Raw genomic sequence first — 115,343 nt, forward strand, 5'->3', positions numbered from 1 at the left:
AAACATTAGCTGGTTTTTGCTTCGAAATCCCGCTCGCTCAGGAAGAAGATGGATGACACTTTCGCTTTCACCCCTTTTCATCGAAATTCCGTTCGCTCAGGGCAAGGCCGGTCGACACTTCGCTTTCGCCCCTTTTCATCGAAATTCCGTTCGCTCAGGGCGAGGCCGGTCAACAGCTTCGCTTTCGTCCCTTTTCATCGAAACCCCGCTCGCTCAGGCAGAGGATGGACGACACCTTCGCTTTCGCCCCCTTTTCATCGAAATCCCGCTCGCTCAGGGCACGGACGGCTTACAGAGTCTGCATTACACCGGAACTATATTTCGGCAATCAAGCGCTGCCTTGCTGATGTCATTGATATCTGAAACGTACTTGCGATCGAACGTTTCGGCGGACTTCATGGAATGGCAACAAAGACTGTTCGAGGTCTGAGCGAAGGGGATATCCGCATTAAGCAATCGCAATGGACATGTCCTGAGCGAGCGGGATTTCGAGTATAAGAAGAAAAAAGGCCACTTCGAGCCGTATGCCGGGCGGGGGCGGGAGCTTAACCTGAGCAAGCGGGATTTCGGACAAAAGGCGAGCAAGCGGTGTGACGGAAAGGCGGACGGAGGAAAGCCGCCGGGGGTGGCCGATGGGTTTTCGTTCGCTTGCCCGTTTCGGCCCGCACGGCCGGCAGCCGACAGTGGCATGCGATGCCGCTATGCCGTGCGGCAGGCGGAGGCGGGAGGCGGCATACGATTTCGCCAATACCTTCCGCTTCGTTCCCCGCAAAAATTCGGACATCGGAAACACAAAAAATTGGATATTCCGGATTTTTCCTTACAGCTACAATGAACGCGAAGAGCAAGCACTGCAAACGCTCTCACATTGAAGGCTGGAGGGAGAATCATGATGAAGAAACGAATCAGGGGTTTCGCCGTCGCCGTCGGCGCGGCGCTGCTGGCTGCGCTGACGCCGCTCGGCGCCATGAACGGCGCTGCGGCGTCAGCCGGCGGCCAACCGGCGCACCATGTCGTCGCGGTCAGCGGCATGCCGCAGGCTGACGGCGGCGCGGACGGCGCGGACGGCGCGGACCGTCAAGGCGGGTCGCACGGGAACGGAAGCGGCGCGAGCGCAGGCCGCTCGAACGGGCATGGCGAGGCCGGCGCATCGGTCGACATTTCGCAGACCGGCCATGTCGTGACGGCTACGAACGGATTGGTGACGGTCGAATACGACCTGTCGACCGGCAAGGGCGATCTAAGTGCCGGCACAACGAGCCTCATGCACGATTTTTATTCGGACTACGGCGTGGCAGGGAGTTCAACGCGCATCAGCTCCTCCGATGCCGGGACGAGGACGGCGAACTGGACGTCCGTCGGCACGGACGGCTACGGCTCCGGCGGCAAGAAGCTGACGATCGCAAGCGTCCTGACGTCCGGCTCGACGATCGCGCTGAACCTGACGCTGTACGAGGGCAAGCCGTACGTGCTCGCGAGCATGTCGGTCAGCAAGAGCACGCCGCTCACGATCGATTTCCTGGAGCCGATCGCGGCGGACAACCTGGACATCGGCGCCGGCTCGGACAAGCGAATCTATACGGCGCCCTACAACAACAACACCGACTTCGGCGTCGCGCCGGTGAACGATTTCGGCAACAGCGAGAACGGGAGCGACCGGCCGGAAGGCACGAACGTGACGTGGTCGCCGTTCGACGGCACCAGCTACTGGGTGGCGGCGATGTTCGACAATGCGAACAAGAACGGGTTCATTGCCGGCGCGGCCACTACGTTCAAGTGGAAAAGCATGCAGTTCCTGCGCCAAGCGGCAACCGCGAACGGTCCGCTTACCGGCTTCTCCGTCTACAACGCCGGCGGCACGCAGAGCGGAACGATTGTCGCATCGGATTTGTTTTTCCTGGGCTACTATTCAGACTACCGCGACGGGCTCGAAGAGTTCGGCCGAACGTACGCCGTCGGAGACCCGAAGCTTCCCTGGACGGGCGGCGTACCGATGGGCTACAACAGCTACTACACGTTCTACGGCCTGCCGACCGGCGAGTCGATGAAGGCGATGGTCGACTACTACGCCGACCATTTGAAGCCGCTTGGCTATACGTACTTGAACCTGGATTGCTGCTACAAGGGGGCCTCCGGCCAGGGGCTTGACACCGACTTCGCGGCTTATGCGGATTACGTGCACGGCAAGGGGATGAAAGCGGGGGGCTACGAGGTTCCGTTCGGCATTTTCTACGATCTGTCCGATCCCGTTCCCGGAGCGCCGCAGTACACGTTCCAAGACATCGCGCTCAAGGACGACAACGGCCAGCCGATCCGCACGTATCTGGGCACGTACATCGTCGACGCCACCCATCCCGGCGGACAAGCCTATCTGAAGCACTTGATGGACTATTATTTCGTCGATACCGGCTTCGACTACGTGAAGCTGGATTTTCTCGACTTCGGCATGTTCGAAGGAAAGCACTACGATCCGACCAAAAACGGCATCCAGGCCTACCGGATCGGCATGCAGATCGTGCGCGACGAGCTGCAGTCGGCTTCGCGGGACATTTTCATCGACGAGTCGATCGCCCCGCTGCTTCCGTCCGGCTACGCGCACGGCAGACGGTCCGGCGTCGACACGACGATTCCGCTGCAGGGCAACTTGATGTCCGGCATCGAGCGCCAGGCGATGAACGCGGCGGCCTCCTGGTGGACGAACGGCACGCTTTACGAGTATAACGATCCGGATATGGCGCTGCCGGAAAATATCGCGAACGGCTTCGACAAAACGACGCTGAACGAGAGCCGGCTGCTGACGACGGTGGACCTGCTGGAAGGGGGTCATCTGCTGATCGGCGACAACGTTCCGTTCATCTCGGAGGACCGGCTGGCCCCGTTCCTCGATCCGTCGCTGATCGGCATCGCGGCCGAAGGGAAAGCGGCGCGGCCGGTGTCGATGACGAACTTCTATCACAAGCTCGAGCACTCGCCGCCGATCGTTTACTCCACTTTGGCGAACGGAGACAAGGTCGTCGGCATGTCCAACTGGAACCTGAACGGGACCGCGACGCAGACCGTGTCGTTCGCCGATCTCGGTCTCAGCCCGACCGCTTCCTATACCGTGACGGAGCTGTACGGCCGGACGAAGCTCGGCACGTTCAGCGGCAGCTACACGCGCACGCAGCAGCCGGGCGAGTCCGTCATTTTACGGATTTCGAGCACGGCCTCCGATTGGCCGGCGCCTCCGGTCAATCTCGCGGCCGGCAAGCCGGCGACGGCTTCGTCCACCTGGTCGGCGCAGACGGGCTACGACGCGTCCAAGGCGACGGACGGCGATGCCGGCACCCGCTGGAGCGCGGAGGACGGGCAGTTCAACAACCAATGGATCGAAGTGAACTTGGGCGCCGCCACCGACGTCAACCGCGTCGTATTGAGGGAATACAACGGCGGCAACCAATCGTTCCAGATCGATACGTACGCGCTGCAATATTGGAACGGCACGGGCTATACCGATCTGACCAAAGGATTTACGATCGGCGACAAACGGATCCTCGACTTCCCGACCGTCTCGACGACGAAGCTGCGGCTGTACGTCAACAAAGGACGCTTCATTCCGTCGATCGTCGAATTCGAAGCCTACGACGTCAGCGGCAACACCGGCTCCATCATCGATCAGGACGACAGCGCCGCCGCCTATTCGGCTTACTCGGACATTCGCGCGAACATCGAGCGGATGCAGACGTTCTCGCTGACGTCGCCCAGCTTGCCGAAGCTCGACTTCTACCTGTACGAGAGCTACGTCAACGACGTTCCGAAGGACAGCTATTATCTCGACATCGTCCAACTGGACGACGACGGCATTCCGGCGGAGACGCTGTTCACGGCGTCGCTCGCTTCGAACAACATTCCGGGCTCGCCGACGCCGTATTCCATCTATCCGAAGCTGACCGGACTGGATACGACGAAGAAATACGCGATCGTGCTGCGTTCGCCGAATGCGCTGGACGACGGCTCCACCAACAACAAGTACGGGTTCGCGTACAGCGACGACAATCCTTACCCGAACGGGGAGGAGAAGATCTCCTTCGACGGGGGCGCCACCTGGGGCGCGGAAAGCGGCGGGGGCCGGGATTTGATCTTTACGATTTACAAGTAAGCTTGAGGCTTGCGGCCGCGCTAGGAACGGACGGCGCGGTCCGCGAGCAGATAATCGCTGTCGGCGTCGATCAACTGCAGCCTCGTATGGCAGCAGTTGAACAGCACCGACAGCTTTTTGTGTCCGCCGCTCAGGTCCGCGACGTCCTTCGGCTTGATCGGCAGCCGCACGTCCCGCTTGCCGCAGAAAGGGCATTCCGAGGCATAAACCTCGTTCATCTGGATGTCGTAGGGAAGACTGTTTTCAAAGGGAATCACGATTGACGCACCTCCGTTCGCTCTGCTTGGTTGTCCCTAACGATACAACAGTTGTTCCCGGAAGCGCAATAAGGTAGCATGGGTAAAAAAAGGTACATGAGAGGATGAGCGATCGATGAGTCAGGCGCTGTCGCAAACGTGGGATTTGGACGCGATTTTCGCGGGAGGCTCCGAGTCGCCGGCCTTCGCTTCGTTTCTGGCCGAGACGGATGCGCTCGTCGCCGGCTTGCTGGGGGAGCTGACGGGCGGCGGGCAAGCGGACGAAGCCGCGCTGACGGGATGGACGGAGCGGCTGCAGCAGGCGCAGTCGCGGATTCGGCAGGCGGACTCCTTCGTCGGCTGTCTGTCCGCGCAGCGGATGGACGACCGGAAGGCGGTCGCCCTGACGGAAAAGGTTCAGACGCTGTCCGCGAAATTCCGCCAAGCGTCCGACCGGTTCGACGTGAAGCTGGCGGAGCTGCCGGAGGACCGGTTCGAGCGGTGGGCGCGGGAGACAGCTCAGTCTCCGGTGGCGTTTCCGCTGCGGGAGCGCCGCGACGCGATCCGCGAGAAGCTGCCCCCGGAGCAGGAGGCGCTTGCTTCGGAGCTGGCCATCGACGGCTACCAGGGCTGGGGAGAGCATTACCAGACGATCGTCGGGCGCATCTCGATCCCGTGGGAGGAGAACGGCCAGCAGAAGCAGCTGTCGGCCGGACAGGCGGCGAATCGGCTGGAAAGCCCGAATCCGCAAGTCCGGGACGAGATGGGCAAGCTCTGGGAGGAAGCGTGGGCCTCCGAGTCCGACCTGTGCGCGGACACGCTCAACCGGCTGGCCGGCTTCCGCCTGAAGCTGTACGCCCGCCGCGGATGGGACGATCCGCTTCATGAGCCGCTCAAGATGAACCGGATGAGCCGCGATACGCTGGATGCGATGTGGCAGGCGGTCGAGGCCGGAATCGAGCCATTGAAGCGGTATCTGGCCGCGAAGGCGCGCCGTTTCGGCAAGATGAAGCCGGACTGGCACGACGTCTACGCCCCGATCGGAGAAGATGGGGAGAAAATCGGGTACGACGAGGCGGCGAAGCTCATCCGCGAAGCGTTCGAGCCGTTCTCCCCAGGCATGGCGAAGCTGGCCGACCGGGCGTTCGCCGAGCGCTGGATCGAAGCGGAAGACCGGCCCGGCAAGCGGCCGGGAGGCTTCTGCACCGACTTCCCGGTCAGCCGGCAGACCCGCATTTTCATGACGTATTCCGGCACGCCGGGCAACGTCTCGACGCTTGCTCACGAGCTGGGCCACGCTTACCACAGCTCTTTGGTGGACGGGCTGCAGCCGTTCGCGCAGGACTACGCCATGAACGTGGCGGAGACGGCTTCGACGTTCGCGGAAGGACTCGTCAGCGACGCGCTGCTGAAGCGGACCGCCAGCGGCGAGGCGCTGCTGGGACTGCTCGACGAGCGGCTGCAGAACGCGGTATCGTTCTTCATGAACATCCGCGCGCGCTTCCTGTTCGAGACGCGATTCTACGCGGGCCGGAAGGAAGGGATGCTCGAAGCGGGGCAGCTGAACGAGCTGATGACGGCGGCGCAGAAGGAAGCGTTCGGAGATGCGCTCGGTTCCTGGCATCCGCACTTTTGGGCGTCGAAGCTGCACTTTTACTTGACCGACGTGCCTTTTTACAATTTCCCGTATACGTTCGGCTACCTGTTCAGTACCGGTCTGGCCGCCGTCGGCGAAGCCGAAGGACCTTCGTTCGGCAAAAGATACGACCGTCTGCTGGAGGATACCGCCTTGATGACGGTGGAACAGCTGGCGTCCAAGCATCTTGGGGTCGATTTGAGCCGGGGAGACTTCTGGGAGTCCGCCGTTCGCCGCGCCGTTGCCGACGTGGACCGGTTCGTCAGCCTTGCCGGCGGAGCGCATTGATCGCCGCTGCCGGGAATCTCTTCCGAGGGAGCCTAAAGGCTCCCTCCTTTTTTATGTCGAATTGTTCCCGAAGTCCCTGCAAAAATAAGACTTAAGAAGCGGTTTTTCGGTCCGATTTTCCAAAAAGGCGGAAAAAAGATTGACGACAAAATTAGACAATTCGATTGTAAAATTCTAAATATTCTCATATAATGAGTCTGAAGTTGCATAAGGAATATATTAGGATGTTCCCCGAGAGAGAGGGAGAGGGAGGATAATGATGGAAGCCGAAATGATGCCATTGGCCAGACAAGTGGATGTCGCTTTGCGGCAGATGGAGGAAGAACTGAAGGGGTTGTCGGCCGGTACGATCGTCATGCAGATTCGCAACGATATGATCGGCAAATTCGGAGTCCGCCACTTGCCGCTGGACTACGAAGAGCGAGAACCGTACTCCCGCACGCCCCGTTCGGGATTGACGGCCGATCAAGTGGCGACTCTTCGGAAGATGGCGCTGGAAGCGTTGGAACATAAGCGCAGTTGGACTCATGGAGAAATTACATACGATTTCGTGCTTCGACAAGGCAAAATTTCCTTAAGCGTCCAATTCGAGTCCAACTACAACATGGCCAATCTCATGTTCCGCCTCTCCAAGCGGAGAGATCGGAGGGAAGTATCCAACGAGTAGCTCCTTGGCATAGAAAAACCGGCCTTCTCATCGGGGGCCGGTTTGTTGTCTGATCTGCGCCTTTCCGCTTAGACCCAGCCCCATCGTTCGAACAGGTGGGAGCCGATCAGCACGAGGCAAAAAGTGGCGAAGGCGAAGCGGAGCACGAATGTTTTGCGGAAGACGGACAGCATCAGGAGAACGCCCTTCAGGTCCAGCATCGGTCCGAGAACGAGAAAGGACAGAAGCGCTCCGTGCGGGACGAATGGAGCCAGCGGAGCGGCCACGAAGGCGTCCGCCGTCGAGCAAAGCGAAAGGAAAAAGGCGAATGCCATCATGAACAGATGGGAGAACCAGTCGTGTCCGGCGAGCCGCGAGATGGTCTCGGGAGACACGGACGTCTGAACGGCGGCCGCGATCAGGGAGCCCGCCAGCAGGTATTTGCCCATATCCCAAAAGTCTTGCAGCGCGTGATGCGAAATTTCATGGAAGCCGGCCGCCCAGCGGGAGCGGGGAGTGCCGGGACGCACGTCATGATGATGGCTGTGGCCGTGGTGATCCTGCACATGATGCTCATGGTCATGGCGGTCATAATGCTCATGATCGTGATGGTCATGATGCGAATGTCCATGAGAGTGGCCGTGATGCCCGTGGCCGCTCCCGGCCGTCCGGTCTTCGCGCAGCGGGTTGCGTTTGAGTGTGGCTGCGAGCAGCAGGCCGAGCGATGCGGCCACGGCGAACGCAAGGCCGAACCGCGAGTAAGCGAGCCGCGGATCGGAGCGGAAAGCGGCGAAGGTCGAGGCGATGACGATCGGATTCAAGATCGGACCGGCCGCCAGGTAGACCAGGCCGATATAGGCGGGAACGCCTTTGCGGATGAGCCGCCGGACGATGGGCACCATTCCGCATTCGCACAGCGGCATCGCCATGCCGAGCAGGCTGCCGAACAGGACGCCGTACACCTTATTTTTTGGAGCGAGGCGGCGGATGTGACGATCCGAGACGAACGCTTCAATCACGGAGGAGACGAGCGATCCAAGCGCCAGGTAAGGCAGCGCATCCAGCAGAATGCCCGCGAACGTGCGAAACAGCGGGCTGAAATAATCGGCATGGCGGCGCCAAACCAGGAAGAGCAGGAAGACGCCCGAAGCCGCGGTCAGGATCCGAAGCCGGACAATCGTCGCCATATCCATTTTCACTTCCTTATCGTACCGGCTGCGGAACCGCGATCGAATCGCCCTCCGGCGTTTCGCCAAGCCGTCCGCTTCGCCGGGGAATGGAGTTTGCGGTAGCTTTTCCTAACGTATGCTTGGCTTGGGCGAGGAAGAACGCGTATTTGATTGCAACGGATCGGGGAGAGCTTTATAATGTAGGGTAATATTCGAATTCGGCGTTGATGAGAACAAGTACGTCTTCGGGGACGGTCCCAGAGAGCCGGCGATCGCTGCGAGCCGGTACCCGCCCGAAGGCCGAATGGAACTCGGAGCCGGGAGCTGGAGGCGGCGGATCCGTGCGATTCGTTCCGAGGTTCCCCGACGGTTCCCCGTTACCGGAACGAAAGGCTTCAATCCCTGCCCGTTGCCCGACGCGACCGGCACAGTTCTATTGAAGCGAATAAGGGTGGCACCACGACCTCTTCGTCCCTTGCGGACGGGAGGTCTTTTTGTCGTTACCGGAGTATCCCGTCGCGATTCGATTATTTCGACCATTCAGAAAGGTGGAATTCAAGAATGACCGCACCCTTGCGAGTCCTGTCCGGCATCCAGCCGAGCGGCCAATTGACCCTCGGCAATTACATCGGAGCGATGAAAAATTTCGTCGCCCTCCAAAACGAATACGATTGCTTCTTTATGATCGTCGATCTTCACGCGGTCACCGTGCCGCAGGAGCCGGCAAACCTGCGGGAGCAGACGGAGGCGGTTGCCGCGCTGTTCATCGCCGCCGGCATCGATCCGCGCCAAGCGGCCGTGTTCGTGCAGTCCCACGTGCCCCAGCACGCGGAGCTCGGCTGGCTGATGACGACGCTGTCGTATATGGGCGAGCTAGAGCGGATGACGCAGTTCAAGGACAAGTCGGCGGGCAAGGAGGCGGTAGGAGCCGGCCTGTTCGTGTATCCGTCGCTCATGGCCGCCGACATTTTGCTGTATCAAGCGAACCTGGTGCCGGTCGGCGACGACCAGAAGCAACACTTGGAGCTGACGCGCGATCTGGCGGGCCGCTTCAACTACCGGTTCGGCGATACGCTGACGATTCCGGAGCCGTACATCCCGAAGGTGGGAGCGCGCATCATGTCGCTGGACGACGCTTCGAAAAAGATGAGCAAAAGCAACCCGAACCCGGGCAGCCACATCACCCTGCTCGACGAGCCGGACGTCATCCGCAAAAAAATTTCCCGGGCCAAAACGGACCTGGGCAAGGAAGTCGTCTTCGATCCGGCGGAAAAGCCGGAGATCAGCAACCTGATGACGATCTACGCGAACTGCGCGGGAATTTCGCTGGAGGAAGTCGCGGCCCGATACGAAGGCCAAGGCTACGGCGCGTTCAAAAAAGACCTTGCGGAGCAAGTCGTGGCCCTGCTGGAGCCGCTTCAGGGCAAGTACAAAGAAATTCGCGCGTCCGGGGAAATTCACGACATTCTCCGCGAAGGCGCGCAAAAAGCGCAGGCCGTCGCGGAGACGACGCTGCGCCAGGTAAAGGAAGCGATGGGATTTCTGGCTCCCCGGCGATAATCGAAGGGCGGGTGCGCCGCCTTTCAAGGGCGGCGATCCGCGGTCAGGTACGCGCTTTGCGGGTCACCCTGGCTTTGACGGCGAAGCCGAAGCCGATGTTGCACATTCCCAGCACGAAGAACAGCGCCGCCAGCCATCCGTTGTACGCGATCGAGATGGCGGTGGCGGTCAACCAGGCCATGGAAGTGACGGCAAACAATAATCCGAGCGATTTGTTCATTCTTTGATCTCCTTAAGCATATTTTTCTTTCGCTTTTGCATACTAGGAAAGCAAGCTTGCAAACCACATCAGCAAGGCGAAAGGAGCATTCAAGCATGGCAGCAAACAACATGAACACTTCTTCTTCTCGTAACCGGGTACTTGTGCGCGAAGCCAAGAACGCTCTGGAAAACATGAAGATGGAAGCCGCTCAATCCCTGGGCGTCCAAATCCCGCAAGACGGCTACTACGGCAATGTAACTTCCCGCGACGCCGGTTCCCTTGGCGGCTACATCACCAAGAACCTGGTTCGCATCGCCGAGCAACAACTTTCCGGCAGCCGTTAAGGACTTCACGGTCCCGGCCGAAAGCCCGAGGTTACCCCTCGGGCTTTTATCATGCGTTTGGGGACTTTTATTTATTTTCCTGCAACCGCCGGCCGGAGTCAATAGAAAGAACGAAGCCGGCCGAAGGCCGGCCGGCTCAGTACGTGTTCATCCGCAATCTTTTCTCCAACCGATCGTCGCTCAGCCATCCTACATAAGATTGAAGCGGCGCGAGGTTCGCGTCCATCATGACGACGGCGACGAACGGATATTGGCGCCGGTGGCGGTAACGAATGTCCACCCATCGGACCTCGTATCCCCACGATTTCGGTTTGACCTGCGCGCATGGGAACGGGGTCACGTTCAGAAACGCCTGAACTTCCTTCGTCCGCTTGGACGCGTCCACCGCGGGATCGTCGTCGCACTTCGTCGTCTCCAGCCAGACGAGCTTGCCGCTATCCCATTCTCCGATGCCGTAACGGCAGTCGCTCGACTGCCGAACGACGTTCCATCTGGACAGGGAAAGCGTCGGCAGCAGCGTATAGCGATCGCCTTCCCGGCGGTCGGGATCGGTTCCCGGCAGCTTCGCGGCCAGGCGGCGATGAACGAGCGTTCGCCAGCCGTAGTACAGCGCCAGGAGCGAGTAGAGAACGGGAAAGATCACCCGAGGCTCGGCCCAGCCGGTCATCCACAGCAGGATCGCGGCGATGTGAGACAGGAAGATGACCGGATCGAAGATGTGGATGATGTTCCAGGCGATCCACTTGCTCGTGAACGGCCGGAAAGCTTGCGTCCCGTACGAGTTGAACAAATCGGTGGCGACGTGGACGAGCACCGCCAGAAGAATCCACAGCATAAGATGCGTCCACGGAACGGTGCGGAACGACAGGGACAGGATCACCGTCAGCAGCGCCGTCCAGCCGGCCAGCGCCGGAAGGGAGTGGGACAAGCCCCGGTGGTTTTTGATATAATCGGCATTGCTTTTGAACCGAAGGACGGTGTCGGCGTCCGGAGCCTGCGAGCCGAGTACGGTGCCGATCAGAACGGCGAGCGGTCCGTACGGATGCGAGGAGATGACGGGATCGGTGAGCGCAAGACCGCCAAGGCCGAGCCCGAACACCAGGTGAGTGCCGGAGTCCATGCGGAAATAATCCCCTTTCGCTGCGTTGTCGCGATAGGGTTCAGTATGAGCCGGGGGACCGGAATTTATGAGAAAAAGGGTGGCGGGCGCATGATCGTTTTCTGCGAATACCGGGTGACGGAAGAGAACCGGGAGGCTTATTTGGGCTGGGTCAGGGCTTGCCCGGAACGATGGAGCGGAGTCGAGCTTGCGGAGAATACGGTTCAGCCCGGCGTCTTCGTGGAACTGCGCCGGGCTTTGAACGAGGAAGAGGCGGCACGAATGGAAAAAGAACGCCGCGAAGGACGTTCTTGGGAGGAGATGGAGCGCTGGGTGAAGGGAGGACGTACGGGCGTGCGCGTCTGGATGTTTCGTCCCGTCGTTACCGGAAGCGAGTAGAGAGCCCTGCCTGGCCCGCGGATCCGAACGGAAGGTTGTAGTTGAGCGGCTCGTCGAACGTGATGTAGTCAAGGTTCAGCATCAGCAGCAGATAGCGCTTGCCCGTGACGGGGTCGCTGATGATGATGTGGTCCCGTCCGGCCGCTTCGACCACGCCTTTGAAAATTTTGGCGTTCCATTCGCTGTTGTTCTCGTACGTCATGTAGAACGTGCCGACTTTGCCGAGATTCATCCGCAGGATGTTTTCGACATACGATTCCTGCGTCGCAAGCGGCGGGAACGTCGCGCCGGTCGGCGTGATGACCGAATTGTTCATCGTTAGCGGGGGCATCGTCCCGGTCGCCGTCCCGGCAACCATGCCCGGCGCCATGCCGGTTGCGTTACCGCTCAGTCCGGGGTATGAGGCACCGGCCGTCGCGTTCGGCTTCGCGGCCATTCCGGCAGCGGGACTGACGGCGCTGGGGGTGAACGGAGCGTTGTTCGCAGCGGCCGGCATGACGGCATTCGGCATGTTCGAGGCGGTCGGCATTCCCGACCAAGGGGATTGATTGTACAAGGTGAATCCTCCTTTTAAATAGGCGTTAGCCCTGTTAATAAACGCGGGGTCAGTTCACCGCTTCCGCCCGGAACGTTCCGGACGGTGCTGGGCGATTGTCACCATACAGTCTATTGCCTGCGCCCGGATTTGGTGCCTGCCCTCGCTAAGTTCGACGCAAGATCTGCGAATGCCGCGTCCGGTGGCGATTTGATGAACACCATCGCGCGAACATTGTCAATAGCCAAAGATTTGGGGTATCATTGAAAGCGACTGCAATCGGAAGAACGGTGCCGCTCGCTGGTCGCACCCTCTTCACCGGTCTTTCGAAGGAGGAACACCGTGTTTAAAGATTTAGTGGCCCTGACCAAGCCCGGCATTATCCGCTTGAATCTGTTCGCGGCTTTCGGCGGGTTCTGGGTCGCTTCCCGCTGGGATTTCGATTGGGCCGACTGGTCGCGTCTGATCTGGATGCTGGTCGGATCGACGCTGACGATGGCCTCGTCGTGCGTCTTCAATAATTACCTGGACCGGGACTTCGATACGAAGATGGCGCGGACGCAGAACCGGGCGCTGCCGATGGGCCGGCTGAATCCGGCGTTCGTTCTCGGGTACGCGATCGTGCTCGGCGCGGCGGGCATCCTCACGCTGTTTCTTGCCGTTAACGTCCTGTGCGGCTGGTTGGGTCTTCTGGGCATGTTCGTCTACGTCGTCGTCTACACATTGTGGCTGAAGCGCAACTCCACCTGGAGCACCTCGGTCGGCGGCGTGTCCGGCGCGATGCCTCCCGTCATCGGATATTGCGCGGTAACCGGACGCGTCGACGAGGGAGCGTGGATCCTGTTCGCGCTGCTGTTCTTCTGGCAGCCGCCGCATTTCTGGTCGCTGGCGATTCGCAGGGTGGAAGAGTACCGGTCCGCGGGCTATCCGGTGCTGCCGGTCGTGAAGGGGATCCTGCGGACGAAGATCCAGATGGTGCCGTATATCGCGCTCCTGCTGGTCGCTTCGATCTTGCTTTACACGTACCATTATGTAGGGGTCGTCTTTCTGATTCTGTCGATCGTCGTTCTGGCCCTCTGGCTGCTTCACGCCCTGTCCGGCTTCCGGACGAGCAATACGGAGAAATGGGCGAAGACGGATTTCCTGTTCTCCGTCAATTATTTGATGATAATGTTCATCGCCATGATCTTGGATACGAATGGAGTGTAACGCGTGAACGATCAAACCGAACCGCAAAACACGGGCAGCGCTCCCGAGACGCCGGCCAAGCCGGCCGCCAAGCGCTCATTCGCCCGCAGGTACGCCTTTCCGCTCGTGCTGTTTGGACTGTGCGTCATTCTGGGCGCCTACCTGCTCTATAATTCGCTGTCCGGCGGCGGCACGAAGCTGGCCGATCAGGGAGCGGCGGCCGACTTTACTTATTCCGACATCGACGGCAAGCAAGTGACGATGAGCGAAGAGAACGGCAAAGTCCGGCTCGTGTATTTCTTCTATTCGAATTGCCCGGACGTCTGCCCGCCGACGACCTTCATGATGTCGCAGGTTCAGGATCAACTGAAAGCGGAAGGCAAATTCGGCAGCCAGGTCGAATTCCTGTCGATCACGATCGATCCGACCCGAGATACGCCCGAGGCGCTCAAGACGTTCGGCGACAAGTTCAACGCGGACTATACGGGGTGGAAGTTCCTGCGCGGGGACGAACAGGCGACGGCCGATCTGGCGAAGAAGTACAACCTGCTCGTCAGCAAGGGCGACGACGGCAACTTCGGCCATATGAACCTGATCGTGCTCGTGGACAAGAAGGGTCATATCCGCGATTATATTTCCCCGCAAGCGAACGGGGATCCGACCGACGTGACGGCCGACGAGCTGACGAAGGAGATCAAAACGCTTCTATAATGAAGGTTCGGGTTATGAAATGAAAGAAGGCGAAGCAGCCGCCGCGGCTGTTTCGCCTTCTTTCATTTCGCGCCGTCGTTTGCCTTGCGGCGAAGGATTATTCCGGCCAGGCCGGCAAAGGAGAGGGATAAATAATGTGTTCCTCCAGCCCGGCTTTCTCCAGCTGCTGGATCAAATACTCTTCCGGCGTCCCCTCGACGCCGTTGTAGCCCCGCCTCGTGTAGATATGTTCGGCGTCGGGAAAGACGTCGCGCAGCACGCCGCGAATCCGGCGCCCGGAGGCGTCCGGGTCGGTGAACAAATAAACCTGGCGGTTGCCGACCGCTTTGCGGAGCGATTCGATCTTCTCCGTCCCGAGCGTGCCGAACGTGCAGTGGATGGGGATGTCGGCCGAGAGCACGCGGGAGAGCCGGCTTTTGTCGTTTTTGCCCTCTACGATGATCGCGATGTTCGGGTCCATTGGCGCATTCCTCCCGGCCGGCGAGCGCAAGCACTCGTGTCCGCCCTCGCCGTATCTGTCTGTTATTTTACCACAGCGAGGAGAAAATGCGGTCCTGCGCATTCGCGCAGGCTGCGTGCGCCCGCCCGGCCGGCGGGCGGCGGTTACCAGATCATAAGAACGATAACCAGCAGAATGAAGAGAATAAACAGAAGGACGATGAGGGCGGTCGAAGCGCCGTAACCGGGAACGGCCCGCGACATGGGCTTCACCTCTTCCTGGAAACCCGGTTTCGCCCTTTTCCGGAGCGTGGGGTAGGGGCCTCGCCTTTATCGTATGCAAGCGATCTCGTCCATGCCTGCCCGGAATCGAATTCGGACAGATTCGATCTTCCTCGTCAGACGGGAGAACCCTCAGTGACCGGCGACCGGAGGAGGCTCCGCTCCGGGATTCCAGCCTTGAACGTAAACCGCCCGCGGCATGAGAACGGCGAGCGCCAGCATCAGGACGGCGAACGAGACGAAGAACGGCGACATATGCTCGCGTACCGCTCCGGCCGCGACCGGGCCGAGGAACGAGCCGATCGACAGGGCGATCGACATGTAGGAGAAGGTTCGCCCGAAACGCGAGGGCCCGCTGAGCTGGAGCAGGAAGGAGGTCATGGCCGGGAACATGATGCCCTTGGACATCCCGACCGCGAACAGCATGACCGACAGCGGCAGCGGCCAGCCGATGGCCAGCGCGTAATAGCCGAGCGCCATCAGCGCCAACGCCGCGATGCATCTCGCATAAGGCAGGTACTTCTGAAGGAACAGCATGGCCAGCGTCGACAGCGAACCGAGGCTGACGATGGAGAACAGCAGCCCGGTCGTGAGCAGTTCGTCCGAGCTTTTGGCTTGCAGCGGGAGCTCGAAGGCCAGGACGCCCTGCGCGCACGAGATCGCGACCGGCAGCAGGAAGACCGCCCATGGGACGCGGCCCGGGGCGGCCTCCTGCAGCGCTTGCGCTTCCGCCGGAGAGTCGGCTTTGCGGGAAGCGGCGGGCGAGTCGGCCAGAAGGGGAGCAACCGGCTCCCGTACGAACCAAAGCGAGCCGATTCCGGTGATCAGCAGAATCCATCCGAGGACGGCGAACGACTGGGTGAATCCGAGCTCCGCCGCCAGCCAGGCGCCTGCGGCGGGCGAGACGACGGACGCGATGGTATGGACGAGCCCGTTGCCGGCCATCAGCTTGCCCTGATGGATATGATTCTTGGCGAGCCGGGCGAGCAGAGTCAGACAGGCCGGGGACAGGAAGGCGAGCACGAAGCCGCTGGCCGACCGAATGTACAGCAAGTGCCAAGGATCGCTCACTTGCGATTGAAGCAGCAGCAGAACGCCCGCACCCGACAAGCTGGCGGCGATGAACAGACGGCTGCCGAAACGGTCGACGGCGAAGCCCGCGATCAGGTTGCCGGGAAGATGCGTGAGCGAATACATTCCCATGACGAGGCCGATAAAGGACGGGGCGGCGCCCAGGGATACGGCGAACGGAGTCAGCATCGGATACTGGGCATGGAGATCGAAAAATGCGACGAACAAAAACAGGTAAAGCCAAATCGCCGTTCTCATCGGCCTTTTGCACCTCCGGGATGGGGAGCGCCCTTGTGAAGCGGGCTGGCGCCCGAATTCGGTCTATCTTACTTGTACGTCGAACGAGCCCCGGTTATGCCCAAGCTCCCGCAGGGGGTTGAAGTGTGTGGCGATACGTGGTACACTTTGTTCAATCTAACTGTATGGCGTGTAGCCACACACTGGGTACAAAAGAGAAAGGCGGGGTGACGGATGCCGCCGGGAAAAAACTGGACGATGGAGGACTTCCGTCTGGATCCTTCTCGTCCGCTCTATGAACAATTCACCGAACAGATCCGAACGATGATCGCCAAAGGGGAACTGGAGCCGGGAACGAGGCTTCCGTCCGTTCGAGAGACGGCTTCGAGCCTGCGCGTCAATCCGACGACCGTCATGAAGACGTATCAGGAGCTGGAACGGCAGGCGCTTCTGGTTACCTACCGGGGGCAGGGAACGTTCGTCACCCGGGAGGAAGCCGCGATCGACCGATCCCGGAAGGAGCTGGCCAGGACGGCGGTGAACCAGCTGAAGGAGACGGCGAAGTCGCTCGGACTGACGCCGGAACAATTATGGGCTTTGGCCCTGGAGGAGTGACCGTAGTGGGGATGACCAAGCTTGGCCGCGCGGGAGCGCCGGCGATTCGCTGCGATAAAGTCGAAGTGTCGATCAAGAAGAAAAAAGTGTTGAATCAAGTCGCGTTCGAGGTGGGAGCGGGCTGCCTGGCCGGACTGCTCGGCCCGAACGGAGCGGGCAAATCGACGCTGCTGCGTCTGCTGACCGGCCTGCTCCCGCCCGACAGCGGTTCGGTCGAGCTGTTCGGCGCCCCGGCCGGCCCCGATCGTCTGGCCGAAGTGTCGTTCCTGCCCGACCGCGGCCAGCTTCCCGTTTATCTCTCGGCCGGCGAATGGCTCGGTTTTGCCGCCCGGCTGTATCCGGACTGGAGCCGGGCGCGGGAGCGGGAGCTGACGGCGAAGCTGGAGGTCGATCCGGCTCGGCGGATCGGCTCCATGTCGCGGGGCGAAGAAGCCCGGCTGCAGCTGCTTACCTGCCTGTCTCGGGAAGCGCCGCTGCTCATCCTCGACGAGCCGTTCACCGGCGTCGACCTGCTCTCGCGGGAACGGATCGCTTCGGCCGTCGTCGGGGAAATGGCCGACGGGGAGAGGACGTTCCTGATCGCCACCCACGACATTCGGGAGATGGAGCATCTGTTCGATTCCATCGTTCTGCTCGGGGACGGCACGGTCAAGGCGGCCTACGAAGTGGAAGCCTTGCGCGAAAGCGGGCGTTCCGTCGAATCTTGCTACAGGGAAGTGTTCGCATGAAAAAGCTGACCGAAGATCCGTTGTTCGCGCTGGAGTGGAGCTCGTCCCGCCTCTTCCTTCCGTTCTCGGTCCGGAATGCCGCCGTCTGGGCGGCTTTCCTGGCGATCGTCGTCATCGGCGTCGGCCTTTTCCTGCCGGATGACATAACGCCGGAATCGCTGTTCGCGTGCGGCGCGGCGATGATCGCCATCATCGGCTTCAGCATCGGGCTGGGAAGCGCGCTCACGCAGCGGGAGAATCCCTGGAAGGACTGGTGGCTAACGATGCCCCATTCGCGGGAAGCGCTGGTTCGGGCGAAGCTGCTCGCCATGATCCTGACGGTCGGCAGCTTCGCCGCCGGAATCTGGCTCGCCTGCGTCCTGATCGCCGCCGTTCGCGCGCAGAGCGGCGTCTACTGGACCGACCCCGGCACCGCCGGCCGCTTGCCGGGCGACATGCTCGCCTATGCGCTCGCGTATGCCGCGGAAGCGCCGATCTGCGCCAGCCTGGGTCTCTCCCTGCTCGGCATGTATTCCGGCTACCGGAGATGGCTGCTCCTGCCGCTCGCCGCGCTGTTTCTCCCTCTCTACGGAATGATCTCGGCCGTTCTGAGCCCGAACGCCGCCGTCCAGAGAGCGGTGTCGGCGGAGGCGTTCTTCTACGGCGCCTGCGCTGCCCTGCTCGTCGCCGCGCCGCTCTGCAAGGGCGTCGTTCGCTTCGTCGCGGGGTACGGCATGCCGGAGTTGGCGCGGCATCGTTCGAACGGCTTGTTGACCCGCAAGCGTAAAGAGACGGTGTCGCAAGCGCGGTTCAAGGCGAACGGAACGGGCTTTCGCGCCCTGTTCGGATTCGAGCGCTCGCGCTACAGGCATTTCTCCTCGTCCTCGCCGGCCCGCGTCCTTTACGTGATGCTCGTACTCGCGGCGGCGGCGGGCGGCTGCTTCGCCGTGGCTCAACCTCAAGGAATCCTCAATCTGATCATGGGGCTGACGATGGCGACGGCATGGGCGCCGAGCATCGTTTTGTCGCTCGTCACCCAGACGGACGCGAACCGCCGCCGGCTCGTCTGGTGGATCGCGCTGCCGTTTCGCCGCCGCACGCTGCTGCTGGCCAGGTGGACGGCCGTATGGGCGACCGTTCTGAAAGGGGCGGCGGGGCTTCTGGCCGCTATGATCGCGGGAGCCGCCGTCCGCTGGGGGATCGGAGGGAGCGTTCCGGTCTTGTGGAATCGCGACGGCCATACGGCTCTATACGTCGCGGTCTCTCTCCTTGCGATGGGGCTGCTGCTTAGCGGAATCACGCTCGCTTATCCGGCCGCCTATCGCAACGCGTGGACCGCCTGGCTGATTTTGCCGGTCACCTCCGGCGCGGCCATCGCCCCGATATTTGCAAGCCGCTGGCTGGTGACGGAACGCGTTCTGGCCGGCGAGGTCGGGCCGGAGCAATGGCGAACGGCCGCCATCGTCGCGGCGGCCGCCCTCGCGCTTGGCGGAGCGGGGCTCGCGCTGGGCGCCAAGTGGCTTCATCTGTACCTGACGAACACCCAGGACGCCGCGCAGCGTCTGCGAGGAGCCGGACGAAGCCGGGGACGGCCGCTTGTCTGAGAATCCGGCGGCGCCGCCGCTTCCGCGCCCGAGCCTTCGGCCGGCTTTGCCGCCCGACCTCGGGCCGTTTTACTCCGGGGCGGCAGGCCGGTATAATAGAGTAGGATGTGAGGATAGCGGATGGGGGAGATGGGATGAGTCTCGATCTTGATGCCTGGAAACAGTTCGCAACCGATCATTGGGTCTTGATCGTCGTGGCGGTCATTGTCCTGATCGTCGTTATCAACGTCGTCAAGACGCTGCTCAAATGGGTGCTCGTCGCCGCGATCGTTGTCGGTCTGGCGGTTTATGGCGGATACAGCGTGAACGATCTCAAGGAAGTCGGCAGCAAGGTCACGGCCGATCTGAAGGACGAAGCGGTCAAAGCGATGGCCGGCGAAGCTTCGCAGGCGACGTACAAGCTGAACGGCGACGGCACCTTTACGGTGACGACGCCGAATCTTGAGCTTAGCGGCGTTCCGAATTCCGGCAAAGTCAATGTGAAGTTCCGCGGCGTCTCCCTGGGATCGTGGTCGATGGACGGAGCGGTTCGCGAACTCGTCGCGCAGGCCAGGGAAGCCTCGCAATGAAATCGCTGGACGCCAACCTGGTCACCGCGGCGCTGCTGGCCGTCGTGGCGGTGTCCTTGCTGCAAGGGATCTTCCGGGGGGCGGGCAGCTCGGCGAAGCGGCTGTTTCTCTTCGTCGGAGGGGCTGCGGTTACGCTCGCGTCCGTCGTGCTGGCGGCGTGGGCGGCATCGGCCGCTTCCGCTCCTTTTCGCGATTGGCTCGACCGGCGCCATTGGACCCAGCCGAAGCCGGACGCTTCGGGCTGGTCCCAGTTCGGCTATACGCTATTCGCAAGCGTCCGCGACCTTCCGCTGCTCCGGTTCGCTTTTTTGTTTTTGATCGCCTATCTGGCGATTCGGCTCGTGCTGGGGACGATCGGATCGCTGCTGATCCGCGTCGGCGCCGTGCCGATGGGAATCGTTCCGTCCGGCGGGCCGGTCAGCCGCGCGTTCGGCGGCCTGATCGGCGCGGCGCTCGGCTGCGGCCGGGCCCTGCTGCTGACGGCCGCCTTGTTCGCCTATTGCTCCCTGTTCCCGCAAGGCCCTTATGTCGATTACGTCTCCCAGTCCGGCCTTTACCGCGAAGCGGCGGCGCAGATTATCCGCCCGGCCGCGGGAAGCCTGTTCGAAGAGCGGCTGCCCGTCTTCGCGAAGCAGATGCAGGGCGAGCTGGATCAGATCTGGCAGAAGCGCTACGACGTGATCGACGCGGACCTGCCGCCCGAGATCGTGCAGACCGCGCAGCAGGCGACCGAGGGGAAGAAGACCGACGAGGAGAAAGCCCGGGCGTTATACGACTGGGTGGGAAGCCATATCGAATACGATAACGATAAGGTGACCGACTACGAGGAGAAGGGCGAGTGGCACGAGCAGACGCCGGCGATGACATACGACACGCACAAGGGCGTGTGCATCGATTACGCCAGACTGTTCGCGGCGATGGCACGTTCCGTCGGCCTGGAAGTCCGCGTCATTACCGGACTCGGCTATGACGGCCTGGGCGGCTACGGCGCGCATGCCTGGAACGAAGTGTATCTGAGCGAGCAAAAACGCTGGATTCCTCTCGATGCCACCTGGGCGCATGCGGGAGACTGGTTTGATCCGCCGAACTTCCGGGATACGCACATTGCGTCGGCATAACCCGTTCCGCCGTCTTGCCTCAAGGAAGGCAATGGCATGAAATGAAGCAACAGGAGGTACCGAACGTGAGTCAAGACCACCGCACGGAAGAGGCTCAGAAAAGAGAAATCCGCATCCGGCGCAACTTCAGCTTTCGTCTGAACTTATTCTTCTTCGTCACCTTCTTCGCTTTCTCGTTGCTTATCGTCAAGCTGGCCTATCTACAGTTCGTGCAGGGACCGTCGCTGAAGGAGAAGGAGCACCAGATCTCGACCCGGAACGTCTCGATTCCGCCGATTCGCGGCAATATCTACGATGCGACCGGGCAGCCCATCGCCTATTCGACCTCGACGCAGTCGCTTTACTACACGATCCAACCGGGGACCAAAAAAGAGCAGGGCCAGGAGCTGGCCCAACGGCTTGTCGAGGTGTTCAACAAGTACGGCGACGCTTCGCAGAAGCCGCTCACGGCGGACGAAGTGTTCGACGACATGGACTTCGACAACAAAGTGTACTACTCCTACCAGCAGCGCCGCATCAAGAGCGGCTTGACGGATAAGGAGATCGCCTATTTCAGCGAGCACCGCGACGAGTTCAAGGGCATCGACATCGTCGAAGAGAGCATTCGGCAGTACAGCCAGGACCAGGTGGCGGTCCAGCTCGTCGGTTATATGAAGAAGCTGTCCGGCGCGACGGCGCTCGACAAGTACAAGAACATCAACGAGAATCAGACCGATCCGACGCTTGAATACCTGGATTCGGAGGAAGTCGGCTTCGACGGTCTGGAGCTGATGTACCAGGACGAACTGCGCGGCCGCAACGGGCTGAAGACGTATCCGGTCAACAGCGAGAGCCGCATCGTCGGGCCGATGCAGCTGACGAAGCCCGTCAAGGGCGACAACCTGTACCTGACGATCAACAAAAACCTGCAGCTCGCGACGCAGAATGCGATCATGAATCAGCTGCAAAAGCTTCGCACCTCGACGAATTCGGCCGAACGGGCTCCGAACGCCAGGACCGGCTACGCGGTGGCCATGGAGGTCAAGACCGGCAAGGTCGTGGCGATGGCGAGCATGCCGGATTACGATCCGAACCTGTGGCAGGGCGGCATCAGCTCCAAGGATTACGACGCGGTCAAATATTACATGGGCAACGGCGCGATCCGCGAGGTTCAGGCGCCTTACGCGGACGACAAGGAACGGCTGAAGCATCCGTCTTCGCTCGTCAATCTCGGGTCGACGCAGAAGCCGCTCACCATTCTGCTCGGCTTGAACGAGCATCTCATTACGCCTAGTTCCACCTGGAACGACCCCGGGTATTTCTCCTTCGGGGCCAAGGGCCACGAGGTGAGGGTCCGGAACTCGGGCAGCGAAGCGAACGGCCTGTTGACGCCGTCGAGAGCGATCGCCAAATCGTCCAACGCGTTCATGTCCAAGATGGTCGGCAACGCGCTTTACTTGCGCGACGGCAGCAAAGGCGTCGATATATGGGATAAATACATGAAGGAATTCGGACTCGGCGTCACGACGGGCAGCGGCCTGCCGGGCGAATCGAAAGGCTACATCAACTACTTCACCGAAGCCAAGCGGGGAAGCCCGCAGTCCGCTCTGATCTACTCGTCCTTCGGGCAGCAGGGCCGCTATACCGTCCTGCAGCTGGCGCAGTATGCGACGATGCTCGCCAGCCGGGGCACCCGGTTGAAGCCGCAGTTCGTCGATCATATTACGGACAGCGAAGGCAATGTCGTCCAGTCGTACCAGAAGGACGTGCTCAGCACGGTCAGCTTCCCGTCGGTATATTGGGATACGATCGAGCAGGGGATGTCGCAGGTTAAAGTACAGGGCTTCGACGGATTTCCGTACCATTACAACCGGAAGACGGGAACGTCCGAGCAGGAAGTGGGCGGCAAGATCGTCGACAACGCGGTGTTCATCGCCTATGCGCCGGCCGAAGATCCGGTGCTGGCCGTAGCGGTCGTCGTGCCGGAAGGCGGCTTCGGCGGCTGGGGCGCGGCTCCGATCGCCCGCCAAATTTTCGACGCCTACGACAAGGAGATCGGATTGACGGCAGCGGGTCCGCGCAAATCCGCCGATACGACGACCGACGGCACTGCCGGCACGGCGCAATAGACAGGCCGGAAGACAAGCGACACGCGTTCAAAGAGGCGGAGACTCCGAGGGGAGTCTCTTTTTTTCTACGACGGCATAATGAACGAACAATAAATGGCTCGATATTGTACCGCAAACGCATCGCCTCGCCATCGAAGTCTGGCAAATGGGCTCTTGATACGATGATTTGCATCGTTATCGCACCTGCTGCCAGGCAAGCCCTGTGAATGGGCATGCATGTTCCGCGAACTTTGTTAGTCGATGATGCCGCTTTAGTTTTTTCGCGACTTCCATTTTTTAAACGGAACGCATTACATGAAACAACAATTATTGACAAAAGTTTCTTTGTTCATTTACTGTAAGTTAGGAATCTATCCTAAAAGAAGGGATGTTCGGCGTTTGAACAACGACATCGCGGTTATTTTGCTTGAAAAGCTGCCCGAAGGCGATCTGCGGCAGATCGATGAGCGGATCTGGACGCCCGGCATGGTGACGTCGCTGGAGCATGTCAACTATATCACCGTCGGCGGAAGCGAATACGAGACGCTGGAAGGCAGATTGAATCTGGACAAGGGCAAATTGGAAATCCTGGTCGTTCCGGTCCGGAACGAATAGGATCGCAAGCGACAGGGGGAACTGCGGTTGAAATGGGAGGAAAGGCCGGACGAGCCGGCCAAATTCAAATTTTTTACGAAGGACGGCAAGCCGCTGCGGATTCTATCCACCTCGCTCGGCATCGCGCTTCTCGCCAACGCGGCGCTGGGCTCCGTGTCCTTCGCGGCGGAGGGGGACGCGGGGGATCCCGGCGGCGATCAGCCGAAGCTGGTCGAGTGGTCGACGGAAGCGGTGAAAGCCTATTTCGATCCGGCTGTCGATTGGGGCTTGCCCGATCTGGACGAAATGCAGGACGGGGAAGGCGAGGGAAGCGCCGCCGTCACGACAACGACCTCCGGCGGCACGGGAAGCCAGAGCAGCACGATCGTGGTTAACAACGGCTATTCCGGCTTCGGCTGGGACGATCTTCTTTTGTATCATCTGCTGTTCAATCGTGGTTCCGCGTACTCGTCGTCTTCCTGGACGAATTCGCATACGACTTACTACGGCGGAACTACAAGGCCTTATAAAGAAAAGTCTTTCACGAGCGACTCGTTCCAGAACAAGCCGGTGGCCGGCTCGGCGGTGCGGCCCAAGACGACGAGCAAAACCGGATCGGTCACCCGGCGTTCCTCGAAATCGAGCACCTCCAATCCCGGCGGAATCGGCGGCAAGTCCAGCACGCTGAGCTCCTCCTCGAGCTCGCGCTCCTCCTCTTCGAAGTCGAGCGTCTCGCATTCCTCCGGAGGGTTCGGCGGCTGATGCCGGGCGTGTTCGAGGTGCGGGGCTCGCCCGATCCGGATCGGGAAGCCCGGGCGGCGCTCCTGAAAGAGCTTGGCTTCGGTTGGGCGGATCTGGAGGACGAAGCCTATTGGCTGGATCAGATTGTCGCGATGCCGGCGGAACTCTACGCCGAGCTCGAGGCGGCGTCCGCGAAGCTGTGGGGCATTCTCGACAAAGCCGTCCGCTACGTGGCCGGCAAGCGGGAGCTGTACGGACTGCTCGGCATTCCCGAGGTGCTGTGGGACATGCTCGACCTGCTGCCGCTGCCGCCCGAAGGGCTGATCAGCCGGTACGCCCGTTTTGACTTTGCCATTTCCGGGGACGGGGCGATCAAGCTGCTGGAGCTGAACGCCGATACGCCGACCGGCTATGTCGAAGCCGCGATTGCGACCCCGTGGCTGTGCCGGGAGGCTGGCCTTGCCTCGCCGAACGAGCGGATGGCGTCGCGCGTCGCGGCGGCCTGGGGCGAGGAACGGCCCGAGGTTGCGGCATGCGTTCACTACGGAACGCATCTGGAGGATTCGGGAACGATCGAGGCGCTCGTCCGGCACAGCGGATTGGACGCGCGCTGCGCGGACTGCCTGGATCTGTGGGTGGACGAAGGGGTGCTGAAGGACCGCGACGGCGCTCCCGTTCGCCGGATGTTCGCGCTGTACCCGAAGGAATGGATGGGGGTGGACGACGGCGGCGAGGCGCTCGCGTATGCGATCGAGAGCGGGAACCTGACGCTGTTCAATCCGCCGCACAGCGTCATTCTTCAGTCCAAGGGGCTGCAGGCCGCGGTTTGGGGCCTTTACGAATTGGGCCTGCTGTACGACGCGCAGGAGCGGGAAGCCATCGGCCGCTACATGCTGCCGACCTACAACAAGCCTGTATTCGAGGGCGACTTCGTGTCCAAGTCGATGTTCGGGCGCGAAGGCGGCTCCGTCCGGCTATTCGATCCGCAGGGCGAATTGGAGCTTGAGGACGAGGACGGCTACGACGCAAGCGAGCTGTTCCCCGTCGTGTACCAGAAGCGGGCGGAGCTGGCCCGCATCGACACATCGGCCGGCGAGCTGCATCTGCTGACGGGGATGTTCGTGCTGAACGGAGAGCCGTGCGGGCTGCTCGGCCGGGCCGGCGGGCTGATTACCGGCAATACGAGCCATTTTATTCCCATAGGAGTGAAGGAACGAGAATGAAATCCAATCTGTCAATCGCTTCCCGGTCCGGCCGGCTTGCCAAAAGCGGCGTCCTGTTGACGCTGCTGCTGCTGGCGGCGCTGCTCGGCTCGTGCTCGACGGATCAGCCTTCCGTCTTCAGCACCACGAACAACAGCGCAACCGTCGCCGGGACGGAGCGGATTCCGTGGGATTACCGCATGGTCGAGGGCACCGTCGGCGATCTGGTCGGCAGCGACATGACCGTTCTGCCCGACAACGCGCTGCTGCCCAACGACGACAACTACGCCACCGGCGACAAAATCTGGACGCTGCAATACATGACGGCCGACATGGGGTCGAACGAGAGCGGCAACAGCGAGATTCAGCTGTCGTCCTGGACGACGATCAAGTCGTACAAGGATGAAGCCAAGGCGAAGGCGGACCTGTCGAACCTGAAGGTGTCGCTGCAGACGAGCGTTCCTCTGGTCGGGGTTTACAAGACGGAGTATCAGGGCAAGACGAGAAATTTCGCCGTTCTGACCCTTCCTTCGGGCAATCAGATCAAGCAGCCGATCGACGACGAGCGCTACAAGAAGCTCAAAGACGTCCAGAAAGTGATGATCAAGGTGGAAGAAGTCCACGATTACAGCGATTATGACATGGCCTATGCCAAATTTCGGGGGTGGGTCTGATGACCATCGTGATCAATATTGTCGTTAGCGTCGTCGTCATCTTTTTGCTGCAGTACCTGGGCATGGTCATTTTCAGCTGGATGACCCCGTATCGGGACATGGAGGAGCTGCGCAAGGGCAACATGGCCGCAGCGCTGGCGCTCGGGGGCAAATTTCTCGGGACGGCCATCATTCTCGGCGTGGCTGCCTATACGAACGATTCGATCTGGTTTATGATGCTGTGGTTTGCGGTCGGATACGCTTGCCTTATCGCCGCCTATTGGCTGTTCGAGCTGGTTACGCCGAAGCTCAAGGTGTCCGAGCATCTGCAGCAGGGCAACGTCGCGGTCGGCGCGCTGCTTTGCTTCGTCTTCCTCGGGATCGGCTTCGCCGTGAGCAGCCTGATCATCTGAGGGTGAGGGATCGGCATGTATTTTTTCGTAAGACTGCTTCTGAAGACGATGCGCTTTAAAAATATGTCGGTCCTCACGACCGTCCTGGCGTTTATCGTCGTTAGCGCGTCCATCGCTTACGGGCTCGAGCCGAAGACGTTCCACACCTGGTTCAACGCTCTTTACTGGGTGATGACGACGATGTCGACGGTCGGCTACGGCGATTTCTTCGCCAAGACGGTGGCGGGCAAACTGCTGACGTTGTTTTTGTACATTTTCGGAATCGGGCTGCTCAGCCTTCTGATCGGCAAGGTGATCGACGGCGTGGCGGGCATCCAGCGGCAAAGGGAGGCCGGAAGGTTGAGCTTTCAGGGCGAAGATCACATCATCATCGTCAATTGGAGCCGCAAGGCGTTTTATGCCGTAGAGGAAATATTGTCCTATCGGCCGGAAGCGGAGATCGTCATCATCGACGAAAGCGACCGCCATCCGCTGCACCACCGCGGCAACGTTCATTTTATCAGCGGCGATCCTGCGGCCGACGACGTGCTGGAGCAAGCCGAGATAAGCAAGGCGCGCTCGGCGATCGTGTTCGCGGATTCGCGCATCGACGAGGCGGCGCTGGCCGACGGGAAGTCGCTGCTGATCGTTTCGAGCATCGAGCGGATCGCGCCGAACGTGCACACGACGGTCGAAATCGTTCAAGAGAAGAACGTCCAAAATTTCCGCTACGCAAACGTAAACGAATTCGTTCTCTCCCACGACGCCATCTCCCGCCTGGCCGTCCGGGCGGCGCTGCAGGAAGGCAACTCGGAAATTTTCAACCAGCTGCTCAGCCGCCGGCACGGCGACGACATCTACGAGATTGCCGTGCAGCCCGGGTGGCGAACGTACGGCGATGCGTTCCGGGAGCTGCTCGAACGGGGGGCGACGCTCATCTCCGACCGCGGGGATCTGGGCATCAACCGCAAGCTGTCCGTGCCGATTCCGTCCGACGCGCGGCTCTACATCATCGCCGACGAGGCGACCTACCGGCAGCTTATCGGCTAGACAGAGAGTGCTATCGATTTTGACGATGTTTAGGGATCGCCGGGGACTGCAGTCCTTGGCGGTCTTCTTTTTTTGGCTGCCGAAAATACTTGTCAACTTTACTGACAATGTGTCAATATGAGTGATAGAGAACGCTCTCATTCTTACGGAGAGGTTACATGGAGCGATAGACACCGGGGGAGATGAGGCGCTTGAATCGGACATGGTTTACGAGGATGCTGTTGTCCTACGTGCCTGCTTTTTTTATTTTGACCGCCTTTTTGTTTTTCATTTTTTTCAAAATGCTAAGCGACAGCAACGCCGCGGCCGCCCGTAAATCGAACGATTTCGTGGCCAGGCAGGCGCAATTGGTCATCGATTCTTCCCTGGCGGCGATCGACCAGAAGATAACGCTGGAGATGCTGCGCAACCGGACGGTGCTGCAGTATTTTACGGAGCCTTCCGTGAACGACTTGACCCTCCAAGTCGGCGTGATGAACGAGCTGTCCGAATGGAAAATCGCCAATCCCCTGATCCATTCCGTTTATATGGTCCGCACCAGCGACCGCACCGTGCTGAACCTGAGCACGACTTACCCGCTCGACCAGTATTCCGACGCTCCGTTCATCGAATCCGCGATGCGTTCGCCGAACGGGAAGTGGTCCGACATTCGCACCTACAAGGAGCTTCCTTCGGAAAAGGGAACGCCGGTCGTGACGCTGACCCGGAGGGTGTCGATTTTCTCGGGGAAGTACGGACTCATCGTGGTGAACGTGAACGCGGCCGCCCTTCAGGCGCTCGTCCGGGAGATGTACGATCCGGCGGCGACCCGACTGCGCTTGTACGACAACAAGGGCAACGACCTGTTCGCCGCTTCGGGCGACTCGCCGCCGGCACCCGCCGAAAGCGGGGCAATGGCTTCGGAGTCGGTATCCGACTATACGGGATGGCACCTTGTCAGCGAGCTCAAGAACGCTCGCATGATTCAATGGCTGCTCTCGACGTTCGACGTCTGGTTCGTATCGGGGCTCGTCGTCTGCGCCATCGCGCTGGGGTGGATCGTGTGGATGACCCGCCAGAATTACCGGCCGATCCGCACGCTGGTGACGCAGCTGAGAAGCTATTCCGCCGACGGAAAGCCGGAAGGCCGGCCGGACGGGAAGATCGGCTTCGCCGGCGAATTCCAATTCATCAATTCCGCGGTGGAACAGATGTTTCATCAGAACAACCGCTTTCAGCTCCAGCTTCAGGAAGATTTGAAGGTGAAGCGCAATTTTTTTATGTACGAGCTGTTGGAGGGCATGCGGCAAATCCGCATGGAAGAATGGGAGGAGGCGGCCGCCCGGCACGGATGGCCGCGGACGTTCGGCAAGGCGCGGATCGCCGTGCTGGAGATCGACGGCGCCGCCGCTTGGCGCCGGACGTATGCGCCGGACGAACAGGACGAGTGGAAGCAGGCGATCGAGGCGATCGTGGCCCGGCGGGCGGAGGAGTCCGGACGAGACCGCGTATGGCAGCTGTGGACGGGATTCCACCAGTTGGCCGTCATTTTGATGAGCCCAAGCGGGCTTGCGGATGAGGACATGCTGGCCGTTATCCGGGGATGGCACGGGCGTATCCGGGAAGAGGTTCCGTTCCCGGTGTCGATCGGCCTCGGCGAGCCCGTCGAGCACCCCGACAACATTCACGACGCTTATCAGGAAGCGCTCGAAGCTCTCCAATACAAGGCCGTGGAGGGCGGCGACCGATTGTTGGCCTATCGGGCGTCCAATCCGGACGGGGAGCACCCGTTCGGGCATTTAAAGCGAATCGAGACCATCGTCGACCGGCTGCGGCTGTCCGACGGGAAATGGCGGACCGAGCTGCGGGCGCTGTTCCGGCAGCTGGAGCAGGACCGTTCGCCCCGCGACGAGATCGACCATGCGATGAATTATCTTATCTTCAACTTGAACAAAGCGATCGACGGCATGGGGGAAGAGTTCAAAAGGCAGTGGCTTGCGGAATGGATGCCCGTTCTGCATAAGGCGCTGGACGAAGCGGAGTTGCTGAGCGAGATTTCCCGCGTCTTCTTCGAGACGCTGGAGAGGTTCGAGGAAGCGAAGGAACGCTCGAGGGACTCCCGGAGCCAGGGGAACCTGATCAAGGAGATCAAATCCTATATCGAGAGCGATTACGCGAATCCCGCGCTGTCCCTCGACTATCTGAGCGAGAAGTTCGGCATCAGCGGCAAATATTTGAGCCGGTTGTTCAAGGAGGAGTTCGGGCTCAAATTCGTCGATTTTCTGATCGACCAGCGCATTCGCCAGGCGCGCAAGCTGCTGTCCGAGACGAACGATTCCGTGCAGGAGATCGCCGAGCGGCTCGGCTACAGCAGTCCGATTTCGTTCGCCCGCACTTTCAAGAAGATCGTCGGCCTTCCTCCGGGCGATTACCGGAGAGAGACGCAATCTTCCTAAACGGTTCAACAAGCAACCCGATCGCGCGGCCGCTTCCGCATGGTCGGGTTGTTCGTCTGACGCCGGGGAACGGCGTCGGACGCGGATTCGGCCGGGCATGCCGGGCAGGCGAAAAAAGTTTGGACGGTAGAGAAAAGTTGGCATTCGGGAAGCGGGCGGTTCGGGAAAATGTCAGGGATCGTAACGGCGAAATAACGCTTACGCTGACACCGATGCTCCCTTAAGTTTGGGCGGTAGAAAAGTGTTTGTTGTCCCGAAGCGGGAGGCGACGGTTTAATTAGGGCGTGGCTCGGTCGGCTGTCCGGCCGGTCCGTCTCACGGAAACCAAAGATGAAAAGGAGAGTCTGTCCCATGGCAAAGACAAGATGGAAACGCTCGCTTCTGCTCGCCGCGACCGGCGTGCTCGGCGCATCGGCCTTGGCCGGATGCTCAGGCGGGTCGAACGGTTCGAACGCGACGGGCGCATCGGGCGCGTCGGCGTCGGCCGGATCGTCGTCCGGCGGCGAGAAAGTGCAATTGTCGTTCGAAACGTCCGTTTATGCGGAAGCGCCGCACAAGAAAGCGATCGACGCCCTGATCCAGAAGTACAACGAGATGAATCCCAACGTCGAGATCACGGTCCACGGTACCGATTACGAGAACTTCTGGGACAAGCTGACGACGGAGATCATCGCGGGAACGCAAGGGGACATCGTGCAGGTGTATCCGGAGAATATCGCGACGTACAACGCGCTTCAGGGTGACAGCGGCGCGTTCGTCAACCTGGACGACCGCATCAAGGGAACGGACCTGGAGACCGATCTCGTCGGCCAGGAGCTAAGCAGAGTGAACGGTTCCTACTACGCCCTGTCGAATTATGCTTGGGGTACGACGGGCATCTTTTACCGCAAATCGCTATTCGAAAAGGCGGGCATCGACCCGGCCTCGATCAAGACGCTGGACGACTTCAAGGCGGCCGCGATCAAGTTGGGCGTCGACGCGAACGGCGACGGCACGATCGACCAATACGGCTTCTCCAGCGTGGTCGGCTCTCATCCGTTCGTCGCCTCCGAATGGTATCGTCTGGTCGCCCGCCCGGTGTCGGGCGGCGTGTTCTTCGGCGACGGCGAAGCCGGGCCGTACACGGCAGACCGGATCAACGTCAATTCTCCGGCCAACGTGTGGGCGGCCAAGTGGTGGCAGGATCTCATGAGCAATCCGCAGGCGACCCCTCCGGGAACGCGCGACAAGAAGGTGAGCCGCGAGATGTTCTGGAACGGCCAGGCCGCCATGATCATGGACGGCCCCTGGTTCATCGGCATGACGAAGGAGCGCGATGCGAAGCTGATGGACGACCTCGGCCTGATCCCGCAGCCGGACGTCGTCTACGAAGGCAAGACGTACAAGCCCAACCCGCACAACTATCCGCTCGTCTCGATGATTTCGCAGAACAGCAAGCATAAGGACGAAGCGTGGAAATTCATGGAGTGGATGGCTTCGCCGGAAGCGCAGGAGATCATCGCGGGCTCGGGCATGATCCCGAGCAGCAAAGCGTATGCCGGAACGGAAGCTTACGCGTCGGCCAATCCGCTGGCGGCGCAATTTTTCGACTTCCAGGACAAGCTGTACGCGCCGCCGGTCATGGATCCGCCGATTCCGGAGCTCGGCACGCTCAGCCAGACGCTGGTCAACGCGGCGCAGGATATGTTCGTCGCCAAGCAGGATGCCCGGAAGACGCTTGACAAAGCGGCCGCCGAAATGAAGAAGGCGATGAACTAAGACGGGCTCGATCCGGCGGCCGAGAAAGCCGGGAGGCTGCCGGTAGCGGCTGCCGGATCGACGAAAGGACCCGCCGACCGATCCATCAGCCTCCGGCTGACGATCGGTTGCGAGAGGAGGAAGGGAATGAACAACGGGGCGCACTTGAAGGAACCTTCCTTGGCCGAGGCGAAGCCTGTCGGCCGAACGGGCTTCTGGCGCGCGGAGCTGCGCAGGCTGAAGGCGAATCGGGCGGCGTATCTGTTTATCGCGCCGTTGGCGCTTGTAGTCGGCCTGATTCTCATGTATCCCATCTTGAAGGCCGCTCTCATGAGCTTTCAATACTGGAAGGTCGCCCGGCCGATCGCCGCAGGGCATCCATTCGTCGGCTTCGACAACTATGCGGAGGTGCTTCGGTCCGGTTATTTTGCGAAATCGCTCGGCATTACGTTCGTTTATATTTTGGTGACGGTCGTGCTGCGGTTCGTTCTGGGAATCGGAACGGCGGTATTGCTCAACACCCCGTTCAAAGGACGCGGGCTCGTTCGAGCCCTCGTCATCATCCCGTGGGCCGTGCCGGAGGTGGTGACCTGCCTTGTCTTCATTCTTATGTACGACTACCAGTACGGCGTCATCAACGATGTGCTGATGAAAATGAACTTGTTGTCAAGTCCGGTAGCCTTCCTGGGCAATTCGGATACCGCCCTGTGGGCGGCGATGTTCGTCAATGTGTGGAAAGGGTTCCCGTTCGCCGCCATCATGCTGCTCGCCGGCTTGCAGGGCATTCCGAAGTCGCTGTACGAAGCCGCGAGCATCGACGGAGCGTCCGCCTGGAAGCAGTTCCGTCACGTGACGATGCCTTCGCTGAAGCCGGTGTCGGTCATCGTGTTCCTGCTGCTCGTCATCTGGACGATCAAGGATTTCGGCATCGTGTACGTGCTGACGGGAGGCGGACCGAGCCGCGTGACGGAGGTTCTGACGATCTTCATCTACCGCGCGGGCTTCAAATCGTTCGACTTCGGCCTGGCGGCCGCGGCGGGCATGTTCCTGCTGATCGTGTCGGTCGCTTTCACCGTGCTGTATATGAAGGCGACGAAGGCGGGTGATTCGGTATGAGAAAGCCGAACCGCGTTCTCGTCTACGCCGCCGCCGTTCTCGTCTCGCTGTTCGCCGTTGCGCCTTTTCTATGGATGATTCTGACTTCCTTGAAGCCGCAGGCGGAAATTTACAGCAAGCCGCTGGCATACCTGCCTTCGCGGATCCATCTGTCGGGCTATCAGGACATGCTCGACCCGAAGGCCGATCCGAGCGCCAACTTCATGGTCTGGTTCAAAAACACGGCGATCGTATCCGTGCTGACGACGGTGCTGTCGCTTGCCGTCTCGGCTCTCGGAGGCTATGCGATGTCCCGGTTCCGCTTCCGCGGACGGATGTCGGTCGGCTACGTCATCCTGCTGACGCAGATGCTGCCCGGGTCGCTGCTGATTATTCCGCTTTATCTGATCATGAAAGAGTATCACCTGCTGAATTCCTACCTGGGACTCGTCATCGCCTATGCTACCGTGGCGGTTCCGTTCTGCACGTGGATGCTCAAAGGCTACTTCGACAGCATCTCGCCCGCGATCGACGAAGCGGCGAGCATCGACGGCGCCGGCCGCTGGACGATCTTCGCCCGCGTCGTCCTTCCGCTCACGCTGCCCGGGCTCGTCGTGACGGCCGTGTTCTCTTTTCTGACCAGTTGGAACGAATTCATGTTCGCCCAGACTTTCCTCAGCGACTACGACAAATGGACGCTATCGGTCGGAATCGCCAGCTTCCAGGGCCAATATGTCGTCAACTGGGACTACTTGATGGCCGGCTCGGTTCTGACGACGATTCCGATCGTGCTCGCGTTCTGGCTGCTGCAGAAGCATCTCGTCAGCGGCATGACTGCCGGCGCCGTCAAATGACGCCGGCCCGCCGGCTTGGGGCCTATCGACACGAAAAAAGGAGCTGACCTCAAATGAACTTGATCAAATTCGGGATTGTCGGGATGGGCCTTCGCGGGAATCTGTTCGCCGATACGCTGCGGCAAAATCCGCATGCGGAATTGGCTGCCGTCAGCGACGCTTTCCCGGCGGCGTTAGAGCGCAGCAGGGAGAAGTACGGCGTGCCCGGCTATGCCGACGTGAAGGAGATGCTCGACAAGGAGCGGCTGGACGCGCTCGTCATTGCGACTCCCGATTTCCTGCACCGCGAGCCGGTGCTGCTGGCGGCCGAACGCGGGGTGCACTTCATGGTCGAGAAGCCGTTCTCCACCAGCGTGGAGGAAGCGGAGGAGATGCGCGAGGCGGTCAACCGCGCCGGCATTAAATGCATGGTCGCTTTCGAAAACCGGTGGAATTCGCCCTTCGTCGCCGTGAAAGAGGCGGTGAGCGGAGGCGAGATCGGCGACATCCTGACGATCAACGCCAGGCTGAACGACACGATCTATGTCCCGACCAAGATGCTCAAGTGGTCTACCGGATCGTCGCCCGGCTGGTTCCTGCTGCCGCACGCGACCGACATTGCGCTGTGGCTCAAGCCGGAGGCTTCGCCCGTCCGCGTGTACGCGGTCGGAACGAAGAAGAAGCTGGCCGGCATGGGCATCGACACCTACGATTCGATCCAGTCGGTCGTCAGTTTCGACGACGGCACGCACGCCGCGTTCACGACCAGCTGGGTGCTTCCCGAGTCGATGCCGCTTATTTACGACTTCAAATACGAAATCATCGGCGACAGCGGAGCGTTATACGTGGATCTGGCCGACCAGATGGTTCGCCAGGCCGGCGGCGTTTACCGCCATGTGCACACGCTCGGAACGCCGATCAACGGGCAGTTGACGTCGGCTCCGAGCTGCATGCTGAATGCGTTCGTCAACCACGTCCGCCTGGATACGGCTCCGGAAGCGGGAGCCGACGCCGGCTTGCTCAACACCAAGCTGGTCGACGCCATTCACCGTTCGGCCGCAAGCGGCCACGCGGAGAAAATCTGAGCGCATGATCCGGGAGAACGCGCCGAATGTCGGGCGGACCGAGTTCCTGGGCGTGCCGGCCGTGCGGCTGGAGAACGAGGCGTTGGCCGCTACGATCGTTCCCGACTGGGGGAGCCGGATCGTCTCGTTGCGGAGCCGGGAAGCGGGGGCGGAGCTATTGAGGGCTCCCGCTTCTCTTGGCGAATATTGGCGGACTCCGCTGCTGTACGGAGTTCCCGTTTTGTTCCCGCCGAACCGGATCGAGGACGGCATCTTTTCCTACAATGGCCGAGCCTACCGATTCGCCGTCAACGATCTGGCGACCGGCAATCATGCTCACGGCCTCGTTCACGATAATCGCTGGGAGATCGTATCGCTTAGACGGGAAGGAGACGTCGCGTCGCTGATCACGGAGTTCGTCTCCGTGCGGCATCCGGAAGTGATGGCGCAATTCCCGCACCCGTTCCGTCTCGTCATGAAGCTCGAACTGAAGGGGGCCGTTCTGTTGCAGCAATTGGAAATCCGCAACGAGAGCGACGCGGCTTTTCCATGGGGGCTTGGCTACCATACCGCGTTTCGGTTTCCGTTCGGCGAGCGCTCGGAGCTGCGGTCGTGCTCGCTTCAGGCGCCCGTCGGCCGCAAATGGGAGCTGAACGGACGGATGCTTCCTACCGGGGAACTGGTGGACGATGCAAGGAGCGAGCCGCTGCGGTTAGGAATGCCGATGGACGGCGTCTTGCTGGACGATTTGTTCGAGGCGAGAGAAGGGGGGCCGAACGAGGCGGTGCTGACGGACCGCGAAGCCGGCATCCGGCTGACGTACCGCGCGGACGAGTCGTTCCGGCATTGGGTGCTGCACAACGGGGACGGCCGGGGACGTTATCTTTGTCCGGAGCCTTACACGTGCGCGACCAATGCGTTCAATTTGCCTCTGGAACCGGCCGCTACCGGGCTGCAAGAGCTTCGGCCGGGAGAGACGGGCCGCCTGACTTGCGAAATGGCCGTATCCCTTCTGTCGAAGGAGGAATGAAGAAGGCACGCTCTCGTCGGGAGGAAAAATTTTCCGAATCCTACAACCCCAGAGGCTTGCGGATCGTCTATCCCATGTCATTGCCAGGATAGGATACAAGCCTAGGAGGTCGTATCGGTGAGCCCGGATCCCCGCACGGAGGAAGCCCAGAAAAGAGAAATCCGCAACCGCCGCAACTTCAGTTTTCGCCTGAACCTGTTCTTTTTCGTTACGTTCTTCGCTTTCTCGATGCTGATCGTCAAGCTGGCCTACCTTCAATTCGTGCAAGGACCGTCCCTTCAGGAGAGGGAGCATCAGATGACGACATCGAAAGTTCCCATTCCGCCGATCCGGGGCAACATCTACGACTCGACGGGCCAGCCGATCGCTTATTCGACTTCGACGCAATCCCTGTACTACACGATTCAGCCGGGCACGAAGAAGGAAGAGGGCCGGGAACTGGCCGGACGGCTCGTCGAAGTCTTCGACAAGTACGGCGACAAGACGAAGAAGCCGCTGACCGCGGAAGACGTCTTCGAAGATATGGACTTCGGCGGCAAGGTGCAGCCTTCGACCCAGCCGCGCCGCCTCAAGAGCGGCTTGACGGATAAGGAGATCGCCTATTTCAGCGAGCATCGCGACGAATTCAAGGGCATCGATATCACCGAGGAGAGCATTCGGCAGTACAGCCCGGACCAGGTGGCGGTGCAGCTCGTCGGCTACATGAAGAAGCTGTCCGGCGCGACGGCGCTCGACAAGTACAAAGACATCAACGAAGGGCAGAACGATCCGACGCTCAAGTATCTGGATTCGGAGGAGGTCGGCTTCGACGGGCTGGAGCTGATGTACCAGAACGAGCTGCGCGGCCGCAACGGGCTGAAGACGTATCCGGTGAACAGCCAGGGCCGCATCGTCGGGCCGATGCAGCTGACGAAGCCGGTCGTTGGCAATAACCTGTACCTGACAATTAACAAGAACGTGCAGCTTGCGACTCAGAATGCCATCATGAACCAACTGCAGAAGATCCGCACGTCGACGAACAAGGCCGAGTACGCTCCGAACGCCAGGACCGGCTACGCGGTGGCCATGGAGGTCAAGACCGGCAAGGTCGTGGCGATGGCGAGCATGCCGGACTACGATCCGAACCTGTGGCAGGGCGGCATCAGCCAGAAGGACCTGGACCAGGTCCAGTACTACATCGGCAACGGCGCGATTCGCGAGGTTCAGGCCCCATACGCCGACGGCAAGGAGCGGCTGAAGCATCCGTCATCGCTCGTCAACCTCGGGTCGACGCAGAAGCCGCTCACCATTCTGCTCGGCTTGAACGAGCATCTCATTACGCCGGCGACGACGTGGCCCGATCCCGGTTATTTCTCGTTCGGCAAAAAAGGCACGAAATACGAAGTAAGGGTCAAGAACGCGGGCGGCGAAGCGAACGGCACGTTGACGCCGGCGAAGGCGATCGCTAAATCGTCCAATGCGTTCATGTCCAAGATGGTCGGCAACGCGCTCTATTTGCGCGACGGCACCAAGGGGGTCGACGTCTGGGACAAATACATGAAGATGTTCGGCCTCGGGGTCTCGCCGGAGAGCGGTCTGCCCGGCGAATCGAAAGGCTACATCAACTACTTTACCGAAGTCAAGAGGGGAAGCGCGCAGTCCGCTCTGATCTATGCCTCCTTCGGCCAGCAAGGCCGTTATACGACCCTGCAGCTGGCGCAGTACGCGACGATGCTCGCCAGCCGGGGCACCCGGCTGAAGCCGCAGTTCGTCGATCATATCACGGACAACGAAGGCAATGTCGTGCAGTCCTATCAAAAGGAAGTTCTAAGCACGGTCAGCTTCCCGTCGGCGTATTGGGATACGATCGAGGAGGGGATGTCGCAGGTGAACGTGCACGGCTTCGAAGACTTCCCCTACAACTTCAACCGGAAGACGGGGACGTCCGAGCAGGACGTGGGAGGACACAACGTGGACAACGCGGTGTTTATCGCTTATGCTCCGGCCGAGGACCCGGTGCTGGCCGTCGCCGTCGTCGTGCCGGAAGGCGAATTCGGCGGCTGGGGAGCGGCGCCGATCGCGCGCCGAATCTTCGACGCGTACGATCGCGAGATCGGCCTGACCGGCGTTCCCAAGAAGCTGACCGAAACGGAGAAGCAAGCTTCGTGATGCGCCTCGAACGATAGTTTGACCGGTTTGCGGAAGACGCGCGCAAGCCTTGACGGGCGGCGCGCGTCTTTTTGTGTTGTTTTGAAAATGCTTTAATTTCCATTTTAATTATGTCATATTTTCTATCGTATATCGAACTGTTTTTGTCAAGAGCCGACTTTACGCCCGTGTAAAGATAAATGAATACAATATACATTTAAACGAATAAAATTGCGGATTTCTTTATTGTCGGATCCCCGGACAGTTACATAATCATGCAGGATTTCCCGGCAAGCGCGGGCATTCAAAATTGTCGGAAGGGAAACATATTTTGCCAAAAGAAAAATAGTTTAACAGCTGAAACATGATGAAAACAATCTAAAAAAGACAAGCGAAACACCGTTGAAATATCCCGAATATCAATCCAGTTCATAGTTATTTTCATTCAATAGCGCATTGCCGCATTAATGATGTAATCCGAGCCTGCGGTGAAGCTGCAAGTTTGGAATGGGAGAAAAAAATCATAGATTTAGGCAATATAGTGAAGTATAATTTCACCAAATGAGGAACACATATGCAACGCTCTATACGTTCATCTGTGGGACTCATAAGTCTTTGGGCAAAGGAGGCGTAAAGACGAAATAAAGAACATTTATGGAATGAAATATGACTCGATAAAAGGTGGTGATTCGAAAAACAAATAATATGTTCTTAAACCTAACATAAACCTTTCGCCTGGAATGAGAGTAAGAGACGGAAGTGTCGGGCATGGAAGCGTGCTTGCGGCTTGCAGATCTCCAGCTTACAAACGGGACAAGGAAGGGGTTAGAAAGGATGAAACTGAGAAGAAACGTTTCTACGGTCATGGCGATCGCGCTGCTCGGACTTTCCCTCGCCGCCTGCAGCAGCGACAAAAACAATAACGGCGGTTCCGGTTCCCCCAGCGGCAGCTCGCCGAGCGCGAGCGCCAGTCCGAGCGCAAGCCCTGGCGGAAGTGCCGGCGCGAGCCCGACAAGCGCGGGAACGCCGAAGGAATTCCGCTTTACGCTGGTCGAACCGCCCAGCCTCGATCCTTCCCTCCTCAAGGACGCCCAGTCCGTCATCGTCGGCAAAGGCCTGTTCGAAGGCTTGACCAGACTCAACAACGCCGGCGAACCCGAGCCCGCCGTGGCCACGGACTGGGACGTCTCGGACGACGGCAAGACGTATACGTTCCATCTTCGCAACGATATGAAATGGAGCAACGGCGACCCGGTCACCGCGCACGATTTCGAATTCGCGTGGAAACGGACGCTCTCGCAGGAGACCGCCTCCCCCTACGCCTACTTCCTGTTCTATCTGGTGAACGGCGAGAAGTACAACGCCGGAGAAGCTTCCGCGGACGATGTCGGCGTCAAAGCGCTGGACGATTACACGCTGGAAGCCAAACTCAATAACGCGACTCCTTATTTTCTGAGCCTGGTCGCTCACAACTCCTATTGGCCCGAGGATCAGAAAGTCGTCGACGCGAAGCCGGATTGGGCGTCCGAAGCGTCCACGATCGTCACGAACGGACCGTTCCTCCTGAAGGATTGGGAGCACAACAGCCAGCTCGTCATGACGAAGAATCCGGATTATTTCGACAAGGACAACATCCACTTCGACCAAGTGACGATTACGATGGTCGAGGAAGCGTCCACCGTCTTCAACATGTTCCAGACGGATAAAATCGATTGGATCGGCGCGCAAGCGGGATCGGTGCCGACCGATCAGGTGCAGAAGGTGATCGCGGACGGCACCGCCAAAGTCCAGCCGGTCGCCGGTACTTATTATTACGAATTCAATACGACGAAGAAGCCGTTCGACAACGCCGACATCCGCAAAGCGTTCTCGATGGCGATCGATCGCCAGGCCGTTATCGACAACGTCACGAAAGCGAACCAGACGCCGGCATTCGGCCTCGTTCCGCCGAGCATCGCCGGCACGGGCGGCAAGAAGTTCCGCGAGCTTTACCCGGACGATTATTTTACCGAGAACGTAGACGAGGCGAAGAAGCTGCTGGCTCAAGGCCTGCAGGAAGAGAAGCTCTCCAAGCTGCCCGCCGTCACGCTTCTTTACAACACCGATCAGGGCCACAAGGCGATCGCGGAAGCGATTGCGGATATGTGGCGCAAAAATTTGGGCGTTGAGGTGAAGGTCACGAATCAGGAATGGGAGACGTTCCTCAACACGCGGACGGCGCAGCAATTCGACATTGCCCGTTCCGGCTGGGGAGCCGACTTCAACGATGCGATCAACTTTACTTACGACCTGATCCATTCCAAGTCCGGCAACAACGACGGGAAGTACAGCAATCCCGAGGTCGACAAGCTGCTGGACGATTCGCTGACGACGACGGACGACAAGGCGCGCCTGGACAAAATCGCGCAGGCGGAAAAGACGGCGATGGCGGACGATATGGCCGAATTGCCGATTTATTACTACACGACCGTCACGATGCTGAAGCCCGGCTTTACCGGCGTCAGCTCGGACTACCAAGGCAATATCGATTGGGTGTACGGCGACAAGCAATAGTCCGGGAAGGGTATATATAGCCTCCTATATATACCCTTTTCTTCTCGAAGAAGATGAAAGGACGGTGAGAACGATGATTCGCTATGTCCTGAACAAATTCATCTTTATGCTGATCTCGCTTTTTGCGCTCGTTACGGCCACCTTCGTGCTGATGAACGCGGTGCCGGGAAGCCCCTTGAGGGAAGAGAAGGCGACGACCGCGCAGATTCAGAAAAACATGGAAGCGTATTACGGTCTGGACAAACCGCTGGTTCAGCAGTACGGGGTTTACTTGGAGAAGCTCGCTCATTTCGACCTCGGCATCTCGATGAAGCAGCGGTTCCGGTCGGTCAATCAGACGATCGCCCAATCGTTCGGCTATTCGCTTCGCCTTGGCATCGTATCGATGATTACGTCCGTGCTGGCCGGGTGCGCGCTCGGCATTATCGCCGCGATGCGCCACCGCAAGCTGCTGGACAATCTCGCCATGATCCTCGCGGTCGCCGGCCTGGCCGTTCCCAGCATGGTCATGGCCCCTCTTCTGCAATATTTGTTCGCCGTCAAGATCAGGGCGTTTCCCGTTACGGGGCTTCATGGACCGCTCGATTACGTGCTTCCGGCAATAGCGCTGTCTTCGGTCTCGATCGCCTTCATCGCCAGATTGATCCGCTCGACCATGATCGAGGTGCTAAGCGCCGACTTTATCAAGACGGCCAAAGCCAAGGGGCTTCCCGGCCATCTGATCGTATGGCGGCACGCGCTCCGCAACTCGATGCTCCCCGTCGTGACGTACTTGGGCTATCTGACGGCCAACGTCATCACCGGCTCGGTCATTATCGAGCAGATTTTCGCCATTCCGGGCATGGGAAAGTTTTTCGTGCAATGCGTCATCGATCGGGATTATCCGCTTATTATGGGGACGACGATCTTTTATGCCATTCTGCTTCTCGCATCCAGATTCCTGGCCGATATCGCCTATTTGTTCGTAGATCCGCGCATTCGAATTTCCGCCGGAAGGATGGGGGGATGAGCCATGCCGTCCGAACTCAATCTGAATGCGGATTCCGATGCGTCGCCCGACCGATTCCGGAAGATCGGCCGGGATCCGAAGCGTGCCGAACGGATCGCGCGCAAGAGCCTGTCCGCCTGGCAGGACATTCGTTACCGTCTGTTCGCCAACAAGCTGGCCCTGTTCGGGATGTATCTGATGGTCGCCGTCGTGCTGTTTGCGATTTTCGCTCCGCTCTTCTCGCACTATAATTATTTCTCGAACGATCTGGACCGAACGAATCAGGCGCCGGGCTTTCGGCATTGGTTCGGAACCGACGATCTCGGACGCGATATGTATGTCCGAACGTGGAAAGGCGCTCAAATCTCGCTGTTCGTCGGCGTCGTGGCCGCCTTGATCGATCTGGCCATCGGCATCGTTTACGGGGGGATCATGGGGTATTTCGGAGGAAAAACGGACGAGATCATGAATCGGATCGCGGAAGTTCTCTATGCGATTCCTTATCTGCTCGTCGTGATCCTGCTCCTTGTCGTCATGCCGCCGAGTCTGACGACCATCATCGTGGCGATGTCGATTACCGGCTGGATCAACATGGCCTGGATCGTGCGAGGCCAAATCATGCAGCTCAAAAACGAGGAGTACGCGCTTGCCTCCAGAGCGCTCGGAGCCGGCCCGTTCCGGATTCTATTCCGCCATCTGATTCCGAACGCGATGGGGCCGATCCTGGTGACCCTTACGCTGACCGTGCCCGGCGCCATGTTTACCGAAGCGTTCCTCAGCTTTCTCGGGCTCGGCGTCCAGTCCCCTATCGCTTCCTGGGGAACGATGATCAACGACGGCGTGAAGGCGATGACAGTTTACCCTTGGCGGCTCCTGTTCCCCGCCCTGCTGCTCAGTTTGACGATGTTCGCCTTCAACGTGTTCGGCGACGGGCTCCGGGACGCGTTCGATCCGAAGCTCAAGAAATGACGGAATATTCGGAAAAGGAGGTCGTTCCGGCATGAAAACGTTATTGGACGTGAAGGACTTGAGCGTGTCTTTCGGTGTTTACGGCGGCGAGGTGCAGGCGGTGCGCGGCATCAGCTTCGCCGTGACGGAAGGGGAAGCCGTCGCGATCGTCGGCGAATCCGGCTCCGGCAAGAGCGTGACGGCACAGGCGATCATGCGCCTCCTCGCCGTGCCGCCGGGCAAGATTCGCGGCGGCTCGATCACGTTCGCCGGGCAAGATTTGCTCGCGCTGCCGGAGAAAGAAATGCAGAAGGTGCGCGGCCGGCAAATCGGCATGATTTTTCAAGATCCGATGACTTCTCTCAATCCGACCATGACGGTCGGGGCGCAAATCATGGAAGGGCTGGTGCGGCACCGGCGGATGAGCCGAGCTGCGGCCAAGAAGCGGGCGATCGAACTGCTCGCCACGGTCGGGATTCCCCATGCGGAGTCGCGAATCTCGCAGTATCCGCATCACTTCTCCGGCGGGATGCGCCAGCGCGCGATGATCGCCATCGCATTGGCGTGCAGCCCGGCCCTGCTTATTGCCGACGAACCGACGACCGCGCTCGACGTGACGATTCAAGCGCAAATTCTTCGTTTAATGAAGGAACTACAGCGGCAAACCCGCTCTTCGATCATTCTGATCACGCACGATCTCGGCATCGTCGCCGATCTGTGCGACCGCGTCATCGTGATGTACGCCGGGCAAATCGTGGAGACCGGAACGAAGCGGGAAATCTTCCGCAATCCGCAGCACCCTTATACGAAGGGGCTGCTCCGCTCGCTCCCCCGGTTGAACCAAGCGAAAGACGAACCGCTCGTTCCGATCTACGGAACGCCGCCCGATCTGATCATGCCGCCGCCAGGATGCCCTTTTTGCAGCCGATGCGAAGAGGCGATGCAAATCTGCGAGACCGACGTTCCGGCATTTACGCGTTTAAGCGAGACTCAATCGGTCCGCTGTTGGCTGCAGCATCCGCAAGCCAGGCCCGAAGAATGCGGCGGCAAGGGGGCGAGCGCATGAGCGAACCGCTCATCGAAGTCGGCGGGCTCCGCAAGTTTTTTCACGTTGGCCGCAACCGCGTGTTGAAGGCGGTTCAAGATATCAGCTTTACGATCGCCAAGGGAGAAACGCTAGGCTTGGTCGGCGAATCCGGCTGCGGCAAATCGACGGCCGGACGCACGATGATCCGGCTGTATGAGCCGACGGCGGGGAGCGTCGCGTTCGACGGAACGGACGTGACGAAGCTGCCGAAATCCAAGTTCAAGGCGTACCGGCGCAAAATGCAGATGATTTTCCAGGACCCGTACGCGTCGTTGAATCCGCGCCTGACCGTTCTGGACATCGTCGGAGAAGCGCTTGACATTCATGGGCTCGCGGGCAGTCGGGCGGAACGGAAACGGCGGGTGGAGCGGCTGCTGGAGGCGGTCGGTCTGAACGCCGAGCACGCTTCGCGGTATCCGCACGAATTCTCGGGCGGGCAGCGGCAGCGGATCGGCATTACGCGGGCCCTCGCCGTCGAGCCGGCGTTTGTCGTCTGCGACGAGCCGATCTCCGCGCTGGACGTGTCGATCCAGGCGCAAATCGTCAATTTGCTGATCGAGCTGCAGAAGAAGATGGGGCTTACGTATTTGTTCGTCGCCCACGATCTCTCGATGGTGAAATACATGAGCGACCGGGTTGCCGTCATGTACTTGGGCAAAATCGTCGAGCTGGCGCGCAGCGAGGATCTGTATGCCGATCCGCGGCATCCCTATACGCAGGCGCTGCTGTCGGCCATTCCCGTACCGGATCCCGACCTGGAAGCGCGGAAGGAACGGATGATTTTGAAAGGCGAGCTGCCCAGCCCGATCCATCCTCCCAGCGGCTGCCCTTTTCGGACCCGCTGCCCCGCCGCGACGGTTCGATGCTCGGAGGAAGAGCCCGTGCTTCGGGAAGTGCGCCCGGGCCATCGGGCCTCCTGCCATTACGCTTGAAGCCGGCGGCAAACAACCCGGAACGGATGGGCGTCCGGGTTGTTTGCCGTTCGCGCCGTCATCGTGTTCCCCACGCTTTTGTGTTAAAATGTTCGTTGTATTGTCAGCGGAATCTGAAAGAAGGAGTGGGCGGCGGATTGGGTACTTATCGTCTTCTGGCACTGGATTTGGACGGCACGCTGTTGAACGACCGAAGCGAGATCAGCGAGGGGAATCTGGAATGGATACATAAAGCGCAGGAAGCCGGAATTACCGTATGCGTGTCGACGGGACGCGGATTTCAAGGAGCGCTGCCGTTCGCGGAGCAGATCAGCCCGGACGCGCCGATGATCACGGCCAACGGCGGGGAGATCTGGCGCAAGCCGCACGAGCTGCATCGGCGGACGACGCTGGACGGCGGGATGGTCATGAAGCTGCACCGGGTAGCCGAGGCGCATCCCGACGCCTGGTTCTGGGCGTACTCCACGGAAGGCATCTATAACAAAGAGCGATGGACCGACGACACCTATGCGCACGAGTGGCTCAAATTCGGGTACTACACGGAAGATTTGAAGGATCTGCAAGCGATTCTGGACGAGATCTCCGGATGGGAAGGGCTGGAGCTGAGCAATTCTTCGCCGAACAATATCGAGATCAACTCGGTCGGCGTATCGAAGGCGGAAGCGATCGCCGAAGTGTGCCGCATGATCGGCTGCGACCTTACGGAGGCGGTCGCGGTGGGCGACAGCCTGAACGACTTGGCCGCGATTCGGTCGGCCGGGCTCGGCGTGGCGATGGGCAACGCCCAGGATGCGGTCAAGGAAGCGGCCGACGTCGTAACCGCGAGCAACCTGGAGGACGGGGTCGCCCAAGTCATTCGACATTACTTGTTAAAGGCGTGATGGAATGGATATTATCGGCTGGATAGTCGTCATCGGACTGATCGGTCTGGGCCTCGCGGGAGCGATCTTCCCGATTCTGCCCGGCGCGCTGGCGATCTACGCAGCTTTCTTCGCGTACGGGCTGTTCTTCACGTTCAGCAAGTTCGGCTTCTGGTTCTGGACGATTCAGACGCTGATCGTGATCGTGCTGTTCGTGGCGGATTACGCGGTGAGCGCCTGGGGCGTCAAAAAATACGGAGGGTCCAAAGCGTCCGTCGTCGGAAGCACGATCGGCATCATGATCGGCCCGTTCGTCATACCGGCGTTCGGCCTGATCATCGGCCCGCTCGCGGGCGCGGTGCTGGGCGAACTGGTGCACGGCTCGTCGATGGCGCAGGCGTGGAAGGTCGGCTGGGGCTCGATGCTCGGCCTGTTCGCCAGCACGGTCGTCAAGGTGCTGCTGCAAGTGGCGATGGTCGTGTTGTTTTTCATTTGGATTCTTTGAACCGTTGGGATGAGGAAAAGATATGGTTAAGAAAGACTCTTTGATCAAAGGCACGATCATCTTGGCAGCCGCGGCGCTGGTCGCCCGGGTGCTCGGCATTTTCCAGCGGGTTCCGCTTCAGCATGCGATGGGATTGGAAGGCAATAGCGACTTCGGTCAGGCCAACAACGTTTACTTGCTGCTGCTCGTCTTCGCGACGGCCGGCATTCCGAGCGCCGTCTCCAAGATGGTGTCGGAACGGCTGGAGCTTGGGCGCCACGAAGAAGTAAACCGGATCTATCGGGCGGCGATCCGGTTCGGCGTCGTCGCGGGCATCGTCATGACCGTTCTGCTGCTGTTGTTCGCGCCGCTATACGCTCGCCTGAGCGGTGTTCCGACGTCTACGCTGGCGATTCGCGCCATTGCGCCGTCGCTGCTTCTGTTCCCGGTCATCGCGATGATGCGCGGGTATTTCCAGGGACGGCAGTTCATGATTGCCGGCGGCGTCTCGCAAATCGTGGAGCAGATCGCGCGCGTCGTGACCGCAGTCGGCCTCGCCTACTTGCTGCTCGGCTGGGGGTATAGCGATACGAAGGTAGCGGCGGGCGGCGCCTTCGGCAGCGTGCTCGGCAGCGTCGCCGCCTTCGCGATCATGCTCTGGTACGCGTTCAAGCTGCGCAAGGCCGACCGGCTCGTTCCGGCCATGACGGCAGCGACCGCGGAGGCGGTCGCGACGGAAGGCTTTTCCGGACCGCCGGTGCTCAAGCGGACCCGCGAGATCTACGCGGCCATCTTCCGCATCTCGATCCCGATCCTGCTGACGGCGATGACCGTTCAGCTCATTTACACGATCGATTCTTCTCTGCTGGTGCCGCTGTCCGAGTGGAAATTTTCCGCTGAAGAAGTCGATATCTGGCATGCCGTTATGACGAACAACGCCCAGTCCGTCGCCGGGATCCCGCCGGTGCTGGCGATCGCGCTCAGCACGTCCATTCTGCCCGTCGTATCGGCGGCTTTCGCCGCCGGGGACAAGGAGCGCGTCCGGCGTCAGGGGATGCTCGCGATGCGCATCGCCGTATTTACGGGCATGCCCGTCGTGCTTGTGCTGGCCGTCGGCGCGAATCCGGTGAACGGGCTGCTGTTCAATCCTCCGGAAGGATATTCGCTGCCGGTCGGAAGCGCCATCGTCGGCATGCTGACCGCGGGAACGATTTTCCAGATTACGATGATGACGTCGAACTCGATTCTGAACGGGTTGAACCGCCAGCGCGTTGCGATGGTACACACACTGACGGGCATCGGGATCAAGCTTGTTCTCAGCTTCGCGTTGACGCCGTTCTTCGGCGTATACGGCTTGATCGCGGCGACGAGCGTCTGCTTCATCTTCGTCACCGCCTGGAATATGGCGACGATCCGCGGACTGACCGGCATTCGCGTGCTCGGAAACCGCTGGGCCGGCTTTATCGCCGCGGTGCTGATCGTCGTCGCGATTGGCGGAGCCCTTGCCTACTACGGACCGGACTGGTTCGACGCGCTCGGCCTGAGATGGCGTTACTTGGCTACGACTATCCTGCTTGGCTTGTTCGTGTGCATCGCTTACCCGGTGCTGCTGTTCCTCCTTCGGGTCATTCGAAGCGAAGACATCGAGAGCTATCCGGCCCGTCTTCGCAAGCTGCTTCGCCCGTTCGCTCGGCTTCAGCGCGGCAGGCAGCGGGCCTAGCAAACGGAATCTGCTTCGGGGGAACGTCTCTTGTGCGGCGGACGGGGAAGGCGTATAATGAGCGCAAAATAAGGCGGGGCCGCGAGACCGGACCGGCCCAAGGAGGATGGTTCGAATGGAGAAAATTCGGGACGAAGCCGCATTCCGCGCCAAGGTCGGAGACAGCGGCTTGACGGTGGCGGTGTTCAAGGCGGAATGGTGCGGAGATTGCCGCTTCATCGACCCGTTCATGCCGGAAGTGGAAGCCGCCTACGCGGACCGGCTGACGCTGATCGAGATCGACCGCGACGAGCTGCCCGATCTGTGCTCGGAGCTGAACATCCTGGGCATTCCGAGCTTTATCGCGTTCCGCGAAGGCAAGGAGCTCGTCCGCTTCGTCAGCAAGCTGCGCAAGACGCGCGACGAGATCGAGCAGTTCCTGGACCGCGCGGTCGCCGTCTCGCAAGCCGTCGCTCCGCAAGCGTGAGCGAGGATTGAAGTTATCGCAACGGAAGCTGACCGCACCTGAGATCGGGAGCGGTCTGTTTCTTTTTGCAGCAGGAACGGATCGTCACAAACAAGGGCAAACCGTCACAGTTTGAACATGGTTTTGTGTTTCCCGGTTCGGTATAATGAGGGTGGCCATTTTGAGCCTAATTTCACAATAGAAACCGGGGATAAGCATGACCGCGAAGAGATATCGCCTGCTCAACTTCTGGACCTGCCTCGGCATGTTCATCGTGCTGATCGCCGGCGTCGTCGTCACGAATACGGATTCCGGCCGCGGGTGCGGGACGGATTGGCCGCTGTGCAACGGCAAGTTCGTGCCGGCTTATACGCTGGAATCGTTGATCGAATATTCTCACCGCGCGGTAAGCGGGCTGGAAGGGCTGCTGGTAGCGGCGGTGTTCGTCGTGACGCTGCTGCGGAAGCCGCGAAGCGGCGAAGCGATTTTCTACGCCAGCGGCTCCTTGGCGTTTACCGCGGCGCAAGCCATTCTGGGGATGATGGCGGTGATCTGGCCGACGTCGGACGCGGTGCTGGCAATCCATTTCGGCATCTCGATGATCGCTTTTACGTTTACTTGGCTGCTGTACTCTTGGTCGCGAAGAATGGCGGCGGCAGGGGAAATGCCGGGCAAGGCAGCCGCGGCATCGGCCGCCGGTTCCGTGCCCGCCGGCATCTTCCGGGCGGTCGTTGCCGTGCTCGTCTACTGCTATGGCGTCGTTTACCTGGGCGCTTACGTCCGTCACACCGATTCCTCGGGCGGCTGCATCGGCTGGCCGCTGTGCAACGGCGAGGTCGTGCCCGACCTGAGCGGAGCGACGGGCATCGTATTCGCGCACCGGGTCGCGGCGGCGCTGCTGTTCGTCTTCATGCTCGTGCTGGCGCTGTACGTGAATCGCCGCGCATCCGGTCGGAGAGAGCTTAGCAAGATGGCGTTCTCCTCGTTCGTTCTCGTCGCGGCCCAGGTATTGAGCGGCTGGCTGGTGACGGAGACGCTGGACAACGAAGACGCCTACGTATTTACGAGCCTGCTTCATACGTTGATTCTTACCGCGATGTTCAGCGTCCTGTGCCTGCTTGCCATAAGGTCCTGGCAATTGTCCAGACGCTGAGCCCGCTTCAATCTTTGGCTTGCCGCATCGTCACTCGGGAGGTTGGAACATGAGCTTCGCATCGCTGCGTCCGTTTCTGGACACGCTGCGCAAGGAGAACGACCTGGCCGTCATCGACGCGCCGGTCGATCCGAATTTGGAGATCACCGAAATTCACCGCCGGGTCATCGACGAAGAGGGCCCGGCTTTGCTGTTTACGAACGTCAAAGGGGGCTCGTTCCCCGTCGTCACGAATCTGTTCGGCACGAGCCGCCGGGTCGATCTGGCGTTCGGCCCGCGTCCGGAACAGCTCGTGAACCGGCTGATCGGCGCCATGGATACGCTGCTGCCGCCGACGCCGGCCGCTCTGTGGCGGGAGAAAGACATGCTGTTCGACTTGCTGAAGGTCGGCCTCAAAAAGGCGTCCGCCGAATCGGCCCCCGTGCTCGGCGTCTCGCGGCGCGAGCGGCCGCTTGCCGGCATTCCGGCGCTGACGAGCTGGCAGGAAGACGGAGGCCCGTTCGTGACGCTGCCGCTCGTCTATACGGAGCAGCCCGGGCACGGAAAGCGCCATAACCTCGGCATGTACCGGATGCAGATCTTCGATGACAGCACGACCGGCATGCACTGGCAGATCCACAAGGGCGGCGGCTTCCACTATCATGAGGCGGAGAAACGGAACGAGGCGCTTCCGGTCACCGTTTTCCTGGGCGGCCCGCCGGCCTTGATCGCCTCCGCGATCGCGCCGGTTCCGGAGAACATCCCGGAGCTGCTGCTCGCTTCGCTCATCCTGGGCGGCAAGCTGCCGATGGCGGAAGACCCGCTCGGCGGCCACCGCATTCCGGCCGAGGCGGAATTCGCCATCGCCGGCCGGGTGCCGCCGCACCTTCGCCGGCCGGAAGGCCCGTTCGGCGATCATTACGGATATTACTCGCTGCAGCATGATTTTCCGGTGTTCAACGTGGACCACGTCTGGCACCGCAAGGACGCCATCTACCCGGCGACGATCGTCGGCAAGCCCCGGCAGGAAGATTACTACCTGGGCGAGTTCCTGCAGCGGCTGCTGTCGCCGGCGTTCCCGATGGCGCTGCCCGGCGTCCGCAGCCTGTGGACGTATGCCGAGACGGGCTTTCACGCGCTGTCCGCGGCGGTCGTGCGCGAGAGCTACTCCCGGGAAGCGCTCGGCACCGCGTTCAGCATTCTCGGCCAAGGCCAGCTCAGCCTGACGAAGTTCCTCATGCTGACCGACCGCTACGTGGAATTGGAGCATTTCCCTTCGCTGATGGAGACGGTGCTGGAGCGCTTCGACCCTCAGCGCGACTTGTTCATTTTCGACCATACGTCTCACGATACGCTCGATTATACCGGCAAGCGGTTGAACCACGGGAGCAAGGCGGTTCTGCTCGGCGTCGGCGAACCGGTTCGTTCGCTTCCTTCCGAATACAAGGAAGGCGACATCGCCGGCGTGGACAAGATCCGGCCGTACTGCCGCGGCTGCCTCGTCGTCCAGGGCGCGCCTTACGAGCGGGACCCCGAGCTGGCGGAGCGGCTGTCGGCGGCGCTGACGGAGCGCGGAACGGAATGGCCGCTCGTCGTGCTGGCCGACGACGCCGACATCGCCGCCGGCCAGACGGCGTTCCTCTGGACGACGTTCACCCGGTTCAATCCGGCTCACGACATTTATGCGGCCAGCCGGACGACCCGCCATCATATCGGATACGGATTGCCGATCGTCATCGACGCGAGAATGAAGCCGGGCTACCCGGACGAACTGTTCCCGCGGGAGGACATCGTGGAGCTGGTTGACCGCCGGTGGAAGGAATATTTTCCGAACAAATGAAAAAGCGCCGCGCATCGATCCCCTTGAAGAAGAGGAACGATGCGCGGCGCCAAGTAAATTGTAACCCTAATGCGAAGCCGCGGGCGGCGTCCATTCGATGCCGAAATTCGCGTAGCCGGCCGCTTGAATATCCTTCAGTCTCACGAACAGCCGTCCGTCCAGGACCTGGCTGTTTTCTTTGTTTGCGATTATGTCATGCCGGGCGGTTTTGATCGTAAAGCTGTAGCCCTCTCCGGAATTGGAATCGGAGGTCTTCTCCGTTTGCCAGCCAAGGGAGTCGACCAGAGGAAGAACGGGCACGTACAGCTCGCGATCGAGACCGAAAAACAGATACGGAACCTGAATTCGTTGCCCGTCCGCGATCACCGTGCCTTCCGTCTGCTGACGCTGAGTCATTGGGGCGACCGGCAGCGAATCCAGATCGAGATCGGCCGGGACCTTCGGCGGCTCGGCTTGATTCGGGTTGCTGGCGCCGCTTCCCCGGTGCCTGAATTTCTCGATTCTCGCTGCCGCTTCCTTCTTGTCCGCGGCCTGAATCCGGCCGGTTCCGACATCGTAAAGAAACGGAGTGCGCGTCGGCTCGTTGCGCGCGAATACGAACGTATTCTGGCCGTTCTCGTACGCCCTTAACGAGCCGAGAACGAGCCGCTTCGCCTGCCCGCTCGCCGGGTCGATGCGGACGACCTCGTTCTGGCTGTCCTGTTCGCTGTAACGCTGCTCCAGGATCGTGCCGTCCGGCAGCCAGAAGTATTCGGGCTGGGAGGGGTAATCGCCGATTTGGCGGACGACGCCGTTCAGGTTGCTTTTGAGCAGGACGGCGATCCGCTTGGAGTAATACCAGCCGTGTATCTGAGGGTTCGCAAACATCCCGTAATGAATAATGTACTTGAATCCCCATTTCCCGTTCGGGGAATTTTCGTACAGATTGCCGTCCACGAGTTCGTCGGAAGCCGTGTCGTAGTAGGCGCCGTCGAACGTTTTCAGCGCGCCGGGCTTCAGGTATACGGACGCATAGTCGAAGCGATTCGCCTGCCAGACGGCTTGGATGGATTCGGGCAGCAGCTCCCAGGCTCCGTCGGCGCCGAGCATGAGTACGCGATCGTCCCGCGCATTGTCGCTCAAGGGTCTGGAGATGTTGTAAAACGATTCCCCGGTTCGCGCATCCGTAAACGAGTAATAAACGTCGTCCGCCGATAGCCCCGCTGCCGCGGCTTGCGGACCCGCGATTGCCGCTTGTCCGACTCCGGCCGCCAGCGCGGCTGCGGCCAGCGAGACGCGAATGGCCGGACCGATGGGCCGTTTGCTTTTTTTATGTAACGCCATCATCGTGAACCTCCTCTTCCGTTTGCAATTTAGACGCCTTGGAAAAGGTAAAGTTGCAAAATCAGGGAAACGAAGTTCGGCTTCCCGTCGATTCGCTCCGGTTGAGGGGGCCGGCCGATATGCGTTACAATGGAGAGAAAGGCCATTCTTCCGGGGGGAACGAGTATGTTGCGAGCGATGTTCGGCGAGCCGCCCAGGGAATGGAACGAGGCGGAGCAAGAAACGGTCGGGAAGATCGAACGCTTCGTCCGTCTCATGGAGGACCAGGGAAGCGGGGACCGGCCGGGTGCGGTCAGATGCCGCAAATACGCCATTTGGTCCGAAGGGCTGCTGCGTTCGATGGACGAGTTGGAGCAGAGCTGCTACGCCGCCAAGAAATATGCAGGGCGGATCAAAGCGCCGTCCGTCGACGAGATGTCCGCCGAGCAGCGGCGCGACTACGATCGGCACGTGTACTTCGACAAGAACGCGTACATCCGGATCTTCTCGATCCTGGACAAGCTCGGCATGCTGCTCAACGAGATGCTGGATTTGCAGACAGAGAAAATCAAAGCGCGGTTTTCGTTTTTTACCATGCTGCGCCGAATGCGTTCCCGAACCGATTGCGCCGAGCTGTCGGAGCGGATGAACGCACTGAAGGAGAAGCACCAAGGGGCGTTGAACCGGCTAAGACGACGACGCAATATGGAGATTCATCATATGAACGCGGAGCTTCAGGACGACCTGCTGCACGTCTTGCAGCCGGGCGCCGGAGCGGCGCATCTGGAGAATATCGGGGCGAACATGGGCGATCTGGACGAAGGCTGGGAAATGGTATGCCGGACGTTGGACCTGTCGTTCCGCGAACTGTTGAAGCGGGGCCGCATAAGCGGCGGCCGCGGCTAACGGAAGGAGAGGGAAACGGATTTGAGGCTGGCGGGGAGAACGGCGCTCATCACCGGAAGCGCGAAAGGACTGGGAAGAAGGGCGGCACTGGAGCTGGCCGCGCTCGGCTGCGACGTGGCGCTGAACTACGTCGCGAGCAAGGCGGAAGCGGAGGAAGCGGCGGCGCAGATCGAAGCGCTCGGACGCCGGGCGGTCGCCATCCAAGCGAATATCGCGATCGAGGAGGAGGCGCGCGGACTGGTGGACCAGACCGTGGAGAAGCTGGGCGGCGTCGATATTCTGGTAAACAGCGCCGGACCGTTTATTCGCGAACGGAAGCTGTTCGCGGATTACTCCGCGGCGGAGATTCACGAGATGATGAACGGCAACCTGGTCGGCACGATGCTGCTGGATCACCGCGTGCTGCCGGGAATGCGGGCGAGGCAGTGGGGGCGGATCATCCACTTCGGCTTCGGTCATGCGGCCGAAGCCCGCTCGTGGCCGCACCGGGCGGTTTACGCCGCGGCCAAGGTCGGCCTCGTCTCGTTCACCCGGACGCTGGCCGCCGAAGAGGCGCCGAACGGCATTACGGTGAACATGCTCTGCCCCGGCGACATTCGCGGGGAGTTCAAGGAGAAAGGGATCCGCGATGTGGAAGGCCTGGCCGACGAAGAGTCGCCGCGCGGCCGGCCCGGAACGGGCGAGGACGTCGCCCGCGTCATCGGGTTTCTGTGCCTGCCGGAATCCGACTTCGTCACCGGGAACGCCATCGAGGTATCGGGAGGGTTCGACCCGATCGTCAGCAATGTCAAACGTTCGTGACGCGCAGTGGACGATGACCCGGGCCTACGGGGCGGGGGTCAAGGTTATACCGCTCGCGCGGACACAAAAGGTCCCGCCCCCGGCAAACCGCGGGACGGGACCTTCCAGACCGGCCGCTTCGGCGGCCGGGACGAACGGATAACGGTCATTCGGGATTAGAATACTTGCACGACATCCTCGATTCCCTCGACTTCTTCCAGCAGCGCGCGTTCGATGCCGGCTTTAAGCGTGATCGTGGAACTCGGGCAACTGCCGCAGGCACCCATCAATCGAAGCTTAACGATGCCGTCTTCGACGTCAACCAGTTCGACGTCTCCGCCATCACGCTGCAGGAACGGACGAAGCTTGTCAAGCACCTCAAGCACTTCATCGTACATCGTGTCTTGTGCCGCTTCACTCATCGCCATCCCCTCCTTTCCTAACATTATTATAGTACAATTTCGGATGAATGAAAACGGACGTCCGGCAAAGAAAGGACGAATGCCATCATGCATGTCATCGAATATTGCGTCAGCAACCTGCACCACGGCACCGAAGCGGTTCTGCGCCGGCTTGAAGAGGAACTGCCGGACGTGGAGGTGGTCGAATACGGCTGTCTGGGCAACTGCGGCGAATGCTATCTGTCCCCGTACGTGCTCGTCAACGGAGAATCGATCGTCGCCGAGAACGCCGAAGCGCTGTACGACCTCGTCCTGGCATCGATCCGGGAGCAGGAGGCGGAGAAGTCCGCGCTCGACAAGCTGCTCGACGATCTTTAACGTTTAGCCGAAATGACGGCGGCTTTTCCAGAGCACGCCGCTCTTGAGCAGGCGCGGCACCCGTCCCATAATCGGCGTCGAGCCCATCAGGCCGAAGCCGGATTTGCGGCCGAGCGAGCCGAGCGTTCCTTTGAGCCGAATGCGGGACAGCCGAGGCTCCTTGCCCTGCCAGCGCGCCAGCAGAACCTGTGCGACCTGGCTTCCCTGGGCTTGGGCCAGCTGGCCGCTTGGGGAATAGGGCTGGCTGGAGCAGTCCCCGATCACGAAGACGCCCCGGGCATCCGGAAGCTCATGGAACTCGTTCACGATCAGCCGGCCTTGCTTGTCCTTCGCAAAGGTCATCCTCTGCACGAGTTCGACCGGCTGAATGCCGGCGGTCCACACGGTGGCGTCGGTCCGAATCTCTTCGCCTCCGTTGTAGATGACGCCGTCTTCCAGACGGGCGATCTGAATCTGCTTCCGCAGTTCCACATGATGCTCGTTGAACCAGGAAGAGACGAAGTGCTGCAGCCTGCCCGGGAATGCGGACAGCACGCTGCTGCGGTCCAGGATCCGGATGTTCAGGTCGGGGCGGCTCTCCCGCAGCTCGGAAGCGACTTCGACGCCGCTGAGCCCGCCGCCGACAATGGACACTTGGCCGTAAGGACGGATGTCATTCAACATTTGGTACGTTCTGCGCGTGGCCGACAACGACTGAACGCCGACCGAGAACTCGGCCGCTCCGGGGATCGAATGGTAATTGTCGGTGCAGCCGAGGGCGATGACGAGAGAGTCGAACGGAAGCGGATCCCGTTCCTCGCTGCCGAATACGACGAGTTTGCGCTCCAGATCGACATTCTCCACGTTGCCGTACACGATATCGAGCTGCGGATGGGACGGGAAGGCAACCCGGATTTCCAGCTCGGACGCGGTGCCCGCCGCCAGCGAGTAAAATTCGGTTTTCAGGCTCCCGAACGGCATTCGGTCGACAAGCGTCACGCGAACGTCGGACGGAATATCCTCAAGCAGTTCGTGCACGACGGTTAGTCCGCCGTACCCTCCGCCCAAAATCACAACATTGCTCACAGTACTCTTCTCCTTCGGTCTCAAGCTTCTGTCTTTAGTATGAACGTCTGGCAAAAACGCCACGCAGGGAACAAATCCCCCAACAGACGAATTCCGAATCCTTTTGGGGGAGCCCCCGGTAAGAACCCCCCCAAAAGTGAAGTCATGCTTGTAAAGGCAGGCAAAAAAGCGGCAAACGTTGCCGCTTCTTCGTCAAACGAATCTCATTCGTACACTTTGACTTCGTTGTACAGCGTATCGCGTTCGACCGGGATCCGCCCGGCGCCCTTGATCAGCCAGACCAGGTCTTCCCGGCTGATGCCGGCCGGCGTCAACGCGCCCGCCGCATGGCTGATGCGCTCCTGCACGATCGTTCCATGGGCGTCCGAAGCGCCCATCGTCAAAGCTACTTGAGTAAGCTGGGTTCCGATGTTGATGAAGTAAGCCTTCACGTGCTGGAAGTTGTCGAGCAGCAGGCGGCCGATCGAGATCGCCTTCAGATCGTCGAAGGCGGAGTTGCGCCGCCGGATGCCGGCTTTCGGGCTCGTCGGCTGCATCGACAGCGGAATGAACACCTGGAAGCCGCCCGTCTCGTCCTGCAGCTCGCGAAGCTGAAGGATGTGCTGGACGCGCTCCTCGATCGATTCGACCGGCCCGTACAGCATCGTCGTCGGCGTCTTCATGCCGAGGCGGTGGGCCGTCCGGTGCACCTCCAAATACTGCGCGATGCCCGCTTTCTCCACCCGCATTTTCTCCCGGTATTGATCCGACAAAATTTCCGCTCCGCCGCCTGTCAGCGACTCCAAGCCGACGGCCATGAGCCGTTCCAGCACTTCCTTGTAGCCGAGCCCGGAGATCCGGGAATAGAAATCGATCTCCGCCGCGGTGTAGGCTTTGATCGTCACCTGCGGATACCGTTCCTTCAGGGAGCGGATCGATTCGACGTAGTATTCGAACGGAACGTGGGGGTTATGGCCGCCGACGATGTGGAATTCGCGGGCCGTCGGCGTGATGTGCTGGTCGACGTAAGCGAACATTTGCTCCGGCGTCAGCGTATAAGCGCCCTCTTCCCCTTCGTCTTTGCGGAAGCTGCAGAACGCGCAGTGGGATTCGCAAACGTTGGTGAAGTAGAGACTCATCGTCTCGGTGAAATAAACTTTCTTGCCGTTCTTCCGAAGATTGACTTGATTGGCCAGCTGTCCGATCGTCATCAGATCGTCCGATCGATAGAGGTATACGCCGTCTTCGAACGTAAGCCGTTCGCCGCGCTCGACTTTGTCCGCGATCTCGGCCATTCTCCTGTCGGAGGTGGCGGTGATAAGCGTCATAGGGGATCGGCCTCCTTCTCCGTCAAATAAGATTGTGAAAAAAGTAACATAAGTGGCCTCAAAAGAAAACCTCGCACGTTCCGAGACCCCAACTGTACATATTATAAGCTTTCACCCGCTTTTCCGGCAACACCCAACTCGTTACACCTGCTCTATTGCGCTGTTTCGTTCCGAAATCTTCGCGCATAGCACGTATATTTTCGATAAAAAAAGGGAATCAACTTGGATATTAAGCCAAATCGAAATACCTTTAATTGGGAAAAGGATGGTGTTACCGTTGATCGAAGTGCTTCCGTTGTCCGAGCTGGAACGCATGGACAAAGCCGAGAAAGTCGCCACGCTGCAAAAATACCGCGCCGCCCATACCATCAAAGATTTAAGCCAAGCCTGGGGGCTGACGAATCCGATTCAATATTACATGTGGCTGAAGAAACAAAATATTTACGAGCAATTGGTTCGCCGCTCCGACAAGTTCGAGCCGTCCAAGGAGTGGAGACGGATGAGGGACACGGATAGCCGGGACGAAGAGAGAGCGCCGGTCCGGGGACTTCCCGCAGATCAGTTCCGCTACGGACTCGACACGGACTCGACGGGGCCCGAGCTCGCCCATGTGTTCCGGCGCCTGGCCGATTTCCTGATGAACGAGACAGGACACTTCCGCTGCCGGATCGAGCTGAAGGCGCTGCCGCAACAGGCGGCAAGCGAAGAATGGAAAGAAGAAGAGCCCGGCGCCTGACGGCCCGGGTTCTTTTTTATCGGGGTCCCCGCAAAGGACCTGAGTAAGCTTCAAAAATAAGCCCCGCCTTGTGGGGTTATCGTATGTGAACGGCTCTTGAGGCTTGGCGGTGCGAGGAGTATACTGAAGATAACGATGGCATGCCATCGGCAAGGCATGAAGGAGGGACCGGACATGATAGCGATCAGCGAAACGGCCGGCAGCAAGATCCAGGAGATGCTTGCCGCCGAGGAGACGCCGAATCTGTTTCTCCGAATCGGAGTGCAGGAAGGCGGCTGCAGCGGTTTTTCATACGGAATGGGATTTGACGACGAGCAGCACGAGGACGATCAGGTGCTGGACGTTCAAGGCTTGAAGGTTGTCGTCGATTCCGAGAGCGTGAAGTACCTGCGCGGCCTGGAGATCGACTTCAAGGAATCGGCCATGGGCGGCGGCTTCACCATTCATAACCCGAACGCCATCGCCACCTGCGGCTGCGGGTCGAGCTTCCGCACCGCGACCGACGCGGGCAAGCCGGCGCCGGAGCAGTGCTGAGTACGAAACGTCACGAGTCACGTTTGTCTGAGCCCTCATTCGAGGGCTTTTTTTGTTAAGAATCGGGAGAATTATCGTGACAACGCAAGCATCCCTGCCGAAACGCTTTTGAGGCGATTTCGGCAGGGTGTTTATTTTTTACAAAAGCGGCAGGCTGCGTTAACATCCGGTGTACATACAACCTTCAAGCTGATCTTGCACCCACTTCAGATCCGAAAGGAGCCAGCGTGATGTCGCTCAAGATGGAGCGCAAGGGAAGCGAGATGTTTGTGGACGAGAGGCGTTTCGCCACAGACAGGCGCCCCTGGTTCGGGCAGCTGCCGGAAAGAATAGGAAAGAACTTTACATTCGCGGTCATGGGCGATCGCTGCGGGATGGCCCTGCCGGGCGTTTTTGAGAAAGGGCTTGCGATCCTGCAGGATTTGAAGCCGGATTTCGTGCTGTTCGTCGGCGACCTGGTCGAAGGTTACGGGATGGATTCGGAGGAAGCGCGCAACGAGTGGGAATACATCGACGCTCAAATCGCCGCGACGGGACTTCCTTTCTTCCAGACGATCGGCAATCACGACTTCGGCACGCAGACGTTGGTCGACGTTTGGCGAGAGCGCAAAGGCATCGAGTATTACGCATTCCGGGTGGGGGACGTTCTCTTCCTGATCCTCAATACCGAAGACCCGTTCGAGGAACTGTCGGACGAACTCATCGCGAGGGTGAAGCTCGCCGCTGCGAATATCCGGCGAGATCCGGAGCGTGCGAGCGAATATGTGAAAGCTTTCGACGATGAGGTCGTCGCAAGCATGTCGCCGGATCAACTGCAAGACGTGGGAAAGGCACGAGTCGGCTTGGGAGACGAGCAGCTTGCTTTTTTCGAAAATGTGCTGGCCAGCAATGCGGACGCGAAGTACACGTTCGTCAGCATGCACAAGCCAGGCTGGAAATCGGACAGTTCGTCATTCGCCAGGCTGCGCGAGATGATCGGGAGCCGTCCGCATACGATCTTCGCGGGCCACTTCCATTCACTCGAATATTCCCGGACGAACGAGGCTTGTCAAATTCAATTGGGCCGCACCGGCGCCGCCTCCCACGGAGAAGGGAAAGGCGACCAAAACCTGTTGCTGTGGGTATCGATGCGGTCGGGCGTTCCTTCTATCCGCGTCGTTCATCTGGACGGCATAACCGAGCCGGCCGATTATCCGCCGCGCCATCCCTGACAAGACGTTTTATCGATTCCTTTATGAAAGGCGGTCTGTTAATGACATTGCTTCCTCTGTATCAAGAACGGCGAATTCGAATGGAGGGCGCCTCCAATGTCCGAGATCTCGGCGGCTACCCGACGTCGTTCGGCCGGCACGTCCGGCGCGGCGTATTCTTCCGTGCCGACAGTCTGCATCGGCTGACCGAACGGGACCAGGAAGAGCTGGTCGGCCGAGGCGTCCGCTCGGTCATCGATCTCCGGCATGCCCGGGAATTGCAGGAATCGGAGAACGTATTCGCTTCGTCGGGGCGGCTCGCCTATCATAACGTGAGCCTGTTCAACCCGGCCGACACGGCGACGACGGATCTCGGCAGGCTGGGCGATCTTTACGTCGATATGCTGGAGAACCGCCGCCAGCCGCTGCTGCGCGTGTTCGAGCTGCTCTCGGCCGACCCGCGCGAAGCGGTCTTGTTCCACTGCGCGGCCGGCAAAGACCGGACGGGCGTCATCGCCGCCTTGCTTCTGGAACTGGCCGGCGTTGCGCATGAAGTGATCGTCGCCGACTACGCCATGACCGCGGCTTGCCTGACGCCGCTGATGGAAGAGCTTCGCCGGACGCGTCCGGAATCGGTGTCTGCCGAGCTGTACGAGCGATTCCTGGGCGCGGAACCGGAGGAGATGGAGAAGATGCTGGCTCATCTCGCCGGCAGGTATGACGGAGCGGAGGAGTATCTGATGTCGATCGGCTTGGCGCCCGAGCAGGTAGAAGGGCTCAAAAAGAAGCTGCTGGGAGCCTGAACCGGCGCAGCTCAAGCAGGCGCCGCCCCTAAGAGGCCGGCGCCTGCCGAAACGTCGAGAATTCATGGTCAAGCGTCAAAGTCGTCCTCATCCGACTCCGCCTGACGGATGAGCTCATCGATCCACCGGATTTCCGACTTCGTCCGGGAAGCCGAATATCGAAGAACCTCGGCCCGGAACGTCCTTCGTTTCCCGGTCCCCTCTTCGTCGCCGAATTGTCGCCGCTCGATATTGGCCAGCAGCGACTCCAGGTCTTTTTTTCTCCGATTCAAGATTCGCAGCCGATTCTCCCGGGAGATCCGGTGGAACAGAGAGACTCGAATCATGAATTCAATGTCGTGCCGCGCGTCCTTCTCGGTAAACGCGTTGATCAATTCGACAATTTTCGCCTTTCCGGCATTCGTCAGCTCATATATGTACTGGTTAGGCCTGCTTTCCTGCTCGTTCCGATTTCGAACGATGACTCCCTCATTCGTAAACCGGCGCAGCGCCGGGTACAATAAATTGTGATTTACGTCCACCAAATGGCCGAGATCCTTCTGGATTTCTTTTTTGATCTCATATCCGTGCTTGGGGGATTTCTCGATCTGGATTAAAATCAGCAGGTCGATATACATGAATGATTGCCCTCTCATCGAATTTGGCGATTCGCTTCGTCTAGTGCCCTTCCAGCATACCAACTCAAGACCGAGCCTACAACCAATTCCCCACAGGAAGAAAACGGAAATCGCACCTTGCGGCATGGGCCGCAGGACAGTAGTTTCCCTTTAAGTGATATGTTAATTTAACATATGATAAAGTATCTTAACTTCGGGAGGGAACAGGTATGCAGAAGGAGATCATCTCGCTGGCCGAAATCACGGGGTTCCAAACGCCGTCCGAGGAATTCAACCCCTACGAGTGGTACAAGAACAAATTGCGAAACGAGCCCGTCAGCTATAACGAAGCGACCGATACCTGGAACGTGTTCCGATATGAAGACGTTCGCAGAGTGCTCAGCGATTACGACTATTTCTCCAGCGTGCGCCCCCGCACGACGATCAGCGTCGGAGCCGACAACGAGGAAGGCCAGCGCATGAGCAAGGTCGATCTGAGTTTGGACCCTCCCGAGCATCAGAAAAACCGCGCCCTCCTCGCCAAAGCGTTCACGCCGAGAAGCTTGAAGCTGTGGGAGCCGCGCATTCACGAGGTCGTTCGCCAACTGCTGGACGGGATCGGAGACGCTCTTGAGATCGACGTCGTTCAGGATTTCACCAACGCGCTTCCCGCCATCGTCATCGCGGATTTGCTTGGCGTTCCTTCCGGAGACCGGCTGTTGTTCAAGGAATGGGTCGACCATCTGTTCCTCCCCATTCCCAAAGAACGGGCGGAGGACGTTCAGGAATTGAAGCGCCAGGCCGCCAAACAATATTACAACTATCTGTACCCGATTATCGTGGGGAAAAGATCCGCACCGGCCGAAGACATCATCTCGGACCTGATTCGGGCCGAGGTGGACGGAGAGAGGCTGTCGGACGACGAGATCGTTCGGACCACGATGTTCATTCTCGGCGCCGGCGTCGAAACGACAAGCCATCTGCTGGCATGCACGTTCTATTCGTTCCTGTACGACGACGATCGGATTTACGGAGAGGTGCGCGCCGACCGGGAGCTGCTTCCGAATACGGTGGAGGAAATGCTCCGCTATCGCTTCCATATCGCGAAGATGGACCGGACCGTAAAGCAGGATAACGACTTGCTGGGCGTCGATCTCAAAAAAGGCGACGTCGTCGTCGCCTGGATGAGCGCGGCCAACATGGACGAAGCGATGTTCGAAGATCCGTTCACCTTGAACATCCGCCGCCCGAACAACAAGAAGCATTTGACGTTCGGCAACGGTCCGCACTTCTGCTTGGGCGCGCCGTTGGCCCGGCTCGAAGCGAATATCGGAATCGGCCTGTTCATGGACCGCTATTCCCGAATCGAACCGGTTCCCGGCTTCCGACTGGAGGATCATCTTACGCCGTCCGCGGCCGGACAGACGTTGACCAGCTTGCCGATGCGGGTAACGGCGAGCCGTTAGGAAGAGCTGATTGCCATGTAAAAAGCAGCGGCCTCTCCTCGCCGAGGAAAGGCCGCTGCTTTGCTTATCATTAAAGAATCTATAAATTCCGGGGTTATGATCAGCCCGTGAACTCTTGCACCCATTCGCCGTTGTAATAAGCGACGCCGATGGATTTGTAGTTCACGTTCAGGATGTTCGCTTTGTGGCCGGCGCTGTTCATCCAAGCCGTCATGACTTCCTGCGGATCGCGTTGGCCTTTGGCGATGTTCTCGCCGGCATAGCTGTAGCTGACGCCGAACTGCTTCATCATGTCGAACGGAGAGCCGTACGTCGGCGAATTATGATCGAAGTAGTTGTTGTTGTACATGTCCTTCGCTTTCGCCAATGCCACGGAAGTCAGCTTGGAATCGGTCTTGAGCGCGGACAAGCCTTGTTTGGCGCGTTCCTGGTTGACCAGGGTCACGACTTGCGAAGCGTAATCCGATTGGGTCACGCCGGAATTCGAACCCGATGCCGAGCCGGACGTATTGCCGCTCGTGCTGCCGGAGCCGGAGCTTGTCTTGCCGGAATCCGAGGAGCTTCCGCCCGAAGAGCTGCTGCCGGAGCCCGAGCCGTTGTCATAGCTGCCCGAGTTCCCCGATCCGCTTTGATCGGAACCGGTGCCCGCGTTGGACCCGGAGCCTGTGTTGGATCCGGAGCCTGCATGGGATCCGGAGCCGTAGCCCGAACCATAGCCGTATCCCGACCCGGAGCCAAGGATGCTGCCGAGATCGAGGCCTTTGCCGCCGGAGCCGCCGAGAAGGCTTCCGAGATCAAGGTTCTTGCCGCTTCCGGAGCCAAGAAGGCTTCCGAGATCAAGCCCGCTGCCGTTGCCGGAACCGAGGATGCTGCCCAGATCGAATCCGCTGCCGGCGTTCGAGCCCGTTCCGGTTCCCGCTTGACCTTGAACCTGCTTCAGCACGGACTGAAGGTCGATGCCGTATTGGCCGGCCAGTTGGGAAAGATCGTTATAGGAAAGCTGAGAACCAGCGGATTGACTATTTTGCGGCGCGGAGGTCGTTTGCGCCGACGCCATTCCCGCAACCGGGACGGATAAAGCCAGGACAAGAGAACCGGACAGGACCAACTTGCCGAGACGATTGTGTTGCTTGAACATGAAGGTTCCTCCCTTTGGTAAGCCTACGAGGTTAGCTGTCGGGTTCGGGATCAAAGAGAGTTCTCCCGGCCGCGCGTTTGCCGCGCAGCTTCACCCCCAAACAACTTGGGTCCCCCGCGCCCTGACGGGCTTAGGCTCGGATGCTTCACATTCTAACAGCAATCGACTCGGTTGTTCATTAGAAAAACTTTAACTAAGGTAAATGGTGGGACATCACGGTTTCGTCTCTTTTGCGGCTCGGGAGCGGGAGCCTCCGCCCTTGGCCGCGCCGGACCCCTTGTCGCTCTTGCTTCCGGGGGCCGCGGAAGGCTCCGCTCCGGCTGCCGCTTTGGCCTTCGAGGCGCCCCGTGCCGTCGTCCGCCTTTTCCCGGTATCTTCCTCCTGCGCTCCGGCCCCGGGCTTGACAGCTTCGAGACTGGCTTGCAGCGCCGCCATCAGATCGATGACGTTCGTGCGCTCCGCCGTTGGCGCGGCGACAAGGTCGGTGCTCTCTCCGGCGACTTTTCGCTCGATCGCCTCGAGAAGCGCGACACGGTAGTCGTCGGTATATTTCTCCGGATCGAACGGGGACGTCAACTGATCGATGAGCAGCTTGGCCATGCCGAGTTCGCGCTCTTCGACCTTGATCTCCTTCGGAAGATTCGGCACGCCCTCCAGCGACCGGATCTCGTCCGGATAGAACATCGTCTCCATGCAGATGCAGTTGTCCAGCACCCGTATGGCCGCCAGGCTGCTCTTGCTGCGGATCGCCACTTTGGCGATGCCGATCTTTCCCGACTGCCGCATCGCTTCAAGAAGCAGGTTGTAAGCTCCTCCTCCCGCTTGATCCGGCGACAGGTAGTACGTCTTCTGAAAATAAAGCGGATCGATCTCTTCCAGCGCGACGAAATCCAGGATTTGAATCGTCCGCTGGGTCTCCGGCTTGATCGCCTGCAGCTCCTCTTCGTCGAACAGAACGAACCGTCCCTTTTCGAACTCGTAGCCTTTCGTGATTTCGTCCCATTCGACCGCCTTGTCGCAGTGCGGACAGCTGCGGACATAGGAGATCGGCGTGCCGCACACTTTATGGATATACCTTAGATGAACGTCTTTGTCTTCCGTGGCCGTGAACATCTTGACGGGAACGTGGACGAGCCCGAAGCTGATCGCCCCTTTCCAGACCGTATGCATAGGGTTGCGCTCCTTTGCTGGCGAATGCGGACGATCGCTGTCCGGAACTTGCGCTTATTAGCGTACCCCAAACGAATGGTTCTCACGCGCTCAGGGAATATTGTCGGGGGAGGCTTTCACGGCTCCCGATCTCGATAAGGAAGGAGACCGGCGCGATGGACAATCCGAGCGACACCGACCTGATACACGAAGGCAGGGAAGATTACGACATGGATGTCGACCGGATGATCAACGAAGGTCTTGGGGGCGGCCAGGTCACGATGCACAACGGCCTTATCGAAGAGACGACGACCGATACGATGAAGGAGGGCGACGAAGAGTGAACGTTCGAAGAGCCCAGGAAATTTACGACTCCAAGGACATGATCTCGGTGCACCTGGACGATCAGCCCGTCTGGATCGAGAACGTCGATGCCGCCAACGGAATGGCGACGGTCCAGATCGGGCAGAAGCCGATTCAGACCAAGACGGTATCCGTCGAGCGCTTGGAAGAAGTTCAATAAAGGCCTTGTATATTCGAACCGCTCGTCAATCGAGCGGTTTTCTTATTTTATTTATTTGATACAATTGGCATATGCATCCATATCGCGCATGGGAGGAGCCGTCCGCCGGTGAGAATGTTCGGGCTTTGGCGCAGGTCGATACTAGTAAGGCTCATCCTCACCTTTATGATTATTATGGTGCCGCTATATGGCATCGGCATCAGCATGTACTTCTGGGGCATCGAAGCGATCAAAAAGGAAATCTCCAGCGCGCAAGAAGCTCAGGTTGCTTATTATTTGGACAAAATCTCCAAAGAGATTCAAGGCTTGAAGCTGGTTCAGTCCGATACTCTCTACAACGACGACATCAATATGCTCGCCAACGGCGAACCGTATATGAACAATTATGAACGGGGCTATTACATGAACAAGCTGCAGCAGCGGCTGAGCGCGATCAAAAACGGAAGCGTTTACGTAGAAAATGTCATGGCGTACATACCGTCCGTTCGCCGGATGATCCCCGCCGAGGGGAGCATAAGCGAGCTGAAGCCGTCCGATCTTCAGCGAATGAAGATGTATGACGATTCATCGCCTTCCCAATTGATCTACGCGGACGATCATTTGTTCCTCAACGCTTTTTTTCCGCCCAATTACATTAAAAACAGCTCGCAGCCCCTGTATTCGGTTCTCGTGAAGCTCTCGTCGGCGCAGCTCAAAAATTCGCTGAGCCAATTCGGCCTGAACGAAAAAAGCGGCTCGTTTCTGATGGATGCGAACAGACGGCCGATCGTGTCCAATACGGGCGAGACATCGGCGCAGGAGCTCATTCGGGAACGGATCGGCAACGAGGAGAGCGGGAGCGGATCGGTCAAGATCGAAGGCAAGCCGTACATGTACATATACCGCGCTTCGCCTTATCTTGGGCTTACCGTCGTCAGTTATATTCCCGAGAACGCTTTCTTCGCGGGGCTAAGCAAATATAAAATTTGGTTCTGGGTTCTGACCGCCGCCGCCGCGTTTATCGTCATCTTGTTCTCGCTGGCCATCATCCGTTTTCTACGGGCCCCTCTGCACAAGCTGATTAAAGGGTTTAAACGGCTGGAAACCGGAGATATGGACTTCACCATCGGTCACCCGTTCGACGACGAGTTCGGCGTGTTGTACCAACGCTTCAACTCGATGCTTGTGCGCTTGCGCGCGTTGATCGACCAAAATTACAATCAGACGATCATGGTTCAACGGGCGGAACTGAAGCAATTGCAAGCGCAAATCAACCCTCATTTTCTCTATAACAGCTTCTTTCTTTTGTATACGATGACAAGGCGCGGCAAATACGAGGAATTAATGAAGTTTCAACTGCAGCTGGGCGAATATTTCCGGTTTCTTACCCGCAATGACGCGGACGAGGTGACGCTGGAACGGGAAGTCAGTCATGCGCGGGCTTACTGCGAGATCCAGGCCCTGCGGTTCTCGAACCGGATCCGCGTCGAATTCGGCGAGCTTCCTGCCGAGTATGCCGATCTTAGCGTGCCGAGGCTGATTCTGCAGCCGATAGTCGAGAACGCTTTCCAGCATGGATTGGAGTTGTTGGAAGAGAACGGACTGCTGCAGGTTCGCTTCATCCCGGAGAAGGGCGGGCTGCGCATTGAGGTGGCCAATAACGGCGCGCCGATGAGCGAAGAAGCGCTTCGGTCGTTGGAATCGGGCGTGACGTCGAACTCCGCACAGAGGGAAGTGACGGGGATGCTTAATATTCACCGGAGAATCCGGCTGCGTTTCGGCGAAGGAAGCGGAATCCGCGTCGATAACGGCCCGGAGCAGGTCGTCGTCGCCATCCAACTGGAGTTCGAAGATGAGGGGGGGCAAGAGGTTTATGTTTACGCTGCTGATCGTCGATGACGAGCCCATGATCGCGGACGGGCTGTACGAGGAGTTTCAGGATAGCCGAGAATGGGACCTTGACGTCTACCGGGCTTATTCCGGCAAAGAAGCGTTGGAGCGAATCGAGCATATGAAGGTCGATATTCTCATTTCGGACATCCGCATGCCCGGAGTGGATGGAATCGAGCTGCTGAAGCAGGTCAGGAGCAGATGGCCGTCCTGCCGCGTCATCCTGCTGAGCGGCTATAAAGAATTCGACTACGCCTATAGCGCCTTGGAGTATGGCGCCGTTCGCTATGTGCTCAAGACGGAAGGGTATGACAAAGTGATCGATACCGTCAAACAGGCGGCAGCGGATCTCGAGCAGTCGCGGCTGGCCGCCAAGCCTGTTCCCGAAGCGGATCGCGAACCGGATGCCCGCAGCGGGACGCCGGTTCGCGAGATGCTCCGGGAGGATCGGCAGGACAGACGTACCGCAGATATCATTGCCAAGTTGAAAGATTATATCGAGAACCACCTTCACCGGGATATTTCGCTCGTTGCGCTTGCCGACGTCGTTCATTTCAATCCGAGTTATTTATCCCGCTACTTCAAGCAGCAGACCGGCCTCAATCTGTCCGAGTTCGTGCAGAGCGTGAAGGTAGAGCGGGCCAAACGGATGCTGGCCGATCCTGATATTCGCGTCAACGATATCGCCGAAGCGCTCGGATACGGCTCTGCGTCCAACTTTACCCGCTTGTTCAAGCGGTTGACGGGATCGACGCCGCAGGAATTCAGGGAAACCGCAATCAGGTAAACAAATGAATGAACTGTAAAGGATTGAAGATATGAAAGCGTTTCCCTTGTTTTTATAATAAAAATACAGTCGGCCGCTGTAATTTAGTTATCGAAAAAGGGGAATCGGCATGCAAACGAATCCGCTGAAAAAAATGCTTCTTGCCGCGGTATTGGGATTAACGGCATGGTCGGCCGCGGCTTGCAGCAGCCATTCGAACGATGGAGGCGGCGACGCTTCCGCGAGCGGCGTTCCTTCCGCCGGCGGAACGAAGGCCGCAGCAACCGGCACGGGGCCATCCGCGGATCCTGCTGCGAAATACGAAAGCCCGATCACCGTAACCGCGGTGATGGGACTTAGCGATCAGGTGCAAAAATCCGTATCGATCAAGCCGGATGTCATCACCGACAACATCTGGACCCGCGGCTACGAGAAGGATCTGGGCATCAAGATTCATTACCTGTGGACCGTCCCGTCGGCGCAGATGGAACAGAAAATGAACGTATCGATCTCGTCCAACGATCTTCCCGACATCATCCCTGTCAACTCGCGGCAACTGAAGATGCTGGTGGATACGGGCGTTGCCATGGACATCACGCAGCTGTTCGATCAATATGCGTCCGATTTCACGAAGCAGATGATGGACGCGGACCAACGGATCGGCATGGATCAAGCTACCGTGAACGGGAAGCTGATGGCTCTTCCGGCCATCAACGGGGCCATCGACGGCGCTTCGATGATCTGGATTCGCGCGGATTGGTTGAAAAATCTGAATATGGAACCGCCCCGGACGATGGACGATGTGCTGAAAATCGCGGAAGCGTTCACCAAGAACGACCCGGACCAGAACGGCAAGGACGATACCTACGGTCTTGGACTCAACAAAGACTTGCTCGGAGGCTTCGCGGTGCTGGACGGATTTTTCGAAGGCTATCACGGCTATGCCAACGGCTGGATCGACGACGGAAGCGGAAATCTCGCCTACGGCGGCATTCAACCCGCCATCAAGACAGCTCTGGGGAAATTGGCGGACATGTACAAGAACGGGTATATCGATAAGGAATTTTCCGTCAAAGATACCGCGAAAGTCGCCGAATCCGTGACGTCCGGCAAGGTCGGCATGTTCTTCGGCCAGCATTACGTTCCGTTCTGGCCGCTGCAGGACGCCAAGAACAAGGATGCGAACGCCGACTGGCAGGCGTTCCCGATCGTCTCCGCCGACGACCAGCCGGCCAAGCCCATGATTAACGGATCGTCCGGCACGTTCTACGTGGTCAACAAAAAAATGAAGAACCCGGAGGCGGCAATCAAGCTGTACAACTATTTCTACGCGAAGGACCCGGCGCTCAGCCCCGACTTCGATCCCGCTTATCACGGACAGGACAGCCAACTCGATACCCACCCGGACCAATTCTATCAGCTGGCCGTCATGACGTCGTTCTATCCCCAGCAGAACCTGTTCATCAATCAGAACGTCGACAAGTATTTCAAAGACAACGATTCGTCCGTGCTGGACAATTACTGGGTGAAAGACAACGTGGGCAACATCGAGAAATACAAGGCGGGCGACGACAAGCTTTGGAGTTCCTATGCCTGGGCGGGTCCGGACAACAGCGCCTTCAGCGTGATCGACCAATATAACCGGGACGACCGGTTCCTTCGCAACGGCTATATCAAAGGGGATACCGAATCGATGACGCTGAAGGGGGCGACGCTGAACCAAATGCGGAGCGAGACATTCACGAAGATCATCATCGGGGCGGCTCCGATCGACGAGTTCGATTCCTACGTGGAAAAGTGGAGAAAGCTCGGCGGAGACGACATTACGAAGGAAATCAACGCCGCCAAATAGCAAGCCGGTCCTGCAGACAGAGAGGAGGATGACAGATTGGCCGCACCCGAGACCGCTGTCCGGACCGCCGTCGGCGCCAAATCCGAACGATGGGCCGCCCGATTCAAGCAGCAGCGCTCCTTGCATCTCATGCTGTTGCCTTGCGTTCTGCTGGTGGCCGCCTTCGGCTATTATCCGATGGTCGGGATTCTGATCGCTTTTCAAAATTACAATCCGACCCAAGGCTTCTTCCATTCGAAATTCGTGGGCCTGGACAACTTCCGGTACATGTACGAGATGCCGGATACGCTTCAGGTGCTCTGGAACACGGTCTTTATCGCGTTTCTCAAAATCGTGCTCGGACTGATCGTCCCCGTCACGTTCGCCATTCTGCTTGATCTTATCCGGCGAAAGGTATTCCAGCGGACGGTTCAAACATTGATCTATATTCCGCATTTTCTGTCCTGGGTCATCCTGTCCGGGATCCTGATCGACATCCTGTCGCCGAATGAAGGCATCGTCAACGAGCTGCTGAAGCGGCTCGGAATGGAGCCCGTATTTTTCCTTGCGAACGAACGAGTATTTCCCTATCTGTTGGTATTCTCCGATGTATGGAAGGAGTTCGGGTACGGCACGATCATCTATTTGGCCGCCATTACGGCGATCGACACTTCGCTTTACGAGGCGGCCGTCATGGACGGCGCCAACCGATTCCGGCAGGTGCTCCACGTGACGCTCCCGGGCATCCTGCCGATCGTCGTGCTGATGGCAACGCTTAGCTTAGGCAACGTGCTGAACGCGGGTTTCGAACAGGTGTTCAACCTGTACAGTCCGGTCGTGTACAAGACCGGCGATATCCTCGACACGTTCGTCTACCGCATCGGATTGCAGAACAGCCAATACGGCGTAGCCACTGCTGTCGGCTTGTTCAAATCGGTCGTTTCGTTCCTGTTTATCGCAACCGGATACAAGCTTGCCGCCAAGTTCGCGGGCTATCGCGTTTTTTGAGAGAGGAGGTGCAGGCGTGTACCGACGGCGAACGTTCGGCGGCAGGCTGTTCGAGATCGGGAATTACGCTTTTCTGGGCTTTGCCGCGCTGCTTTGCATTTTCCCGATCATTCACGTGCTGGCCGTGTCCTTCAGCTCCAGTACGGCCGCCTCGGCCGGAGAAGTGACGCTTTGGCCCGTCGACTTCAATCTGGGCTCTTATCGATACGCCATAACCAAGCCGCAATTTCTGACATCTTTTCTTGTCACGCTTGAACGCGTCGCTCTGGGATTGGCCGTCAACATGCTGATGACGATTTTCGCCGCTTATCCGCTGTCCAAGGAACGCGGGGAGTTGTACGGGCGGAATGTCTATTCCTGGTACTTGTTCGTCACCATCATTTTCAGCGGCGGACTGATTCCTTGGTATATGACCATCAAGCAGTTCGGTATGATCGATTCGATCTGGGCGCTCATTCTGCCCGGGGCCGTTCCGGTGTTCAACGTCATCATTCTGCTCAACTTCTTCCGGCAGGTGCCGAAGGAGATCGGCGAATCGGCTTTTATCGACGGCGCCGGCCATTGGACGGTATTGAGCCGGATTTATTTGCCGCTGTCCACGCCCGCGATCGCCACGCTGGTGCTGTTCACTTGCGTCGGGCATTGGAACTCCTGGTTCGACGGACTCATTCTGATGAGCTCGCCGGCGCATTATCCGCTGCAGACCTATCTGCAGACGATCATCGCAAACCGCGACATGTCGTTGTTCGTGTCGGCCTCGCAGGAAGATCTGAAGCTGTTGTCGCAGATTTCGGACCGGACGCTCAAATCGGCGCAAATCTTTATCGCGGCCGCCCCGATACTGGCAATTTATCCGTTTCTGCAGAAATATTTTATGAAAGGCATTGTCATGGGCAGCGTGAAGGGCTGAAGAGCTTGCCCGCCAAGCACGACAATCGGAGGGATGAGGATGAACGAACGGTACGATGTCGCCGCATACGTGTGGCCGGCTTATACCGGGGACGAACCCAGAACCCGCATGTTTTGGCCGGAAGGGATCGGGGAATGGCAGTCGGTCAAAAACGCGGTTCGAAAATTTCCCGAACACGACTGGCCGCGCAAACCGCTCTGGGGATATGTGAACGAAGCGGACCCGTACGTGATGGAGATGCAAATTCAGGCGGCTGCCGATCACGGCGTCAACGTATTCATTTACGACTGGTACTGGTACGATAGGCGGCCGTTTCTCGAGCAATGCCTGAACAACGGTTATTTGAAAGCCCGGAACAACGACAAGGTCAAATTTTATTTGATGTGGGCCAACCATCCGGTCAACAACACCTGGGACATCCGGCTGTCGCACGATCAGGAAAATCTGATCTGGGACGCCGCCGTCGATCGTACGGAGTTCGAGAACGTCGCCGACCGGTTGATCGAGCGGTATTTTCAGCATCCTTCCTACTATAAGATCGGCGGGAAGCCGGTGTTCATGATCTACGACTTGGCGACTCTGATGAAAGGGCTCGGCGGCGCGGAGGCGACCCGGGAGGCGTTCGAATGGTTCCGCGGCCGTGCCGTATCCGCAGGGTTGCCCGGGCTCCACCTGCAGCTGACGATGTGGAAGGAGACCAGCTTCAACCTGAGCGGAGTGGATGGGGAGAAGACCGCCACGACAAGCGAACTGGCCCATCTCCTTGGATTCGACAGCCTGACGCATTATCAGTTCGTTCACTTCGTCGATATCGACAGGGATTACGGCGAGATTCTGCCGGATGTCGAGCGGGAATGGGAGCGCATCGACCGAACGTTTCACATTCCTTATTTCCCGCATGTATCGATCGGCTGGGACAACAATCCGCGCTTTCAAGCGTTTCGGCCCGGCATCGTAAAGGGCAATACGCCCGAGATGGTGAAGCGGGCGCTGGAGATGGCGCGAAACTATGCCGATGCCCATCCCGGGCAACCGCCGCTGATCACGATCAACAGCTGGAACGAATGGACGGAGACCAGTTATCTGCAGCCGGACGATCTTAACGGGTACGGTTATCTGGAGGCCGTGAAGGCGGCTTTCGTCAATAATTCGTAGCCTTGCTTCGGCGAGCTTGCAACGTTGCGGATTCGGGACCGGCATAACCGCCGCTGCGACCGGGCTTGTTTTGTAAGCGGTGCAGGCTTGGCGTATAATGGAAAAGACATGATCATTTCCATTATTGAAGGGAGAATGCCGCATGTACGATGTAGCGATTATCGGAGGAGGCCCGGCGGGAGCGAGCGCCGCGTTGTTCACGGCCAAGGCCGGCAAGAAGACGGTGGTCATCGACAACAACCAGAGCGTCACGCGCAGGGCGTGGATCGAGAACCACTACGGTGCGCCTGAGATTTCCGGGCCCGATCTGGTCGATACCGGACGAAAGCAGGCCGAGAAGTTCGGCGCCGAATTCGTCGCAGCCAAAGCGGTTAAGCTGACAGCCGGCGAAAGCTCCGTAACCGTCGAGGCGGAAGAGGGATCTTACGAAGCGCGGCATGTCATCGTGGCAACGGGTCTGTTCGTTGACTGCGCGGAAGCGAGCGGCATTCGCACGAAACCGGGTACGGAGCCCCGAATCAAGACGATCATCGACGCGACGCCGGAAGGAAAAACGAACTTGGCGAACGTCTGGGCCGCGGGCACGGTAGCCGGCGTCAGCATGCACACGATCATTACCGCCGGGGACGGCGCCAAAGTGGCGATCAACGTCGTCAGCGAGCTGAACGGAGAGCGGTACGTCGATCACGATATGTTAAAGAACGGATAAGGTCGAAAAGGGTATCATCGGCCGTTCGGAGGATTCGTCCTCCGGACGGCTTTTATTGTGATGAAGGAAAAATTTCTCGCCATTCCGCGAAACGGAAACATCCTCGGACGAACGGCAGGCAAGAAAAGCTTCCCCCGCGCGTATGGTTGGAGTAGAGGTTCCGCTTGCCGCGTTCGATCGAATGGAGGGATGCCCGTGAGGGATATGGCGATCATCGGTGCCGGATACGTCGGTCTGGTTGCCGGGGCCTGCTATGCAGAGTTGGGAAACCGCGTCGTTTGCGTGGACAGCGACGAGGAGAAGATCGCGAGGCTGCGGAGGGGGGAGGTTCCGATCTATGAGCCGGACCTCCCTCAGCTTATTGCGCGCAACGCGGAAGCCGGCCGGCTGGCGTTCGCCGCAGCGGCCGGTCCCGCGGTGGAGAAAGCGGACATCGTCGTCATCGCCGTCGGAACCCCGCCGCTTCCGTCCGGCGAAGCGGACCTTCGCTCGATCGAGAAGACGGCGCGCGAGATCGGCGCATCCATGAACGGGTACAAGATCGTGTGCATCAAAAGCACGGTACCCGTCGGGACGGCGGAGAAGGTGGAGCGGTGGATCGCGGAACGGTACGCGGGCGGCTTCGACGTCGTCTCTCTGCCGGAATTTCTGCGGGAGGGATCCGCGGTGGCCGACGCGCTTCGCCCCGACCGCATCGTCATCGGCACTTCGTCCGAGAGAGCGGCGGCGGAATTGGCCGCCCTGCACGAGCCGCTGGCCGCGCCGTTGTGCGTGACGGACGCCCGCAGCGCCGAGATGACCAAGTACGCATCCAATGCGTTTCTGGCCACGAAAATTACTTTCATCAACGAGATCGCCAACCTGTGCGAGAAGGTCGGAGCGGACGTTGCCGAAGTCGCGAGAGGGATGGGTCTGGATCGGCGGATCGGTTCCTCCTTTTTGCGGGCGGGCATCGGGTATGGCGGTTCGTGTTTCCCCAAGGATACGAACGCGCTCGTTCAACTGGCCGGCAGCGTCGAATACGACTTCCGGCTTCTGAAGGCGGTTATCGAAGTGAACCGGGAGCAGCGCCTCGTCGTCGTCGACAAGCTGCAGAACGCGCTCGGCTCGCTCCGAGGGAGACGGATCGGCATCTGGGGCTTATCGTTCAAACCTAACACCGACGACGTGCGCGAAGCGCCCGCGCTGGCGATCGCCGAGCGACTCGCCGAGCTGGGAGCGGAGCTTCGCCTGTACGATCCGGCGGCCCAACGCCGTTTTCGCGAGGTATTCGACCATCCTTTCGCCGTATGGTGCGAATCGGCCCTGGAAGCCGCGCGAGGCAGCGATGCCCTCTGCCTGTTGACCGAATGGCCGGCCTTCGCCGATATTCCGCTGGCCGAGATTCGCGCGGCGCTGGATCGGCCGCTGCTGATCGACGGCCGCAATCTGTTCGATCCGCGCGAAGCCAGGCTCGCCGGACTCGAATACGTGCCGGTCGGCCGCCCCGTTCCGGAGCTGCCTGCCGCCCGGCTCCCGGCGATGGAACCGCCGTCCGCCTGAACCGGGGGCTCGCGACGTTCTTTTTGCAAGTTCGTACGACGGCCGATATAATAAGAGCAATAGGATGGCGGCGGCTTGAAGCGCCGCGCATCCGCACGCGAACGCGCCGGTTCGCGCCGGGAGCCCTGGCTGTCCGCGCGCGGAACGGCGCGTTTTACGCACGTCCGCCGGAGGGCGGGGAAGGATGGGACAGGCATGAACCGCGGGGAAGACGGCGCCATGGGGCAAGCGTATCGCTGGAATGCGCGTTCCGAGCAGGAGACCGCGCAGTTCGCCGGGCGTTTGGCTGCGCTTGCCGGGCCGGGAACGGTGCTGGCGCTCGACGGAGATCTCGGCGCGGGCAAGACGAGGTTTGCGCAAGCGTTCGCAGCGGGGCTCGGGGTATCCGAGGTCGTGAACAGCCCGACCTTTACGATCATCAAGGAATACGAGACGGGCAGGCTGCCCTTCTATCATATGGACGTCTACCGGCTGTCGACGGAAGAAGCGGACGAGCTTGGGCTGGAGGAATATTTTGAAGGCGACGGCGTTTCGCTCGTGGAATGGGCTTCGCTAATCGAGCCGCTGCTCCCGGAGGAGCGCCTGCGGATCCGGATTGCGACGACCGGTCCGGTATCCCGGCGGTTCGATTGTATGCCGGTCGGGGAGAAGTATGAGAGTTGGTGCCGGGAGCTTGGGATGGAGCCGGCGGCAGAGGAGGAAGCATGAACGAGACCATGGGCTTCGGACGGGACAAGGAAGCGGACGGATCGGCGAGCGGCGCGGGCGGCTCCGGTCCGACCGCTCTCGCCTTCGACACGTCCTCTTCCGTGCTGGCGGCGGCGATTACTCGTGGAGGCCATGTGGCGGACAGTTCCCAGTCGTTCACGGAACGCAACCATTCGGTTCGGGTCGTGCCCGACTTGCAGGAGCTGCTGAGGCGCAACGGCTTGCAGGCCCGGGACGTCGACTTCATCGCCGTCGGACAAGGCCCCGGCTCCTACACGGGAGTCCGGATCGCGGTGACCGCGGCCAAGACGCTCGCCTGGACCTGGGGCAAGCCGCTGCTCGGCGTATCGAGCCTCGAGGCGATGGCGTTCGGGGCTTGGCGGAAGGAGAGCGGCGAGCGCGAGCCGGACGGCGACGTCTGGTTCGTGCCGCTTGTCGACGCCAGAAGAGGGCAAGTGTATACCGCCCGATTCGTCGCGTCCGGCGGCGAGTGGAGGCGGGCGGAGGAAGACGGCATCCGCCTTCTGGCGGATTGGCTCGCGTCTTTGAACCGCGAGGCGAAGGAGCGGTCCGATCGAACGGCGCCCGCCGCGATCGTATTCACAGGGGAGCTCGCCTCCTTGGAAGGCAAGTGGGACCCGGAGACGGCTTCGGTCTGCGGCGTTCCGTTTCGAACGCGGCCGATGGCGCTGGAAGCCGGCGCGGTCGGCCTGCTCGCCGAGCAAAGGTATATGCGGGGCGAACGGGACGACGTGCACGGGTTCGTTCCGAACTACACCCAGTTGACCGAAGCGGAAGTCAATCTCGCGAAGAGCCGGACGGAGAGCGCGACATGAACAAACGTAAAAAGACGGAACCTGGCAGCCTGACGTTCCGGGCCATGACCCTGGACGACATCGAGACGATCGTCGCGATCGAGCGGGAGGCTTTCGCCGCCCCGTGGACGGCCGAGGCGTTCCATAACGAGCTGAAGCAAAATATGTTCGCGAAATACATGGTCATGGAGCGGGAGGGCGTCATCCTCGGCTACGGCGGCATGTGGCTGATCGTGGACGAAGCGCACGTCACCAACATCGCCGTTCGGGAGCCGTATCAGGGTCAAGGGCTCGGCAAGAAGCTGATGGCCGAGCTGATGCGTACCGCGCATTGGTTCGGCGCTCGCCGCATGACGCTGGAAGTCCGGGTATCCAACGAGCGGGCGCAGCGGCTGTACCGCAAGTTCGGCTTCGAGCCGTCCGGCGTTCGTCCCGGGTACTATTCGGACAACGCCGAAGACGCGCTCATCATGTGGGCCGAGCTGCGGCCCAAAGTCTGGTCGGCAGACGGGTACGGCTCCTCGGAAGGAGAGGTCTTATGAGCCGGCCGTACCATCTGCTCGCGATCGAGACGAGCTGCGACGAGACGTCGGTCGCCGTCGTGCGAGACGGGTCGGACGTGCTGTCGAACGTCGTCTCCAGCCAGATCGACACCCACCGCCGCTTCGGCGGCGTCGTGCCGGAGATCGCGTCGCGCAAGCACGTGGAGAGCATCACCGTCATCCTCGAAGAGGCGATCCGGGAAGCCGGCGTTACGCTGGAAGAGATCGACGCGGTGGCGGTGACCGAAGGCCCCGGCCTCGTCGGAGCGCTGCTGGTCGGCGTCGTCGCCGCCAAGAGCCTCGCGCTGGCGTTGAACGTTCCGCTGATCGGGACGCATCATATCGCCGGGCATATCTACGCGAACCGCCTGATCGGCACGATCGAATATCCGGCGCTGGCGCTCGTCGTGTCGGGCGGGCATACCGAGCTGGTGCTGCTTCGCGAGGAAGGCCGCTTCGAGATCGTCGGCCGCACGCGGGACGATGCGGTCGGCGAAGCGTACGATAAAGTGGCTCGGGCATTGTCGCTGCCGTACCCTGGAGGGCCGCATATCGACCGGCTCGCCCATGAAGCGGACGAGGAGATCGAGCTTCCCCGCGCCTGGCTGGAGCCGGACAGCTACGATTTCAGCTTCAGCGGCCTGAAATCGGCCGTGCTGGCCGAGATCAACCGCGCCAACATGAAAGGCGAGCCGATCCGGGCGAAGGCGCTGGCGCGCGGCTTCCAGATGTCGGTCATCGACGTCGTGACGACCAAGGCGCTGCGCGCCGCCGCCGAATTCGGCGTCCGCCAGCTTCTCTTGTGCGGCGGGGTGGCCGCCAACCGCGGGCTGCGCGAGCGGCTCGCCGCGATGTGCGCCGAGGCGGGGCTGCCGCTGCTCGTGCCGCCGCTTCGGCTGTGCACCGACAACGCGGCGATGATCGCCGCGGCGGCCGATCTGAAATGGCGGCGCGGCGAATTTACGCCGCTCGACATGAAGGCCGAGCCGCAGCTGTCGCTGGAAGCGTGGTCGGTCGGCATTTGAGCCGGCATATCTCGCAAACCGGAGGATGAACCAAGTGAGCGAACGTTTCGATGGGCATGTTCCCGTTACGTTTCATGCGCCCGTTCCGATTCTTCGAATCTTCGACGTGGACAAGGCGAAGGAGTTTTACTTGGACTACCTGGATTTCCGCTTGGATTGGGAGCACCGCTTCGACCCCGACGCCCCGCTTTACGCGCAGATCTCGTCCGGCGATTGCGTCCTTCATCTCTCCGAGCATCACGGAGACGGGACGCCCGGCACCATCGTGAGAATCGGCACCGACGGATTGGACGAACTGCACCGGAGGCTTGCGGCTAAAGCCTATAAATATATGCGCCCCGGCATCGAAGACGGCCCGGGAGGCCGCGAGGCGTGCGTGATCGACCCGTTCAACAACCGGCTCGTTTTCTGCGAGCGCTGATGGGGACTCCAACGGATATTGTGACTTTGGCCCTCCGCCACTTGAGCGGAGGGTCTTTTTCCTTTTGCGGCGTACCGTGCGGAGATTGCCGGGCGAAAAGTTACCGGTGCGGCGGAAACCGGATCGTCCGCAGGTTGACCCAGCCTTGCGAATTGAACGTTACTCCGCGCACGGAGGGAAGAAAGGCGTTCGGCGCCGGTTTTTCCGACAGGATGCACAGCAGATGTTCTCTCGTCGTCTTTCGTTCAATGACGTCCGGATCGAACGATCTCGCCTGTCTCCCCGAGAGATGGCATGGCTTGATCAGAGAAGCCATTGCCATTAAACGGCGGGAGCCTGAGAGAGAGTACCTCTCGCCGGTCAGGAGGCTGGAGAACTTGACGAGCCTGCTTAGGCTGATTCATGCGGAGAGCAAGCAGCTATTCGAAAACGGCCGGCAATAAATGTGGACAATGTTATCCACAAGGAGTGTGGATAATGTGAACAAAGGGCGAAAAGCGTTGGGGGAGTACAGCGAGGGTGACCCTTGAAACCGGGATATGTTTTTCACAGTTCGGACGGTCAAATCTGTGGATAATGTGGATAAAACGGTGGAGAACTTAGAAAAATTTACACTGTGCTAACAAAACGCTTGAGCCCGGCGGTTTTCCCGACAGAGTTCGCGCAGGGTCGAGGAAAAATGCCGGGCTCAAGTTGTGGATAAAGCGGTGGACAAATCGTGCGAGCGCCGCTTCGGCTAATCGATCAGCGTCTCCCAAAGCGCATATGCTTCGTCCAGCGCTTTCTTGCGGGCGTCCACTTCGCTTTGCTTTTCCCGCAGCTTCACGTAATCGGTGAACACTTCCTCGGTCGCCATCTCCGCCTCGAGAGCGACGATCTCATCTTCCAGCCGCGCGATGTCGGCCTCGGCCTGTTCCTTCTTGCGCTGCCGCGCCCGCTCTTCGCGCTTGGCCTGCTTCTCGGCCTCGTAGTCCTGGGCCGGAGCGGCCGACTCTTTGACGGCGCTTTGGGTCTGAGATCCCGATTCCCACTGCTCCATCTCCTGCTTTTTGCCGATCATATCGTCGTAATTTCCCAGGAAATGCCGAGTCCCGTCCGGGTGAAGCTCGACGATGCGGTCGGCCAGCCGGTTCAGGAAGTAGCGGTCGTGAGAGACGAACAGCAGCGTGCCTTCATATTCTTCCAGCGAGGCTTCGAGCACTTCGCGGCTCCACAGGTCCAGATGGTTGGTCGGCTCGTCCAGCACGAGCACGTTCGCCTTGCGCAGCATCAGCTTGGAGAGCGCGACCCGCGCCTTCTCCCCGCCGCTTAAGGATCCGACCGTCTTCTTGACGTCGTCGCCGCTGAACAGGAAATTGCCGAGCACCGTTCGGATTTCCGCTTCGGGAAGCAGCGAGTATTCGCTCCACACTTCCTCCAGCACGGTATTCGCCGGATTCAGCCCGCGCTGCTCCTGATCGTAGTAGCCGAGCTTGACGCCCGTTCCCCACCGGACGGTGCCGGCGCGAAGCTCCAGCGTGCCGACGAGAGCGCGAAGCAGCGTCGTCTTCCCGATGCCGTTCGGCCCGAGGATGGCGATCCGCTCGCCGCGTTTGACCTCGAACGAGACGTTGCGGAACAGCGGGCTTAGCTCATCCGCCGGTGCGGCGGAAGCTTCCGACACTTGCAGCACGTCCTTGCCGGTCTTGCGCTCGGTCTCGAACGAGAAACTGGCCTGCTTCAGCGTGCCGGGCTTCTCCAAGCGCTCGATTCGTTCCAGCGCGTTGCGCCGGCTTTGGGCCCTCCGGGTCGTCGTCGCCCTGGCGATATTGCGCTGGATAAAATCTTCCATTTTCGCGATTTCCTTGCGCTGCTGCTCGTACAGCTTCATGTTCTGGTCGAACGCCGCCGCCTTCAAGTCCATAAAGCGCGAATAATTGCCGGTGTAGCGGGTGGCGGCGTGCCGCTCGATCTCGACGATCGACGTAACGGTGGCATCGAGAAAATAGCGGTCATGGGAGACGATGACCATCGCGCCGGAGTAAGTCCGCAAATATTGTTCCAGCCAGGTCAGCGTGGCGATGTCGAGATGGTTGGTCGGTTCGTCCAGCAGCAGCAGCTCCGGCTGCACGACGAGCAGCCGCGCGAGCGCCAGGCGCGTCCGCTGGCCGCCGCTCAGGCTGTCCACGGTCGTGTCCGGCGGGAAATCGCCGAAGCCCATTCCGTGGAGAACGCTGCGGATACGGTTGTTCATCTCGAAGCCGCCGGCTTCCCGGAACTCGTCGTTCCGGTTGGCGTACGTCGTAAGCAGCGCTTCGTACCGCGAGGCGTCTTTCTGCTCCTCGGGATCGGCCATCCGCTGCTCCAACCGCCGCAGTTCGTCTTCTTTTTCCACTAAGGGGCCAAAAGCGTCCGTCATCACTTGATGCAGCGTCAGACGGCCGTCGAAGCTGCTGTTCTGGGCCAGGTACCCGATCCGCAGCTCGCGCGGTTTGGACACCGAGCCCTGGTCCGAAGGCAGCTCGCCGGCCAGAATCCGCAGGAACGTCGATTTGCCCGCTCCGTTGACGCCGACCAGTCCGATCCGGTCGCGTTCGTTGATCTGAATCGCTACCCCGTTCAGGACGGGGGTCACTCCATAATGTTTGACAATGCCCGATGCTTGCAAAAGCAAGAGGAATCCCTCCGACTTCTTCTATTAAAGTAGTGCGTGGTCCGGCTTTTCCAAGTGTAACCCAAAAGCCGGCGTTCGTCCAAGCGCGGACGGCGTCCGGACGTTCCGTTCTTGGCGAAACGGAGGGAAAAGTGATAAACTGGAACTGAATTTGGCAAGTTCGGACGGAGGTGCTGCGTGTGGAAGCGCCTGAAGCCGGCGCTCTCAAGCGCGAACGCCGGCGCGAGCTGGCGGCCGAACGGGACCGGCTCGCCGGCGGCCGTACCGCGGAGCTGTCCGCGCAGCTATGTGCCGCCACGGCGGCGCAGGCGCTCGCTCCGCTGGCGGAGAGGCTGGGGAGGCCGCTCACGGTATGCGTCTACGGCGCGTTCCGCTCGGAAGCCGATCCTTCGGCATTGGCGGAGTGGTGCCGGGAGCGGGGGCACCGCGTGGTCGCCCCGCGCGTGCGCGAAGCCGGAAGCGGGATGGAGCTTCGGATCGTCGCGTCGCCGGAGGATTGGCGGCCGGGCCGATGGGGCGTGCCGGAGCCGGATCCGGCGAGCACCGTCCTTTATCCGGTTCGCGGGGATCTGGACGTCGTTCTCGTTCCCGGGCTCGCTTTCGATTCGGCGGGCGGAAGGATCGGATACGGCGGAGGCTTTTACGACCGGCTGTATGCCGAGCGGAAGACCGCGGAAGCCGAGCGTCAGGCCGAATCCGGAGAAGGCTTCGAACCGACGATCTGGCTCGGATTCGCGTACGCCCTCCAGAAGGTGGCGGACAGGCTGCCTCGGGAGGCGCACGACCTGGCGCTAAACGGGTTGGCGACGGAAGACGGCGTCCAATGGCTGACGGGAGGGACATTTATGGAATCGGGAGAGGCGCGAGACCGCCTGACTCATTTTAACGAGCAGGGACGCGCCGTCATGGTGGACGTCTCGGACAAGGCGGTCACGGCCCGGACCGCGGTCGCGCAGACGCAAGTGACGATGAGGCCGGATACGTTGAGGCAAATCCGGGAAGGCGGGATCGCCAAGGGCGACGTCCTGGCGATCGCCCAAGTGGCCGGCATTCAGGCGGCCAAGCGGACATCGGACTGGATTCCGCTGTGCCACCCGCTGCCGCTGACCGGCGTCAATATCCGCTTCAGCGACAACGGAGCGGATACGCTCGTCATCGAAGCCGAAGTGAAGACGACGGGGAAGACGGGCGTGGAGATGGAGGCGCTGACCGCCGTGTCCGCAGCCGCTCTGACCGTTTATGACATGTGCAAGGCGCTGCAGAAGGACATGGAGATCGGTCCGACCCGGCTGCTTGCGAAGACAGGCGGCAAGAGCGGCGATTATGAGGCAGAAGAGGGAGCCGGACGCGAACGATAAAAAAGAGACAATCGCGCAATCGATGGGGGAACGGGGGAATGGGCATGCTCTGGAAGGTGGCTTTGCTGTCGGCCAGCGACAAAGGCTCACGCGGAGAGCGCGAGGACACGAGCGCTCAAGTCATTCGGGAACTGATGGAAGAAGAGCTCGAGGGCGAGATCGTCGATTACCGGATCGTACCGGACGAACAGGACGAGATCCGTGCGGCTCTTATCGAGATGGCGGATTATTTCCAGGCCGATCTCATCCTGACGACCGGCGGAACGGGGCTCGGCTTGCGGGACGTCACGCCGGAGGCGACGCTGATGGTCGCGGACCGGACGGTCCCCGGCATGGCGGAAGCGATGCGGACCGCGGCGATGAACCGGACCCGAAGGGCGATGCTGTTTCGCGGCGTCTGCGCGATTCGGGGGCGGACGCTGATCATCAACCTGCCCGGCGATCCGAAGAGCGTTCACGAGCTGCTTATGGCGGTCATGGACGTGCTCCCGGCCGCGCTGCTTCAAGTGAAGGGACTCGGAAGGGAGATCGACGCATGAGCGCCTCGTCCTCTTCAGGTTCCGGCATTAAGCGAATCGGAGATTCCATTCTCCGGGAAATCAAGGTAGACGAAGCGATCGGCATGGTGCTGGCTCACGATTTGACGCAGATCGTTCCCGGCTCGTTCAAGGGCCGCCTGTTCCGCAAAGGCCACCGTGTCGCGGCCGAAGACATTCCGAAGCTGAAGGATATCGGCAAAGAGCATCTGTACGTGATGGAACTCGCTCCGGGAGACTTGCACGAAGACGATGCCGCCCTCCGTTTGGCCGCCGCTCTTCTTGGAGATCATTTGACCATGGGCGAGCCTCACGAGGGCAAGGTGACGCTGAAAGCCTCCATTACGGGATTGGCTTCGGTGGCGAAGCCGGTCGTGGACGGGATCAACGCGATCGGCGACATCGCTCTCGCCACGGTAATGAACGACCGGGTCGCGCGCGAAGGGGAAAGCATCGCCGCCACCCGGGCGATTCCGCTCATCGTGCCGGAAGGCAAAGTGGCCGAGGCGGAATGGATCGCCGCAGAGTACCGGGCGCGGGAAGGCCGTGCGCCGCTGTCCGTGCGGCCGCTTCGAAAGATGCGTGCAGGCCTGCTGACGACGGGAACCGAGGTGTTCACCGGGCGCATCGCCGACAAGTTCGGCCCCGCGGTCGAACTGAAATTGAGGGAGCTTGGATCGGAGCTGGCCGAACAGCGATTCGCGCCGGACGACAGACAAACAATTGTCAAAGAAATTTTATATTTCCTGGAGCAAGGGTATGATATGATACTCGTGTCGGGCGGAATGTCCGTCGACCCCGACGATCGAACGCCGGGGGCGATTGCGGACGCAGGATGCGAGATCGTCAGCTACGGTACGCCGATGCTGCCGGGATCGATGCTGCTGTTCGGCTACTTGCGGGGAATTCCGATTTTCGGGTTGCCCGGCTGCGTGATGCATGACCCTTATACCTCATTCGACGTGCTGCTGCCGCGGGTACTGGCGGGAGACACGATTCGGCGCGAAGAGATCTCCGCCATGGGGTACGGAGGCTTGCATCGCTAATCATTGCGGATAAAAAGAGCTTCGAATGCGAAGAAGCCATTTCGGAGAAACCATTCAACCCTGAATTAGGAGGCGCTATCATGTCAGGAATCGGTGCTACCGGGTTTATTTTGCTGATCATCGTCGCTCTGCTGCTGTTCGGTCCGAACAAGCTTCCCGAACTGGGCAAGGCTTTTGGCAAGACGCTGCGGGAATTCAAACGCGGCGCGAACGGCATGCTGGAAGAGCAGCAGGATTCGCAGTCCCGCCGAGTGGAAGTAAGCACGGCCGGCACGGCGAACGTTGCGGCGGAGCCGCAAGCGGCCGAACGTCGCCTTCCGGAATAACGTCGTTTCCGGTTGGTATAATTGAATCGGATCTAGCGGAGGGGCGGCTTGCCTTAAGAAGCCGCCCCGATTGCTTGTTCAGTGGAGGTTAAGCATGGCGGATCGTCCTCAACCGGCCAATTCTCAAGCTCTCGAAGGCTGGATGCCTTTGCTGGAGCATATCGGCGAGTTAAGGAGAAGGCTCGTGTACAGTCTGATCGTGCTCGTTCTCGGACTGGTCGGAGGCTTGTTCGGCGCGGGACCGTTGTTCGACTTCCTCGTGAAGCGGACGCCGGCCGGCCGGATCGAGCTGAGCGCTTTCTCGCCCTGGGACGGAATCGGTCTCTATATGAAGTTCGCTTTCGTGATCTCCTTCGTCGTCGCGATTCCGTTCACGTTGTACCAGCTCTGGGCGTTCGTGCAGCCCGCGTTGGGCCGAAGGGAGCAGCGCGCGACGCTGAGGTACATTCCGGGAGCGCTGTTCATGTTCCTGGCGGGACTGGCCTTCGCTTATTTTATCGTATTTCCGATGGCTTACCATTTTACGGAGAACGTGACAAGCAGCATGGGGCTGCATCAGCTGTACGGGGCCGGGCAGTATTTTTCCTTCATGTTCAACATCGTCGTGCCCCTCGCCGTGCTGTTCGAGCTGCCGGTGGTCATCCTGTTCCTAACGAGAATCGGCATTCTCAACCCGATCGTTCTCAAAAAGTTGAGGCGCATTGCCTGGTTCGTCATGGTGGTGGTCGGAACGGTCATTACCCCGCCGGACGTCGTCTCCGACTTGCTCGTGGCGGCACCGCTTGTCGCCTTGTATGAATTCAGCGTTTATTTGTCGGTCAGGGCGTTCAAGAAGCGTCAGGCGAGGCTGGACGCTTACGACGCGGAAGAATCGGCCTAAAGAAGAGGCGTTTTTCCTAGGGAGAACGTCCTCTTTTTTTCGGCCGATATCGTCATTTTTCGATATTCGCCAACCAATATTTGTGTTAAACTAGAAAATATTCAATCATGCAAGCGATTACAATGGGTAATTTTTACCGAAATCGACGATTAATATGCGAAAGAGGGACTGCCAATGGGGAACAAAGGAATGGGACTTGGGACCAAGGCGATGATCGGGTTGGGGGGGATCGCCCTCCTGCAGGTCGCGGGCGTCGTACTGATGCTGATCAGCGCCGACACGATGGCCGCGATCGAGACGATTGTCATCGCCGTGTTGACGCTAGCGGTGGCCGCGGGCGGAATCGCCCGGTTTAACCGCTCGGTGCTCGGATCGATCGGGAGCGTTACCGCCGCCTTGAAAAATATCGCTTCTTCCGGAGGCGACCTGACCCGCCGGGTCGTCGTCCAGACGAGCGACGAGGTCGGCGATCTGGCGCAGGCCGCGAACACGATGCTGGATGCCCTGCAGAAGATGATGCGGGAGCTTCGGGACAGCACGGCGGAACTGGCCGCCTCCGCCATTCAATTGAAGCAAGGAGCCGACGAGAACGCCCGCGTCAGCGGCGACGTCTCCAAGGCGGTCGAGAGGGTCGCGTCGGGCGCCGTGACGCAAGTGGCCAGATCGCAGCAGATTTCGGCCGTTATGCAGGAGACGCTGGAAGGGCTGAGCCAAGTGGCGACGACGACGACGGGAGCTTCGGATGCGGCCCAATCCACGCGCGCTCGCGCGGAAGACGGTTCTTCCGTATTGCAGACCGCGAGCCGGGACGTCGTGCAGGTGGAAGAATCGTTCCGGTCCCTGCAGGAGTCGGTTCGCGGGCTGACCCACAAGTCGAACCAGGTTCTTGAAATTATCGGATACATATCGGAAGTTTCGAACCAGACGCATCTCCTCGCGCTCAATGCGGCGATCGAGGCGGCACGGGCAGGCGAGCACGGCCGGGGATTCGCCGTCGTGGCCGGCGAGATTCGCAAGCTGGCCGACCAGACGCAGCAGTCCGCCGTGCAGATCGGCGACACGCTGCAGTCGATGTCTCAGGATATCGGAGAAGCGGCGGCGATGTTCGAACAAAGCGCGGAGCAAGTGTTCGGAGCGGTATCCGGCATGCGCCGCGCGGAAGAGTCGTTCATCGAGATCGCCGGACAGGTCGGCACGCTGAGCGGCAACATCGTGGAAGCGGCGGCGGCCATTCAGCAGATGACGGCCGGAAGCGAATCGGTCGCCCACTCGATTCAGGAGATCTCCCGAGTAACGGAAGAGACGGCTTCGTTCACGGAACAAGTCTCTTCGATGACCCAGCAGCAGAAGAAATCTACCGGAGAGATGGCGCTGACGGCAGACCGCCTGAGCGAGATGGCCTCGCGGCTCAAGGCGATGGCCGGCCACTATCGGACGTGAATAATCCGTCCCGATCCGGCAAGAATGGAATACGGACATACAGGCGCAGACCCGCGGATCCTGACGGGTCTGCGTTTTTCTTTGTACGGGCCGGGTTTGTCCATCTTCTCCATTATAGTTGGGAAAAAGGGCTTGAAAAGCTACGGCAAAATCAGTATCATAAGAGATGGTTATTAGCACTATCCACTATCGAGTGCTAATAATGTGGGCGGAAAACCCAATCCATCTCAACCTATCTACAAAGGAGGCTATTTTCATGATCAAACCTTTGGGTGATCGCGTGCTTGTCGAAGCGAGTGCCAAAGAAGAAAAGACCGCTAGCGGAATCGTCCTGCCGGATACGGCGAAGGAGAAGCCGCAAGAAGGAACCATCGTGGCGGTGGGAAGCGGAAGCCTGAACAAGGATGGCGCCCGTGTTGCGCTTGAAGTCAAAGTGGGCGACCGTGTGTTGTTCTCCAAGTACGCCGGCACGGAAATCAAGTACGAAGGCAAAGAGTACTTGATTATGAAGGAAAGCGATATCCACGCAATCGTCGGCTGATCTCGCCGCGGCTGCCGGAACGACATAAGCAAGCTTGCAGCAACCATATACGTAACAACGAAAATCATTCGAGGAGGGTTATTTAAGAATGGCTAAGGAAATCAAGTTTAGCGAAGACGCGCGCCGCTCGATGCTCCGCGGTGTAGACGCGCTGGCAAACGCCGTTAAAGTAACGCTCGGTCCGAAGGGCCGCAACGTCGTGCTCGAGAAGAAATTCGGTTCTCCGCTGATCACGAACGACGGCGTCACGATCGCCAAGGAAATCGAGCTCGAAGACGCGTTCGAGAACATGGGCGCTCAACTGGTTAAGGAAGTCGCTACGAAGACGAACGACGTTGCCGGCGACGGAACGACGACCGCTACCGTTCTGGCTCAAGCGATGATTCGCGAAGGTCTGAAGAACGTAACGGCCGGCGCAAACCCGATGGTCGTACGCAAAGGGATCGACAAAGCCGTCAAAACGGCGGTCGAAGAGCTGAAGTCGATCTCCAAGCAAGTGAACGGCAGCAGCGACATCGCTCAAGTCGCCGCCATCTCGGCTGCGGACGATGAAGTCGGCCAACTGATCGCGGACGCGATGGAGAAGGTCGGCAAGGACGGCGTTATCACCGTCGAAGAATCCAAAGGGATTCAAACCGAACTGGAAGTCGTCGAAGGCATGCAGTTCGACCGCGGTTACGTCTCCGCTTATATGATTACCGACACCGACAAGATGGAAGCGGTCCTCGACAACCCTTACATCCTGATCACGGATAAGAAGCTCTCCAACATCCAAGAAATTCTGCCGGTCCTGGAGAAAGTCGTTCAATCCGGCAAGCAGCTGCTGATCATCGCGGAAGATATCGAAGGCGAAGCGCTGACGACCTTGATCGTTAACCGCCTGCGCGGCACGTTCACCTGCGTCGGCGTCAAAGCTCCGGGCTTCGGCGATCGCCGCAAAGCGATGCTGCAGGATATCGCGGCTCTGACGGGCGGCCAAGTCATCACCGAAGAACTCGGCCTGGAACTCAAATCGACGACGGTCGACCAACTCGGTTCTGCTCGCCAAGTTCGCATCAACAAGGAAAACACGATCATCGTGGACGGCGCCGGCGACAAGAACGACATCAACGCCCGCGTAACCCAAATCAAAGCGGCTATCGAAGAGACCACTTCCGATTTCGACCGCGAGAAGCTGCAAGAGCGTCTGGCCAAGCTGGCCGGCGGCGTAGCGGTTATCAAAGTCGGCGCCGCTACCGAAACGGAATTGAAAGAGCGCAAACTGCGCATCGAAGACGCGCTGAACGCAACCCGCGCTGCGGTTGAAGAAGGCATCGTCTCCGGCGGCGGTACGGCTCTGGTGAACGTATACAACGCGGTCGCTTCCATCCAGGCCCAAGGCGACGAGAAGACCGGCGTGAACATCATTCTGCGCGCGCTCGAAGAGCCGATCCGCACGATCGCCGCGAACGCCGGAGAAGAAGGTTCCGTCATCGTCGAACGCCTGAAGAAGGAAAAAGTCGGCGTAGGCTACAACGCGGCTTCCGGTGAATGGGTCGACATGTTCGAAGCCGGCATCATCGATCCGGTGAAGGTAACCCGCTCCGCTCTGCAAAACGCAGCTTCCGTAGCGGCTATGTTCCTGACGACCGAAGCGGTCATCGCCGACAAGCCGGAGAAGGATAAAGCTCCTGCCGGCGGCATGCCGGGCGGCATGGGCGATATGGGCGGCATGGGCGGATTCTAATCCGCCGCTCATCCCAAGCCAAGCACAAAAAAGCTCCCCGAGGGGAGCTTTTTGCATTCCAGCCGTTGTAGACTTCCTCTGCGCTTTCCGCCGATATCCCCATCACTCACAAGCGCTCGGGCCACTGCTCTGACTCTGCGCTTTCTCGTCGATATCCCATTCGCTCAGGAGCTCTGCAGGCCACCCCTCAATTTCTGTCCTTACCGCCGAAATCCCATTCGCTCAGGAGCGTTGCAGGTAACCTCTCAGTTTCTGCCCTTTCCGTCGAAATCCCATTCGCTCAGGAACTCTGCAGGCCACCCCTCAATTTCTGTCCTTTTCGCCGGAATCCCATTCGCTCAGAAGCGCGCGAGAGCCAATGCTCTACCTCTAACCAGAGAGAAAGGCAGTGTAGCCTGAGCGAGAGGGATAGCGACTAAAAGGCGAAATAAGAAGTTTGGCCTTGGAAAGTTTCCTGAGCGAAGGGGATTTCGAAAGCAAGACCGGGAAGAAGAGCGCCGAACCAAGCCGCAGAATCAGCGGGGAGGACCGGACTGCGGCGAAATCGGGAAAAGGACGGAGACATAAGCCGGGAAAGGACTGAGTTGTCACCCGGCGAGAACCCGGCGATACTTCAGGAAGCTGCCGATGCGCCATACGCCGACGTACAAGAACGCCATAATCATGGTGAGAAGCGTAAACTCGGTATAGTCCAGGCTTTTCAAATACTCGGACAAGCCAAGGCGGATCACGATGATGGCCAGCAGAACATACTTGAAATTTTTGTTTGGCGTTGAGTAGACGAGTCCGTCTTCCCGTTTTTCATACCCGGTGTGATACAGCATAACGAACCCGAGAACGACCCCGAGCAAGCACGCGCATAAGATTTCCCACACGGCAGGCAGATGGAACGGATGATCGGGGACGTTCGCCAGCGAAAACGCGCTCAGCGAGAACGCGATCAGCAGAATGACGACAGGAACGAGCATTCCGTATCCGTTGCGTCTTATGGGGCGAGATTTCGCGCTTCTGCGGCTTCTAATCAAGAAGACGAGCAATACAATGACAATAATAAAGCCATAGCTGATGGCCGAAGAAGAATTCATGATGGATCTTCCTTTCCCGTCTCAAGTATTAAGTGTATTATATCACTTAATACACACTATACAATACCTTTTTGCGAGAGGGGTAAAAAAAGAATCGGCCCCCGGACACATGGCCGGATTGCCGATTCGAAACGAAAGGGATTTTCTGGCGTTAGAGCCGGAATTGGCTGACGGACTCCTTCAGGTTGCGCACGATGCTTTGAAGCTGCTCGGATGCATGGGAGATGTTCTCGACAAGCGCGGACTGCTCTTCCGTCGCGGCGGCGACCGACTGGGCCTTGCCGGCGACATCGCGCGCGGTGCCGGAAGCCTGGTCCATGCTGGCCGAGACTTCCTCGGAGCTGGCGGACATCTGTTCCGTAATGGCGGACGTCTCATGCACTTGCTCGGCCACCTGCTTGACGGCTTGAAGAATGGAAGCGAACGTCTCCTCGACGCCGACCATGTGCTCCTGTCCCGCACGGGATTGCGTGAGCGTCGTCTCCATATAATTGGAGACGCGTTCGATCTCGTCGCGGGTTTCGGCGATCAGCCCGCTGATCGTCTCGGCGGACTCGATCGAACCGGCGGCCAGGTTGCGGATTTCGTGGGCGACGACGGCGAACCCTTTGCCGTGCTCGCCGGCTCTGGCGGCTTCGATCGAAGCGTTCAGAGACAAGATGTTGGTCTGGTTCGCGAAGCTCGTAATATCTTCGGTAATTTGGCCGATCTTCTCGGATTTCTCGGTCAGCTTGGCGACGATGCCGGACAGAGCCTGGATCGAGCCGAGAATATCTTCGAATTGCCGGCGCAAATGCTGGACGCGAACGTTGCCCTGTTCGACCTGTCCGGAAGCGGAGGCCGACAGATCCGAGATGGAGCCGGTATTTTCCGCGATGCGCTGAACGCCTGTCGCCATCTCTTCGACGGCCCGGCTCGTCTCGTCGGCGATGACGGCTTGCTGCTCCATCTGGGTCGTCACTTCCTGGATGTTCCCGGCGACATGCGTCGAGGCCTCTGCCGACTCCTTGGCGCTGACCGACAGTTCCACGGCCGAGGCGGACACGGTATGGGTATTGTCGGAGATGTTGCGGACCAGACTTCGGATCTTCTCGATCATCGTATCGAGCGACTGATTCAACTGGCCCAGCTCGTCTTTGCGGTAACGGCTTTGCGGAATATATTGCAGGTTGCCTCCGGCGACGGTCTTGGTCTTGTTGATCGCCTGCTTCAAGCTGCGATTCAAGCTGAACAGGAACATGACGCCGACCAGCAAAATGATGATCCATTCAATAATGACGGAAGTATATACGCTGACGGCGGTCGTATGGGACTTTTTCTTGGCGTCGGCGGTTTGAGTCTGGGCGTACCGGTCCAGCACGCCGCCGATCGCATCGATATTGGCCGAACCGCTGTCGTAAACCTGGGCCAATTCCGCTTCCTTGGCGCTATCGTGGGCCGGAGCCTCCTGGAGATTGGCGGCGGCTTGCTTGCTCCAGGCTTCGAAGCTGGTCTGGAAGCCGTCCAGCAAATCCTTCACGCTTTTCTTGGAGTCAGGATCGGCGAGGCCGTTCAATCCGTTTTTCTGCATGATGTCGGAAGCGGACGCGATTTTGTCGCCGATCTGCCGCAGCCGGACGTTGAAATCGGCGGCGAGCTTGTCGTGAACGTCCTTGGGCAGATCTGCGAGCCGCAGCAGGCCGTAGTCGTTGTTCGCTTGATACATGTCCCTGCTGGCGCTTAGGATTTGCGTGCTGGCCTTGTAGGACACCTCGTACAAGGATTTGCTCAGGCCGTTCACGTTGGACGAGTTCTGACTGAGCAAGTACACGGCCGTCGCGACAAACAGGATGAGCGGGACGAAAAAGAGCAATCGAAGTCTTAGCTGGATTGACATGTACACAAACTTACACCCCTTGTCCGGTATGCATAGATTCCTGATGCCGTTTTTTTCGGCCTCTATGTCCATTTTTATTTATCGGAAATAAAAGGAGATTTCTAGAGTGCGTATGGGCGGAAAACGGCACAAAGGTTCAAAAAGATGCGGGCTGCGGGTCCTTCCGCTTTTGGTCCGGGAGGCGCTGCGCGGGAATTCGGCTCATGCATGTCGCGAATTTATAGTGAGATTGACACCTAATTTAATTATTGCGGCAAAATGATCTATGATATGTTTGCGATGTGTCGTATATTTAAAGTGAGGAGCGAACGCGAGTGATACGGATTGGCATGATCAGTTACTGGCATGTGCATGCCGAAGACTATACCCGCCAAGTGCTGGGGAATTCGGAGACGAAGATTGCCGCGATCTGGGACGAGCTGCCGGAACGCGGCCGGGAGAAAGCGGAGAAGTACGGCGTTCCCTTCATCGAATCTTTGGACGAACTGTTGTCCAGAAGCGACATCGACGCCGTGGTGGTGGACGCCCCGACGAACATTCACCGGGACGTGATGGTGAAGGCCGCCCGCGCGGGCAAGCATATTTTCACGGAGAAAGTGGTCGCCCCCACGATCCGCGAAGTGAACGAGATTCTCGCCGAGGTGCGCGAAGCCGGCGTGAAGCTGGCCGTATCGTTGCCCCGTCTGTACGACAACTACACGCAGGCGATTCGCGGCGTAATCGAAGAAGGCACGCTCGGCAAGCTGACGTTGGCCCGGGTTCGGCTGTCGCATAACGGCTCCACCGCGAACTGGCTGCCCGAGCATTTCTATTCGAAGGAGCAATGCGGCGGCGGCGCCCTGATCGATCTCGGCTGCCACCCCGTTTACCTGGTGCGGCTGTTCCTCGGACTTCCGACGAGCGTAAGCGCGACGTACGGCTACGTAACCGGACGGGAAGTCGAAGACAACGCCGTGTCGGTTATGTCGTACGAAGGCGGCGCGATCGGCATCGCGGAAGCGGGCTTCGTGAACAGCAACTCTCCGTTCTCGATCGAGCTTCACGGAACGGAAGGAACGCTTCTTTACGGCTTCCCGGAAGAGAAGATCGTCGTCCTCAGCGGCAAGCTGGAGGGCGGAAGGAAGGAAGTTCCGATCGGCGACCGTCTCCCGTTCGCTTTCGACCAATGGGTCGACCATGTGAAGAACGGCACGGAAGCAAGCGAGAACGTGGCGTTCGCGGCGGACTTGACGCGTCTGATGGAAGCGGCCAACCGTTCCGTCGCGGAAGGCCGGTCGGTTCGGCTGGACGAACTGGCGGAATAACGTTCGGGCGGCAGTCCCGGCCGGACGCCAAGCGAAGAGAGGGGATGAACGCCGTGAGAACGGGCGACTATCGGCACGATTCGACGGAGCGCAAAACGGTTTCTCTCCCTTTCCCGTTCGCCAGGATGGAGAGGAAGAAGGACGCGCTGGACCGTCTCGATCTGAGGTTCCGCTGGGGGCGCTTCGGCGTCCGCGTTCTTCACTGCCATCTGGCTTCGTTCGCGCCGGGACATGTGATCGCTTCCCACAAGCATTCCGAGTTCGAATTCCACTTCATTCCCAAAGGCAAGGGACGCGTCGTCATTGGCGATAACGCTTACGACCTGCGGGAAGGGCTGTTTTACTTGACCGGGCCCGACGTCGTTCACGAGCAGCATTCGGACAAGAACGATCCGATGCACGAGCTTTGCCTGCACTGCGAGATCAAACCGTTGGACGGGGGCAAAGCCGCCGGCGATAGCGGCTGGGACGATGCGCTGGAGGAGCGGGAGGCGGAGGAATGCGTCCGCTTGCTGCAGAAGATGCCGGCGGTCCCGACCCTGGACCGGTACCAGGCGATGGCCTGCTTCCTGGAAGCGTATCGGGCGTGGGAGGAGCAATCCGTCGGCTTCTATACCACGATGAAGCAGCTGGTCATCCAGATTCTGCTCCGGGCCGCGCGGGTTCACGCTTCGCCGAAGTCGGGCGTGCCGATTCCCGAGCGGGACATGAACGACCACCGGTTCCGGCTCGCCGCCCAGTTCATCGAGGACAACGAATCGCGGCCGATCACGCTTGAGGACGTCGCGGAGCGGGTTCATGTGAGCCCGCGCCAGCTGCAGCGCATCTTCAAGAGCGAAGGACGTACGACGTTCCGAGACTGGGTCGAGCACGTGCGGCTGCAACGGATCTGCGCGGAGCTGCTGCAGACGGACCGGCCGATCGAGGAAATCGCGCTGGAGCACGGCTATGCCAACCCGAACTATTTGTACCCGGTTTTCAAACATAAATTCGGCATCACGCCGACGGCTTACCGCCGGATGCACGGGGGCCGCTGAGCGGGCGAATGCCTACAGGAGGAACCAGATCAGATGAGCGAAAAGATCAAAATCGGCATTATCGGCACGGGCGGCATTGCCCGCGCGCACGTATCCGCTTACCGCAAGCTTCCGTTCGTGGAGATCGTAGCGGTAGCGGACGCCATTCCCGGCAAGTCGGCCGAGTTCAAGGAACGGGAAGGTTTGACGGAAGCGGCTGCGTACGACAGCCATACCGAATTGCTGAAGGCCGACTTGGACGGGGTCAGCATCTGTACGCCGAACGTCTCTCACCACCGGGTATCGGTCGACGCGCTTCGCGCCGGCAAGAACGTGCTGGTCGAGAAGCCGATGTCGGTAACGCTGGCGGAAGCGGTCGAGATGGCGCAAGCCTCCCGCGAATCCGGCAAGATGCTGTCCATCGGCTTCCAGCCGCGCTACGATCCGAACATGAAGCTGCTGCAGGATATCGTGCAGTCCGGCCGTCTGGGCAACGTCTACTATGTGGAGACGGGAGGCGGACGCCGCCGCGGCATGCCGGGCGGAACGTTCATCAGCAAGGCGCTGGCCGGAGCCGGCGCGATGGCGGACATCGGCTGCTATTCGCTCGACATGGCGCTGAACACGCTGGGCTATCCGCGTCCGGTATCGGTATCGGCCTTCACGTCGAACCACTTCGGAACGAATCCGCTGTATCATCCGGAAGCGTCCAAGTTCGAGGTTGAAGACTTCGGCGTGGCGATGGTCCGCTTCGAGAACGATCTGGTGCTCCAGTTCAAAATCTCCTGGGCGATGCACATGGATTCGCTGGGCGCGACGCTGTTCCTCGGAACCGACGCCGGCCTGAAGGTGACGCCGGCAGGTTCCGGTCCTTGGTCCGGCGTATGGGACGGCGCCATCGGCTCGATGACGATGTTCCACGACGAGTTCGGCGGTCATACGTCCACGGCGGTGCCGCTGATCGGCCATAAGCTCAACCTGTTCGACGAGAAGGTTCGCGACTTCGCGGAAGCGGTACGCGACGGACGCCCGGCGCCGATTCCCGGCGAGCAGATCCTCATCCAGCAAGCGATCATCGACGGCGTGCTGCGGTCCGCTGACCTGCGCCGCGAAGTGTCGATCGAGCTGCCGCAATAAGAAGATTGCCTTCGGAACCGCCAGGGGATTTCCCCTGGCGGTTTTGGTGCAAAATGGCCCGATCTGCGGTAATCTGAAAAGGGGCGATCGCTTCTCTAAGCGAACGGCACTCGGGAAGGAGGCGCTCGTTATCGACGCGACGCAGGAAGACCGTTCCCTGCTTTTATCCAAATTGACGATTCCGAAGCCGTACGCCAGGTCCGTGCCTCGCCCGCAGCTGATCGAGAGATTGAACGCGGGGCTCGAACGCAAGGCGTCTTTCGTCGTCGCTCCGGCCGGTTACGGCAAGACGACGCTCGCAAGCGAATGGGCGAGGCAGGCGGACATCGCCGTCGGATGGTTGTCGCTGGACGAGAAGGACAACGACCTGAACCGGTTCTGGAGCTATTTCGCCGCAGCTATCGAGCAAGCGGCCGGAAGCCTGTCCGACAGCCTCCGAATCGCCGCCTCTACGCTAAGCCCCGGCCGGCACGAGCCGTTTCTCGTGGCGCTGCTGAATGAATGGTGCGGCCTGCGGGAGCCGGTTGCAATCGTGCTGGACGATTGGCATGTCGTCGAATCGGCGGATGTCATCGAATCCGTCTCCTATTTGCTGGAATATTTGCCCGGCGGCGCGCATCTTTGCTTCCTCAGCCGCAAGGACGCCGGATTCACGAAAGCGAGATGGGTCAGCCGGGAATGGATTCAGGAGCTTGGCGACCGGCAACTGCGCTTCGATTCGCGGGAAGCGGAGGAGTTCTTTCGGCTGTGCGCGGAGCTGGAGCTCGAGAGGGAACAGCTCGAACGGATCCTCTTCCAGACCGAAGGCTGGGTGACGGGGCTGAAGCTGGTTTCGCTGTCTCTCCGAGAGGGCGGGCATGCGGTTCGCTTGAGCCGGGTCCGTTCCGGAGGCGTCCAGGTCGAGCAGTATTTGCTTGAGGAAGTTTATGATTCGTTGGACGAGCCGTTGCGGCAATTTCTGAAGAGCGTCTCCGTCCTTCGCCGCATGAACGGCCCGCTGTGCGAAGCGGTGGCCGGAGAAGGCGGGGCGAAGAGGCTGGACGAAGCGGCGCGGCTGAACCTGTTCCTCGTCCCGCTGGAGGAAGACAGGATCTGGTACCGTTTGCATCATCTGTTCGGCGAGTTTCTGCAGAAGCGGCTGGCAGCCGGCGGTCCGGGCGAGAAAAACGCGCTGTATCGGAAAGCGGCGGCGTGGTGCGAATCGCACGGATTGCGCGAAGAAGCGGTCGATTACTATATGGCCGGAGATTGCCATGAGGAAGCCCTTCGCCTGCTGGAAGAGATGCGGAGCGTGCTCATCCGCGGGGAATTTTCGACGCTGCGGGCCTGGTTGTCGGCTATTCCCGAGCCCTTGCTGCTGCGGCATCCTTTCCTCTACTTCTCTTACATTTATTCCTTGCTGTGGGCGAACGATCCCGATCCGGCGGAACGGCATCTGCAGCTGGCAGAACGTCATTACGAAGAGGCGGCGGAAGGGTGGTCCCCGGAGGAGCGCGACCGCTACTTGGGATATTTGTACTACGTCCGCAACTTCAAAGCGACCCAGCATGACATGGATATGGGAAAAGGGCTGGAATATATCCGTCTTTCGCTGCAGCACAGCCCGGGAGGAACGGATCTGATCTTCGCCTCCCCTCAAATGCCGCTTACTCCGTCCATTTACCGCTCCTACAACGGCAAGCGAGGCAAGCATTTGCCGCGGGGGCTGGCGGACGCGTTTTTCCGAAGCATGATCGAATTCATGAAGCAGATGGGACTGCACGACTCGGTGCTTGTTTGCTACGGGGAGCTGCTGTACGAGCGGGGCGAACTGGAGGAGGCGGAGCACTGCCTGAAGCTGGGACTTCAGGGGCAAAGCCAGGCGCATTATCAGCCGGAGAAAGTTTATGTGCCCGCCTATCTTTTTCTTTCGCGCATCGCCATGGCCAGGAACGATCCCCCGCAGGCCCGGAAATGGCTGGAGGAGGCGGCTGAGAGGGCCGAGGAGGACGGCGCCGAAGCGGCGTTCATTCTGATCGAAGCGGAAAAGGCGGGGCAGCGGCTCCGGACGGGCGATTCCTCGGCGGCGGCCGAATGGCGGGAACGCTACCGCCTTTCGCCCGAAGATCCGGTGTCCGTCTATCAGCTTTTCCATTATATTTTCCTCGTTCGCACGTTGATGGAGACCGGCGGCCTCGGGCAGGCGCAGCGTCTGTCGGAGAAGCTGTACCCGATCGCGGTGAAAGGGCATCGTCCCATGGAAGCGCTGGATCTTCAGATCCTCCAGGCGGTGATGCTTCAGCGGACGGGCAAGCCGGAGCAGGCGCTGCTGAGGCTTGAAGAAGCTCTCAAGTACGCGCAGCCCGACGACTACACCCGAATTTTCATCGATAAGGGCCGGCCGGTCGCGGAGCTGCTCGCGGCGTACGTCCATCAGCGTCAGAAGGGCAACATCCGGGACAAGCAGGCGCCGCCGCTGGCTTACGTTCGCAGAATCCTCTCGGGCTTCGGCGGAGAGACGGACGCGCCCCGGCGTCCTTCGGCCGCGCTTCGGACGGTGCTGACTCCTCGGGAATACGAGGTTTTCCGGCTTATGGAGCAAGGGCTGGACAACGGGGAGATCGCGCAGACGCTCGGCATCGGCATGGGCACCCTGAAGGCGCATATCAACCATATTTACGGCAAGCTGCACGCGACGAGCCGCGTGGAGGCGATCAGACAAGGCAAAGGCATGCAAGAGTAAACTTTCGAGGACTTGCCGGACGGCAGGTCTTTTTTTTCATCAAGTTCCCCGAGGTCCTCGCAAAGTACCTGAGCAAGCTTCGAAGCTAAGCCCCACTTTGTGGGGCTATTTTGCCGTGCTCCTATAACCGGCTCTATAACCGGAAGTTAGATTTTTTCGCTGCGGAAATCGATTATATTGAAAATAGAATACTTTCAAAGAAGGAGAAGAGGAAGAGAAGAATGAGGCGTTTATTCATCGTGTTTACGGCACTGCTTCTGTTCGTCGGCCTCGTTCCGGCACCCTTTTTTGCGAATTCGAAAGCTTTCGCGTCTGGAGACGGATCGGCCGACGATCCTTTCGTATGGATGTATAAGACGTACATCGATTACGGAACGATCCGGGCATTCTCTCCGACTTCGGACGGGGGATACATTGCGGGAGCCGGACGCTACCTGCTTAAGCTTGATAAGAACGGCACGGTGGACTGGAGCCTGCCCGTCGCGTCCGGAGTGAACTCGACGATTCGCGGCGTTCGCGAGACGGCAGGCGGCTATGTATATGCCGGATCGGACATGGACGGCTCGTTCCAGCCCCATTGGGCTTTCGGCGAGGCGAGCAAGGACGGCCGGACCCTCAATTGGGACGCGGGAACGAACGGCACGGACATCGCCGGCGATGCGGAGGCCGTTCTGGAGACGGGGGACGGCGGGTACATCGCGGTCGGCAATTCGGGTGCCGGCGGTTATATGGTTCAAACGGACGCCGGCGGCGCCGTTCTTCATGAGTCTTCTATCGCAAGTCCTTCCGGTGCGGATTTAACGGTTTATGCCGCCGTAACGACCGACGGCGGAAATGTGCTCGTCGCCGGTAGCGCGAAGACGCCGGGCGGCCAAACGGCCGGTTACGTCGCGGAAGTCCGGATCTCGTCGTTAGGCGAGGTCGCATGGGAACGGCTATACCCTTGGAACGACTCGAACGTATTCCAGAGCATTAGCGCCATTCCGGATCAGAACCAGTATCTGTTGACCGGCAATACGCTGAGCGGGTCCGGGCAAAACGGCGCGATGACGCTGATCGACGGGGAGAACGGCGATCCGATCTGGGAAAAAAGCTACGCGACGGGAGATTCTTCGCTGCTTCTGACCGCTGCGCTCGCGAGCGACGGAGGCTTCATCGCCGCGGGAGGGAACAACCAACGTAACAGCCTGCTGCTCAAAACGGACGCATCCGGCGAGCTGCAATGGTACAAGTGGTTTTCTCAAACCCACTACGGCAATCTGTCGTTCGTAAAGCCGCTGACGGACGGGAGTTACTTGGCGGCAGGCGGCACATACGGCGCCGGGCTTTTGCGGGTCAAGCGCGTATCCGTCGACTATGTAACCAACCGGTTGATCGGGCTGGACGAGACGATGGTTTATTCCACGAACGGCGGAAGTTCGTATATCCCCTACGACCCCGACGAGGAACCTGTTTTCGATGGGACAGAGACCGTTTACGTCGCGTATTCCGAGGAGGGGGCGGCCGGATACGATCTCGTCTTCCCCGCCAGGTTGACTTTTATCGCCAAATCGATTACGGCGGTAGGCAAGCTGGACGACGTCCAGGTTCCTTACGGAACGGCGCTGAACGACGTCCCTCTGCCGGAGCGGGCGGAAGCGACGCTGAGCGACGGAACGAAGGTATCGGCGGCGATCGACTGGAACCGTGACGCTTCGAACTACGACGATCGGACGCCGGGCATCTATGAGTTCGTCGGAACGCTGACGCTGCCGGGCGGCATGACGAATCCGGATGGTCTCGAGGCAAAGGTGAACGTCACCGTCGGCGAGCCGCCGGCCGAGCCTGTCACCGTCGCCGAGGTGAGCGGGGTCAGCGATCTTCGCGTGGCGAACGGCACGGCTCTTGAAGAGGCGGGCTTACCGACGCAAGCGTCTGTTAAGCTGAGCAACGGGGTTAGCGTGACGGTAAGCGTTACGTGGGACGGAGGCACGCCGGCGTATGAAGGCACGCAGGCCGGAACGTACGCGTTCGTCGGAACGCTGGCGCTGCCGGACGGCGTGACGAACCCGGACGGTCTCGCGGCGAAGGCGAACGTCATCGTGGCGCCGAAACCGGAAGAGCCTCCGGCCTCGGTGACGGTGACGGAGGTACCGTCGCTTGCCGATCTGGAGGTGCGGTACGGAACGCAGCTGTCGGAGGCGGGACTGCCGGCGAAAGTCGCCGTGAAACGGAGCGATGGGAATAACGCGACGGTTAGCGTAACGTGGGACGGAGGCACGCCGGCCTACGACGGCACGCAGGCCGGAACCTATGAGTTCGTCGGAACGCTGACGCTGCCGGACGGCGTGACGAATCCGGATGGTCTCAAGGCGGCGATCCGAGTCACGGTTCAGGGGCAAGCGAGCGCGTACCCGCCGCCGCCGGCTCTGCCGGATCCGTCCGACCAAGATACGGTGACGGTTGCTTGCCCGACGGGCGGATGCACGGCCGGCCTCGGGGACGAAATAAGCATCGACATCCCCGACGGCGCGGCGGACGGACCTTTTACGCTGACGATCCGCAAGCTGGATTCGGATCCGGCGAACGTGCCGGCCGGCTGGAAGCCGCTGAGCTCCGTTTACGAGCTGCTGAAGAGCTTCTCGGTGACGTTCGCCCGGCCGGTAACGTTGAGGTTCAAGTTCCGGGCGGACGAGGTCGGCGAAGGACGGCATGCCGCTTTGTCCTACTTTGATGAAGAGAGAGGCGGCTGGGTCGAGGTTCCGGGGCGCATCGGGGACGGCGTCTTCACGGCGCAGGTGAACCATTTTACGAAGTTCGCGGTCTTCTCGGTACAAAATCTGCCGGACGAACCGCCGGTTCCGGTTCATCCGTTCGCGGATGCGGCCGGGCATTGGGCGGAAGATTCGATTCGCTCGGCGGCCGCGCTTGGTTGGGTCCAAGGGAATGAGAAGGGGCTGTTCCTTCCCGATCGGGCGATCACCCGCGCGGAATTCGCGGCGATGCTGGTGCGGGCGCTGGGGGCGGAGGACGTTGTCCGAGACGCGCCATCGTTCGCCGATTCGGGCCGAATCCCCGCCTGGGCGCAAGCGCCGGTGTCCGCTGCGGCGGAGGCGGGATGGATCGGCGGCTATGCCGACGGAACGTTCCGGCCGGGCGAGCCACTGACCCGCGCGGAGATGGCGGCGATCGCGGCGCGTGCGCTCGGCTTGCCGACGCCATCGCCGGGCGAGGCGCCGTTCTCCGACTGGAGCCAGGTGCCGGCCTGGGCGAGGGACGCCGCCGCGGCCGCTCGTCAGGCGGGCATCGTAACCGGCGCGGACGGCAACGCGTTCGCGCCGAACCGCCGGACGACGAGGGCGGAGGCGACGGTCGTCATCGTGCGGATGCTGGATTCCCGCAATCGATAAAAGAGACGTGCAGTAAAAGCAATAGACGGCCTTAATCCTGTATTCCATGGGACTGAGGCCGTTTTATTTTGCCTGTAATCGCTCGTTATTGCAGGAGTGGATGTAGGCATGATCGTTCCTATCGGCGGAAGCGGCGGTAGAACAATTCTAGCCTCGGTACGCGAAGGGAAGGGTCCCCCGAACGCCGGGTTTTGCGCGGAACACTCCTCCTGCATGAGGTTGATCGTTTACTAGCTCGGGCGTGACGCCGACGCGCGCAGTCGTAATATACAGCTCGTCAAGCCGCTCCCCGCCGAACGCGACCGAGGTGACCTTCGCGACGGGCACCGAAACGTCGGCGATCCGCTCGCCGGAGACCGGATCCCAGCGGCTTACCTGCCACCCGTTCCAATGCGCCAGCCAGAGCATGCCTTCTGCGTCGATCGTCATGCCGTCGGGAGTACCGTCTTCCGCGGGGATGACGGCGACGACGCGCCGGTGCGCGATCCGGCCGGTCGCCGGATCGTAATCGAACGCAGCGATCTCCTGCAGCTGCGAGTCTACGTAATACATCGTTCGGCCATCGTCGGACCAGGCCAGTCCGTTCGAGGTGCCGACGCCGTCCAGCAGCCGCCGTACCGTGCCGTCGCTGCCTAACGAATATAGGCTGCCGCGGCCGGGCTCGTCGATCCGGGACATCGTACCCGCCACATACCGGCCCGCCGGGTCGCACTTGCCGTCATTGAACCGGTTGCCGGGCAATTCGGTCTCGACGAGAGCAAGCGGCGCCGACGCGCCGGAAGCCGGGTCATACCTGTAAAATCCATCCTCTTGCGTAATCGCGAATCCCCCGGATAGCCTGGGAACGATAGAGCTGACGAACGGTCCGGCGGACATCGTCTCGAATTGGCCCGGCCGCCCGGGATCATAGCCATGTATACGGTGGCTGTAAATATCGACCCAATAGAGCCGGTCTGAGCTGGTGTCCCAAAGCGGTCCTTCTCCTAGAACGGATTGCGCGTCGCATACGAGTTCAACTTCCAGCTCCTTCAGCCGTCTTGACATAACGATACCCCGTTTCTATGGTTTTCGTATTCGAGCCTGCAGCCGTATTCGGCGGCAAAGGCCTAATTCCAAGTGCGCTTGAGCAACTGCACGTAACGCTGCAGCGAACGACGGCAAGCTTCGAAAGGTTCGGACGGCGCGAGGGAGACGATCAATTCCTCCACGCGGGCGGCAGCTTCGACAGCATGCGGCGCGTGCCATCGCCTGGCATTGTTCTTCCAACGCAGTCGGGACATCGTGGTCGTCAACAGCCGGGACATCTCGCCGTTGCCGGAGAGCGCGACGAGCCCGGTCAGCAATTCCGCCTCAAACCGAATCCACGCCCCGGCTTCGTCCGGGGCGGCGGATTTGTCGCCCGCCGCGTATTCGAGCGGAGGCTTCCCACCCGATTTCTTGCCGCTTGAATCGGCCGCCAATTTCCGATATTGCGCTGCAAGCGAATCGACGAGCTCTGCGAGCTCCTCGCGCTTCGCCAGCTTGGAAGCGCTTGCCGAGAACAGGGCGAACGATGCGGCCAGCTCCAACAGCTCGCCGATCCGCTGGGAAGAGGGACCGAGAATGACGATGCCCTGCTTGGGCGCGATGCGCACGTAACCTTCCAGCTCCAGCTGCTGCAGCGCCGACCGCACCGGGGTTCGGCTCATGTCGAGCATCCGGCTTAGCTGAATTTCCGAGGTCGCCGTCCCGCCGGGAAAATGCCCGTTCTCGATCCATCGATGAATGCTCTCGTAAGCGAGCTGGCGCAAAGAGGGGTCTCCCATCTTCCGACCGCTTCCTTCTCTTTCGAAGTTTCGAGTATGATTATCATAGACCAAGTATAGACGGAAGGGAAGATGATTTCGCGTGACCGGGAACAAGCCAATGACGCTTCGGGAGCGGGCGTATCAGGCGATCAAGGCCGGAATCGTGGGCGGCGACTGGCCGGGCGGGGCCTTCCTGTCGGAGAGAAGCCTCGGCGAGCAGCTGGGCATGAGCCAGACGCCGATTCGCTCGGCGCTCGACCGGCTGGAAGCGATGGGGCTGGTGAGGCTGGTGCCGAATCAAGGCTTCGTCGTGCAGGAGATCTCGTTGAAGCAGATCATGGACATTTATGAGCTCCGATTGTCGTTGGAGACTTATGCGGCCCGCCAACTTACGGGGAAGATGGACGCCGCTTTTTTTGCCGGACTGGACGTGATCATTCAGCGGCAGGAAGAGGCTGTGGAGGCAGGAGCGATTCCACGATACGTCGAGCTGGACCGCCGTTTCCACGAGGCGATTGTCGCCGGCCTGGACAACGAGGAGTACGCCGGCGCGATGTCCCGCATCCAGGACAAGTTTCTGATGGCGGTGCGGACAACGTTTTACCGGAACAAGCTGCGCCTGCGGAGCAGCCTGGACGAGCACCGGCTCATCCGCGACGCGTTGGCGGGCAACGATCCCTCCGCCGCGGAAGAGCTCGTGCGGCAGCACATTCAATTCGTCGAGCAGGTGATGCTCTGACAGGCCGGGCTGAATGATGTCGCTGTTGTATACAAGTTTGACATCTTGAGCGTCTTCGTCCGCCATGCTACGTTAAAGCGGCAGAACGATTCCGAATTAGCGGAGGTTGACGAAGATGAAGATCACGGACATACGTACCTATATCGTAGGAAATCCGTGGAAAAATTGGCTGTTCGTCCAAGTCGACACCGACGAAGGGCTGACCGGGCTCGGGGAAGGCACGCTGAACGGCTTCGCGAAGACGGTCGAGGCGGCGGTCCACGAATTGAAGCATCTGGTGCTTGGCATGGACCCGTTCGACGTCGAGACGATCGCTCTCAAGATGATCCGAGACGTCTACTCCGACGGCGGTCAAATCCAGGGCTCGGCGCTGGCGGCCGTCGAGACGGCGTGCTGGGACATTATGGGCAAGGCGACGAGCCAGCCGCTGTACAAACTTCTCGGCGGCAAGTGCCATGACAAACTGCGCTGCTATGCCAACGGCTGGTATCGCGGCGGCGCCGACGAGAAGAGCTTCTACGAGCAGGCGAAGGAGGTCGCGGCCCAAGGCTACACCGCGCTCAAGTTCGATCCGTTCGGCTCGGCCTGGCGGACGGTCGAACGCGCGGACTTCGCCGCGGCGCTCCGCAACATCGCGGCGGTGCGCGAGGCGGTCGGGCCGGACATCGACATTCTGATCGAAGGGCACAACCGGTTCAGCGTTCACACGGCGCTGCAGTTCGCGGAGGCGATGGCCCCGTACCAGCCGACCTGGTTCGAAGCGCCGGTGCCGCCGCTGCGCGTATCCTCGGTCGTCGAGGTGGCCCGGCGCAGCCCCGTGCCGATCGCATGCGGGGAAGATTATTACAGCCGCGAGCAATTCGCAGAGCTGCTTCGGCACGATGCGGTACACATTATCCAGCTGGAGCCGCAGTTCCTCGGCCTTGGCGCCTCCAAGCAAATTTGCGGCATGGTCCACGCCCACAACGGCGTAACGGCGCCGCACAGCGCTCAGGGACCGATCTGCTCGATCGTGTGCGCGCATTTGAACATGGCGACGCCGAACTTTTTTCTGCACGAGATTTTCGACGACTTCAACCATTCGTGGGCGCAGACGATCTTCTCGCCGCCGTTCAAGGTTGCAAACGGTTACCTGCAGCCGCCGGAGCGTCCCGGACTGGGCGTCGAGCTGAATCTGGAGGAGGCGGCGAAGCACCCGTATCATCCGGGCCATTGGCTGCCGCTGTTTCGGCAGGGCTGGGAGAAAAGAGAGCGCGTCGAATAGGAGGCTTGGCTTGGCGATGGGAATGCAAGCGTTGGTGTACGAGGGTCCGCGGACGATGATCGTGCGAGAGGTGCCGGTGCCGGAGCCGCGGTCGGACGAGGCGCTCATTCGCGTGGCGCGGGCAGGCATTTGCGGCTCGGAATTGGGCGGTTATCTGGGCCATAATTCGCTGCGCAAGCCGCCGCTCATTATGGGACATGAATTTTCCGGCGTCGTGGCGAAGCTTGGCACACAGGCGGAAGGCGCGGGGCTGCGCGTCGGCGACCGCGTGACGGCGAACCCGCTCGCGACGTGCGGGAAGTGCAGGTATTGCCGAAGCGGGGAGACGCAATTGTGCCCGAGCCGGCAGCTGCTCGGCGCGCACCGGCCGGGAGCGTTCGCCGAATATGTCGCCGTGCCGGCCGAAAACGTCTACCGGCTGGACGACAAGCTGTCGTTCGAGGAAGGGGCGTTGGCGGAGCCATATGCATGCGCGGCGCACGTCTGCCGGCTGCTCGCGCTGAAGCCGGCGGATCGGCTGTTGATCTGCGGAGCGGGGCCGATCGGCTTGCTTGTGCTGCAAGCCGCGCAAATTTACGGGTTGCGGGACATTGTCGTGCTCGATCTGAACGAGGAGCGGCTGGACATCGCCCGCGAGCTCGGCGCCGTCGCGTCAGCGGAGCTCGCCGGAGCGGCCGCGGTGCCGGAAGGCGGCTTTGACGCCGCCGTCGACGCGGTCGGCGCGCAGGCGACGCGGCAGCTAGGTATCGCGCAGGTCCGCCCCGGCGGGACGGTCGTCTTCACAGGCTTGCACGAGGCGGACAGCCGGCTGCCGGTGAACGACATGATTCGCAGCGAGACCGTGACGAGAGGCGCCTTCGCGTATTCGCGCGAGGATTTCGAGACGGCGCTGCGTTGGCTGGCCGAAGGCCGGGCGAATCTGCTGTCCTGGTCGCTGACCGCTCCCCTCGCCGAGGGAAGCGCCTGCTTCGAGAAGCTGGTGTCGGGACCGGGCAAGGTGGCCAAAATTTTTCTGAAACTATCCTGAAGGAATAGAGAGGAGGAGCAATGGCAATGAAGCTGCTGCAATTCTATGACCGGCAGGACCCGGAACGGAAGCTGCGGGTCGGCGTGCTGGAGGGCGGCGCTGTCGCCGCGTTGGAGACGGCCGAAACGGTTCGCGGCGTCATCGGGTCGGGGCTGCCGCCAAGCGCGATCCGGCGAGGAAGATCGTACAGCCTGGACGAGGTGAAGCTGCTGCCGCCGCTTACCGATCCGGAGAAGATCGTCTGCATCGGACTCAACTACCGCGATCACGTCATCGAGTCGAACATGCCGATGCCGAAGGTTCCGGTGCTTTTCCCGAAATACAACAACTGTCTGGCAGGTCACGGGGACGCTATCGTCATTCCGCGCGAAGTGTCGCAGTGCGACTACGAGGCGGAGCTGGCGGTCGTCGTCGGCAAGACGGCGAAGCGCGTTCCGCGCGAGTCGGCGATGGACTATGTGTTCGGGTATACGGTGGTCAACGATGTCAGCGCGCGGGACATTCAACTGAATGAACCGCAATGGACGCGCGGCAAGGCGATCGACGGCTTCGCGCCGGCGGGTCCGTGGATCGTCACGGCGGACGAACTCCCCGAGCCGGGCAAGCTGGCGATCTCGCTGAAGCTGAACGGCGAGATCATGCAGCAATCGAGCACGAGCGAGCTGATCTTTGACGTGCCTTATCTGATCTCGTTCCTCTCGAACACGATGACGCTGCGCCCGGGAGACATCATCAGCACCGGCACGCCGCCGGGTGTCGGCATGGGCAGAACGCCGCAGGTATGGCTGCGGCCGGGCGATGTCGTGGAAGCGGAGATTGAAGGCATCGGCACGCTGACGAATACGTTTGTCGCGGAACGGGATGAGATATCGGGCGACATGGAGGCGGCAGGATGAGTTGGGGCGGCAAAGTCGCGATCGTCACCGGCGGCGGAGGAGGCATCGGCCGGGCGGTGGCGCATGCGTTCGCGGACGGAGGCGCGCAGGTCGTCGTGGTAGGCCGAACGGGGAGCAAGGTGGACGCCGTGGCCGCGGACATTGCCGCCAAGGGCGGCCGGGCGGTCGGCATGGCTGCCGACGTATCGTCCGAGCCGGACGTGCGGCGGGTCGTGCGGGAGACGAAGGAGCGGTTCGGCCGCATCGACATCATGGTCAACAACGCGGCGGTATGTCCGCAGGCGCGGTTGACGGAGACAAGTCTGGACGAGTGGAACGGCGTTATCACGAACAACTTGACGTCGGTCTTCCTGTTCTGCCGGGAGGCCGTCCCGGTCATGATCGAGGGCGGCGGCGGCGCGATCGTGAACGTCAGCTCCGTCCACGCTTTGGCAACGCTCGAGGGCTACGCCGCGTACGCCGCCTCAAAGGCCGGCATCGCCGGACTTACACGGGCGATTGCGCTCGATTACGCGAAGCTGAACATTCGCGCGAACACCGTGCTGCCGGGAGCGGTCCATACGCCGATGCTCGAGAGCAGCGTTCGCAACCTGGATACGCCGCGCGAACAGATCATGAAGGAATGGGACGAATCCCAGCCGGTCGGCAGGGTCGGCCGCCCGGAGGAGATCGCCTCCGTCGTCCTGTTTGCCGCCAGTCCGGCGAACTCGTTCATGACCGGGGCGACGCTGGTCGCCGACGGCGGCATGACGGCGGAGCTGTAACGAATCGCAAGTCGCCGGGGGCGGTCCTTCCGGAAATAGGACGCCGCATTGAACGTTAACCTCGGAGCTGCCTCAGAGATACGAAGGCTGCCTCGCTCCCGCAATTGGCGGAGAAGGCGGCCTTTGTCTTTTTTTCCATAGCCAGCATGTAAACAAAGTCCGATAAACGTAAATATTTTCGGTAGGATTCGAACTGCCGCAATCGAACAATAGTAAGAGGATGCGGGCCGCTCCCGTCATAGTCTCCCGCAGCGAAGCCGCACGAAGGGGAGGATGTCCATTAGAAGGCTTGCGTTCTGGAGTTGGCCGATATTTCCAAAGGTGTTGCTGTTGTTCGTATTGGTGATGTCGCCCTTTTATTTGATCGGAATTTCGCTCAACGAGAGAGGTACGGCGAGCGTCCGGTCGGAAATCTCGCAGACGATGACCTCGCGGCTGCAATATTATGCGAATCAGATGGAGCTGGAATTCGAGAAGATCATCCGCTTTCAGAACGAATTCGTCAACGACGACGATCTGATCGAGCTCAGCGGCAAGTCCGAGATCATGACCGACCCGGAGAAGACGTTCGCCATGCTCAGGCTGCAGAAACGGCTGCTGCAGCTGAAGTATTCCAGCAGCTATATTCAGGATGCCGTCGCCTACATTCCGTCGCTTGCGTATGTGATTTCGGCCAACAAGCTGTATGACCGGCTTCCGGAAGAACAATTCCATGCGCTTCGGCAATTGAAATCGAAATCGACGAGTCCGTTTGTCTACTGGAAGGGCCAACTGTTTATCGTTCTCCCGAATCCGGGCTGGTCGAATCTGGATCGTAAGCCGCCCGTTTATTTGCTTGCGGTCGAACTGTCCGTGCCATTGCTGGAAGGCTCGCTGTCCGCCCTGTCCGTCAACGGAACGGGGGGCGGAATCCTGAGCCAGGAGGAGAGCGAATGGTCGTTCGCCTCCGACCCGGATCACGCGGAGCAGGCGACGTCCGTCATGGCTCGGAAGCAGCTCGAGACGCTTTCAGGCCATCCGGTCTATTGGCAGAATGAAAGCTATCGCGTCTACGGCGAGAAGCTGGGCCGCTACGACATGAACGTGTTCATGTATGTGAGGGAGCGGGAGATCACGGGGAAGCTGGAGCGCTACCACGCCTGGTACTGGGGATTGTCGGCGCTGACGGTCGTCGCCATCCTGATCTTCGCCGGATGGACCAACCGGATGATCCGGCAGCCGATCCGCAAGCTGGTGCGGGCCTTCCGCAAGCTGGAGACGGGCGATTTGAGCATCGTCGCGGTTCATGGCAGCCGGGACGAGTTCCATTATTTATATCATCAGTTCAACCGGACGGTCAGCAGGCTGAACGTGCTGATCGAGGAAGTGTACGAGCACAAGTACCGCATGCAGCTGTCCGAGCTGCGCCAGCTGCAGTCGCAGATCAACCCGCATTTTCTGTACAACTCGTTCTTCAACATCCAGGCGATGGCTCGTATCGGGGACGTCGACGGCATCGGCCAATACACCCGATTTCTTGGAGAATACTTTCAGTACGTGACGCGAAGCGGCCAGACCGAGGTCCCGCTGAAGGACGAGGTCCGTCACGTCAGCATTTATGCGTCCATTCAAAAAATGCGCTTCCGCGACCGCATCGAGTGCAGCATCGAAGAGATTCCGGCATCATTCGCGGACGCGGCGGTTCCCCGCCTCATTTTGCAGCCGCTTGTTGAAAACGCATTCAAATACGGTCTGGAGCACAAGAAGCAGGGCGGCTTGCTGGAAATCCGGTTTCTCCCCGAAGGCTCCGATCTGACGATCACGGTGGAAGACAACGGAGACCGCGCGGCCGACGAACTGCTCGAACGTTTGAACATGCTGATGAAGGCGTCCGCCGCGGATACGGAAACGACGGGCCTGATCAATGTGCACAGACGCCTCAAAATCCGGTACGGGGGTTCGGCCGGTCTGCGGTTCGAACGCGGTGCGCTCGGAGGGCTCAAAATCGTCATGTCGCTGCCCTTGCAGCCGAAGGAGTGAACGCTAATGTACAACGTGATGATTGTCGACGACGAGCCGGCGATCGTGGAAGGCGTATACGACCTGTTCCTGAATATCGACGATTTCGATCTTCAGCTTCATAAAGCCTATTCCGCGGACGAGGCGCTGGAGACGGTCTATACGACCCATATGGATGTCGTCTTTACGGATATTCGGATGCCGGGCATGGACGGCATGGAGCTGCAGCGGCGGATCGCCGCCCAGTGGCCGTTCTGCAAAGTCGTCTTTCTGACGGGATACAACGATTTTACGTACATTCAAACGGCGATCCGGAACAACGGCGCGGATTACATTCTGAAGACGGAAAGCTTCGAGGTCGTGGAACAGGCGCTGCGCAAGGCGCTTCTGGAATTATCCGAGCAGATCCGCAAGGAAAGCACGATCGCGCGGGCCAGACAGCGGATGAACCTGGCGCTGCCGGCGCTGCGGCGTGAATTCCTGATCGGGCTGCTGGACAACCGGGCGGCGGAAGAGGCGGCGCTCGCCGAGAGATTTCGCCTGCTGGAGCTGCCGTTCGACGCGGATGCGAAGGTCATGCCGATCATCGGCCGAGTCGACGTCTGGCGGCAGGAGCTTTCGGAGGCTGACAAGCAGCTGATGCTGTATTCCGTCGAGAATATGGCGGGCGAATATTTCTCGTCCCTGCGCGTACAGACGGTCCATTACGAGCGTTCGAAGCTCATCTGGCTCATTCAGCCGGCGGAAGGGCAGACGGCGGAGCCGGACAAGTGCCGCCTGTTCGTTCACGGCATGCTTCATTCGTTGCAACGGACCTGCCAGGAGCTGCTTCAGCTGCCGCTGTCGATTTTCGCATCCGACGATTTCGTGAGCTGGGATGAGGCGCCTGCCCGCTATCAACGACTAAGGAGCCTTCTGCTGCGAGGCATCGGGCCGTCCGCCAGCGTCATCTTGAGAGACAAGGAGGAGCGAACGGGGGTCAGCGACAGCCGCGGCTTCCGCAAGCTGCTGGCGCGTCTCGAGCTGTTGGAGCAGCTTCTCGAGAACGGACTGGCCGCGGAGTGCAAGGAGCTGATCGGGGAGATCGCCGCCTGCTGCGAGAACGCCGCGCTTCCGCCAAGCCTGAAGCAGGAGGCGTTCGGGAGCCTGTCCTTCCGCTTCTTGTCTTACCTGAACCGTTCCGGCTTGTCCGACTTGTTCGCGGAGCGCTTCAGCTTCGACAGACTCCTTCGGATCGAAGAGTTCGGTTCCTGGTTCGAGATCGGCAGCTTCTTTGAACAAGCCGTCGATTTTATCTTCGAATGCGGCCGGCACGAGAAGGAAAATCTGAACCGCTTCGTCATCTCCGCGGTGAACGCTTTTATCCATGAGCATTACGACGAGGACTTGTCCTTGTCGCGGCTCGCTTCGATCGTGCATTTGAACGCTTCGTACTTGTGCCGGCTGTACAAGCAGGCGACGGGAACCGGGCTCAGCGACTACATCACCCAATATCGGATCGCCAAGGCCAAGGAGCTGCTGGCGGCGCCCGGGCTGAAAATTCAGGAAGTCGCCGTGCGAACCGGCTTCGACTCTTCGGCTTACTTCGGAAGGGTGTTCAAGAAGGCCGTGAGCATGACGCCGCAGGAATATCGGGACCGGCTGTCGATCTGAGGCGTCGCCGGCAAGTTGTCAATATAGTTCGCGCGATGTAAAGATCTTCGAATTTCCACGGCCCGGAGGCGGGGCTAGAATGGATTTTGTAAACGTTTACGACTATGACTTGTGAAAAGGGAGGATTCGCATGAAAGGCCATTACGCAGCATTCGCTGCCGTATTGCTGGCTGCCGGCATGACGCTCGGCGCCTGCGCTTCGAACAACGACAACGGGACAGCCGGCACTGCGCCGGTCTCGCCAACCGCGTCCGCCTCTACGGCGGCGGCCTCGCCCTCGGCTTCTTCGGCCGCGTCCGCCGCGGAAGCCGATCCGCTCGGCAAGTACGATCCGCCGATCGAGCTGACGACCGTCCGGATGGACGACGGCGTAACGAATTTCTACAACGGCGACAGCTGGGACAGCAACATTTGGTATCAATCGTACACGGACGACCTCGGCATCAACCTGAAAAACAAGTGGGTCGCGCCGCTGGCCGGCAACCAGTACCAGGAGAAGCTGAACGTGTCGATCGCTTCGGGCGATCTGCCCGATCTATATCAGGTCGACGGCTCGCAGCTTCAGCAGTTGGCCGAGGACGGACTGATTGCAGATCTGACGGATATATACAAGCAATATGCTTCGCCGAAGCTGAAGGAAATGCTGAATCTCGATGAAGGCATCGGCATGTCGTCGGCTGCGATCGACGGCAAGCTGATGGCGCTCCCGATCTTGAATTCTTACAGCGATTATGCCGGGTTCGTCTGGATTCGGAAGGATTGGCTCGACAAATACAAGCTGTCCGAGCCGAAGACGATGGACGACGTCTGGCATATCGCCGAGACGTTCAAGGCGGAAGGCGCAGGGGGCAAAAACACGGTCGGACTGCCGCTACGGAAGGACCTGGTCGGAGACTTGGGCGGCGTCGATCAAATCTTCCAAGGATATCACGCCTACCCCGGCATGTGGATTCCGGACGGCTCCGGCCAGCTCGTCTACGGCAGCATCCAGCCCGAGATGAAGACGGCGCTGGCGAAGCTTCAGGAAGAATACAAGAACGGCGTCATCGACCGCGAGTTCGGCGTGAAAGACTACCAGAAGACATGCGAGGTGCTGACGTCCGGGCAGGCGGGCATCTACTTCGGCGGCATGGCGGACCCGCTCGGATGCACGCAAGCCGGCCATGACCAGGATAGGGCGCTGTGGGTGCCGCTGCCGCTCGTGTCCGCCGACGATCGGCCGGCGAAGCCGGGCATCAGCGTATCGCCGGGAGGATTCTATGTCGTCAACTCGAAGAGCGCTCATCCCGAGGCGTTGGTCAAGCTGCTGAATCTGTTCGTCGACAAGGAAGACGGTCCCGAACAGAACACTTATTTTCAAGCGAAGAACACGGGCGAGACGCAGCCGTTCCATTACGCGCCGTTCCAGGCGTTCCACATCAACGAGAACGTGGATTTCTACCGGGCCTACATCTCTCACAAGAACGGCAAGGATACATCGGATTTGAAGCAGGACCGGATCGATACGATCGACAAGATCAAAGCGTATTTGAACGGCGACGAGAAGCAGTGGGCCTGGTACGCCATCTTCGGCGATCAGAGCACGCAGCAGGTCATCGATCAGTATCTGAACAACAATATGTACATTTTCAACGGCTATTACGGTCCCGGCACCGAAACGATGAAGGAGAAGAACGCGATCCTCGCCAAGATGGAAAGCGAAATGATGACCAACATCATCATGGGCACGTCGCCCGTCGACGATTTCGACAAGTTCGTCGCGCAGTGGAAGCAGCTTGGCGGAGACCGGATTACGCAGGAAGTCAATGAGTGGGCGCAGGCCCATCAGACCAAGTAGGAGGTACGGACCATGAGGAAAAAAACGCTGCTCGGCAGCCTTCTGCTGCTGCTGTTCGCTGCCGCGCCCGTCTACTCGGCGTCGGCCGCAGCGAATCATCCCGCGCCTTTCACGAGCCAAGTCGGCATCTGGTATACCGTCTGGTGGGACAGCGAGCCGCCGTACGACAGTCACTGGACGGATTGGACGCGATATCGCCCCGAGCTTGGCGATTACAACTCCGGGGACGAGGCGACGATTCGCGCGCATATGGAATGGATGAAGCAGGCCGGCATCGACTTCGTCATTCTGGACGATACGAACGGGCACGGCAATGACGGCGGCAATATCGCCGGCAACATCGACAAGATTTTCGAGGTCGTGGAAGCGATGCCGGAAGGAACCGCGCCGAAGCTGGCGCTGGCTATCGGCTACGGGCAATGGGGATTGAACGACGTACGGGCTCATCAGGACGAAGCGGATCTGGTCTACGATCGCTATGCGCAAAGTCCGGTATATTATCAATGGAAGGGCAAGCCGCTGCTGATCGACTATACGACGCCTTCCTGGTTTTACCGATGGGATGACGATCGATTCTCCGTCCGCTGGGCGACGGGCAAAGTGTCCGAAGGCGAGCCCGTAGCGCCGGACACGGGGCTGTGGGGATGGGTGTTCGATCAGGAACAGAACAACGGCGAGATCGTCGGCGTAAACCCCGGATGGGATACCGCGCATCTCGGGCGGGGAACGACGCCGATTCCGAGGGAGAACGGCGAGTATTACTCCGAGATGTGGCAGGAGGCGTTGAAGAGCAATCCCGAGGCGGTCGTCATCGCGTCGTTCAATGACTTTGCCGAGGAGACCGCGATCGAAGCGGCCGAACCCAGGAACGCTGCCGCCCCCGCTTACACGGACTATTACGGGGATGCGGCTCCCGACTGGTATCAGCAGCTGACGGAGGGCTATGCCGGTCTGAAGAACGGGTACAGGGAAGGGTTCTACTACAAGGAAGCGGATCAATCGAAATTATACCGTTACGAGAACGGCCGCTTGCAAGCCGCATCCGAGCTCCCCCATGGGGCGCCGGTCATCGAACTGCCGAAGGGCTTCATGAACGGCAAGGTCGTTGAGACCGGCCATCCCGGCCATGGCAAGGACGCCGACAAATGGGTCGCGCTCGATCTGTTCGACGATTGGCTGCGCCAGTTCAAGGGCCTCAGCCAAACGTGGAGCTTCTCGACTCGGCTGGAGAACGGAGACGAGACGCCGGGTTTGAGCAACGGCGACGTCTTCGACTATATTCAGCAGTCCGAGACGGAACTGATGTACAGCCAGGCCGGCGAAGATGCGGACCGGCCTTCCGGCCGGCTCGGCTTCAAGCTTCACCCCGCCTGGAACGGCGCGAACGGCTGGCTGAACGCCGACGTGCAGGTCGATCTGCCGCAGGAGAAGCATCTGTATTTGACCTACATTCCGGGCAAAGTGAACACGGCCAGCGACGGCATCACGCTCACGATTCTGGTGAACGGACAGCAGGTTGCGTTCGATTGGATCGAGGGAGAGGCTGGCTGGAAAGACAAACGCGCGGTCGATCTAAGTGCCTATGCCGGGCAATCCGTCACCATCCGCTTCCAGATCGGTTGGGGGCAGGAAGCGCTGGGCGATGCGGCGACTGCGGCCTACGATTCGTTCCTGATCGGGGAACCGCGGATCGTGACGAAATGGAAGTAGCGCCGCTAGCCGGCCCTTAACTCCGGACGCCATCCGAGTCGAGCCGGAAGGACCCGGATGGCGTTCAAGCGACGGAAAGGAGCGGAGCAGCCGATGCGGTTAAGCAAATTTTGGCGTCAACTGCCGCTGGATCTGATGATTCTGCCGGGACTTGCGTTCGTGCTTATTTTCTCCTACGGTCCGATGGCCGGTCTGGTCATGGCCTTTCAGAATTACAAGCCCACCAAGGGCATTCTC

At 60.0% G+C, this 115,343-nt stretch carries 105 protein-coding genes, 1 pseudogene and 1 riboswitch (1 of these 107 running past the window's edge); of the genes and pseudogenes, 86 read left to right on the top strand and 20 right to left on the bottom strand.

Translation table 11 applies throughout. The features are described from left to right. Positions 1–430: hypothetical protein (locus tag H7C18_RS35015; protein ID WP_238357542.1), on the top strand; the 430-nt coding region annotated here is incomplete at its 5' end. Positions 431–889: 459 nt separating this feature from the next. Further along, positions 890–4,138 (top strand): discoidin domain-containing protein, encoded by a 3,249-nt coding sequence (locus tag H7C18_RS07275; protein ID WP_238357543.1) that lies wholly within the window; start codon positions 890–892, stop codon positions 4,136–4,138. A 20-nt stretch (positions 4,139–4,158) separates the two neighbouring features. Here H7C18_RS07275 and H7C18_RS07280 read toward each other — a convergent pair whose 3' ends face one another. Then, positions 4,159–4,395 carry a hypothetical protein gene (locus H7C18_RS07280; RefSeq protein ID WP_185128380.1) on the bottom strand — a complete coding sequence of 79 codons (237 nt, stop codon included), beginning with the start codon at positions 4,393–4,395 and terminating at the stop codon, positions 4,159–4,161. A 115-nt stretch (positions 4,396–4,510) separates the two neighbouring features. Between H7C18_RS07280 and H7C18_RS07285 the strand changes: the two genes are divergently transcribed. Further along, the gene (locus H7C18_RS07285; protein ID WP_185128381.1) at positions 4,511–6,298 is read left to right on the top strand and encodes a M3 family oligoendopeptidase; all 1,788 of its coding nucleotides are present in this window, start codon (positions 4,511–4,513) and stop codon (positions 6,296–6,298) included. Between the two features lie 259 nt (positions 6,299–6,557). After that, entirely contained in the window at positions 6,558–6,965 is a 408-nt protein-coding gene (locus H7C18_RS07290) for an O-methyltransferase (protein WP_337913084.1), read from the top strand. A 68-nt stretch (positions 6,966–7,033) separates the two neighbouring features. Here the strand turns inward: H7C18_RS07290 and H7C18_RS07295 are convergent, their stop codons facing one another. Beyond that, on the bottom strand, positions 7,034–8,200 hold the full coding sequence (locus H7C18_RS07295) for a permease (protein WP_185128383.1): 1,167 nt from the start codon (positions 8,198–8,200) through the stop codon (positions 7,034–7,036). A 474-nt stretch (positions 8,201–8,674) separates the two neighbouring features. On the opposite strand from H7C18_RS07295, the gene trpS reads away from it, so the two are divergent. Beyond that, positions 8,675–9,673 carry a tryptophan--tRNA ligase gene (gene trpS, locus H7C18_RS07300; protein ID WP_185128384.1) on the top strand — a complete coding sequence of 333 codons (999 nt, stop codon included), beginning with the start codon at positions 8,675–8,677 and terminating at the stop codon, positions 9,671–9,673. Positions 9,674–9,716: 43 nt separating this feature from the next. Here the strand turns inward: trpS and H7C18_RS07305 are convergent, their stop codons facing one another. Continuing rightward, positions 9,717–9,893 (bottom strand): hypothetical protein, encoded by a 177-nt coding sequence (locus H7C18_RS07305; RefSeq protein ID WP_185128385.1) that lies wholly within the window; start codon positions 9,891–9,893, stop codon positions 9,717–9,719. 110 nt (positions 9,894–10,003) lie between these two features. On the opposite strand from H7C18_RS07305, the gene H7C18_RS07310 reads away from it, so the two are divergent. Next, positions 10,004–10,219 (top strand): alpha/beta-type small acid-soluble spore protein, encoded by a 216-nt coding sequence (locus H7C18_RS07310; RefSeq protein WP_420481843.1) that lies wholly within the window; start codon positions 10,004–10,006, stop codon positions 10,217–10,219. A gap of 136 nt (positions 10,220–10,355) precedes the next feature. Here the strand turns inward: H7C18_RS07310 and H7C18_RS07315 are convergent, their stop codons facing one another. Continuing rightward, complete coding sequence (locus H7C18_RS07315; RefSeq protein WP_185128387.1) at positions 10,356–11,339, bottom strand: metal-dependent hydrolase; 984 nt, start codon at positions 11,337–11,339, stop codon at positions 10,356–10,358. A 90-nt stretch (positions 11,340–11,429) separates the two neighbouring features. Between H7C18_RS07315 and H7C18_RS07320 the strand changes: the two genes are divergently transcribed. Then, positions 11,430–11,717 carry a hypothetical protein gene (locus tag H7C18_RS07320; protein WP_185128388.1) on the top strand — a complete coding sequence of 96 codons (288 nt, stop codon included), beginning with the start codon at positions 11,430–11,432 and terminating at the stop codon, positions 11,715–11,717. Here H7C18_RS07320 and gerQ read toward each other — a convergent pair. Further along, positions 11,701–12,273: a spore coat protein GerQ gene (gene gerQ / locus H7C18_RS07325; protein WP_238357544.1), complete on the bottom strand. Its 573-nt coding sequence runs from the start codon at positions 12,271–12,273 to the stop codon at positions 11,701–11,703. The genes H7C18_RS07320 and gerQ overlap by 17 nt on opposite strands. 321 nt (positions 12,274–12,594) lie before the next feature. Here gerQ and cyoE point away from each other — a divergent pair, with 321 nt between their 5' ends. Together cyoE and H7C18_RS07335 are read left to right on the top strand one after the other, a co-directional pair. Beyond that, positions 12,595–13,461: a heme o synthase gene (gene cyoE / locus H7C18_RS07330; RefSeq protein ID WP_185128389.1), complete on the top strand. Its 867-nt coding sequence runs from the start codon at positions 12,595–12,597 to the stop codon at positions 13,459–13,461. Between the two features lie 3 nt (positions 13,462–13,464). Further along, the gene (locus tag H7C18_RS07335) at positions 13,465–14,151 is read left to right on the top strand and encodes an SCO family protein (protein WP_185128390.1); all 687 of its coding nucleotides are present in this window, start codon (positions 13,465–13,467) and stop codon (positions 14,149–14,151) included. Between the two features lie 97 nt (positions 14,152–14,248). Here H7C18_RS07335 and H7C18_RS07340 read toward each other — a convergent pair whose 3' ends face one another. Both H7C18_RS07340 and H7C18_RS07345 read right to left on the bottom strand, forming a co-directional pair. Continuing rightward, positions 14,249–14,611 carry a ribonuclease M5 gene (locus H7C18_RS07340; RefSeq protein ID WP_185128391.1) on the bottom strand — a complete coding sequence of 121 codons (363 nt, stop codon included), beginning with the start codon at positions 14,609–14,611 and terminating at the stop codon, positions 14,249–14,251. Positions 14,612–15,003: 392 nt separating this feature from the next. Beyond that, complete coding sequence (locus tag H7C18_RS07345; protein ID WP_185128392.1) at positions 15,004–16,200, bottom strand: MFS transporter; 1,197 nt, start codon at positions 16,198–16,200, stop codon at positions 15,004–15,006. Between the two features lie 213 nt (positions 16,201–16,413). Here H7C18_RS07345 and H7C18_RS07350 point away from each other — a divergent pair, with 213 nt between their 5' ends. From H7C18_RS07350 to H7C18_RS07495, 30 genes are all read left to right on the top strand, one after another. After that, the gene (locus tag H7C18_RS07350) at positions 16,414–16,794 is read left to right on the top strand and encodes a GntR family transcriptional regulator (RefSeq protein ID WP_185128393.1); all 381 of its coding nucleotides are present in this window, start codon (positions 16,414–16,416) and stop codon (positions 16,792–16,794) included. 11 nt (positions 16,795–16,805) lie between these two features. Further along, entirely contained in the window at positions 16,806–17,522 is a 717-nt protein-coding gene (locus tag H7C18_RS07355; protein WP_185128820.1) for an ATP-binding cassette domain-containing protein, read from the top strand. After that, positions 17,519–19,105, top strand: coding sequence for a hypothetical protein (locus tag H7C18_RS07360; RefSeq protein WP_185128394.1), 1,587 nt, complete (start codon positions 17,519–17,521; stop codon positions 19,103–19,105). The genes H7C18_RS07355 and H7C18_RS07360 overlap by 4 nt, the downstream gene beginning before the upstream one ends. A gap of 134 nt (positions 19,106–19,239) precedes the next feature. Further along, positions 19,240–19,674 carry a hypothetical protein gene (locus tag H7C18_RS07365; protein WP_185128395.1) on the top strand — a complete coding sequence of 145 codons (435 nt, stop codon included), beginning with the start codon at positions 19,240–19,242 and terminating at the stop codon, positions 19,672–19,674. Then, positions 19,671–20,792, top strand: coding sequence for a transglutaminase-like domain-containing protein (locus tag H7C18_RS07370; protein ID WP_185128396.1), 1,122 nt, complete (start codon positions 19,671–19,673; stop codon positions 20,790–20,792). The genes H7C18_RS07365 and H7C18_RS07370 overlap by 4 nt, the downstream gene beginning before the upstream one ends. Positions 20,793–20,857: 65 nt before the next feature. Further along, complete coding sequence (locus tag H7C18_RS07375) at positions 20,858–22,900, top strand: peptidoglycan D,D-transpeptidase FtsI family protein (RefSeq protein ID WP_337913088.1); 2,043 nt, start codon at positions 20,858–20,860, stop codon at positions 22,898–22,900. Positions 22,901–23,278: 378 nt separating this feature from the next. Continuing rightward, on the top strand, positions 23,279–23,494 hold the full coding sequence (locus H7C18_RS07380) for a hypothetical protein (RefSeq protein WP_185128398.1): 216 nt from the start codon (positions 23,279–23,281) through the stop codon (positions 23,492–23,494). A gap of 27 nt (positions 23,495–23,521) precedes the next feature. Continuing rightward, positions 23,522–24,235, top strand: coding sequence for a hypothetical protein (locus tag H7C18_RS07385; protein WP_185128399.1), 714 nt, complete (start codon positions 23,522–23,524; stop codon positions 24,233–24,235). Continuing rightward, positions 24,235–25,437: a glutathionylspermidine synthase family protein gene (locus H7C18_RS07390; protein WP_185128400.1), complete on the top strand. Its 1,203-nt coding sequence runs from the start codon at positions 24,235–24,237 to the stop codon at positions 25,435–25,437. Before H7C18_RS07385 ends, H7C18_RS07390 begins: the two co-directional genes overlap by 1 nt. Next, positions 25,434–26,090 (top strand): hypothetical protein, encoded by a 657-nt coding sequence (locus H7C18_RS07395; protein WP_185128401.1) that lies wholly within the window; start codon positions 25,434–25,436, stop codon positions 26,088–26,090. Before H7C18_RS07390 ends, H7C18_RS07395 begins: the two co-directional genes overlap by 4 nt. Beyond that, positions 26,090–26,482 (top strand): DUF350 domain-containing protein, encoded by a 393-nt coding sequence (locus H7C18_RS07400; RefSeq protein WP_185128402.1) that lies wholly within the window; start codon positions 26,090–26,092, stop codon positions 26,480–26,482. The genes H7C18_RS07395 and H7C18_RS07400 overlap by 1 nt, the downstream gene beginning before the upstream one ends. A gap of 15 nt (positions 26,483–26,497) precedes the next feature. Further along, a complete protein-coding gene (locus H7C18_RS07405; RefSeq protein ID WP_185128403.1) occupies positions 26,498–27,511 on the top strand; it encodes a potassium channel family protein in 1,014 nt (337 codons plus the stop codon). A gap of 191 nt (positions 27,512–27,702) precedes the next feature. Continuing rightward, a complete protein-coding gene (locus H7C18_RS07410) occupies positions 27,703–29,946 on the top strand; it encodes a helix-turn-helix domain-containing protein (RefSeq protein ID WP_185128404.1) in 2,244 nt (747 codons plus the stop codon). 351 nt (positions 29,947–30,297) lie between these two features. Beyond that, positions 30,298–31,704: an ABC transporter substrate-binding protein gene (locus H7C18_RS07415; protein WP_185128405.1), complete on the top strand. Its 1,407-nt coding sequence runs from the start codon at positions 30,298–30,300 to the stop codon at positions 31,702–31,704. Positions 31,705–31,830: 126 nt separating this feature from the next. Beyond that, the gene (locus H7C18_RS07420; RefSeq protein WP_185128406.1) at positions 31,831–32,799 is read left to right on the top strand and encodes a carbohydrate ABC transporter permease; all 969 of its coding nucleotides are present in this window, start codon (positions 31,831–31,833) and stop codon (positions 32,797–32,799) included. After that, on the top strand, positions 32,796–33,632 hold the full coding sequence (locus H7C18_RS07425; RefSeq protein WP_185128407.1) for a carbohydrate ABC transporter permease: 837 nt from the start codon (positions 32,796–32,798) through the stop codon (positions 33,630–33,632). The genes H7C18_RS07420 and H7C18_RS07425 overlap by 4 nt, the downstream gene beginning before the upstream one ends. A 53-nt stretch (positions 33,633–33,685) precedes the next feature. Then, positions 33,686–34,696: a Gfo/Idh/MocA family protein gene (locus tag H7C18_RS07430; RefSeq protein ID WP_238357545.1), complete on the top strand. Its 1,011-nt coding sequence runs from the start codon at positions 33,686–33,688 to the stop codon at positions 34,694–34,696. A 4-nt stretch (positions 34,697–34,700) separates the two neighbouring features. Beyond that, positions 34,701–35,705: an aldose 1-epimerase gene (locus H7C18_RS07435; RefSeq protein ID WP_185128408.1), complete on the top strand. Its 1,005-nt coding sequence runs from the start codon at positions 34,701–34,703 to the stop codon at positions 35,703–35,705. A gap of 117 nt (positions 35,706–35,822) precedes the next feature. Further along, positions 35,823–37,853 (top strand): peptidoglycan D,D-transpeptidase FtsI family protein, encoded by a 2,031-nt coding sequence (locus H7C18_RS07440; protein ID WP_337913090.1) that lies wholly within the window; start codon positions 35,823–35,825, stop codon positions 37,851–37,853. Between the two features lie 813 nt (positions 37,854–38,666). Continuing rightward, entirely contained in the window at positions 38,667–40,385 is a 1,719-nt protein-coding gene (locus H7C18_RS07445; RefSeq protein WP_185128409.1) for a peptide ABC transporter substrate-binding protein, read from the top strand. A 73-nt stretch (positions 40,386–40,458) separates the two neighbouring features. Continuing rightward, on the top strand, positions 40,459–41,394 hold the full coding sequence (locus H7C18_RS07450; RefSeq protein WP_185128823.1) for an ABC transporter permease: 936 nt from the start codon (positions 40,459–40,461) through the stop codon (positions 41,392–41,394). A 3-nt stretch (positions 41,395–41,397) separates the two neighbouring features. After that, positions 41,398–42,342 carry an ABC transporter permease gene (locus tag H7C18_RS07455; protein ID WP_185128410.1) on the top strand — a complete coding sequence of 315 codons (945 nt, stop codon included), beginning with the start codon at positions 41,398–41,400 and terminating at the stop codon, positions 42,340–42,342. A gap of 31 nt (positions 42,343–42,373) precedes the next feature. Then, complete coding sequence (locus H7C18_RS07460) at positions 42,374–43,387, top strand: ABC transporter ATP-binding protein (protein ID WP_185128411.1); 1,014 nt, start codon at positions 42,374–42,376, stop codon at positions 43,385–43,387. Then, the gene (locus H7C18_RS07465; RefSeq protein WP_185128412.1) at positions 43,384–44,340 is read left to right on the top strand and encodes an ABC transporter ATP-binding protein; all 957 of its coding nucleotides are present in this window, start codon (positions 43,384–43,386) and stop codon (positions 44,338–44,340) included. The genes H7C18_RS07460 and H7C18_RS07465 overlap by 4 nt, the downstream gene beginning before the upstream one ends. Before the next feature lie 137 nt (positions 44,341–44,477). Next, positions 44,478–45,221, top strand: a complete 744-nt coding sequence (locus H7C18_RS07470; protein WP_185128413.1) for a Cof-type HAD-IIB family hydrolase — start codon at positions 44,478–44,480, stop codon at positions 45,219–45,221. A gap of 4 nt (positions 45,222–45,225) precedes the next feature. After that, complete coding sequence (locus H7C18_RS07475; RefSeq protein ID WP_185128414.1) at positions 45,226–45,705, top strand: DUF456 domain-containing protein; 480 nt, start codon at positions 45,226–45,228, stop codon at positions 45,703–45,705. Between the two features lie 22 nt (positions 45,706–45,727). Then, positions 45,728–47,404 carry a putative polysaccharide biosynthesis protein gene (locus H7C18_RS07480; RefSeq protein WP_185128415.1) on the top strand — a complete coding sequence of 559 codons (1,677 nt, stop codon included), beginning with the start codon at positions 45,728–45,730 and terminating at the stop codon, positions 47,402–47,404. 115 nt (positions 47,405–47,519) lie between these two features. Continuing rightward, positions 47,520–47,870, top strand: coding sequence for a thioredoxin family protein (locus H7C18_RS07485; RefSeq protein WP_185128416.1), 351 nt, complete (start codon positions 47,520–47,522; stop codon positions 47,868–47,870). 196 nt (positions 47,871–48,066) lie between these two features. Beyond that, positions 48,067–49,002, top strand: coding sequence for a COX15/CtaA family protein (locus tag H7C18_RS07490; RefSeq protein ID WP_185128417.1), 936 nt, complete (start codon positions 48,067–48,069; stop codon positions 49,000–49,002). A gap of 49 nt (positions 49,003–49,051) precedes the next feature. Then, positions 49,052–50,821: a UbiD family decarboxylase gene (locus H7C18_RS07495; RefSeq protein ID WP_185128418.1), complete on the top strand. Its 1,770-nt coding sequence runs from the start codon at positions 49,052–49,054 to the stop codon at positions 50,819–50,821. Between the two features lie 66 nt (positions 50,822–50,887). On the opposite strand, the gene H7C18_RS07500 is transcribed toward H7C18_RS07495, so the two are convergent. Then, positions 50,888–52,144 carry a hypothetical protein gene (locus tag H7C18_RS07500; protein ID WP_185128419.1) on the bottom strand — a complete coding sequence of 419 codons (1,257 nt, stop codon included), beginning with the start codon at positions 52,142–52,144 and terminating at the stop codon, positions 50,888–50,890. Positions 52,145–52,309: 165 nt separating this feature from the next. Between H7C18_RS07500 and H7C18_RS07505 the strand changes: the two genes are divergently transcribed. Next, positions 52,310–53,029, top strand: coding sequence for a Cthe_2314 family HEPN domain-containing protein (locus tag H7C18_RS07505; protein ID WP_185128420.1), 720 nt, complete (start codon positions 52,310–52,312; stop codon positions 53,027–53,029). A 27-nt stretch (positions 53,030–53,056) separates the two neighbouring features. Further along, positions 53,057–53,830, top strand: coding sequence for an SDR family oxidoreductase (locus tag H7C18_RS07510; protein ID WP_185128824.1), 774 nt, complete (start codon positions 53,057–53,059; stop codon positions 53,828–53,830). A gap of 155 nt (positions 53,831–53,985) precedes the next feature. Here H7C18_RS07510 and H7C18_RS07515 read toward each other — a convergent pair whose 3' ends face one another. Continuing rightward, positions 53,986–54,231, bottom strand: a complete 246-nt coding sequence (locus tag H7C18_RS07515; RefSeq protein ID WP_185128421.1) for a NifU family protein — start codon at positions 54,229–54,231, stop codon at positions 53,986–53,988. An 87-nt stretch (positions 54,232–54,318) separates the two neighbouring features. On the opposite strand from H7C18_RS07515, the gene H7C18_RS07520 reads away from it, so the two are divergent. Next, positions 54,319–54,588 (top strand): YuzB family protein, encoded by a 270-nt coding sequence (locus H7C18_RS07520; protein ID WP_185128422.1) that lies wholly within the window; start codon positions 54,319–54,321, stop codon positions 54,586–54,588. A 3-nt stretch (positions 54,589–54,591) separates the two neighbouring features. Here the strand turns inward: H7C18_RS07520 and H7C18_RS07525 are convergent, their stop codons facing one another. Together H7C18_RS07525 and mqnE are read right to left on the bottom strand one after the other, a co-directional pair. After that, positions 54,592–55,653, bottom strand: coding sequence for an FAD-dependent oxidoreductase (locus tag H7C18_RS07525; protein WP_185128423.1), 1,062 nt, complete (start codon positions 55,651–55,653; stop codon positions 54,592–54,594). Between the two features lie 203 nt (positions 55,654–55,856). Next, positions 55,857–56,960 carry an aminofutalosine synthase MqnE gene (mqnE, locus tag H7C18_RS07530; protein ID WP_185128424.1) on the bottom strand — a complete coding sequence of 368 codons (1,104 nt, stop codon included), beginning with the start codon at positions 56,958–56,960 and terminating at the stop codon, positions 55,857–55,859. A gap of 277 nt (positions 56,961–57,237) precedes the next feature. Between mqnE and H7C18_RS07535 the strand changes: the two genes are divergently transcribed. The 4 genes from H7C18_RS07535 to H7C18_RS07550 all read left to right on the top strand — a co-directional run bounded on the left by H7C18_RS07535 (position 57,238) and on the right by H7C18_RS07550 (position 60,223). Then, positions 57,238–57,696 carry a hypothetical protein gene (locus H7C18_RS07535; protein WP_185128425.1) on the top strand — a complete coding sequence of 153 codons (459 nt, stop codon included), beginning with the start codon at positions 57,238–57,240 and terminating at the stop codon, positions 57,694–57,696. Between the two features lie 174 nt (positions 57,697–57,870). Beyond that, positions 57,871–58,230 (top strand): iron-sulfur cluster insertion protein ErpA, encoded by a 360-nt coding sequence (erpA, locus tag H7C18_RS07540; protein WP_185128426.1) that lies wholly within the window; start codon positions 57,871–57,873, stop codon positions 58,228–58,230. A gap of 230 nt (positions 58,231–58,460) precedes the next feature. After that, the gene (locus H7C18_RS07545) at positions 58,461–59,441 is read left to right on the top strand and encodes a metallophosphoesterase family protein (protein ID WP_185128427.1); all 981 of its coding nucleotides are present in this window, start codon (positions 58,461–58,463) and stop codon (positions 59,439–59,441) included. Positions 59,442–59,482: 41 nt separating this feature from the next. Beyond that, a complete protein-coding gene (locus H7C18_RS07550; RefSeq protein WP_185128428.1) occupies positions 59,483–60,223 on the top strand; it encodes a tyrosine-protein phosphatase in 741 nt (246 codons plus the stop codon). A gap of 68 nt (positions 60,224–60,291) precedes the next feature. Here the strand turns inward: H7C18_RS07550 and H7C18_RS07555 are convergent, their stop codons facing one another. Next, on the bottom strand, positions 60,292–60,840 hold the full coding sequence (locus H7C18_RS07555; protein WP_185128429.1) for a PadR family transcriptional regulator: 549 nt from the start codon (positions 60,838–60,840) through the stop codon (positions 60,292–60,294). A gap of 209 nt (positions 60,841–61,049) precedes the next feature. On the opposite strand from H7C18_RS07555, the gene H7C18_RS07560 reads away from it, so the two are divergent. Further along, entirely contained in the window at positions 61,050–62,285 is a 1,236-nt protein-coding gene (locus H7C18_RS07560; RefSeq protein WP_185128430.1) for a cytochrome P450, read from the top strand. A gap of 100 nt (positions 62,286–62,385) precedes the next feature. Here H7C18_RS07560 and H7C18_RS35960 read toward each other — a convergent pair whose 3' ends face one another. Then, a complete protein-coding gene (locus H7C18_RS35960) occupies positions 62,386–63,423 on the bottom strand; it encodes a CAP domain-containing protein (protein WP_420481842.1) in 1,038 nt (345 codons plus the stop codon). 5 nt (positions 63,424–63,428) lie between these two features. Further along, positions 63,429–63,570, bottom strand: a riboswitch (cyclic di-AMP (ydaO/yuaA leader). 66 nt (positions 63,571–63,636) lie between these two features. Beyond that, a complete protein-coding gene (ku, locus tag H7C18_RS07570) occupies positions 63,637–64,593 on the bottom strand; it encodes a non-homologous end joining protein Ku (RefSeq protein WP_185128431.1) in 957 nt (318 codons plus the stop codon). A gap of 155 nt (positions 64,594–64,748) precedes the next feature. On the opposite strand from ku, the gene H7C18_RS07575 reads away from it, so the two are divergent. From H7C18_RS07575 to H7C18_RS07645, 15 genes are all read left to right on the top strand, one after another. Continuing rightward, a complete protein-coding gene (locus H7C18_RS07575; RefSeq protein WP_185128432.1) occupies positions 64,749–64,916 on the top strand; it encodes a hypothetical protein in 168 nt (55 codons plus the stop codon). Then, positions 64,913–65,095, top strand: a complete 183-nt coding sequence (locus tag H7C18_RS07580) for an H-type small acid-soluble spore protein (protein ID WP_185128433.1) — start codon at positions 64,913–64,915, stop codon at positions 65,093–65,095. The genes H7C18_RS07575 and H7C18_RS07580 overlap by 4 nt, the downstream gene beginning before the upstream one ends. Positions 65,096–65,209: 114 nt before the next feature. Continuing rightward, a complete protein-coding gene (locus H7C18_RS07585; protein WP_238357574.1) occupies positions 65,210–66,973 on the top strand; it encodes a sensor histidine kinase in 1,764 nt (587 codons plus the stop codon). Further along, positions 66,948–67,751: a response regulator transcription factor gene (locus H7C18_RS07590; RefSeq protein WP_185128435.1), complete on the top strand. Its 804-nt coding sequence runs from the start codon at positions 66,948–66,950 to the stop codon at positions 67,749–67,751. The genes H7C18_RS07585 and H7C18_RS07590 overlap by 26 nt, the downstream gene beginning before the upstream one ends. A 109-nt stretch (positions 67,752–67,860) precedes the next feature. Beyond that, complete coding sequence (locus H7C18_RS07595) at positions 67,861–69,582, top strand: extracellular solute-binding protein (protein ID WP_185128436.1); 1,722 nt, start codon at positions 67,861–67,863, stop codon at positions 69,580–69,582. A gap of 129 nt (positions 69,583–69,711) precedes the next feature. After that, the gene (locus H7C18_RS07600; protein ID WP_185128826.1) at positions 69,712–70,569 is read left to right on the top strand and encodes an ABC transporter permease; all 858 of its coding nucleotides are present in this window, start codon (positions 69,712–69,714) and stop codon (positions 70,567–70,569) included. A gap of 16 nt (positions 70,570–70,585) precedes the next feature. Beyond that, positions 70,586–71,479, top strand: coding sequence for an ABC transporter permease subunit (locus H7C18_RS07605; RefSeq protein ID WP_185128437.1), 894 nt, complete (start codon positions 70,586–70,588; stop codon positions 71,477–71,479). Between the two features lie 39 nt (positions 71,480–71,518). After that, the gene (locus tag H7C18_RS07610; protein ID WP_185128438.1) at positions 71,519–72,634 is read left to right on the top strand and encodes a glycosyltransferase WbsX family protein; all 1,116 of its coding nucleotides are present in this window, start codon (positions 71,519–71,521) and stop codon (positions 72,632–72,634) included. A 142-nt stretch (positions 72,635–72,776) separates the two neighbouring features. After that, a complete protein-coding gene (locus H7C18_RS07615; protein WP_185128439.1) occupies positions 72,777–73,343 on the top strand; it encodes an FAD-dependent oxidoreductase in 567 nt (188 codons plus the stop codon). A 189-nt stretch (positions 73,344–73,532) separates the two neighbouring features. After that, positions 73,533–74,885, top strand: a complete 1,353-nt coding sequence (locus H7C18_RS07620) for a UDP-glucose dehydrogenase family protein (protein ID WP_185128440.1) — start codon at positions 73,533–73,535, stop codon at positions 74,883–74,885. A gap of 219 nt (positions 74,886–75,104) precedes the next feature. Continuing rightward, on the top strand, positions 75,105–75,593 hold the full coding sequence (tsaE, locus tag H7C18_RS07625) for a tRNA (adenosine(37)-N6)-threonylcarbamoyltransferase complex ATPase subunit type 1 TsaE (RefSeq protein WP_185128827.1): 489 nt from the start codon (positions 75,105–75,107) through the stop codon (positions 75,591–75,593). Next, a complete protein-coding gene (gene tsaB, locus H7C18_RS07630) occupies positions 75,590–76,429 on the top strand; it encodes a tRNA (adenosine(37)-N6)-threonylcarbamoyltransferase complex dimerization subunit type 1 TsaB (protein WP_185128441.1) in 840 nt (279 codons plus the stop codon). Before tsaE ends, tsaB begins: the two co-directional genes overlap by 4 nt. After that, positions 76,426–76,950, top strand: a complete 525-nt coding sequence (rimI, locus tag H7C18_RS07635) for a ribosomal protein S18-alanine N-acetyltransferase (protein WP_185128442.1) — start codon at positions 76,426–76,428, stop codon at positions 76,948–76,950. The genes tsaB and rimI overlap by 4 nt, the downstream gene beginning before the upstream one ends. After that, a complete protein-coding gene (gene tsaD / locus H7C18_RS07640; protein WP_185128443.1) occupies positions 76,947–77,975 on the top strand; it encodes a tRNA (adenosine(37)-N6)-threonylcarbamoyltransferase complex transferase subunit TsaD in 1,029 nt (342 codons plus the stop codon). Before rimI ends, tsaD begins: the two co-directional genes overlap by 4 nt. Before the next feature lie 34 nt (positions 77,976–78,009). Next, complete coding sequence (locus H7C18_RS07645; RefSeq protein WP_337913095.1) at positions 78,010–78,396, top strand: glyoxalase superfamily protein; 387 nt, start codon at positions 78,010–78,012, stop codon at positions 78,394–78,396. A 100-nt stretch (positions 78,397–78,496) separates the two neighbouring features. On the opposite strand, the gene H7C18_RS07650 is transcribed toward H7C18_RS07645, so the two are convergent. Beyond that, on the bottom strand, positions 78,497–78,718 hold the full coding sequence (locus tag H7C18_RS07650) for a hypothetical protein (RefSeq protein WP_185128445.1): 222 nt from the start codon (positions 78,716–78,718) through the stop codon (positions 78,497–78,499). A gap of 414 nt (positions 78,719–79,132) precedes the next feature. After that, complete coding sequence (locus H7C18_RS07655) at positions 79,133–81,049, bottom strand: ABC-F family ATP-binding cassette domain-containing protein (RefSeq protein ID WP_185128446.1); 1,917 nt, start codon at positions 81,047–81,049, stop codon at positions 79,133–79,135. A 179-nt stretch (positions 81,050–81,228) separates the two neighbouring features. On the opposite strand from H7C18_RS07655, the pseudogene H7C18_RS35025 reads away from it, so the two are divergent. The 9 genes and pseudogenes from H7C18_RS35025 to groL form a co-directional block, all read left to right on the top strand. Next, positions 81,229–81,849, top strand: a pseudogene (locus tag H7C18_RS35025) (5-formyltetrahydrofolate cyclo-ligase); the annotation flags it as partial. Positions 81,850–81,894: 45 nt separating this feature from the next. Then, a complete protein-coding gene (moaC, locus tag H7C18_RS35030) occupies positions 81,895–82,407 on the top strand; it encodes a cyclic pyranopterin monophosphate synthase MoaC (RefSeq protein ID WP_238357575.1) in 513 nt (170 codons plus the stop codon). A 44-nt stretch (positions 82,408–82,451) separates the two neighbouring features. Next, the gene (locus tag H7C18_RS07665; protein ID WP_185128828.1) at positions 82,452–82,946 is read left to right on the top strand and encodes a MogA/MoaB family molybdenum cofactor biosynthesis protein; all 495 of its coding nucleotides are present in this window, start codon (positions 82,452–82,454) and stop codon (positions 82,944–82,946) included. Beyond that, a complete protein-coding gene (locus H7C18_RS07670; protein ID WP_185128448.1) occupies positions 82,943–83,989 on the top strand; it encodes a molybdopterin-binding protein in 1,047 nt (348 codons plus the stop codon). Before H7C18_RS07665 ends, H7C18_RS07670 begins: the two co-directional genes overlap by 4 nt. An 80-nt stretch (positions 83,990–84,069) precedes the next feature. Continuing rightward, positions 84,070–84,315 carry a twin-arginine translocase TatA/TatE family subunit gene (tatA, locus tag H7C18_RS07675; RefSeq protein ID WP_185128449.1) on the top strand — a complete coding sequence of 82 codons (246 nt, stop codon included), beginning with the start codon at positions 84,070–84,072 and terminating at the stop codon, positions 84,313–84,315. Between the two features lie 94 nt (positions 84,316–84,409). Further along, positions 84,410–85,195, top strand: coding sequence for a twin-arginine translocase subunit TatC (gene tatC, locus H7C18_RS07680; protein WP_185128450.1), 786 nt, complete (start codon positions 84,410–84,412; stop codon positions 85,193–85,195). 174 nt (positions 85,196–85,369) lie between these two features. Next, complete coding sequence (locus H7C18_RS07685) at positions 85,370–86,635, top strand: methyl-accepting chemotaxis protein (RefSeq protein ID WP_185128451.1); 1,266 nt, start codon at positions 85,370–85,372, stop codon at positions 86,633–86,635. Between the two features lie 256 nt (positions 86,636–86,891). After that, entirely contained in the window at positions 86,892–87,176 is a 285-nt protein-coding gene (groES, locus tag H7C18_RS07690) for a co-chaperone GroES (protein ID WP_126961006.1), read from the top strand. A gap of 88 nt (positions 87,177–87,264) precedes the next feature. Next, on the top strand, positions 87,265–88,902 hold the full coding sequence (groL, locus tag H7C18_RS07695; RefSeq protein WP_185128452.1) for a chaperonin GroEL: 1,638 nt from the start codon (positions 87,265–87,267) through the stop codon (positions 88,900–88,902). 587 nt (positions 88,903–89,489) lie between these two features. Here groL and H7C18_RS07700 read toward each other — a convergent pair. Both H7C18_RS07700 and H7C18_RS07705 read right to left on the bottom strand, forming a co-directional pair. Further along, positions 89,490–89,987: a CcdC protein domain-containing protein gene (locus H7C18_RS07700; RefSeq protein ID WP_185128453.1), complete on the bottom strand. Its 498-nt coding sequence runs from the start codon at positions 89,985–89,987 to the stop codon at positions 89,490–89,492. 151 nt (positions 89,988–90,138) lie between these two features. Continuing rightward, complete coding sequence (locus H7C18_RS07705) at positions 90,139–91,863, bottom strand: methyl-accepting chemotaxis protein (RefSeq protein ID WP_238357576.1); 1,725 nt, start codon at positions 91,861–91,863, stop codon at positions 90,139–90,141. Positions 91,864–92,177: 314 nt separating this feature from the next. Here H7C18_RS07705 and H7C18_RS07710 point away from each other — a divergent pair, with 314 nt between their 5' ends. The 5 genes from H7C18_RS07710 to H7C18_RS07730 all read left to right on the top strand — a co-directional run bounded on the left by H7C18_RS07710 (position 92,178) and on the right by H7C18_RS07730 (position 101,431). Continuing rightward, the gene (locus tag H7C18_RS07710; RefSeq protein ID WP_185128455.1) at positions 92,178–93,167 is read left to right on the top strand and encodes a Gfo/Idh/MocA family protein; all 990 of its coding nucleotides are present in this window, start codon (positions 92,178–92,180) and stop codon (positions 93,165–93,167) included. Between the two features lie 53 nt (positions 93,168–93,220). Beyond that, complete coding sequence (locus H7C18_RS07715) at positions 93,221–94,204, top strand: AraC family transcriptional regulator (RefSeq protein ID WP_337913106.1); 984 nt, start codon at positions 93,221–93,223, stop codon at positions 94,202–94,204. Positions 94,205–94,237: 33 nt separating this feature from the next. Next, entirely contained in the window at positions 94,238–95,320 is a 1,083-nt protein-coding gene (locus tag H7C18_RS07720) for a Gfo/Idh/MocA family protein (protein ID WP_185128457.1), read from the top strand. Positions 95,321–95,366: 46 nt separating this feature from the next. Further along, entirely contained in the window at positions 95,367–98,042 is a 2,676-nt protein-coding gene (locus H7C18_RS07725) for a winged helix-turn-helix domain-containing protein (protein ID WP_337913226.1), read from the top strand. Between the two features lie 221 nt (positions 98,043–98,263). Next, positions 98,264–101,431 carry an S-layer homology domain-containing protein gene (locus H7C18_RS07730; RefSeq protein WP_185128458.1) on the top strand — a complete coding sequence of 1,056 codons (3,168 nt, stop codon included), beginning with the start codon at positions 98,264–98,266 and terminating at the stop codon, positions 101,429–101,431. A 147-nt stretch (positions 101,432–101,578) separates the two neighbouring features. Here the strand turns inward: H7C18_RS07730 and H7C18_RS07735 are convergent, their stop codons facing one another. Both H7C18_RS07735 and H7C18_RS07740 read right to left on the bottom strand, forming a co-directional pair. Next, positions 101,579–102,475, bottom strand: a complete 897-nt coding sequence (locus tag H7C18_RS07735; protein ID WP_185128459.1) for an SMP-30/gluconolactonase/LRE family protein — start codon at positions 102,473–102,475, stop codon at positions 101,579–101,581. A 62-nt stretch (positions 102,476–102,537) separates the two neighbouring features. Next, a complete protein-coding gene (locus H7C18_RS07740) occupies positions 102,538–103,236 on the bottom strand; it encodes a GntR family transcriptional regulator (protein WP_185128460.1) in 699 nt (232 codons plus the stop codon). 82 nt (positions 103,237–103,318) lie between these two features. On the opposite strand from H7C18_RS07740, the gene H7C18_RS07745 reads away from it, so the two are divergent. From H7C18_RS07745 to H7C18_RS07790, 10 genes are all read left to right on the top strand, one after another. Then, on the top strand, positions 103,319–103,957 hold the full coding sequence (locus tag H7C18_RS07745; RefSeq protein ID WP_185128461.1) for an FCD domain-containing protein: 639 nt from the start codon (positions 103,319–103,321) through the stop codon (positions 103,955–103,957). 115 nt (positions 103,958–104,072) lie between these two features. After that, complete coding sequence (locus H7C18_RS07750; protein ID WP_185128462.1) at positions 104,073–105,221, top strand: mandelate racemase/muconate lactonizing enzyme family protein; 1,149 nt, start codon at positions 104,073–104,075, stop codon at positions 105,219–105,221. A gap of 16 nt (positions 105,222–105,237) precedes the next feature. Next, positions 105,238–106,248, top strand: a complete 1,011-nt coding sequence (locus H7C18_RS07755) for a zinc-dependent alcohol dehydrogenase (RefSeq protein ID WP_238357547.1) — start codon at positions 105,238–105,240, stop codon at positions 106,246–106,248. Positions 106,249–106,274: 26 nt separating this feature from the next. After that, on the top strand, positions 106,275–107,144 hold the full coding sequence (locus tag H7C18_RS07760) for a fumarylacetoacetate hydrolase family protein (RefSeq protein ID WP_185128463.1): 870 nt from the start codon (positions 106,275–106,277) through the stop codon (positions 107,142–107,144). After that, positions 107,141–107,908 (top strand): SDR family NAD(P)-dependent oxidoreductase, encoded by a 768-nt coding sequence (locus H7C18_RS07765; RefSeq protein ID WP_185128464.1) that lies wholly within the window; start codon positions 107,141–107,143, stop codon positions 107,906–107,908. The genes H7C18_RS07760 and H7C18_RS07765 overlap by 4 nt, the downstream gene beginning before the upstream one ends. 330 nt (positions 107,909–108,238) lie before the next feature. After that, positions 108,239–109,927 (top strand): sensor histidine kinase, encoded by a 1,689-nt coding sequence (locus H7C18_RS07770; RefSeq protein ID WP_185128465.1) that lies wholly within the window; start codon positions 108,239–108,241, stop codon positions 109,925–109,927. 6 nt (positions 109,928–109,933) lie between these two features. Then, a complete protein-coding gene (locus H7C18_RS07775) occupies positions 109,934–111,559 on the top strand; it encodes a response regulator transcription factor (RefSeq protein ID WP_185128466.1) in 1,626 nt (541 codons plus the stop codon). A gap of 130 nt (positions 111,560–111,689) precedes the next feature. Further along, a complete protein-coding gene (locus H7C18_RS36185) occupies positions 111,690–113,396 on the top strand; it encodes a type 2 periplasmic-binding domain-containing protein (RefSeq protein WP_185128467.1) in 1,707 nt (568 codons plus the stop codon). 12 nt (positions 113,397–113,408) lie between these two features. Next, complete coding sequence (locus tag H7C18_RS07785) at positions 113,409–115,106, top strand: glycoside hydrolase family 71/99 protein (protein ID WP_185128468.1); 1,698 nt, start codon at positions 113,409–113,411, stop codon at positions 115,104–115,106. A 93-nt stretch (positions 115,107–115,199) separates the two neighbouring features. Further along, positions 115,200–115,343: the start of an ABC transporter permease gene (locus tag H7C18_RS07790; RefSeq protein ID WP_185128469.1), read on the top strand. It continues 756 nt past the right edge of the window; 144 of the gene's 900 nt are visible here — the first part of the coding sequence; its start codon is at positions 115,200–115,202; its stop codon lies off the right edge, out of view.

The sequence above is a fragment of the Cohnella zeiphila genome (assembly GCF_014212055.1).
Taxonomy (GTDB): domain Bacteria; phylum Bacillota; class Bacilli; order Paenibacillales; family Paenibacillaceae; genus Cohnella; species Cohnella zeiphila.

What these genes read in the sequence shown, in the direction of transcription:
- trpS (WP_185128384.1), top strand. Translation starts at nt 8,675, where the DNA reads ATGACCGCACCCTTGCGAGTCCTGTCCGGCATCCAGCCGAGCGGCCAA.
- H7C18_RS07555 (WP_185128429.1), bottom strand. Translation starts at nt 60,840, where the DNA reads ATGTATATCGACCTGCTGATTTTAATCCAGATCGAGAAATCCCCCAAG.
- H7C18_RS07685 (WP_185128451.1), top strand. Translation starts at nt 85,370, where the DNA reads ATGGGGAACAAAGGAATGGGACTTGGGACCAAGGCGATGATCGGGTTG.
- H7C18_RS07590 (WP_185128435.1), top strand. Translation starts at nt 66,948, where the DNA reads ATGTTTACGCTGCTGATCGTCGATGACGAGCCCATGATCGCGGACGGG.
- H7C18_RS07305 (WP_185128385.1), bottom strand. Translation starts at nt 9,893, where the DNA reads ATGAACAAATCGCTCGGATTATTGTTTGCCGTCACTTCCATGGCCTGG.
- H7C18_RS07610 (WP_185128438.1), top strand. Translation starts at nt 71,519, where the DNA reads ATGAACGAACGGTACGATGTCGCCGCATACGTGTGGCCGGCTTATACC.
- H7C18_RS07290 (WP_337913084.1), top strand. Translation starts at nt 6,558, where the DNA reads ATGGAAGCCGAAATGATGCCATTGGCCAGACAAGTGGATGTCGCTTTG.
- H7C18_RS07730 (WP_185128458.1), top strand. Translation starts at nt 98,264, where the DNA reads ATGAGGCGTTTATTCATCGTGTTTACGGCACTGCTTCTGTTCGTCGGC.
- ku (WP_185128431.1), bottom strand. Translation starts at nt 64,593, where the DNA reads ATGCATACGGTCTGGAAAGGGGCGATCAGCTTCGGGCTCGTCCACGTT.
- H7C18_RS07460 (WP_185128411.1), top strand. Translation starts at nt 42,374, where the DNA reads ATGAAAACGTTATTGGACGTGAAGGACTTGAGCGTGTCTTTCGGTGTT.
- tsaE (WP_185128827.1), top strand. Translation starts at nt 75,105, where the DNA reads ATGGGGCAAGCGTATCGCTGGAATGCGCGTTCCGAGCAGGAGACCGCG.
- H7C18_RS07500 (WP_185128419.1), bottom strand. Translation starts at nt 52,144, where the DNA reads ATGGCGTTACATAAAAAAAGCAAACGGCCCATCGGTCCGGCCATTCGC.
- H7C18_RS07600 (WP_185128826.1), top strand. Translation starts at nt 69,712, where the DNA reads ATGCTGTTGCCTTGCGTTCTGCTGGTGGCCGCCTTCGGCTATTATCCG.
- H7C18_RS07485 (WP_185128416.1), top strand. Translation starts at nt 47,520, where the DNA reads ATGGAGAAAATTCGGGACGAAGCCGCATTCCGCGCCAAGGTCGGAGAC.
- H7C18_RS07620 (WP_185128440.1), top strand. Translation starts at nt 73,533, where the DNA reads ATGCCCGTGAGGGATATGGCGATCATCGGTGCCGGATACGTCGGTCTG.
- H7C18_RS07720 (WP_185128457.1), top strand. Translation starts at nt 94,238, where the DNA reads ATGAGCGAAAAGATCAAAATCGGCATTATCGGCACGGGCGGCATTGCC.
- H7C18_RS07435 (WP_185128408.1), top strand. Translation starts at nt 34,701, where the DNA reads ATGATCCGGGAGAACGCGCCGAATGTCGGGCGGACCGAGTTCCTGGGC.
- H7C18_RS07285 (WP_185128381.1), top strand. Translation starts at nt 4,511, where the DNA reads ATGAGTCAGGCGCTGTCGCAAACGTGGGATTTGGACGCGATTTTCGCG.
- H7C18_RS07475 (WP_185128414.1), top strand. Translation starts at nt 45,226, where the DNA reads ATGGATATTATCGGCTGGATAGTCGTCATCGGACTGATCGGTCTGGGC.
- H7C18_RS07520 (WP_185128422.1), top strand. Translation starts at nt 54,319, where the DNA reads ATGCATGTCATCGAATATTGCGTCAGCAACCTGCACCACGGCACCGAA.
- H7C18_RS07515 (WP_185128421.1), bottom strand. Translation starts at nt 54,231, where the DNA reads ATGAGTGAAGCGGCACAAGACACGATGTACGATGAAGTGCTTGAGGTG.
- H7C18_RS07405 (WP_185128403.1), top strand. Translation starts at nt 26,498, where the DNA reads ATGTATTTTTTCGTAAGACTGCTTCTGAAGACGATGCGCTTTAAAAAT.
- moaC (WP_238357575.1), top strand. Translation starts at nt 81,895, where the DNA reads ATGGAATCGGGAGAGGCGCGAGACCGCCTGACTCATTTTAACGAGCAG.
- H7C18_RS07750 (WP_185128462.1), top strand. Translation starts at nt 104,073, where the DNA reads ATGAAGATCACGGACATACGTACCTATATCGTAGGAAATCCGTGGAAA.
- H7C18_RS07480 (WP_185128415.1), top strand. Translation starts at nt 45,728, where the DNA reads ATGGTTAAGAAAGACTCTTTGATCAAAGGCACGATCATCTTGGCAGCC.
- H7C18_RS07390 (WP_185128400.1), top strand. Translation starts at nt 24,235, where the DNA reads ATGCCGGGCGTGTTCGAGGTGCGGGGCTCGCCCGATCCGGATCGGGAA.
- H7C18_RS07560 (WP_185128430.1), top strand. Translation starts at nt 61,050, where the DNA reads ATGCAGAAGGAGATCATCTCGCTGGCCGAAATCACGGGGTTCCAAACG.
- rimI (WP_185128442.1), top strand. Translation starts at nt 76,426, where the DNA reads ATGAACAAACGTAAAAAGACGGAACCTGGCAGCCTGACGTTCCGGGCC.
- H7C18_RS07490 (WP_185128417.1), top strand. Translation starts at nt 48,067, where the DNA reads ATGACCGCGAAGAGATATCGCCTGCTCAACTTCTGGACCTGCCTCGGC.
- H7C18_RS07735 (WP_185128459.1), bottom strand. Translation starts at nt 102,475, where the DNA reads ATGTCAAGACGGCTGAAGGAGCTGGAAGTTGAACTCGTATGCGACGCG.
- H7C18_RS07755 (WP_238357547.1), top strand. Translation starts at nt 105,238, where the DNA reads ATGGGAATGCAAGCGTTGGTGTACGAGGGTCCGCGGACGATGATCGTG.
- H7C18_RS07760 (WP_185128463.1), top strand. Translation starts at nt 106,275, where the DNA reads ATGAAGCTGCTGCAATTCTATGACCGGCAGGACCCGGAACGGAAGCTG.
- H7C18_RS07450 (WP_185128823.1), top strand. Translation starts at nt 40,459, where the DNA reads ATGATTCGCTATGTCCTGAACAAATTCATCTTTATGCTGATCTCGCTT.
- H7C18_RS07740 (WP_185128460.1), bottom strand. Translation starts at nt 103,236, where the DNA reads ATGGGAGACCCCTCTTTGCGCCAGCTCGCTTACGAGAGCATTCATCGA.
- H7C18_RS07495 (WP_185128418.1), top strand. Translation starts at nt 49,052, where the DNA reads ATGAGCTTCGCATCGCTGCGTCCGTTTCTGGACACGCTGCGCAAGGAG.
- groL (WP_185128452.1), top strand. Translation starts at nt 87,265, where the DNA reads ATGGCTAAGGAAATCAAGTTTAGCGAAGACGCGCGCCGCTCGATGCTC.
- H7C18_RS36185 (WP_185128467.1), top strand. Translation starts at nt 111,690, where the DNA reads ATGAAAGGCCATTACGCAGCATTCGCTGCCGTATTGCTGGCTGCCGGC.
- H7C18_RS07310 (WP_420481843.1), top strand. Translation starts at nt 10,004, where the DNA reads ATGAACACTTCTTCTTCTCGTAACCGGGTACTTGTGCGCGAAGCCAAG.
- H7C18_RS07445 (WP_185128409.1), top strand. Translation starts at nt 38,667, where the DNA reads ATGAAACTGAGAAGAAACGTTTCTACGGTCATGGCGATCGCGCTGCTC.
- H7C18_RS07545 (WP_185128427.1), top strand. Translation starts at nt 58,461, where the DNA reads ATGTCGCTCAAGATGGAGCGCAAGGGAAGCGAGATGTTTGTGGACGAG.
- H7C18_RS07615 (WP_185128439.1), top strand. Translation starts at nt 72,777, where the DNA reads ATGTACGATGTAGCGATTATCGGAGGAGGCCCGGCGGGAGCGAGCGCC.
- H7C18_RS07365 (WP_185128395.1), top strand. Translation starts at nt 19,240, where the DNA reads ATGAGTCTCGATCTTGATGCCTGGAAACAGTTCGCAACCGATCATTGG.
- H7C18_RS07595 (WP_185128436.1), top strand. Translation starts at nt 67,861, where the DNA reads ATGCAAACGAATCCGCTGAAAAAAATGCTTCTTGCCGCGGTATTGGGA.
- H7C18_RS07315 (WP_185128387.1), bottom strand. Translation starts at nt 11,339, where the DNA reads ATGGACTCCGGCACTCACCTGGTGTTCGGGCTCGGCCTTGGCGGTCTT.
- H7C18_RS07650 (WP_185128445.1), bottom strand. Translation starts at nt 78,718, where the DNA reads ATGGCAATGGCTTCTCTGATCAAGCCATGCCATCTCTCGGGGAGACAG.
- groES (WP_126961006.1), top strand. Translation starts at nt 86,892, where the DNA reads ATGATCAAACCTTTGGGTGATCGCGTGCTTGTCGAAGCGAGTGCCAAA.
- H7C18_RS07425 (WP_185128407.1), top strand. Translation starts at nt 32,796, where the DNA reads ATGAGAAAGCCGAACCGCGTTCTCGTCTACGCCGCCGCCGTTCTCGTC.
- H7C18_RS07400 (WP_185128402.1), top strand. Translation starts at nt 26,090, where the DNA reads ATGACCATCGTGATCAATATTGTCGTTAGCGTCGTCGTCATCTTTTTG.
- tatA (WP_185128449.1), top strand. Translation starts at nt 84,070, where the DNA reads ATGTCAGGAATCGGTGCTACCGGGTTTATTTTGCTGATCATCGTCGCT.
- H7C18_RS07585 (WP_238357574.1), top strand. Translation starts at nt 65,210, where the DNA reads ATGTTCGGGCTTTGGCGCAGGTCGATACTAGTAAGGCTCATCCTCACC.
- H7C18_RS07775 (WP_185128466.1), top strand. Translation starts at nt 109,934, where the DNA reads ATGTACAACGTGATGATTGTCGACGACGAGCCGGCGATCGTGGAAGGC.
- H7C18_RS07465 (WP_185128412.1), top strand. Translation starts at nt 43,384, where the DNA reads ATGAGCGAACCGCTCATCGAAGTCGGCGGGCTCCGCAAGTTTTTTCAC.
- H7C18_RS07430 (WP_238357545.1), top strand. Translation starts at nt 33,686, where the DNA reads ATGAACTTGATCAAATTCGGGATTGTCGGGATGGGCCTTCGCGGGAAT.
- H7C18_RS07360 (WP_185128394.1), top strand. Translation starts at nt 17,519, where the DNA reads ATGAAAAAGCTGACCGAAGATCCGTTGTTCGCGCTGGAGTGGAGCTCG.
- H7C18_RS07275 (WP_238357543.1), top strand. Translation starts at nt 890, where the DNA reads ATGATGAAGAAACGAATCAGGGGTTTCGCCGTCGCCGTCGGCGCGGCG.
- H7C18_RS07665 (WP_185128828.1), top strand. Translation starts at nt 82,452, where the DNA reads ATGCTCTGGAAGGTGGCTTTGCTGTCGGCCAGCGACAAAGGCTCACGC.
- H7C18_RS07320 (WP_185128388.1), top strand. Translation starts at nt 11,430, where the DNA reads ATGATCGTTTTCTGCGAATACCGGGTGACGGAAGAGAACCGGGAGGCT.
- H7C18_RS07350 (WP_185128393.1), top strand. Translation starts at nt 16,414, where the DNA reads ATGCCGCCGGGAAAAAACTGGACGATGGAGGACTTCCGTCTGGATCCT.
- erpA (WP_185128426.1), top strand. Translation starts at nt 57,871, where the DNA reads ATGATAGCGATCAGCGAAACGGCCGGCAGCAAGATCCAGGAGATGCTT.
- H7C18_RS07575 (WP_185128432.1), top strand. Translation starts at nt 64,749, where the DNA reads ATGGACAATCCGAGCGACACCGACCTGATACACGAAGGCAGGGAAGAT.
- H7C18_RS07670 (WP_185128448.1), top strand. Translation starts at nt 82,943, where the DNA reads ATGAGCGCCTCGTCCTCTTCAGGTTCCGGCATTAAGCGAATCGGAGAT.
- H7C18_RS07345 (WP_185128392.1), bottom strand. Translation starts at nt 16,200, where the DNA reads ATGAGAACGGCGATTTGGCTTTACCTGTTTTTGTTCGTCGCATTTTTC.
- H7C18_RS07355 (WP_185128820.1), top strand. Translation starts at nt 16,806, where the DNA reads ATGACCAAGCTTGGCCGCGCGGGAGCGCCGGCGATTCGCTGCGATAAA.
- H7C18_RS07395 (WP_185128401.1), top strand. Translation starts at nt 25,434, where the DNA reads ATGAAATCCAATCTGTCAATCGCTTCCCGGTCCGGCCGGCTTGCCAAA.
- H7C18_RS35960 (WP_420481842.1), bottom strand. Translation starts at nt 63,423, where the DNA reads ATGTTCAAGCAACACAATCGTCTCGGCAAGTTGGTCCTGTCCGGTTCT.
- tatC (WP_185128450.1), top strand. Translation starts at nt 84,410, where the DNA reads ATGGCGGATCGTCCTCAACCGGCCAATTCTCAAGCTCTCGAAGGCTGG.
- H7C18_RS07550 (WP_185128428.1), top strand. Translation starts at nt 59,483, where the DNA reads ATGACATTGCTTCCTCTGTATCAAGAACGGCGAATTCGAATGGAGGGC.
- H7C18_RS07705 (WP_238357576.1), bottom strand. Translation starts at nt 91,863, where the DNA reads ATGTCAATCCAGCTAAGACTTCGATTGCTCTTTTTCGTCCCGCTCATC.
- tsaB (WP_185128441.1), top strand. Translation starts at nt 75,590, where the DNA reads ATGAACGAGACCATGGGCTTCGGACGGGACAAGGAAGCGGACGGATCG.
- H7C18_RS07700 (WP_185128453.1), bottom strand. Translation starts at nt 89,987, where the DNA reads ATGAATTCTTCTTCGGCCATCAGCTATGGCTTTATTATTGTCATTGTA.
- H7C18_RS07370 (WP_185128396.1), top strand. Translation starts at nt 19,671, where the DNA reads ATGAAATCGCTGGACGCCAACCTGGTCACCGCGGCGCTGCTGGCCGTC.
- H7C18_RS07505 (WP_185128420.1), top strand. Translation starts at nt 52,310, where the DNA reads ATGTTGCGAGCGATGTTCGGCGAGCCGCCCAGGGAATGGAACGAGGCG.
- H7C18_RS07420 (WP_185128406.1), top strand. Translation starts at nt 31,831, where the DNA reads ATGAACAACGGGGCGCACTTGAAGGAACCTTCCTTGGCCGAGGCGAAG.
- H7C18_RS07765 (WP_185128464.1), top strand. Translation starts at nt 107,141, where the DNA reads ATGAGTTGGGGCGGCAAAGTCGCGATCGTCACCGGCGGCGGAGGAGGC.
- H7C18_RS07415 (WP_185128405.1), top strand. Translation starts at nt 30,298, where the DNA reads ATGGCAAAGACAAGATGGAAACGCTCGCTTCTGCTCGCCGCGACCGGC.
- H7C18_RS07785 (WP_185128468.1), top strand. Translation starts at nt 113,409, where the DNA reads ATGAGGAAAAAAACGCTGCTCGGCAGCCTTCTGCTGCTGCTGTTCGCT.
- H7C18_RS07340 (WP_185128391.1), bottom strand. Translation starts at nt 14,611, where the DNA reads ATGGACCCGAACATCGCGATCATCGTAGAGGGCAAAAACGACAAAAGC.
- mqnE (WP_185128424.1), bottom strand. Translation starts at nt 56,960, where the DNA reads ATGACGCTTATCACCGCCACCTCCGACAGGAGAATGGCCGAGATCGCG.
- tsaD (WP_185128443.1), top strand. Translation starts at nt 76,947, where the DNA reads ATGAGCCGGCCGTACCATCTGCTCGCGATCGAGACGAGCTGCGACGAG.
- H7C18_RS07455 (WP_185128410.1), top strand. Translation starts at nt 41,398, where the DNA reads ATGCCGTCCGAACTCAATCTGAATGCGGATTCCGATGCGTCGCCCGAC.